103 protein-coding genes and 1 tRNA gene are annotated in these 115,343 nt (G+C 63.4%); 39 read left to right on the plus strand and 65 right to left on the minus strand.

The window, feature by feature from the left end:
* Positions 1-45: 45 nt before the first annotated feature.
* The 7 genes from dksA to P3T16_RS01880 form a co-directional block, all read right to left on the minus strand.
* A complete protein-coding gene (dksA, locus tag P3T16_RS01850; protein ID WP_228875512.1) occupies positions 46-465 on the minus strand; it encodes an RNA polymerase-binding protein DksA in 420 nt (139 codons plus the stop codon).
* Positions 466-1,042: 577 nt separating this feature from the next.
* Positions 1,043-2,116 carry a CobW family GTP-binding protein gene (locus P3T16_RS01855; protein ID WP_429340958.1) on the minus strand — a complete coding sequence of 358 codons (1,074 nt, stop codon included), beginning with the start codon at positions 2,114-2,116 and terminating at the stop codon, positions 1,043-1,045.
* A gap of 167 nt (positions 2,117-2,283) precedes the next feature.
* A complete protein-coding gene (locus P3T16_RS01860) occupies positions 2,284-3,486 on the minus strand; it encodes a class I SAM-dependent rRNA methyltransferase (RefSeq protein ID WP_429340959.1) in 1,203 nt (400 codons plus the stop codon).
* A gap of 124 nt (positions 3,487-3,610) precedes the next feature.
* Complete coding sequence (xerC, locus tag P3T16_RS01865) at positions 3,611-4,534, minus strand: tyrosine recombinase XerC (protein WP_429340960.1); 924 nt, start codon at positions 4,532-4,534, stop codon at positions 3,611-3,613.
* A gap of 14 nt (positions 4,535-4,548) precedes the next feature.
* The gene (locus P3T16_RS01870) at positions 4,549-5,265 is read right to left on the minus strand and encodes a DUF484 family protein (RefSeq protein WP_429340961.1); all 717 of its coding nucleotides are present in this window, start codon (positions 5,263-5,265) and stop codon (positions 4,549-4,551) included.
* Between the two features lie 59 nt (positions 5,266-5,324).
* Positions 5,325-6,191 (minus strand): diaminopimelate epimerase, encoded by an 867-nt coding sequence (gene dapF, locus P3T16_RS01875; protein ID WP_429340962.1) that lies wholly within the window; start codon positions 6,189-6,191, stop codon positions 5,325-5,327.
* 97 nt (positions 6,192-6,288) lie between these two features.
* Positions 6,289-7,173, minus strand: coding sequence for a lipid A biosynthesis lauroyl acyltransferase (locus P3T16_RS01880; RefSeq protein WP_429340963.1), 885 nt, complete (start codon positions 7,171-7,173; stop codon positions 6,289-6,291).
* 278 nt (positions 7,174-7,451) lie between these two features.
* On the opposite strand from P3T16_RS01880, the gene metK reads away from it, so the two are divergent.
* Positions 7,452-8,639, plus strand: a complete 1,188-nt coding sequence (metK, locus tag P3T16_RS01885) for a methionine adenosyltransferase (protein ID WP_429255064.1) — start codon at positions 7,452-7,454, stop codon at positions 8,637-8,639.
* 211 nt (positions 8,640-8,850) lie between these two features.
* Here metK and P3T16_RS01890 read toward each other — a convergent pair whose 3' ends face one another.
* Positions 8,851-9,204, minus strand: a complete 354-nt coding sequence (locus P3T16_RS01890; protein WP_429255063.1) for a hypothetical protein — start codon at positions 9,202-9,204, stop codon at positions 8,851-8,853.
* Positions 9,205-9,284: 80 nt separating this feature from the next.
* Here P3T16_RS01890 and P3T16_RS01895 point away from each other — a divergent pair, with 80 nt between their 5' ends.
* Both P3T16_RS01895 and P3T16_RS01900 read left to right on the plus strand, forming a co-directional pair.
* Positions 9,285-9,467 carry a hypothetical protein gene (locus P3T16_RS01895; RefSeq protein ID WP_429340964.1) on the plus strand — a complete coding sequence of 61 codons (183 nt, stop codon included), beginning with the start codon at positions 9,285-9,287 and terminating at the stop codon, positions 9,465-9,467.
* 166 nt (positions 9,468-9,633) lie between these two features.
* Complete coding sequence (locus tag P3T16_RS01900; protein WP_429340965.1) at positions 9,634-10,431, plus strand: phytanoyl-CoA dioxygenase family protein; 798 nt, start codon at positions 9,634-9,636, stop codon at positions 10,429-10,431.
* Between the two features lie 49 nt (positions 10,432-10,480).
* Here the strand turns inward: P3T16_RS01900 and P3T16_RS01905 are convergent, their stop codons facing one another.
* On the minus strand, positions 10,481-10,684 hold the full coding sequence (locus P3T16_RS01905; RefSeq protein ID WP_429255060.1) for a DUF3185 family protein: 204 nt from the start codon (positions 10,682-10,684) through the stop codon (positions 10,481-10,483).
* 179 nt (positions 10,685-10,863) lie between these two features.
* Between P3T16_RS01905 and mgrA the strand changes: the two genes are divergently transcribed.
* The gene (gene mgrA / locus P3T16_RS01910; protein WP_429340966.1) at positions 10,864-11,907 is read left to right on the plus strand and encodes an L-glyceraldehyde 3-phosphate reductase; all 1,044 of its coding nucleotides are present in this window, start codon (positions 10,864-10,866) and stop codon (positions 11,905-11,907) included.
* Between the two features lie 137 nt (positions 11,908-12,044).
* Here the strand turns inward: mgrA and P3T16_RS01915 are convergent, their stop codons facing one another.
* The 5 genes from P3T16_RS01915 to P3T16_RS01935 form a co-directional block, all read right to left on the minus strand.
* A complete protein-coding gene (locus P3T16_RS01915) occupies positions 12,045-12,230 on the minus strand; it encodes a hypothetical protein (protein ID WP_090534779.1) in 186 nt (61 codons plus the stop codon).
* A gap of 329 nt (positions 12,231-12,559) precedes the next feature.
* Positions 12,560-13,840, minus strand: coding sequence for an MFS transporter (locus P3T16_RS01920; RefSeq protein ID WP_429341058.1), 1,281 nt, complete (start codon positions 13,838-13,840; stop codon positions 12,560-12,562).
* Between the two features lie 123 nt (positions 13,841-13,963).
* Positions 13,964-15,493: an efflux transporter outer membrane subunit gene (locus P3T16_RS01925; protein ID WP_429340967.1), complete on the minus strand. Its 1,530-nt coding sequence runs from the start codon at positions 15,491-15,493 to the stop codon at positions 13,964-13,966.
* 2 nt (positions 15,494-15,495) lie between these two features.
* Positions 15,496-16,767 carry an efflux RND transporter periplasmic adaptor subunit gene (locus tag P3T16_RS01930; RefSeq protein ID WP_429340968.1) on the minus strand — a complete coding sequence of 424 codons (1,272 nt, stop codon included), beginning with the start codon at positions 16,765-16,767 and terminating at the stop codon, positions 15,496-15,498.
* Complete coding sequence (locus tag P3T16_RS01935; RefSeq protein ID WP_429340969.1) at positions 16,767-19,961, minus strand: efflux RND transporter permease subunit; 3,195 nt, start codon at positions 19,959-19,961, stop codon at positions 16,767-16,769. The genes P3T16_RS01930 and P3T16_RS01935 overlap by 1 nt, the downstream gene beginning before the upstream one ends.
* 411 nt (positions 19,962-20,372) lie before the next feature.
* Between P3T16_RS01935 and P3T16_RS01940 the strand changes: the two genes are divergently transcribed.
* Positions 20,373-20,585: a hypothetical protein gene (locus tag P3T16_RS01940; protein ID WP_090534767.1), complete on the plus strand. Its 213-nt coding sequence runs from the start codon at positions 20,373-20,375 to the stop codon at positions 20,583-20,585.
* 174 nt (positions 20,586-20,759) lie between these two features.
* Positions 20,760-21,788 carry a serine/threonine protein kinase gene (locus P3T16_RS01945; protein ID WP_429340970.1) on the plus strand — a complete coding sequence of 343 codons (1,029 nt, stop codon included), beginning with the start codon at positions 20,760-20,762 and terminating at the stop codon, positions 21,786-21,788.
* Between the two features lie 45 nt (positions 21,789-21,833).
* Here the strand turns inward: P3T16_RS01945 and P3T16_RS01950 are convergent, their stop codons facing one another.
* Positions 21,834-23,732, minus strand: coding sequence for a DUF3857 domain-containing transglutaminase family protein (locus tag P3T16_RS01950; RefSeq protein ID WP_429340971.1), 1,899 nt, complete (start codon positions 23,730-23,732; stop codon positions 21,834-21,836).
* 419 nt (positions 23,733-24,151) lie between these two features.
* Between P3T16_RS01950 and P3T16_RS01955 the strand changes: the two genes are divergently transcribed.
* Positions 24,152-24,898 carry a PepSY-associated TM helix domain-containing protein gene (locus tag P3T16_RS01955; protein WP_429255053.1) on the plus strand — a complete coding sequence of 249 codons (747 nt, stop codon included), beginning with the start codon at positions 24,152-24,154 and terminating at the stop codon, positions 24,896-24,898.
* A gap of 105 nt (positions 24,899-25,003) precedes the next feature.
* On the opposite strand, the gene P3T16_RS01960 is transcribed toward P3T16_RS01955, so the two are convergent.
* From P3T16_RS01960 to P3T16_RS01990, 7 genes are all read right to left on the minus strand, one after another.
* A complete protein-coding gene (locus P3T16_RS01960) occupies positions 25,004-26,026 on the minus strand; it encodes an XdhC family protein (RefSeq protein WP_429340972.1) in 1,023 nt (340 codons plus the stop codon).
* A complete protein-coding gene (locus P3T16_RS01965; RefSeq protein WP_429255051.1) occupies positions 25,999-26,589 on the minus strand; it encodes a CoxG family protein in 591 nt (196 codons plus the stop codon). The genes P3T16_RS01960 and P3T16_RS01965 overlap by 28 nt, the downstream gene beginning before the upstream one ends.
* The gene (locus P3T16_RS01970) at positions 26,580-27,911 is read right to left on the minus strand and encodes a vWA domain-containing protein (RefSeq protein WP_429340973.1); all 1,332 of its coding nucleotides are present in this window, start codon (positions 27,909-27,911) and stop codon (positions 26,580-26,582) included. Before P3T16_RS01970 ends, P3T16_RS01965 begins: the two co-directional genes overlap by 10 nt.
* A complete protein-coding gene (locus P3T16_RS01975) occupies positions 27,890-28,786 on the minus strand; it encodes an AAA family ATPase (protein WP_429255049.1) in 897 nt (298 codons plus the stop codon). Before P3T16_RS01975 ends, P3T16_RS01970 begins: the two co-directional genes overlap by 22 nt.
* Before the next feature lie 158 nt (positions 28,787-28,944).
* Positions 28,945-29,751, minus strand: a complete 807-nt coding sequence (locus P3T16_RS01980) for an FAD binding domain-containing protein (RefSeq protein WP_429255048.1) — start codon at positions 29,749-29,751, stop codon at positions 28,945-28,947.
* Positions 29,752-29,765: 14 nt separating this feature from the next.
* A complete protein-coding gene (locus P3T16_RS01985; protein WP_429340974.1) occupies positions 29,766-32,153 on the minus strand; it encodes a xanthine dehydrogenase family protein molybdopterin-binding subunit in 2,388 nt (795 codons plus the stop codon).
* Between the two features lie 10 nt (positions 32,154-32,163).
* Positions 32,164-32,691, minus strand: a complete 528-nt coding sequence (locus P3T16_RS01990; protein WP_429340975.1) for a (2Fe-2S)-binding protein — start codon at positions 32,689-32,691, stop codon at positions 32,164-32,166.
* 519 nt (positions 32,692-33,210) lie between these two features.
* Here P3T16_RS01990 and P3T16_RS01995 point away from each other — a divergent pair.
* A complete protein-coding gene (locus P3T16_RS01995; RefSeq protein ID WP_429340976.1) occupies positions 33,211-33,345 on the plus strand; it encodes a hypothetical protein in 135 nt (44 codons plus the stop codon).
* 422 nt (positions 33,346-33,767) lie between these two features.
* Here the strand turns inward: P3T16_RS01995 and P3T16_RS02000 are convergent, their stop codons facing one another.
* The 10 genes from P3T16_RS02000 to P3T16_RS02045 all read right to left on the minus strand — a co-directional run bounded on the left by P3T16_RS02000 (position 33,768) and on the right by P3T16_RS02045 (position 46,018).
* Complete coding sequence (locus P3T16_RS02000; protein WP_429340977.1) at positions 33,768-35,153, minus strand: amino acid permease; 1,386 nt, start codon at positions 35,151-35,153, stop codon at positions 33,768-33,770.
* A 399-nt stretch (positions 35,154-35,552) separates the two neighbouring features.
* On the minus strand, positions 35,553-36,212 hold the full coding sequence (gene rqpR / locus P3T16_RS02005; protein WP_429255043.1) for a response regulator transcription factor RqpR: 660 nt from the start codon (positions 36,210-36,212) through the stop codon (positions 35,553-35,555).
* 7 nt (positions 36,213-36,219) lie between these two features.
* Positions 36,220-37,176, minus strand: coding sequence for a sensor histidine kinase (locus P3T16_RS02010; protein WP_429340978.1), 957 nt, complete (start codon positions 37,174-37,176; stop codon positions 36,220-36,222).
* A 583-nt stretch (positions 37,177-37,759) separates the two neighbouring features.
* Positions 37,760-38,530: a ferredoxin--NADP reductase gene (locus P3T16_RS02015; protein WP_429255041.1), complete on the minus strand. Its 771-nt coding sequence runs from the start codon at positions 38,528-38,530 to the stop codon at positions 37,760-37,762.
* A gap of 486 nt (positions 38,531-39,016) precedes the next feature.
* Positions 39,017-39,661 (minus strand): LysE family translocator, encoded by a 645-nt coding sequence (locus P3T16_RS02020; RefSeq protein ID WP_429255040.1) that lies wholly within the window; start codon positions 39,659-39,661, stop codon positions 39,017-39,019.
* 105 nt (positions 39,662-39,766) lie between these two features.
* On the minus strand, positions 39,767-40,726 hold the full coding sequence (locus P3T16_RS02025; protein ID WP_429340979.1) for an ABC transporter permease: 960 nt from the start codon (positions 40,724-40,726) through the stop codon (positions 39,767-39,769).
* A gap of 28 nt (positions 40,727-40,754) precedes the next feature.
* A complete protein-coding gene (locus P3T16_RS02030) occupies positions 40,755-41,780 on the minus strand; it encodes an ABC transporter permease (RefSeq protein WP_429340980.1) in 1,026 nt (341 codons plus the stop codon).
* Positions 41,770-43,335 carry a sugar ABC transporter ATP-binding protein gene (locus P3T16_RS02035; RefSeq protein WP_429341059.1) on the minus strand — a complete coding sequence of 522 codons (1,566 nt, stop codon included), beginning with the start codon at positions 43,333-43,335 and terminating at the stop codon, positions 41,770-41,772. Before P3T16_RS02035 ends, P3T16_RS02030 begins: the two co-directional genes overlap by 11 nt.
* Before the next feature lie 500 nt (positions 43,336-43,835).
* Complete coding sequence (locus P3T16_RS02040) at positions 43,836-44,840, minus strand: ABC transporter substrate-binding protein (protein ID WP_429340981.1); 1,005 nt, start codon at positions 44,838-44,840, stop codon at positions 43,836-43,838.
* Positions 44,841-44,965: 125 nt separating this feature from the next.
* The gene (locus P3T16_RS02045; protein WP_429255036.1) at positions 44,966-46,018 is read right to left on the minus strand and encodes a LacI family DNA-binding transcriptional regulator; all 1,053 of its coding nucleotides are present in this window, start codon (positions 46,016-46,018) and stop codon (positions 44,966-44,968) included.
* A 344-nt stretch (positions 46,019-46,362) separates the two neighbouring features.
* On the opposite strand from P3T16_RS02045, the gene P3T16_RS02050 reads away from it, so the two are divergent.
* A complete protein-coding gene (locus P3T16_RS02050) occupies positions 46,363-47,334 on the plus strand; it encodes an aldose 1-epimerase (protein WP_429340982.1) in 972 nt (323 codons plus the stop codon).
* Between the two features lie 65 nt (positions 47,335-47,399).
* Here P3T16_RS02050 and P3T16_RS02055 read toward each other — a convergent pair whose 3' ends face one another.
* Both P3T16_RS02055 and P3T16_RS02060 read right to left on the minus strand, forming a co-directional pair.
* Positions 47,400-48,197, minus strand: coding sequence for an endonuclease/exonuclease/phosphatase family protein (locus P3T16_RS02055; RefSeq protein ID WP_429340983.1), 798 nt, complete (start codon positions 48,195-48,197; stop codon positions 47,400-47,402).
* Between the two features lie 31 nt (positions 48,198-48,228).
* Positions 48,229-48,735 carry a hypothetical protein gene (locus P3T16_RS02060; RefSeq protein WP_429255033.1) on the minus strand — a complete coding sequence of 169 codons (507 nt, stop codon included), beginning with the start codon at positions 48,733-48,735 and terminating at the stop codon, positions 48,229-48,231.
* A 364-nt stretch (positions 48,736-49,099) separates the two neighbouring features.
* Here P3T16_RS02060 and P3T16_RS02065 point away from each other — a divergent pair, with 364 nt between their 5' ends.
* The 4 genes from P3T16_RS02065 to P3T16_RS02080 all read left to right on the plus strand — a co-directional run bounded on the left by P3T16_RS02065 (position 49,100) and on the right by P3T16_RS02080 (position 52,378).
* Positions 49,100-50,077 (plus strand): AAA family ATPase, encoded by a 978-nt coding sequence (locus P3T16_RS02065; RefSeq protein WP_429340984.1) that lies wholly within the window; start codon positions 49,100-49,102, stop codon positions 50,075-50,077.
* 244 nt (positions 50,078-50,321) lie between these two features.
* A complete protein-coding gene (locus P3T16_RS02070; protein WP_429340985.1) occupies positions 50,322-50,489 on the plus strand; it encodes a hypothetical protein in 168 nt (55 codons plus the stop codon).
* A 229-nt stretch (positions 50,490-50,718) separates the two neighbouring features.
* Entirely contained in the window at positions 50,719-51,825 is a 1,107-nt protein-coding gene (locus P3T16_RS02075; protein WP_429340986.1) for an NAD(P)/FAD-dependent oxidoreductase, read from the plus strand.
* Between the two features lie 241 nt (positions 51,826-52,066).
* Entirely contained in the window at positions 52,067-52,378 is a 312-nt protein-coding gene (locus tag P3T16_RS02080; protein ID WP_429255029.1) for a high-potential iron-sulfur protein, read from the plus strand.
* 180 nt (positions 52,379-52,558) lie between these two features.
* Here P3T16_RS02080 and P3T16_RS02085 read toward each other — a convergent pair whose 3' ends face one another.
* Both P3T16_RS02085 and P3T16_RS02090 read right to left on the minus strand, forming a co-directional pair.
* Positions 52,559-54,067 carry an amidase gene (locus tag P3T16_RS02085; RefSeq protein ID WP_429340987.1) on the minus strand — a complete coding sequence of 503 codons (1,509 nt, stop codon included), beginning with the start codon at positions 54,065-54,067 and terminating at the stop codon, positions 52,559-52,561.
* Positions 54,068-54,244: 177 nt separating this feature from the next.
* On the minus strand, positions 54,245-54,937 hold the full coding sequence (locus P3T16_RS02090) for a dienelactone hydrolase family protein (protein WP_429255172.1): 693 nt from the start codon (positions 54,935-54,937) through the stop codon (positions 54,245-54,247).
* A 579-nt stretch (positions 54,938-55,516) separates the two neighbouring features.
* Between P3T16_RS02090 and P3T16_RS02095 the strand changes: the two genes are divergently transcribed.
* Complete coding sequence (locus P3T16_RS02095; protein WP_429340988.1) at positions 55,517-56,662, plus strand: branched-chain amino acid ABC transporter substrate-binding protein; 1,146 nt, start codon at positions 55,517-55,519, stop codon at positions 56,660-56,662.
* A gap of 213 nt (positions 56,663-56,875) precedes the next feature.
* Here P3T16_RS02095 and P3T16_RS02100 read toward each other — a convergent pair whose 3' ends face one another.
* Complete coding sequence (locus P3T16_RS02100) at positions 56,876-58,087, minus strand: MFS transporter (RefSeq protein ID WP_429340989.1); 1,212 nt, start codon at positions 58,085-58,087, stop codon at positions 56,876-56,878.
* A gap of 173 nt (positions 58,088-58,260) precedes the next feature.
* On the opposite strand from P3T16_RS02100, the gene P3T16_RS02105 reads away from it, so the two are divergent.
* The 3 genes from P3T16_RS02105 to P3T16_RS02115 all read left to right on the plus strand — a co-directional run bounded on the left by P3T16_RS02105 (position 58,261) and on the right by P3T16_RS02115 (position 61,182).
* Complete coding sequence (locus tag P3T16_RS02105) at positions 58,261-58,923, plus strand: HugZ family protein (protein ID WP_429340990.1); 663 nt, start codon at positions 58,261-58,263, stop codon at positions 58,921-58,923.
* A 380-nt stretch (positions 58,924-59,303) separates the two neighbouring features.
* On the plus strand, positions 59,304-59,603 hold the full coding sequence (locus P3T16_RS02110; protein ID WP_090527228.1) for an H-NS family nucleoid-associated regulatory protein: 300 nt from the start codon (positions 59,304-59,306) through the stop codon (positions 59,601-59,603).
* 322 nt (positions 59,604-59,925) lie between these two features.
* Positions 59,926-61,182: a cation diffusion facilitator family transporter gene (locus tag P3T16_RS02115; protein ID WP_429340991.1), complete on the plus strand. Its 1,257-nt coding sequence runs from the start codon at positions 59,926-59,928 to the stop codon at positions 61,180-61,182.
* A gap of 88 nt (positions 61,183-61,270) precedes the next feature.
* On the opposite strand, the gene P3T16_RS02120 is transcribed toward P3T16_RS02115, so the two are convergent.
* From P3T16_RS02120 to P3T16_RS02130, 3 genes are all read right to left on the minus strand, one after another.
* Entirely contained in the window at positions 61,271-61,729 is a 459-nt protein-coding gene (locus P3T16_RS02120; RefSeq protein WP_429255023.1) for an Lrp/AsnC family transcriptional regulator, read from the minus strand.
* 98 nt (positions 61,730-61,827) lie between these two features.
* Positions 61,828-62,454, minus strand: coding sequence for an exonuclease (locus tag P3T16_RS02125; RefSeq protein ID WP_429340992.1), 627 nt, complete (start codon positions 62,452-62,454; stop codon positions 61,828-61,830).
* Positions 62,451-63,095 carry an MBL fold metallo-hydrolase gene (locus P3T16_RS02130; protein WP_429340993.1) on the minus strand — a complete coding sequence of 215 codons (645 nt, stop codon included), beginning with the start codon at positions 63,093-63,095 and terminating at the stop codon, positions 62,451-62,453. Before P3T16_RS02130 ends, P3T16_RS02125 begins: the two co-directional genes overlap by 4 nt.
* 627 nt (positions 63,096-63,722) lie before the next feature.
* On the opposite strand from P3T16_RS02130, the gene P3T16_RS02135 reads away from it, so the two are divergent.
* Complete coding sequence (locus P3T16_RS02135) at positions 63,723-64,331, plus strand: septal ring lytic transglycosylase RlpA family protein (RefSeq protein WP_429255020.1); 609 nt, start codon at positions 63,723-63,725, stop codon at positions 64,329-64,331.
* A gap of 76 nt (positions 64,332-64,407) precedes the next feature.
* Here the strand turns inward: P3T16_RS02135 and rsmI are convergent, their stop codons facing one another.
* A complete protein-coding gene (gene rsmI / locus P3T16_RS02140; RefSeq protein ID WP_429340994.1) occupies positions 64,408-65,280 on the minus strand; it encodes a 16S rRNA (cytidine(1402)-2'-O)-methyltransferase in 873 nt (290 codons plus the stop codon).
* Between the two features lie 37 nt (positions 65,281-65,317).
* On the opposite strand from rsmI, the gene P3T16_RS02145 reads away from it, so the two are divergent.
* From P3T16_RS02145 to P3T16_RS02185, 9 genes are all read left to right on the plus strand, one after another.
* Positions 65,318-65,758 carry a YraN family protein gene (locus tag P3T16_RS02145; protein ID WP_429341060.1) on the plus strand — a complete coding sequence of 147 codons (441 nt, stop codon included), beginning with the start codon at positions 65,318-65,320 and terminating at the stop codon, positions 65,756-65,758.
* Between the two features lie 192 nt (positions 65,759-65,950).
* Entirely contained in the window at positions 65,951-66,538 is a 588-nt protein-coding gene (locus P3T16_RS02150; protein WP_429255018.1) for a phosphoheptose isomerase, read from the plus strand.
* An 18-nt stretch (positions 66,539-66,556) separates the two neighbouring features.
* Positions 66,557-67,342: a BON domain-containing protein gene (locus tag P3T16_RS02155; protein WP_429340995.1), complete on the plus strand. Its 786-nt coding sequence runs from the start codon at positions 66,557-66,559 to the stop codon at positions 67,340-67,342.
* On the plus strand, positions 67,342-67,710 hold the full coding sequence (locus tag P3T16_RS02160) for a c-type cytochrome (protein ID WP_429341061.1): 369 nt from the start codon (positions 67,342-67,344) through the stop codon (positions 67,708-67,710). The genes P3T16_RS02155 and P3T16_RS02160 overlap by 1 nt, the downstream gene beginning before the upstream one ends.
* A gap of 110 nt (positions 67,711-67,820) precedes the next feature.
* A tRNA-Ala gene (locus P3T16_RS02165) sits at positions 67,821-67,896 on the plus strand.
* A gap of 238 nt (positions 67,897-68,134) precedes the next feature.
* On the plus strand, positions 68,135-68,392 hold the full coding sequence (locus P3T16_RS02170; protein ID WP_429340996.1) for a hypothetical protein: 258 nt from the start codon (positions 68,135-68,137) through the stop codon (positions 68,390-68,392).
* Positions 68,389-68,604: a DUF6900 domain-containing protein gene (locus tag P3T16_RS02175; RefSeq protein WP_429254990.1), complete on the plus strand. Its 216-nt coding sequence runs from the start codon at positions 68,389-68,391 to the stop codon at positions 68,602-68,604. Before P3T16_RS02170 ends, P3T16_RS02175 begins: the two co-directional genes overlap by 4 nt.
* A 384-nt stretch (positions 68,605-68,988) precedes the next feature.
* Complete coding sequence (locus tag P3T16_RS02180) at positions 68,989-70,500, plus strand: sensor domain-containing diguanylate cyclase (protein ID WP_429341062.1); 1,512 nt, start codon at positions 68,989-68,991, stop codon at positions 70,498-70,500.
* Positions 70,501-70,864: 364 nt separating this feature from the next.
* The gene (locus P3T16_RS02185) at positions 70,865-72,430 is read left to right on the plus strand and encodes a methyl-accepting chemotaxis protein (protein ID WP_429340997.1); all 1,566 of its coding nucleotides are present in this window, start codon (positions 70,865-70,867) and stop codon (positions 72,428-72,430) included.
* Between the two features lie 93 nt (positions 72,431-72,523).
* Here P3T16_RS02185 and P3T16_RS02190 read toward each other — a convergent pair whose 3' ends face one another.
* The gene (locus P3T16_RS02190) at positions 72,524-73,165 is read right to left on the minus strand and encodes a glutathione binding-like protein (RefSeq protein WP_429254988.1); all 642 of its coding nucleotides are present in this window, start codon (positions 73,163-73,165) and stop codon (positions 72,524-72,526) included.
* Positions 73,166-73,234: 69 nt separating this feature from the next.
* On the opposite strand from P3T16_RS02190, the gene P3T16_RS02195 reads away from it, so the two are divergent.
* Positions 73,235-73,906 (plus strand): TetR/AcrR family transcriptional regulator, encoded by a 672-nt coding sequence (locus P3T16_RS02195; protein WP_429340998.1) that lies wholly within the window; start codon positions 73,235-73,237, stop codon positions 73,904-73,906.
* Positions 73,907-74,067: 161 nt separating this feature from the next.
* Positions 74,068-75,375, plus strand: coding sequence for a solute carrier family 23 protein (locus P3T16_RS02200; RefSeq protein ID WP_429340999.1), 1,308 nt, complete (start codon positions 74,068-74,070; stop codon positions 75,373-75,375).
* A gap of 64 nt (positions 75,376-75,439) precedes the next feature.
* Here the strand turns inward: P3T16_RS02200 and P3T16_RS02205 are convergent, their stop codons facing one another.
* Positions 75,440-77,080, minus strand: a complete 1,641-nt coding sequence (locus P3T16_RS02205) for a Na+/H+ antiporter (protein WP_429341000.1) — start codon at positions 77,078-77,080, stop codon at positions 75,440-75,442.
* 381 nt (positions 77,081-77,461) lie between these two features.
* Between P3T16_RS02205 and P3T16_RS02210 the strand changes: the two genes are divergently transcribed.
* Positions 77,462-78,763, plus strand: a complete 1,302-nt coding sequence (locus P3T16_RS02210; RefSeq protein WP_429254984.1) for an EAL domain-containing protein — start codon at positions 77,462-77,464, stop codon at positions 78,761-78,763.
* A 25-nt stretch (positions 78,764-78,788) separates the two neighbouring features.
* Here P3T16_RS02210 and P3T16_RS02215 read toward each other — a convergent pair whose 3' ends face one another.
* The 9 genes from P3T16_RS02215 to P3T16_RS02255 form a co-directional block, all read right to left on the minus strand.
* The gene (locus P3T16_RS02215) at positions 78,789-82,403 is read right to left on the minus strand and encodes an indolepyruvate ferredoxin oxidoreductase family protein (RefSeq protein ID WP_429341001.1); all 3,615 of its coding nucleotides are present in this window, start codon (positions 82,401-82,403) and stop codon (positions 78,789-78,791) included.
* A gap of 195 nt (positions 82,404-82,598) precedes the next feature.
* Positions 82,599-83,621, minus strand: a complete 1,023-nt coding sequence (locus tag P3T16_RS02220; protein ID WP_429341002.1) for an ion channel — start codon at positions 83,619-83,621, stop codon at positions 82,599-82,601.
* Positions 83,622-83,801: 180 nt separating this feature from the next.
* Entirely contained in the window at positions 83,802-84,047 is a 246-nt protein-coding gene (locus tag P3T16_RS02225) for a hypothetical protein (protein WP_429254981.1), read from the minus strand.
* 93 nt (positions 84,048-84,140) lie between these two features.
* On the minus strand, positions 84,141-84,362 hold the full coding sequence (locus P3T16_RS02230) for a hypothetical protein (protein WP_429254980.1): 222 nt from the start codon (positions 84,360-84,362) through the stop codon (positions 84,141-84,143).
* Positions 84,363-84,533: 171 nt separating this feature from the next.
* A complete protein-coding gene (locus P3T16_RS02235; protein ID WP_429341003.1) occupies positions 84,534-85,448 on the minus strand; it encodes a carbohydrate kinase family protein in 915 nt (304 codons plus the stop codon).
* Between the two features lie 5 nt (positions 85,449-85,453).
* Positions 85,454-86,749, minus strand: coding sequence for an AGE family epimerase/isomerase (locus P3T16_RS02240; protein ID WP_429341004.1), 1,296 nt, complete (start codon positions 86,747-86,749; stop codon positions 85,454-85,456).
* On the minus strand, positions 86,746-87,732 hold the full coding sequence (locus P3T16_RS02245; protein WP_429254977.1) for a LacI family DNA-binding transcriptional regulator: 987 nt from the start codon (positions 87,730-87,732) through the stop codon (positions 86,746-86,748). Before P3T16_RS02245 ends, P3T16_RS02240 begins: the two co-directional genes overlap by 4 nt.
* A 323-nt stretch (positions 87,733-88,055) precedes the next feature.
* Positions 88,056-89,903, minus strand: a complete 1,848-nt coding sequence (locus P3T16_RS02250) for an EAL domain-containing protein (RefSeq protein WP_429341005.1) — start codon at positions 89,901-89,903, stop codon at positions 88,056-88,058.
* Between the two features lie 262 nt (positions 89,904-90,165).
* Positions 90,166-91,191 carry a bile acid:sodium symporter family protein gene (locus tag P3T16_RS02255; RefSeq protein ID WP_429341006.1) on the minus strand — a complete coding sequence of 342 codons (1,026 nt, stop codon included), beginning with the start codon at positions 91,189-91,191 and terminating at the stop codon, positions 90,166-90,168.
* 533 nt (positions 91,192-91,724) lie between these two features.
* Between P3T16_RS02255 and P3T16_RS02260 the strand changes: the two genes are divergently transcribed.
* The 4 genes from P3T16_RS02260 to icmF all read left to right on the plus strand — a co-directional run bounded on the left by P3T16_RS02260 (position 91,725) and on the right by icmF (position 98,576).
* On the plus strand, positions 91,725-92,240 hold the full coding sequence (locus P3T16_RS02260; protein ID WP_429341007.1) for a hypothetical protein: 516 nt from the start codon (positions 91,725-91,727) through the stop codon (positions 92,238-92,240).
* 616 nt (positions 92,241-92,856) lie between these two features.
* Entirely contained in the window at positions 92,857-93,945 is a 1,089-nt protein-coding gene (locus tag P3T16_RS02265; protein WP_429341008.1) for a porin, read from the plus strand.
* Between the two features lie 209 nt (positions 93,946-94,154).
* The gene (locus tag P3T16_RS02270) at positions 94,155-95,093 is read left to right on the plus strand and encodes a LysR family transcriptional regulator (RefSeq protein WP_429341009.1); all 939 of its coding nucleotides are present in this window, start codon (positions 94,155-94,157) and stop codon (positions 95,091-95,093) included.
* Positions 95,094-95,192: 99 nt separating this feature from the next.
* Complete coding sequence (gene icmF, locus P3T16_RS02275) at positions 95,193-98,576, plus strand: fused isobutyryl-CoA mutase/GTPase IcmF (RefSeq protein ID WP_429341010.1); 3,384 nt, start codon at positions 95,193-95,195, stop codon at positions 98,574-98,576.
* Between the two features lie 60 nt (positions 98,577-98,636).
* Here the strand turns inward: icmF and P3T16_RS02280 are convergent, their stop codons facing one another.
* Positions 98,637-99,590, minus strand: a complete 954-nt coding sequence (locus P3T16_RS02280) for an NAD(P)H-dependent flavin oxidoreductase (RefSeq protein WP_429341011.1) — start codon at positions 99,588-99,590, stop codon at positions 98,637-98,639.
* Between the two features lie 299 nt (positions 99,591-99,889).
* Here P3T16_RS02280 and P3T16_RS02285 point away from each other — a divergent pair, with 299 nt between their 5' ends.
* A complete protein-coding gene (locus P3T16_RS02285; protein ID WP_429341012.1) occupies positions 99,890-100,780 on the plus strand; it encodes an alpha/beta fold hydrolase in 891 nt (296 codons plus the stop codon).
* Positions 100,781-100,804: 24 nt separating this feature from the next.
* Here the strand turns inward: P3T16_RS02285 and P3T16_RS02290 are convergent, their stop codons facing one another.
* A complete protein-coding gene (locus P3T16_RS02290; RefSeq protein ID WP_429254968.1) occupies positions 100,805-101,287 on the minus strand; it encodes an Lrp/AsnC family transcriptional regulator in 483 nt (160 codons plus the stop codon).
* Between the two features lie 114 nt (positions 101,288-101,401).
* Here P3T16_RS02290 and P3T16_RS02295 point away from each other — a divergent pair, with 114 nt between their 5' ends.
* Positions 101,402-102,307 carry a DMT family transporter gene (locus P3T16_RS02295; RefSeq protein ID WP_429341013.1) on the plus strand — a complete coding sequence of 302 codons (906 nt, stop codon included), beginning with the start codon at positions 101,402-101,404 and terminating at the stop codon, positions 102,305-102,307.
* A gap of 295 nt (positions 102,308-102,602) precedes the next feature.
* On the opposite strand, the gene P3T16_RS02300 is transcribed toward P3T16_RS02295, so the two are convergent.
* Genes P3T16_RS02300 through P3T16_RS02330 form a run of 7 tightly spaced genes read right to left on the minus strand, consistent with a single transcriptional unit; the run spans position 102,603 to position 107,189 of the window.
* The gene (locus tag P3T16_RS02300) at positions 102,603-103,520 is read right to left on the minus strand and encodes an MBL fold metallo-hydrolase (protein WP_429254966.1); all 918 of its coding nucleotides are present in this window, start codon (positions 103,518-103,520) and stop codon (positions 102,603-102,605) included.
* Positions 103,517-103,966, minus strand: coding sequence for a MaoC family dehydratase (locus tag P3T16_RS02305; protein ID WP_429341014.1), 450 nt, complete (start codon positions 103,964-103,966; stop codon positions 103,517-103,519). The genes P3T16_RS02300 and P3T16_RS02305 overlap by 4 nt, the downstream gene beginning before the upstream one ends.
* Complete coding sequence (locus P3T16_RS02310) at positions 103,963-104,223, minus strand: DUF1289 domain-containing protein (protein WP_429341063.1); 261 nt, start codon at positions 104,221-104,223, stop codon at positions 103,963-103,965. Before P3T16_RS02310 ends, P3T16_RS02305 begins: the two co-directional genes overlap by 4 nt.
* 2 nt (positions 104,224-104,225) lie before the next feature.
* Complete coding sequence (locus P3T16_RS02315) at positions 104,226-104,756, minus strand: YbaK/EbsC family protein (protein WP_429341015.1); 531 nt, start codon at positions 104,754-104,756, stop codon at positions 104,226-104,228.
* A gap of 46 nt (positions 104,757-104,802) precedes the next feature.
* On the minus strand, positions 104,803-105,729 hold the full coding sequence (locus tag P3T16_RS02320; protein WP_429254963.1) for a hydroxymethylglutaryl-CoA lyase: 927 nt from the start codon (positions 105,727-105,729) through the stop codon (positions 104,803-104,805).
* Between the two features lie 40 nt (positions 105,730-105,769).
* The gene (locus tag P3T16_RS02325; RefSeq protein WP_429341016.1) at positions 105,770-106,711 is read right to left on the minus strand and encodes a 2-hydroxyacid dehydrogenase; all 942 of its coding nucleotides are present in this window, start codon (positions 106,709-106,711) and stop codon (positions 105,770-105,772) included.
* A 31-nt stretch (positions 106,712-106,742) separates the two neighbouring features.
* Positions 106,743-107,189, minus strand: a complete 447-nt coding sequence (locus P3T16_RS02330) for a VOC family protein (RefSeq protein ID WP_429341017.1) — start codon at positions 107,187-107,189, stop codon at positions 106,743-106,745.
* 205 nt (positions 107,190-107,394) lie between these two features.
* Here P3T16_RS02330 and P3T16_RS02335 point away from each other — a divergent pair, with 205 nt between their 5' ends.
* From P3T16_RS02335 to P3T16_RS02345, 3 genes are all read left to right on the plus strand, one after another.
* The gene (locus P3T16_RS02335) at positions 107,395-107,997 is read left to right on the plus strand and encodes an RBBP9/YdeN family alpha/beta hydrolase (RefSeq protein ID WP_429341018.1); all 603 of its coding nucleotides are present in this window, start codon (positions 107,395-107,397) and stop codon (positions 107,995-107,997) included.
* A gap of 49 nt (positions 107,998-108,046) precedes the next feature.
* On the plus strand, positions 108,047-108,745 hold the full coding sequence (locus P3T16_RS02340; protein WP_429341019.1) for a hypothetical protein: 699 nt from the start codon (positions 108,047-108,049) through the stop codon (positions 108,743-108,745).
* Positions 108,746-109,010: 265 nt separating this feature from the next.
* A complete protein-coding gene (locus P3T16_RS02345; RefSeq protein WP_429341020.1) occupies positions 109,011-110,036 on the plus strand; it encodes a sulfate ABC transporter substrate-binding protein in 1,026 nt (341 codons plus the stop codon).
* 123 nt (positions 110,037-110,159) lie between these two features.
* Here P3T16_RS02345 and bioB read toward each other — a convergent pair whose 3' ends face one another.
* The 4 genes from bioB to bioA are packed head-to-tail and all read right to left on the minus strand — an operon-like array spanning position 110,160 to position 114,525.
* Positions 110,160-111,239: a biotin synthase BioB gene (bioB, locus tag P3T16_RS02350; protein WP_429341021.1), complete on the minus strand. Its 1,080-nt coding sequence runs from the start codon at positions 111,237-111,239 to the stop codon at positions 110,160-110,162.
* A 3-nt stretch (positions 111,240-111,242) separates the two neighbouring features.
* Positions 111,243-111,998 carry a dethiobiotin synthase gene (bioD, locus tag P3T16_RS02355; RefSeq protein WP_429341022.1) on the minus strand — a complete coding sequence of 252 codons (756 nt, stop codon included), beginning with the start codon at positions 111,996-111,998 and terminating at the stop codon, positions 111,243-111,245.
* Positions 111,995-113,179 (minus strand): 8-amino-7-oxononanoate synthase, encoded by a 1,185-nt coding sequence (gene bioF, locus P3T16_RS02360; RefSeq protein WP_429341023.1) that lies wholly within the window; start codon positions 113,177-113,179, stop codon positions 111,995-111,997. The genes bioD and bioF overlap by 4 nt, the downstream gene beginning before the upstream one ends.
* Positions 113,179-114,525: an adenosylmethionine--8-amino-7-oxononanoate transaminase gene (bioA, locus tag P3T16_RS02365; RefSeq protein WP_429341024.1), complete on the minus strand. Its 1,347-nt coding sequence runs from the start codon at positions 114,523-114,525 to the stop codon at positions 113,179-113,181. The genes bioF and bioA overlap by 1 nt, the downstream gene beginning before the upstream one ends.
* Between the last annotated feature and the right edge of the window lie 818 nt (positions 114,526-115,343).

The raw sequence follows: 115,343 nt of genomic DNA on the forward strand, positions 1-115,343 counted from the left end.
ACGAAGCAGCGTGTTGGGGCGCGGGCCGAAGCCGCGCCGCGGCGGTCAGTCGCCGAACAGCTTCTGGCGCAGTTCGCGGCGTTCCTGCGCTTCGAGCGACAGGGTTGCCGTGGGCCGCGCGAGCAGACGCGGAACACCAATCGGTTCACCGGTTTCTTCGCACCAGCCATAGTCGCCCGAATCGATGCGTGCGAGCGATTGCTGAACTTTCTTCAGCAGCTTGCGTTCGCGGTCGCGCGTGCGCAGTTCCAGCGCATGCTCTTCCTCGATCGTCGCGCGATCGGCCGGGTCCGGCACGATCACTGTTTCACGCAGGTTTTCGGTCGTCTGGCCGGCATTGCGGAGAATTTCCGCCTGCAGCTGTTCGAGCTTGTTCTTGAAGAAAGCGAGCTGATCCTCATTCATGTAATCCTTGTCGCTCATCTTCAGGATTTCGGCTTCGGTCAAGAGTCGTTTCGTCGTCATCTGGCTTGCTTCTTCAATGTGAGGCAAAACTCATACGTATTGCCCGCTCTTTCGTGTTGCCCGCAAAGACGCCTTTAATCGCACTCAGTCGAGCGCTGGCGAACACGGACGGTGGGCTGTCGTGACGCCAAAGGCGCCGATGCGGGGCCGAACTCCTCTGGAAACCGGTCTACAGATGCTCCTGAGGCATTACTTCTACCGGCAGCGCGCTCCCCGAAACCGGCGTGCCGGCCGGCATGTCGGCGTGATTTCCGGATGAGATTTTCCGGCGCCGTGTGTACCCGGTACGGGCTGCGATGTCCCGGGCATTTCGTTGTCATTCTCCAGTGGGCACGTATTGTAACTGAATCACAATCCGGTACGACAAGCGGGGGAAATCCCTGCTGCCACTGTCGATATCGTGAAAATATAACGCGCTAATGACCAAAAAGCGATGGTCGTGCACGGTTTTACGCAACAGGGTTTTCACGCGCCTTTCACATATACCGCATTTTGAGCGGCCCGATGGGACTGGCGTGACCAGATTCAGCCAGTTTCGGGCCGCTTTTTTCTTTGGCGCGGCGTTGCAGCCTCAGTCTCAGGCCAGACAGGCGTCGAGGCCGTCGGTAATCAGGTCTCGCGGCAATTCAATGCCGATGAAAACCATCTTGCTGTTTTTCTTTTCGATCGGTTGCCATTTCGACGCCAGATCGCTGCCCATCATCTGGTGCACGCCCTGGAACACAACCTTGCGATCGACACCCTTCATGTACAGCACGCCCTTGTAGCGCAGCAGGCGTTCGCCGTAAATCTGCAGGATGCCGCCGAGGAAGTCTTCCAGCCGGTTCGGATCGAACGGGCGCTCACTGCGGTAGACGAACGATTTGATCTTGTCGTCGTGGTGAGCGTGGTGGTGCCTGGCGTGGCCGTGATCGTGACCTTCGTGGTCGCACTGGCCGTGATCGTGGTCGCAATCCGCATGATCATGGTCATGGTCGTGATGCGCATGGTCGTGCTCATCTTCAGCGAGGAAATCCGGATCGATTTCGAGCTTCGCGTTCAGGTTGAAACCGCGCAGATCGAAAATTTCCTTGATGTCGGCTGCGCCGAAATTGACGACCCTGATCGCCGCTTTCGGATTCATGTGCAGCAGACGATGGCGCAGATCGCCAATCGCCTCTTCGTCAACCAGATCCGCCTTCGTGATGAACAGACGATCCGCAAAACCCACCTGACGCTGCACGACTTCATGCTCGTCGAGCTGGAGATCGGCGTGCTTCGCGTCGACGAGCGTGATGATCGCGTCGAGCAGGAATTCGTCGGCAATCTGGTTATCCATGAAGAACGTTTGCGCCACCGGGCCCGGATTGGCGAGGCCCGTGGTTTCGATCACGACGCGGTCGAAATCCAGTTCGCCGGCCTGCTTTTTCGCGGCCAGATCGCCGAGCACGCGCGCGAGGTCGCCGCGGATCGTGCAGCAGATGCAGCCATTGCTCATCTGGATGATCTGTTCATTGGCGTCCTGCACGAGGATTTCGTTGTCGATGTTTTCTTCGCCGAACTCGTTCTCGATCACGGCGATCTTCATGCCGTGCTTTTCGTTCAGGATGCGCTTGAGCAGCGTGGTTTTGCCGCTGCCGAGAAAGCCGGTGAGGATGGTAACGGGGATCATGTTGTCTGCCTGTTAAATGCGTGAATCAGGTGCGGGGCCGCGCGCGGGCGGCCACTCGATCGGTCAGTAATTGAAACATATCTGTCAAGGCGCCGCTGGCGGCAGCCTTAAAACCGGGTTTTCGCCGAACGTTCGCCGGGCGGGAAATATCCCGAAACTATGGGCGATCAGGCAATTTGCAACAATAGGCCTTTCAGATATTCGCCTTCCGGGAACGCAGTCAGCAGGGGGTGATCGACGCCCGCGCCGAGGCGCTTCAGGATGCGCGCGTCGACCCGCGCGTCCGACGCCGCGCTGGAGACGATCTTCTGGAACAGCTCGGCGTCGATCGCGCCCGAACACGAATACGTGAACAGGAGGCCGCCCGGACGCAGCAGCTTCAGGCCGGTCAGATTGATGTCCTTGTACGCACGGGCCGCGCGGTCCACATGTTCGCGCGACGGCGCGAATTTCGGCGGATCGAGCACGATCAGGTCGAAACGTTCCCCTTCGTCGTAGAGGCGGCGCAACGTCTTGAACGCGTCGGCGTCGAGCCAGACGGCGCGCGCCGCATCGAAACCGTTGGCCTCGACGTTTTGCTGCGCAAGCGCGAGCGCCTCGCCGGACGAATCGATCGACACCACCCGTTTCGCGCCGCCCTTGAGCGCCGCCAGCGAAAAGCCGCCGGTGTAGCAGAAGCAGTTCAGCACGTCGCGGTCCTGCGCAAACTGCTGCACGAGCGCGCGATTGTCGCGCTGGTCGACGTAGAAGCCCGTCTTGTGGCCGTTGCGCACGTCGACGTGATACCGCACGCCGTTTTCGGCTGAGATCAGCGTGGCCGGCGGCGCGTCGCCGGCGAGCACGCCGGTCGTCTGTTCGAGGCCTTCCTTCTCGCGAATCGACACGTCGGAGCGCTCGTAGACGTTCGGGCAGCCCGTCGCGCCCGTCAGCGCCGCGACGATCGCTTCTTTCCACGCCTCGACGCCCGCGGCCATGAACTGGCAGACGATCTGGCCGCGCATCGTGTTGTCGTCCGCGATGTAGTAGTCGACGATCAGGCCGGGCAGGCCGTCCGCTTCGCCGAAAATCAGCCGCACGGCGCCGGTGTTCTGCACCATCTTCTGACGATGCGCGAGTGCGCGCTGCACGCGGCGCTTGAAGAATGCGTGATCGATGGGTTCGGCCTCGTCGAAGCTCCACACGCGCGCGCGGATCTGCGAGTGCGCGCTGTACGCCGCGCGCGCGAGAAACCGGCCGTCGTGCGCGCGGACGGTCACGGTCGCGCCCGAAGCAGGCTCACCGTCAACGCGATCGATCGCGTTCGCGTAGACCCACGGATGCCGGCGCAGCAGTGACTTCTCTTTAGACGATTTCAGCGTAACGGTAATCATGGTTTGACTTTGCGAAGGATGCCATGTGCGGACAATTGCGCGCGCATCGGGCTGCCCGGGGCGGCGCAGGAAGATGTGTGGCGCGGGCTGCGCGCCGCAGTGCAGGCGCCGGAGAGAGTGGGTCCTAGTCGCGCTTTTTCGCGCGCGGATGCGCCTGATCGTAGACCCGCGCCAGATGCTGGAAATCGAGCGCCGTGTACACCTGGGTCGCGGTGATGCTCGCGTGACCCAGCAGTTCCTGCACGGCACGCAGGTCGCCGCTCGATTGCAGCACGTGCGTGGCGAACGAGTGACGCAACACGTGCGGATGCACATTCGCCGGAATGCCAGCCAGCATCGCGGCGCGCTTCACGCGGTCGCGCACGACGTTCGGCGACATCCGGTTGCCGCGCGCGGAAAGAAACAGCGGATGCGGATCGTGCTTGACGAACTCGCCGCGCACCGCGATCCAGGCGCGCAGTGCGTCTAGCGCCTTCGCGCCGACCGGCACGACGCGACGCCGGTTGCCCTTGCCGAGCACCTCGACTTCGGTCGCGTCGAGTTTGAACCAGCCTGCCGATCGATAGCCGTCGACGTCGGCGAACGCGACGTCCAGCCCGACCAGTTCCGACAGCCGCAACCCCGACGAGTAGAACAGTTCCAGCATCGCGTGATTGCGCAAGCCTTCGGCGGTGCCGGCGGTGGGCGCTTCCATCAGCGTGTGGGCGTCGTCAACGGAAAGCGCTTTTGGCAGCGTTTTCGCCTGCTTCGGCGCACGCACGGTCGCGACCGGATTCACCGGCAGATCGATGCGCCCGGCGAGCCAGCGATAAAACGCCCGCCACGACGAAAGCCGATGCCCGATCGATCGCGCCGACAACCCGCCTGCGTGCGCCCTTGCGACTGCGCCGCGGATATCGGTTGCGGTGAGCTGCTCGAACGGACGGCCGTTCGCGAGCTTCTTCAGTTCGTCGAGTTCGTGCGTGTAGCCGCGCAGCGTGTGCGCCGACAGCCGTCGCTCATGCTCGAGGCTTGAGAGATACGCGGCGACGGGATCGGCGAGGTTCACGTGGCTGGCTGGTGTCAGCGCGGCAGCAGACGGCTCAGCGCCGCACTGGCGAGTGCGCCGATCTGCGTGAGGAAGTCGGTGGCCATGCCGTCGTGAAAGCGTCGCGTGTCCGGTGAGCCCATCACGAGCAGACCGAACACGCTGGCGTCCGCGGCTGCTTCCGGGTCGCGCAGCGCGAGCAGCGCAATCGAGCCGGTGGTTGCGGCGGCGGGTTCCTCACCTGAAACGCCCTCATCCGGCACTGCCGCGACCGCAGGTGCGAGCCACTGCGCCGCCTCGAAACCGGTATTTGCGCCGCAATACGGCGTGGCGAGACTGTTGGCGAAAATGCGCACTTCCTCGCCGACATGCCGCGCGAATTCCGCGTGCGCGTACGGCTCGGCGACGTCCCACACGCGCAGTGCCGCCTGCGGTACGTCGAAAATGTCGCGCAGGCCGTTCGAGATCGTGCGCGGCAGCGCGTGCGGATCGCGTTCGGACATCACGCGCGTTGTCCAGCGGCTGAATTTCGCGGCGATGCTGTCGTTTTCGTGACCGTAACGCAGCAGTTCAGCGAGACGCCGTTCGAGGTGTTTATTCTTGTCGCGCAGCATTTCCATCTGCCGTTCCTGCAGCGACACAGCCGCTTTCCCGTGCGGATTCGCCAGGCGGATGGTCGCGAGCATTTCCGCGTGTTCGGCGAAAAAATCAGGGTTGGCAAGCAGGTATTCGGCGACTTCGCGATCGTTCATGGTTTCGGCTTAAGAGATGCGCGGGGCGTGGTGTTGTTGATTATGGATTCTGTTTGCAGCTAGTCGGCCAGTTCGATCTCGCCTTCGAACACGGTCGTGGCCGGTCCGGCCATCAGGAGCGGCGCGCGCTCATCCCGGGCGCCGTTCCATGTGATGGTCAGCACGCCGCCATGCGTGTGCACCGTGACGGGCGAATCGAGCAGCCCACGACGAATGCCGGCCGCAACGGCCGCGCACGCGCCCGTGCCGCACGCGAGCGTTTCGCCCGCGCCGCGCTCGTAGACGCGCAGTTTGATCTCGTTGCGCGCGACGATCTGCATGAAGCCGGCGTTCACCTTCTGCGGAAAACGCGGATGTTTTTCGATCACCGGGCCATCGACGCCGACGGCAAAGGCTTCGACGTCATCGACGATCTGCACCGCGTGCGGGTTGCCCATCGACACCACCGAAATCTCACGCGTCGTGCCGTTCACGTCGAGCGGCCAGAGCGTGTCGTTGCCTTCGCGACGGCCTTCGAGGCCAGTGGCATCGAATGGCACGCGCGACGGCTCGAACACCGGGCTGCCCATATCGGCGGATACCTCGCCGTTGTCCTGCATCGTCAACGTGGCGAAGCCGTTCTGCACCTCTACGCGCACCGTGCGCTTTTCCGTGAGGTGCGCGTCGCGCACGAATTTCACGAAGCAGCGCGCGCCATTGCCGCAATGCTCGACTTCGCCGCCATCGCAATTGAAGATCCGATAACGGAAATCGACGCCTTCCACCGTGGGCCGTTCAACGAGCAGCAGTTGATCCGCGCCGATGCCGAAATGACGGTCGGCGAGCGCGCGCACCTGCGCCTCTGTCAGCGTGACAGGTTGCGTGTAGCCGTCGAGCACGACGAAGTCATTGCCCGCGCCGTGCATTTTGGTGAATTTGAGTTTCATCCCACTATTGTAAGGGACGCGCGTGCGCGCGCGTCGATGGCAATTGCTGCGTTAGCCATCCGGCCAGGTGTGCGACGCGTCATGCCGCTGGCAGGATTCAATAAACGCCCGGCTCGCCCGGCGGACGCGTCTTGAAGCGCTTGTGCAACCAGTAATACTGTTCGGGCATCTTCGGAATCAGCTCTTCGAGGAAGGCGTTCATGCGGCGCGCGTCGAGATCGTCGTCGCCGGTGGGGTAATTTTCCCACGGCTTGAATACCTTCAGACGATAGCCCTTGTAGTTCGGCAGCACCTCGCCGATGAACGGCAGCACCTGCGCGTGGCCGACCTTGGCCAGCCGGCCTACCGCGGTGAGCGTACACGCCGGCACGCCAAAGAAGGGCACGAACGTCGAATTGCGCATGCCATAGTCCATGTCGGCGCCGAGCATCACCGGTTTGAGGTCGCGCAGCCAGCGCAGCACGATGCGCGCGCTGTCCGCGCGGCTCGCCAGTTCGGCGCCGAAACGGCCTCGCGCCGCTTTCGCGACGGCTTCGAGTTCCGGATTCGACATCGGCTGATAGAGCGAACCGCAGGTCCTTTGCAGCGCGTAGTTGATGAAAATCGAGCCGGCCTCGATGCCCACGAAGTGAAAGCCCAGAAGCAGCGTCGGCGGCATGTCGGGGTCGGTGAGATCAACTTCGCTGTCGACCTGCACCAGTTTCTCGAGCTTCTTCGCCGAGGCGAACCACTGAACGCTGCGTTCGAGATAGCTGCGGATTGCGTGGCGGAAGTGCTTCTGTGCGACATCTTCACGGCGCGCCTCGCTCCATTCGGGGAAGCACAGCTTGAGGTTGATGTGGACGATACGCTTGCGCCGGCTCGGGATCTGGTAAAGCAGCCAGCCGAGGCCGTCTCCAAGACGTGCGATGAACCCGTACGGCAGCAGCGCGAATAATTTCAGCAGGCCGATGGCGAGCTTTGTGCCATAGCGACTCAGCATGCGGCTTCCCCATGTGGGGCGTAGCACGGAAGGGCCTTCAGAAAATCAGTAAAAAGGACGTAATACATCACGCGAGGGTACTCTGTGACATTTGAAAGAAGTCGCTATAATAAGGGCTTCGCCGAGTTAATAGACAACTTGCGGGGCGAAGCTGGCAGGCGCCAACTCAATGTTTGCGCGCCTGACGGTCTGTAAATCCGCTAAAGCGTCGCCGCTTCAGGCTCCCGAAGCTGGCTACGTGAAACTCAAACCGTAACCACATAACAGGAGTCTGCAACGTGGCAAACGATTACTTTTTTACCTCCGAATCGGTTTCCGAAGGCCATCCGGACAAGGTCGCCGACCAGATCTCGGACGCGATTCTCGACGCCATCCTGAAGCAGGACAAATACTCGCGTGTTGCAGCGGAAACGCTGTGCAACACCGGTCTCGTCGTGCTGGCTGGCGAAATCACCACGACGGCCAACGTCGACTACATCCAGGTCGCGCGCGAAACGATCAAGCGCATCGGCTACGACAACACGGATTACGGCATCGACTACCGCGGCTGCGCGGTGCTCGTCGCGTATGACAAGCAGTCGCCGGACATCGCGCAGGGCGTGGATCGCGCACACGACAACAACCTCGATCAGGGCGCCGGTGACCAGGGCCTGATGTTCGGTTACGCATGCGACGAAACGCCGGAACTGATGCCGTTGCCGATCCACCTGTCGCACCGCCTCGTCGAGCGCCAGGCCAATCTGCGCCGCGACGGCCGTCTGCCGTGGCTGCGTCCGGACGCAAAGTCGCAGGTCACCGTGCGTTACGTCGACGGCAAGCCGCATTCGATCGATACGGTCGTCCTGTCCACGCAGCACGCACCGGACATCGAACTCGCGACGCTGCGCGAAGCCGTGATCGAAGAAGTCATCAAGCCGACGCTGCCGGCTGAACTGATCAAGGGCGACATCAAGTTCCTCGTGAATCCGACCGGCCGGTTCGTGATCGGCGGCCCGCAAGGCGACTGCGGTCTGACGGGCCGCAAGATCATCGTCGATACGTACGGCGGCGCAGCACCGCACGGCGGCGGCGCGTTCTCGGGCAAGGATCCGTCGAAGGTCGACCGTTCGGCAGCTTATGCCGGCCGTTACGTCGCGAAGAACATTGTTGCTGCCGGCCTCGCGTCGCGCTGCCTGATCCAGGTGTCGTACGCAATCGGCGTTGCGAAGCCCACTTCGGTGATGGTCAACACATTCGGCACGGGCCGCGTGTCGGACGCAATGATCACGCGTCTGGTTCAGGAACACTTCGATCTGCGTCCGAAAGGCATCGTCCAGATGCTCGACCTGCTGCGTCCGATCTACGAAAAGACCGCTGCTTACGGCCACTTCGGCCGCGAAGAGCCGGAGTTCTCGTGGGAATCCACCGACAAGGCGCTCGCGCTCGCGGAAGCGGCTGGCACCGAACCGGTTGCCGCGCTGGCCTGATTCCGGTCGCGCACGAAGTTCGCGCTTCATGCAAAAAACCCCGCCGGCTCGCGCCGTGCGGGGTTTTTTTATTGTGCGTCGCGAATGCGCGGCGTCGGCCTGTGGTTAGAGACGCCGGGCGACGCAAAGGGCACGAAAAGTGAGGCAGACGCTTTACGGCGCGTGGCCGTCTGGCGTGCCCTCGTGTGGTTCACGCCTCACACGGCCTGATTCACCGCGTCGCAAACGCAAACCAGCCCGTGCTCGTGACCGACACGCGACGCGGACGACGGCTCGTGCTTCGAACCACAGCCGCTGGACGCGCATTTAGCGTGCGCAGCGTCGTCGGCTTGCGCAGCAGCGTACGCAGCGAGAAACGATGTGAGCCACTACTCACGCGCAGTGCGGCAAAGAAAGAATGAAACCACATACGGATGCCGTCGACGGGCTTCGCTTCACGCCATTGTTCGGCGAGCGCGCGGGTGCGCGCGGAATGATGGCGCAGCGCTCGCATGACATGACGGCGCGCGGGACGCGCTGCTTTCAACGCGGCGCGGGTAAGACCGGTGCTCAATAAAGTGTGCATGGTTTCAGCGAGATGAATGGAGCATCGAACAGGCGGTGGCAGGCGCGCTAAGAGCAGCACCAAATATGCCAGCAGGGTCGATGGAGAAACCGGAAAGCGCGCGGATCGATGCGACAGCAGCCATCGCAGGCCGCGCGCGCACCGCGGAGGCGGGGTTGGCGGTCAACATGCGTGCAGGCTACACGCGATTCATGACGCCAGGAAGTCGGGTTTTTACCCTTGATTACCCCTGGAAAAAGGGTCGTTTCAAACGCCAGATATGAACCGCGATCGCGCGGTGGCGGTCGATTTTCGTGCAGACGCTGCCCCGATGGCGTGCGATGCACCGCGTCACTGCATCGTCTGCAAGGGGGAGCGCGTGGTGAGCCGCCCAGGCGGATCGGGTACGTTTTACAATCCGGTATTAGCCAGCCGACCCGGAATGTCTCCATGTCAGTTCAGTCGCATCAGTCGCATCAGTCGCATCAGTTGCCTCATTCGAAAAAGGAGCAGGTCCAGGAGCTGCGCGACCGCGGCTTCGTCGTCGTGCCCGGACTGCTCACCCCAGAGCGCTGCGGGCAGATGAAGCAGGTTGCAGAGCGGCAGTTGCAGGAGGCCACCTCGCCGCTGGAGTTCGAGGCCGATCTGCGCTATCCGGGCGCCCCCGAGTCGAAATACGCGCCGGGCGGCCACACCGTGCGGCGTCTGCTCGATGCGTACCAGCGCGATCCGCTCTTTCGCGAATGGGCGACTGCGCCCGAGATCCGGGGCTGGATGGAGCTGTATTTCGGCGAGGAGCCGCACCTGTCGCGCGCGCATCACAACTGCATGATGACGAAGCACCCGGCGTACGGCAGCCTGACGGGCTGGCATCGCGATTCGCGGTACTGGTCGTTCGAGCGGGACGATCTGGTGTCGGTGTGGGCCGCGCTCGGACCGGAGACGGTGGATAACGGCGCGCTGTGGTTCGTACCGCTGTCGCATACTGTGCCGTTCACGTCAGACCGCTTCGATCAGGCGAAATTTTTCCGCTCCGATCTGCCCGAGAATCAGGCGCTGATCCAGACGGCCATTTCACCGGAATTGCAGACCGGCGACGTTGTGTTCTTCCACTGCAACACGCTGCATTCAGCGGGCAAGAACATCAGCGACGACGTGAAGTTTTCACTCGTATTCACGTACCACGGCGCGAGCAATGTGCCTTTGCCGGGATCGCGGTCGGCGTCGATGCCGGAAGTCGCGTTCTGAGCACAATGACGATGAGCGGCGGTTTGCGAGCCGCCCATCGTTTGCACGCCTAGCGTTTGCCCGACACGATGAGACCGGTGAGCCCGGCAAGTGTCGCGGCCACGCCGCCGGCGATCAGGAAGATAGTCTTGTTGGTCGGTGCGCCGGTGAAGACGCGTGAGACGTCGTTGCTGAACGAGTTGAACGACTGGCCGCCGAAATACAGCAGCACCACGCCGCCGACGATCAACGCGAACGAGATCGCTCTGGTCATGAAAATCCCTCATCGTTAAACATGGTCGCCGCAGTGTAGGGGAGCGGCGCGGCGGCGTCCATCCTTCGTCCCGCAGTCTGGGGCGATGCAAGCGACGCACCGATTGGCTACCATACATAGTTCCGCGCCTCGCGTGTCAAAGCGCGCGCCTTTTCAGTCTCTATCAGGGAATTCAAGCAATGGCCTATGAAGCAGCATCAGAACGCTATTCGGACATGCAATACCGTGTTTGCGGCAAGTCGGGGCTCAAGCTGCCGGCGTTGTCGCTCGGCCTGTGGCACAACTTCGGCGATACCACGCCGTTCTCGACGCAGCGCGACATCCTGCGCACGGCGTTCGATCTGGGCATTACCCACTTCGATCTGGCGAATAACTACGGGCCGCCGTACGGCAGCGCGGAAACGAATTTCGGCCGCCATTTCAAGGACGACTTCAAGCCGTATCGCGATGAACTGCTGATCTCGTCGAAGGCGGGCTGGGACATGTGGCCGGGTCCGTATGGTCAGGGCGGCGGCTCGCGCAAGTATGTGCTCGCGAGTCTCGATCAGAGCCTGCAGCGCATGGGCCTCGATTACGTCGATATTTTCTATTCGCATCGTTTCGACGCCGACACGCCGCTCGAAGAAACCGCCAGCGCGCTCGCGACGGCAGTGCAGCAGGGCAAGGCGCTATACATTGGCATTTCGTCGTATTCACCGGCGAAGACACGTGAAATGGCGAAGCTGCTGAGCGAATACAAGGTGCCGCTGCTGATTCACCAGCCGGCGTACAACATGCTGAACCGCTGGGTCGAGCATGAACTGCTCGATACGCTCGACGGCATCGGCGCAGGCAGCATCGCGTTTACGCCGCTCGCCCAGGGCCTCTTGACCAGCAAGTATCTGAACGGCGTGCCGCAGGACGCGCGGGTCAACAAGGCGGGTGGCGATTCGCTGAAGCAGGAGCATCTGAGCGCGCAGAACATCGATCACGTGCGCAAGCTGAACGACATCGCGCAACGTCGCGGACAGAGCCTCGCGCAGATGGCGCTTGCGTGGACGCTGCGCGGTGGTCGCGTGACGTCGGCGCTGATCGGCGCGAGCAAGCCGGAGCAGGTGCGCGAGAATGCCGGCGCACTGAAAAACCTCGAGTTTTCGAAGGAAGAACTGGCCGAGATCGATCGCTTTGCGACCGAAGGCGGCGTCAACCTGTGGGAAAAGCCGTCGACCGATCAGCACATCTGATCGACGTCACGATCGGGCAGGCAAGCTGGTACGAAAAGCCGCCGTGAGGCGGCTTTTTCACAAGCGTTGCAAGCGTTCCTGCTTCGATCGATCCGGCTATCCCGCGCGATTCAGGCGCTATCCGGGCGCCCCGATCGCTACACCAGCGCAGGCAGACCTTCGACCAGCAGAACGGCGACGACGACCCCGAGTAGCGCGCCCAGCACGCGCAGGACGTTATGCCTGAACTCGGTTGCACACGGGCACGCGCCAAGGAAGAGCGCGCCGGCTAGCGCCATCGGAATAACCAGAATGAAATCACCGATCGTGAAGTAGGTCGTCATGCTTGTCTCCTTATATGCTGCTCGCACGAGAGGCCGCTGTAGTTGTGATGAAAGCGGCGCGGCCGCGTGATTTGAGTATAGGCGACGGTTTGACCGGCGTAGCGGCGGAATGCGGCGCTGCAGCGTTGCGGTGCGCATGGCCGGAGCCCCGACCGGCGGGCCCCGGCGTGATTAGCCAGTGTTTGAAAGCGGGGCCGGAAAAGCGTAGTGGCGACTTACAGGGATCTTTCGGAGCGCCAGCGCGGTTGTGGTTTACCAGAGGCCGCGACGCAGCATTCAGCCGCGTTCACCGCGCCTGAAGGTTTGCCGGTTTCCAGCGCGAACCCGGCTCACGCGAGGCTGCTCCGTTCACGCGTGCGAAGCCAGTAAGCCGCTGCGATGCCGCACAGCAACAGCAGCGCGACGAGTGTGACAACGCCGTTCCAGCCGTGTGTCGCCCAGACATGTCCGCCGTACGAACCGACGACGCTCGACCCCAGGTAATACGCGAGCAGATACAGCGCGGCGGCCTGGCCTTTGGCCGCTTTCGCGAGCCGGCCGACCCAGCCGCTCGCCACCGCGTGTCCCGCGAAAAACCCGAAGGTCAGACACGCGATGCCGCCGGCGATCGCTGCAACCGGATGCAGCAATGTCAGCCCGACACCGACCAGCATGAGCACGAGGCTCGCGATCAGCACTCGCCCGCGACCAAACGTGTCGGCCATGCGTCCGGACCACGGCGATGCGACCACGCCCGTCAGATACACGACGAAGATCGCACCGATCTCCGCCTGGCTCAGTTGATAAGGCGGCGCGAGCAGCCGGTAGCCGATGTAGTTGTACAGCGTGACGAAGCTGCCCATCAGCACGAAAGCCATGAGGAACAGCACGGGCAGGCCGGAGGTGGCGAAATGCCTCGCCAGCGCCGCGCGATGATGCGAAAAGCCCAGCCCGCGACGCGGCACGAAATGGCGCGACGGCGGCAACAGCGTTCGAAACGCGAGCATCGACAGAAGGCCGAGCAGGCCGATCGTCGCGATCGACACGCGCCAGCCGAACAGATTCGCGACGATGCCGGTAATCACGCGCCCGGCCATGCCGCCAATCGCCGTGCCGCCGACATACAAACCCATCGCGAGACCGAGCCCGTCCGGATGCACTTCTTCAGCGAGGTATGCCATCGCGACGGCGGGCACGCCGCCGAGCGCGAGCCCTTCGAGCGCCCGCAACACCAGCAGCTGATGCCACTGCGGCGCGAACGCAACCGCCAGCGTGAGCACGGACGATGCAGTGAGCGAAGCGGTCATCAACCGGTGCCGGCTCCAGCCTTCCGACACGAATCCCGCGACGAAGATCGCGAACGCGAGCGCGATCGTCGTCAGCGAGAGCGAAAAGCTGCTTTGCGCGGGGCTGACGCCGAAGGTCGTCGAGAACGCCGGGAGCAACGGCTGCACGCAGTAGAGCAACGAAAACGTGGCGTAGCCGGCAAACAGCAGCGCGAGACTTGCGCGCCAGTAGGTGCGAGTGCCGCGCTCCAGATAAGGGATGCCGGAAGCGTTTTCGGGCGAACTGTCCGGCGAAGGCGATGAAGACGGAGACAGGGCCGGTGAAGGAACAGCCGGATCAGGCATCCGGTCGGATTCCGGTGAGGCGTTCACGAAGCGGTCTCCCGAAAAGCAAAGGCCTCAACGATACCCCGATCGCGCTGGGGGCGTGGTCGAGCCGGGCAATGCCTGACGCGTGTCGTGGCGGCGCTAACCGCGCGTTGCAGCCTGGCCGGAAGTCGCGCCCGAAGGTGCACCGGACGGCGCGTCGGGATGCACGATCTGCTCGTCGGTGGGCAACAGCGATGCGTCCCAGCCGCCGCCGAGTGCCTTGATCAGCGCGACGCTCGCGGCCATCCGGCGGCGCGCGATGGCGACCGCCTGACGTTCGTTCGAGAGGGCCGTCGTCTGTGCGACGACGACGTCGAGATAGGTGATCGCGCCGTTCTTGTAGCGGTTCGAGATCACGGCAAGCGCGCGTTCCGCGGCCGTCACCGCATCGTCCTGCGCGTGCGCTTCCTGTTCGAGCACACGCAGAGCGGCGAGATTGTCTTCGACGTCGCCGAATGCGCCCAGCACCGTCTGACGGTACTTCGCGACGCTTTCGTCGTAGTGCGCCTGTGCCTGTTCCTTCACCGCAGCGCGCCCGCCGAAATCGAGCAGCGTGCCCGCGATCGTCGGCCCAAGCGACCAGAAGCGCGCCGGTGCCATCAGCCATGAACTGTAGTTTGTCGCTTCAAGACCGCCCGTCACCGACAAAACCAGATTCGGGAAGAACGCCGCAGTCGCGACGCCGATCTGCGCGTTCGTCTGCGCCATCTGGCGTTCCGCCGATGCGATATCGGGCCGACGTTCGAGCAGCGTCGAAGGCACGCCGGTCGGCGCCACGACCGGCACGGCGACAAGCGGCTCGACCGGCAGCGAGAACGTCGACGGACTCTGGCCCGCGAGAATCGCAATCGCGTGTTCAAGCTGCGCGCGTTGCACGTCGAGATCGATTGCCTGCGCTTCGGTCGTGCGCAACTGGGTTTGCGCCTGCGCGACATCGGCGTCGGTGGCAATACCGCCCGCCCGCCGATGTTGCGTCAGATCGAGCGCGTCGCGATACGCCTTGATCGTGTTGTCGAGCAGCTGATGTTCCTGATCGATGCCGCGCAGCTCGAAGTAATCGGTGGCGAGTTCCGCCTCTATCGACAGCAACGCAGACTGCGCGTCGGCGGCGCTTGCCTGCGCACCCGCTTTTGCGCCTTCGACGCTGCGCGAAATGCGACCCCACAGATCGGGTTCCCACGACGCGTCAGCCTGCACGACGTAGTCGTTGAGCGTGAGACCGGCGGTCGACTTGTGCAGCACATTCGCTGACGAACGCGCCCGCGAATAATCGCCCGAGGCGCTCACCGTCGGGAAGAAACTGGAGCGGAACTGCGCGACGGTCGCGCGGGCCGCGCGGAAGCGCGCCTGCGCGGCCTGCACGTCCTGGTTTTCGGTCGCGACGCGCGCTTCGAGCGCGTTCAGTTCGCTGTCGCCATAGACTTCCCACCACGCGCCGCGCGGGCCGAGATCGGCCGGTTGCGCGGGTTTCCAGCCGGTGCCTTCGAGTTCCTTATACGCGGCGGCATTCGTCGCGGTGGGTTTGACATAGTCCGGACCCACCGCGCAGCCCGCGAGCATGCACGCGGCGGCGATCGCTGAAAGCGAAAGACGCAGCCCGCGCCGACGATGTGAACGGTGAAGTCGCATGCTCACTGTCCAGCCTTCCCTGACGACGCGCCGTCGGCGTTCGCATTCGCCGTTGCAGCCGTGCCGCTCGCAGCGCCACCGCCTGCGTTGTCCTTCTTCGGCGGAACGACGCGAACGGGTGCGCCGTTGACGATCGAATCCTGCGGATTGAGGATCACCCTCTCGTCGCCCTGCAAACCGGACGCGACCGCGACGCGCGTGCCGAAGTCCGTCCCAAGCGAAACGGCTACGAGCTTCACGTGATTGTCCGGCGTGACGGTGGCGACCTTCACGCCGTCCGGCCGGAACAGGAACGCGTTGCCGGGCAAAGTGAACGGCGCCGAGCCCGCGCCGAGCGCGAAGTGCACCTGTGCGTAAGCGCCCGGCAGCAGATCGCCGTTGCGGTTATCGACGTCCACTTCGACGAGCATCGTGCGTTGCGTCGGATCGACGGAACCTGCCGTGCGCGCCACCTTGCCCGGATAGTGTTTCGCCGGCGCTTCAGTCAGCGTGAGATACGCGGTCTGCTGTGCCTGAACCTGCTGCGCATACGCCTGCGGCACGCTGACGTACACGCGCAACCGGTCGGCCTGAGCAACATGGAACAGCTCCTTCGCCGGGCCACCGGAACTGCCGGCATCGATCAACGCGCCGACATCGACGTTACGCGCGGTCACGATGCCGTCGAACGGCGCGAAGACCTTCTGGAACGACTGCGTCTTTTCAAGCCGCGCGACATTGAAACGCGACGAATCGAGCGTCGCTTTCTTCGCGAGCATGTCGCCGACCTTCTCATCGGTTTCCTGCTTCGAGACCGAGTTGCTTTTCAGCATGTCGGTCCAGCGGTCGGCTGTGGTTCTGGAGAGCGCGTAATTGGCCTGCGCGTTCGCAAGGTCGGCACGCGCGGCGCGCAACTGATCGTCGACTTCCGGCGTATCGATTTCGGCGAGCAGCTGGCCGGCCTTCACGTGCGCGCCGATATCGGCGTACCACTTGCGCAGATAGCCGTTCGTGCGCGCGTAGATCGGCGTGTCGAGAAACGCCTGCACGTTGCCCGGCAGCACGAGATCGAGCGATGCATCCGACTTCTGCGGATGCACGACTTCGACGCTCGTCTGGCCCGCATGCGCGGCGTCGCGCTCGAGTGCGGCGTGCGCGCTGTGCCGCGACCAGATGCCTTGCGCCGCGAGCGCCAGCACGACGATGACCGCCACCACGACGCCCCAGCGCGCGCGCTTCGGCATTGCCGTTGCGTGCGCGTTGTCGTCGTGACGCTCAAGACCTTTGCCTTCCATCAATGCCCCACATCAGGATGTTTTTGAACCACGCTTTCCGACGCGCGCAACCGCCGTGCCGCGAGCCGCTTATAGATCAGCGAGAAGACCACTGGCACGAAAATCAGCGTTGCGAGCGTGCCGATCGTCAGGCCGCCGATCACCGCACGACCGAGCGGCGCGTTCTGTTCGCCGCCTTCGCCAAGGCCGATTGCCATCGGCACCATGCCGATCACCATCGCGAGTGCGGTCATCAGCACCGGACGGAATCGCGTGAAGCCAGCATCGATGGCCGCGCGCGTCGCGTCGCCGTGTTCGAGCAGCTGCTCGCGCGCGAAGCTGATCACGAGAATCGAGTTTGCCGTCGCGATGCCGATACACATGATCGCGCCGGTGAGCGCCGGAATCGACAAGGTGGTGTGCGTCAGGAACAGCATCCAGACGATACCCGCGAGCGCGCCCGGCAGCGCGGTAATGATGATGAACGGATCGAGCCACGACTGGAAGTTCACGACGATCAGCAGATACACCAGCACGATCGCGAACACGAGACCGGCGAAGAGACCGGAGAACGAATCGTTCATGGTCTGCACCTGGCCGCGCAGTTCGATGGTCGAACCCCTCGGCAGTTCGGATTTCGCATCTGCGATGATCTTCGAAATGTCGTCGGAGATGGCGCCCAGGTCGCGGCCGTCGGGGGTGCCGTAGATGTCGATCGTCGTTTGCGCGTTGTAGTGATTGATGACCGCGTTGCCCGCTTCGCGACGCATCGTCGCGAGCGAACCGAGGATGTTGCTCTTGCCGTTCGCGTTCAGCGGAATATTCGCGAGCGCCTGCAGCGAATCGATCGTGTATTGCGGCGCTTCCGTGATCACGTTGTAGCTGACGCCGTTCTTCGGATTCAGCCAGAACGTGGGGGTCGTCTGCTGGCTACCCGATAGCGTGATCAGCAGATTGCTCGCCACGTCTTTCTGCGTGAAGCCGGCCTGCTGCGCGCGCGTGCGGTCGACATCGATGAAGATACGCGGCAGGTCGGACGGTTGCTGGATGCGCGCATCGGCGAGACCGGGCACGCTGCGCAAACGGTTGAGCAGACGCGCGGCGAACGCGCGATTGCCTTCGACATCGCGCCCGACGACCTGAATATCGATCGGTGACGGCATGCCGAAGTTGAGCGTCTGGCTGACGATGTCGGCGGGCAGGAATGCGAACTGCACGCCTGGGAATTCGTCGGCGAGCGTGCGGCGCAACGTGCGGACGTATTCAGCCGTCGGATGATGATCGGCGTTCAGCGTGATCAGTACATCCGCGTCTGACGTGCCGATCGTGCCCGTGTTGCTGTACGACAGGTTGATACCCGACACCGGCAGGCCGATGTTGTCGATCAGGGAATGCAGTTCCGAAGGCGGAATCAGCTGACGAATCCGCGTATCGACGCGGTCCGTCACCACCGCGGTTTCCTCGACGCGCATGCCGGTTTTCGCGCGCAGATGCAGCGCGATCGTGCCGGCATCGACCTGCGGAAAGAAGTCGCGGCCAAGAAATGGCATCAGCAGCATCGAGGCGCCGCAGCACGCCAGAAACACCATCACGAACACGCCGGGCTTCTCGACGCGCGCCACCAGAAACGCGCGATAGCGGTCGCGCACGCGCGCGAACCCGCGTTCGAATGCCAGATGCACGCGCATGAACGGATTGCGGGTCGTCTCGCTCGCGTGCAGGTCTTCCTTGCGATGGTGATAGCGCAGCAGGTATTTCGCGAGCGTCGGCACGAGCGTCCGCGAAAAGAAGTACGACGCGAGCATTGCAAACACGACCGCTTCAGCGAGCGGAATGAACAGATAGTGCGCGACGCCCGTCAGCAGGAACATCGGCACGAACACGATACAGATCGATAGCGTCGACACGAGCGTCGGAATCGCGATCTGATGTGCGCCGTCGAGAATCGCCTGTTCGAGGTTTTTGCCCTGCTCCAGCTGATGGCTGATGTTTTCGATCGCGACCGTCGCGTCGTCCACCAGTATGCCGACCGCGAGCGCGAGCCCACCCAGCGTCATGATGTTGATCGTTTCGCCAAGCGCGGAAAGCGCGATGACCGACGTGATCATCGACAGCGGAATCGACACCGCGATGATCAGCGTCGCACGCCAGTTGCCGAGGAAGAGCAGGATCATCAGCCCGGTGAGGCCGGCGGCGATCAGCGCTTCACGCAGCACGCCCTGCACCGAAGCGCGCACGAACAGCGACTGGTCCGCGACCGGATCGATGTTCAGCGATTCGGGCACGAGATTGCGCAGCGTCGGCATCATGTTCTTGATGCGGTCGACGATTTCCAGGGTCGACGTGTTGCCGCTCTTGTTGATCGTCAGCAGCGACGCGCGCTGGCCGTTCACGCGCACGATGTTGGTCTGCGGCTGGTAACCGTCGCGTACATGCGCGACGTCGCGGATATAGACGGTGCCGTTCGCGGTGGATTTGATCGGGATGTTGTTCAGGCCCGCGAGCGAATCGGGGCTCGCGTTCATCTGCACCGAATATTCAGTCGAACCGATTTTCGCGGTGCCCGACGGCAGGATCAGGTTCTGCGCGGTGACCGCATTCACCACATCCATCGGCGACAGATTGCGTTCCTGCAACCTGCGCGAATCGATATCGATCATGATCTGACGCTGCTTGCCGCCATACGGCAGCGGCGCCGACGCACCCGGCACGGTGGCGAGCTGCGTCTTCAGGAAGTTATTGCCGAAGTCGTACAGTTCCTGCTCGGTCAACGAAAGCGACGACAGCGACAGCCGCAGGATCGGCACTGTCGATGCGTTGTAGCGAAGGATAAACGGCGGCGTGATGCCCGGCGGCAGCGAACGCAGTTGAGACTGCGACAGTGCGGTGACTTCCGCGAGCGCCTCGTCGATATTCGCGTGTGGCTGGAAGAAGATCTTGACGACGGCGATGCCGTTCAGCGACGTCGATTCGACATGCTCGATATCGTTCACCGCCACCGAGAGCCCGCGCTCGTAGTTGAGCACGATGCGCTTTTCTATCTCGTCGGCGGGCAGGCCGTTGTACGACCAGATGACCGACAGCACGGGAATGTCGATGTTCGGAAAAATATCCGTCGGCGTGCGCATGATCGTCAACGGACCGACGATCAGCAGCAGCAGGGCAAGCACGATAAACGTGTACGGGCGCCGGAGCGCGAGTCGAACGATCCACATGGAACGGCGCGAGTCTGGGCTGGTCGGTTGAAAGCCGGGCTGGCTGCGCGGCGTGGACCGCCTGCGTTGCGCGAACGAAAGCTGCGCCCAGCCTGCGCGACCGGAATATAACGCGTATCGTAGTCCTCATGCGTGATTTTGGGATACGGGTGCCCCAAGGTTTATGATGGACCTGTTACGAGGCATTACACGTCGGCTTTTCGTAAGTGGAATTCGCCGAAACAAGGGGTGATAAGCCCTTATTTTTTGCTTTCCCAAGCCGTACAAAACGTGAACAATGGGTTTGAAGGCCTTCTCCGCGTTCCACGCGATGCAGGTTAGGTGCGCACGCAACGTTTCTGGCGACGCGGCGCTTTTATCGCCACACGACCGGCGCTTCATTCGAGCCGGCAAAGAGAACGGGGAAACATCATGCAAGTCGGTTCTATCGTCCGCTCCGTGCATATCGCCGTGCCTCAGGGCGCACGCGGTATCGTCATGCGCATCCTTGGCGACATGGCCATGGTGGCGTGGTACGCCGGTGAACCCGGCACGTCTATCCAGCTGAATACAGAACCTTTCTTCCTCGAAGATCTGATCGATACAGGCGAGCAGGTACGCCCCGCCAGCGCGCAGATGCACTGAACGCGGTTCGCGCGCGGCGCATCGCGCGCGTGTGCAGGATGGCTGAGGGCTGCATGAGGCGCAGGCGGGAGCCGGCGCCTCGCGTGCCCGTCGCGGTCGCCACGTGCGCCACGTACGTCGCTCACATCGCGTTTGACGCTCGTCATCGAGTGCGGCGCGGCGCACAATGCGGGCATGAACGACGACACTCCTGATCTGCAGGACGGTGCTTCCAGCTCCGTTCCTTTCGCCCGGCTGACGCCGGAATGCGTGCTCGACGCCATCGACAGCGTCTTGAGCACCGCTGGCCAGCGCACCGATGGCCGCATGCTCGCACTCAACAGCTACGAAAACCGCGTCTTCCAGGTGGGCGTCGAAGACGGGCCACCGGTCGTCGCGAAGTTCTATCGTCCCGAGCGCTGGACCGACGAAGCCATTCTGGAAGAGCACGCTTTCGTCGCCGACCTCTACGCGCGCGAAATCCCGGCGGTGCCGGCGCGTGTGTTCGAAGGCCGCTCGCTTCACACGTTCGATGGTTTTCGTCTCGCGATTTTCGAGCGTCGGGGCGGGCGCGCGCCCGATCTCGATCACAGCGACACGCGCGAATGGCTCGGGCGTTTTATCGGCCGCATTCACGCCGTGGGTCAACTACAGCCATACGCGGCGCGCCCGACGCTCGATATCCAGACCTTCGGCTACGAGCCGCGCGACTTTCTGCTATCACAGCGTTTTGTCCCCGATGACGTTCGGACCGCCTGGGAAACGGTGGTGAATCTTTCGCTGGAGGGCGTGGAGCGCGCGTTCGAGCGTGCCGGCGAGATCCGCCCGCTGCGCGTTCACGGCGACTGTCACCCGAGTAACGTGCTATGGACCGACGCCGGCCCGCATTTCGTCGACTTCGACGACAGCCGCATGGCTCCCGCTATCCAGGATTTGTGGCTGCTGCTGCCGGGTGAGCGCGCGGAAGCGTCGCGCGCGCTAACGGATCTGCTCGCCGGCTATGAAGACTTCTGCGATTTCGAGCCACGGGAGCTGTATCTGGTCGAGGCGTTGCGCACGCTGCGGCTGATCCACTACTCGGCGTGGCTCGCGCGACGCTGGGACGATCCGGCGTTTCCCGCCGCGTTTCCGTGGTTCAACACGCAACGCTATTGGGAAGACCGCATTCTCGAACTGCGCGAGCAGATCGGCGCGATGCAGGAAGGGCCGCTCTGGCCTGTTTGATCTTTGTGCTTGCCCGCGTTCGCGGTGTTCCTCGAACGCCGGCACTCACGGCAAGGTCGTCGCGACGCGCGTGCCATCCAGTGTCGACTTCACGATCACCTGCGCCCGCACATCCCGTCCGACGGCTTCCATCGCCGGACGCATCTGCGCGAATTCATCCGGCGAGCAGACGTCGCTCGCGAAATGCGTGCTGCCGTCGCGCGTGACTTCGATGACGTTGGTCGTCGGATCGAACGTGTACTGCGAGCGGAAATCGAGGAAACGGTCCTGCGCCTGCGCCGGCTCGGGCATGTCGAGCACGCGGAAATTCGCCGGCAGCGTGATCTGCGTGCGCTCATGCAGCTCGACATTGCGGCACACAAACGGCTGTGTGCGTTGACGTTCGCCGAGCCAGTAGTGCGTATCCGATTCGAAGCCGCCCGCGAGGCTGGTGAGCGTTGGAATCGACGCCGCCGCGCCGGGCACGACAAGACTCTCCAGCGTGCCGCGCATGGTGAGCACGAGCGGGCCTTCGGTGGCGGCGAGGTTGCTGGTCGTGAGCGTCGCCGCGCCGCGCAGGTTCGCGTTACGCAATTCGCCCTGCAGCGATTCCTCGCGCTGTGCGGGTGTCTGCATCCGCAGCATCGTGCGACCCTGCTCGGCGGCCCAGCCGGTCGCTTCGAGTGTGTAGACGAAGGTGGCCGAGCCGTCGGGCGTCACCACGATCGACAGATCCGAACGCCGTGACATGGCCGCCGTCGCCGGCGTGCCCGCGAGCACGCCTTCGTCGACGGGCAGCGCCGGGCGGTTCATGTCGGTCGACGGCAGGAAGCCGAACTCGACGTTCGTCGCGGTCGAATCGGCATAGAGCCGTAGATCGGGCAGCCACGAAATCACATGGTTGATGACGCCGTAGCCCGGCACCGTGGGCAGCGAATAGATCGTGCCGCTGCTGATCAGCGCCGGCTCGCTGCGGATGCCGACCGCGTCGAGCAGCGCACCGTACAGCGCCACGTGGTCCTTGCAGTCGCCGTAGCGGTACGCGAGGATCTCGCTCGCCCGATGCGGGATGACGGCGCCGCGTCCCACGTTGATCGCGACGTAGCGCACGTTCTTGCGCACCCAGTCGTAGAGCGTTTTCGCTTTTGCGCGCGGCGTGGAGTCGTTTGCGGTGAGCGAGCGGGCGAGCGCGACGACGGCAGGATCCGCCGCGCTCGCATCGACCGACGACGCGCGATACGTCGCCGCAAACGACGCGTAGTCCGGGAACGTCGACACCATCAGCCGGTCGCCATACGACACGTAGGCCACCGAGCCGTATTCGAGCCGCCCGAAATGCGCCTTGTCGTAGCGGAATTCGTAGCGCGTGCGGCCGTCTTTCGTGACCGGCGCGATCGTCGTGAAGCCGCGCGCGTCGGCATACAGCGGTTTGCCGGCGGGCAGATCGTAGATGAGCCTGAAGTTGTGCGTCGGCGCGAGGTCGGGCGGTGTGAAGTCGCTGAAATGGCCCGGCACGATCGGCACTTTCTGCGTTTTCCGGTACGTCAGATGCACGCGCGCGCCGGTTTCGACCGCGGGAAAGACGATCACCTTTTCCTGGATGTCCTGAAACATCGGCGCGTCGAACGAGCGGGCTTCCTGCACGTCGCGGATCTGCTCCGGCCTGACATCGTGACGTACGCCATCCACGCCGGCCGTATACGCCTCGATGATCTCGACGTCCGCCATGTTGCGGTTGAACCAGATGTACTGCTGCGCGACCCGCGCGACGCCCGCCTCGTTGTTCACGAGCAGCGTCATCGAATCGAGCTTGGTGAACGAGCCGTCCTCGTTGACCGTGAAGGTCTGCGTTTCGCCTTCATTGGTGTACGGCTCGACCGGCTGGGCCGAAGCGCTGATGTTCGCGGCGCAGGCGAGCGTCGACCAGACGAGTATCAGGATGCAGGCAGGCGGAAGGAAGCGCATGGTGTTCAGGCATCCAGACGAACTGCAATGATCGTTATATTGCGGGTTCACGTACTTAAAGGTCTGCCGAAGCCAAAGTCAAGCGGCCACCCCACACAGTGCGGACGGTCGTTCCAGCCAGCGCGTGAGGCGCACGTCGCGCGATCTGTCATACGCCGTAACGGTCCGCTGCGGCACGCCCAATTGAGAATTTTTCCTGTCTGTGTAATGATAGCCATTCTCATTTGAAAGGTATCGCCAGCCACCGTCACATGTCTCCTCTGTGATGGCCAGCCAGCCACGCCTTTTGCCGGATGCGGTTGCTGTTTCCAGTCTCACCCATCCGATGCAATCCACCTGATTTCACGCCAGCGGCGCGCCCTGCAAAGGCATCGCGGCGCGCTGGCCGTGTGCCTTTGCCCCTGCGCCTGGAGCCCGAAGTGAACGCGCCTGAATCGATCGAAGTACAACCCGTTGCGCCCGCCAGTACGACGCGCTACCGGCAGCACGCTACCGAACCGGACCATCATCTGATGGACGATGCCGAGCGGGCCGCGCGCAAACAGCGTTCGCGGCGCGCGACGTTCATCAAGTGGCTGCGCAAGGTACACGGCTGGGTTGGCCTGTGGGGCGCGGCGATCGGTCTGCTGTTTGGCGTGACCGGTTTTCTGCTGAATCACCGCGCGGGGCCGTTGAAGGTGTCGTCAGGCGAGCCGCAGGTCGAGCAGTTGCAGATCGCGTTGCCGGAGGGCAGCAGGTTCAGGTCGCCGATGGACATGGCGCACTGGCTCAAGGGCGAACTGAAGATCGAAGGCAATCCCGGCAGGGCGCGTCGCGAGCCGTCGCACCCGGTGGCGTGGGGCGACCATAGCGTCGTGCAGCCGGAGTTCTGGCAGGTCGGCTTCGCCGGCACGAAAGAGAACCTGCAGGCGGAGTACTGGGTTGGCAACGACTACGTCTCAGTCAAGCGCACGCAGAACTCGTTTCTCGGTGAGCTGAACAACCTGCACCGCGGTGTCGGGTTGAGCATCGGCTGGGTGCTCTTCATCGACACGTTCGCAGGCGGGATTCTGCTGCTGTCGCTAACCGGCGTGCTGCTGTGGACTGAGTTGAACAGGCGTCGCACGGTGGGTGTTGTGCTCGTGCTGGGGTCGATTGCTGCTGCGGTCATGACCGGGCTGATCTAGCGCGCGGACCTGACGATCAGAGCGCCGCCGCGCGTTGCCCGCTTCCGCGCCGCGGCCTGCGTCTGAAATTGAACGTGTGAGGTCACGCGACGGACGTTGCTTGCGTCACACGCTGCAGGTTGCGTCTCCACTGGCCGCTACTTCGCGCGCGGCCTTCGCGCCTTCCACCTGGAGCAAGGTCGGCAGCGAGACACCGTTCTTCGCCGCCGTCACCTCCGCGAGAATCGACACGGCAATCTCCGGCGGCGTGCGGCTGCCGATGTAGATGCCGACCGGCCCGTGCAGACGCGCGAGTTCCGTTTCGTTGAGATCGAACTCCTTCAGCCGTTCGCGCCGCGCCGCGTTGTTGCGCCGCGAGCCCAGCGCACCGACGTAGAACGCAGGCGTTTTCAGCGCTTCCATCAGCGCGAGGTCGTCGAGCTTCGGATCGTGCGTGAGCGCGATAACAGCACAGCGCTCGTCGAGCTTCATGTCGAGTACCGTATCGTCCGGCATCGTGCGGACGATCTTTGTGCCCGGAATATCCCACTCGTCGGTGTACTCTTCGCGCGGATCGCAGACGGTGACCTGATAGTCGAGTCCGACCGCGATGTTGCAGAGATAGCGCGATAGCTGCCCCGCGCCGATCACGAGCATCCGGTAGCGCGGACCGTGGATCGTCAGGAGACGCTTTTCGTCGAAATCGACGCCATCGGTTGCCTGCGCCGGGGTGAGGCTCACAGCGCCTGTCGACATGTCGACCGTGCGGGCGACCAGTTCGCCGCGCTCCACCGAGTCGCACAGTTCGGCGATGCCGCTTTGCATCGTCAACGGTTCGAGCACCAGCTGGATGGTGCCGCCGCACGGCAGGCCGAAGCGGTGCGCTTCCTCAGCGGTGATGCCGTATTTGACGGCTTCGGGCCTGGCCTGCTCGATGCCGTGCTGACGCACACGATCGATCAGGTCGTCTTCGATACAGCCGCCCGACACCGAGCCGACGACGAGGCCATCGTCGCGCACGGCGAGCATCGCGCCTTCCGGGCGCGGCGAAGATCCCCACGTTTTCACCACCGTCACCAGCAGAACGCGATGTCCCTGCTCTAGCCACCGGGCGCTGGATTTCAGGACTTCGAGATCCACGCTGTCCATGATTTCTTCCTCTTCGGTGCGTCTTTACCGGGCGCCGCCTCTGTCGCCTGTGGCGATTCCGGCTCTTCACCCGATTCTATCGGTTCCGCCGCGGCCACGTTGTCCTCGCCGTCAGCGCCTTCGCCCGTCACCTGCGCGCTGAAGCGCTTGAAAAACTCACCGGCGATCTTGCGCGCCGCGCCATCGACGAGCCGCGAGCCGATCTGCGCAAGCTTGCCGCCGACCTGCGCGCTCGCCGTGTACGACAGCTTTGTCGATTCGTCGCCGTCGGGTTCGAGCGTGACGTGCGCGTTGCCTTTGCCGAAGCCGGCCGCGCCGCCCTGGCCTTCGAAGACAATTGTGTACGTGTGGGGCGCGTCGATATCGGTGAGCAGCATGCGGCCCTTGAAGCGCGCCTTCACGGGCCCGACCGATGCGCTCATCGCTACGGCATAGGCATTCTCGCCATCCGGCTCGATGCTGTCGCAGCCGGGAATCGATGCGCGCAGGATCGCGGTGTCGTTCAGCGCTTCCCATGCGCGTTGCTGCCGGACCGGCAGCGTATAACTTTCGGTCAGTTCCATGCGGATGCTCCTCCTGTTATCGTGGCTGCACGCGTGGCGCGGGGCGCGCGCGTGAGCTGCGCGAGATCGCGGCCAAAAGCGGCCAGGCTGTCCAGATTATGAACCGGGCGGTGTGCGTCGACATGCGGCAGCATCGCCTGCACGCCGCGCGCTTTCGGCGCGAAGTCGCTGTAACGCAGCAGCGGATTGAGCCAGACAAGGCGATGGGCGAAGCGATGCAGGCGCGCCATTTCGGTGTCGAGCACATCGATCGCATCGTGATCGAGGCCGTCGGTCACGAGCAGTACGGTGGCTCTGCCGGTCAGCACGCGTCGGGCCCAGCGGCGGTTGAATTCGGCGAGTGCAGCGCCGATACGCGTGCCGCCGGACCAGTCGACAACCTGTTCCGCGATTGCCGCAATCGCCACGTCCGGGTCGCGCTCGCGCAGCGCGCGGGTGGCATTGGTGAGGCGCGTGCCGAAGAGGAACACCTGCAGGCGTTCGCGCGATTGCAGGAGCGCATGGCAGAAGTACAGCACGGCGCGCGAATAGCTGCTCATCGAACCGGAGATGTCGAGCAGCAGCACGAGCGGCGGCTTGCGCTCCACGACCGCGCGGTATTTCCACACGGTCCAGTCGCCGCCCGCGCGTACCGCGTGGCGCGCGCTCGCACGCAGGTCCGCGTGCGTGCCGCGTGACGAAGCCTTGAGCCGTCGCGTGGGCTCCATCGCGAGCGGCAGGCGCTGGCCGCGAATCAGGTGACGCAGCGTGCGCCATTCGTCGGCGGTGAGCGTGTCGAAGTCGCGGTGGCGCAGGCGCTCTTCGGCGCTGAAGGTCACATGCGCGTGCAGTTCGTGCTGCGCGGTTTCCTGCGGGCTATGGCCGGGTTTCGATGGCGGCGGCCGGATGGCGAGCGCGTCCGCGAGGCGGTTGTTGCGGCGCGGCGGTGGCAGGCCGCCCTTCACTTTCGGAAGCAGGAGCGTGCGCAGCTTGCCTTCCCAGTCGGGGTCGCGCCAGAAAAGGTCGAAGGCGGCATTGAACAGATCGCGCTCATCGGGCGCGGAGACGAGCAGCGCGGCGAGCGCGGCGCGTACATCATCGCGGCGACCAGGGTCGATCCAGTGCAGCGCCGCCAGAGCGTCGACGGCCTGCGCGGGCGACATCGGCAGCCCCGCGCCGCGCAGTACCCGCACGAAATGCACGACGTTGTGCGCCAGTGTGTGGGTGCCTTCCGGCGATGCGTTGAGCGAAGCAGCGGCCAGGCCGCGCGCAGGCCCGCCACGAGTGGGGGTGACGGGGGAAGGTGTTCGCGGCACCGTCGTCACTCCGGCACGGCGAGACATTGCGCGATCTGCTCCGCGTCGATTCGCGCGAGATCGTCCTGATACTTGAGCAGCACGCCGAGCGTGTTCTGCACCGACTGCGGATCGAGTTCGGTCACACAGAGCGCAGAAAGCGCGCGGCACCAGTCGATCGTTTCGGCGATGCCCGGCGCCTTGAACAGGTCCATGCCGCGCAGCCGGTGCACGAAATCGACGGCGCGCCGCTGCAGTTCCGCCGAGGTTTCCGGCGCACGCGCCGCAACAATCGCCAGTTCGCGGTCGCGATCGGGATAACCGATCCACTGGTACAGGCAACGACGCTTCAACGCATCGTGCACTTCGCGCGTGCGGTTCGACGTCATCACGACGAGCGGCGGTTGCTCCGCGCGCACGGTGCCGTATTCGGGAATCGATACCTGGAAATCGGACAGCAGTTCAAGCAGGAATGCTTCGAACGGCTCATCGGCGCGGTCGATTTCGTCGATCAGCAGCACGCGCCGCGCGCCCGGGTGATGTTCGTCGGGCATCAGCGCCTGCAAAAGCGGGCGCTTCAGCAGGAATTCGCTGCGATAGAGCGTGTCGTTGCCTGGCCGTTCGCCGGATGCTTCGGCGAGCCGCAGCGCCATGATCTGGCGCGGGTAGTCCCATTCGTACAGCGCGCTCGCCGTGTCGAGGCCTTCGTAGCATTGCAGACGCAGCATCGTTGTGCCAAGCAGGCCGGCGGCGGCCTTGGCGAGTTCGGTCTTGCCGACGCCCGGCTCGCCTTCGACAAACAAGGGCCGCTCCATGCGCAGCGCGAGATAGAGCGCGGTCGCGAGTTCGCGGCTCGCGAAGTAGCCCTGAGCGGTGAGCTGTTCCAGGGTGGCGTCGATTGAATCGGGCTGCGTGATTGTCATGGGGTTATGGGGTCATGGGCAATCTCAAGGCACGGCGGTGAGGCGGTACGGCGCGGGCGTCGGACGGCACGACGCAGGTCGCCGATGCGTCCTGTTGCCCGGCGCCGGCCCGACATCCTGAGCCGGCGCCGCCGGTCACGCCTCGCGCTCGTGCGACTTCAACCCCCGCCGGCGCTGGTAGCGCCAACTGCCCGCGCCGTCAGCACCGGAATCAGATGCGCGCGATAGTCGGCGCTCGCGTGCATGTCGGTGTTGAGGTTGCTGGCGTCGATCGTCACGGCGCGTGCGGCCGCCGGCGTGAAATTCGCGGCGAGCGCCTGTTCGAGCGCCGTCGCGCGGAACACGGAAGATGCCGCGCCCGTCACCGCCACACGCACGCCGTCCGCGGTTCTGGCGACGAACACGCCGACCAGCGCAAAGTGCGACGCCGGGTTGTTGAACTTCTCGTACGCGCTGCGCTCGGGCACCGGGAATTCGACGGCGGTGATCAGCTCATCGGGTTCGAGCGCGGTCTCGTACATGCCGACGAAGAAATCGTCGGCGGTGATGCGCCGCCGGTCCGTGACGACGGTTGCGTCGAGGCCGAGCACCGCGGCCGGATAGCATGCGGCCGGATCGTTATTGGCGAGCGATCCGCCGATCGTGCCGAGCGCGCGCACCTGCCGGTCGCCGATGTTCGCGGCGAGCCCGGCGAGGCCGGGCAACACGCGTTGAATATCGGCGTTGCCAGCCACGTCCGCGTGACAGACGGCGGCGCCGATCGTCACGGTTTTCGCGTCCACCTTGATCTCCTTCAGCGCGGCGATGCGCGTGACGTCGATCAGCTTCGATGGCTGCGCGAGTCGCAGACGCATCGTCGGCAGCAGGCTTTGTCCGCCTGCGAGGTATTTCGCTTCGCTGTCCGCGTTCAGGGCCGCGACGGCGGCTTTCGCGTCGGATGCGCGTTGATAGTCGAATGCATACATGTCGGCTTCTCCGCTTACGTCGTCGGGTTTTGTGCAGCGTGGATCGCGGACCACACGCGATGCGGTGTCGCAGGCATTTGCAGGTCGGTCACGCCGAGCGGTGCGAGCGCGTCGATGATCGCGTTGATCACCGCCGGCGGCGAGCCGATCGCGCCCGCCTCACCGCAGCCCTTTACGCCGAGCGGATTGTGCGTGCACGGCGTGCCCTTCGCGGTTTCGACAGTGAAGCTCGGCAGGTCGGATGCACGCGGCATTGCGTAATCCATGTATGAGCCGGAAAGCAGCTGCCCGCTCTCGTTGTCGTACACGCAGCGTTCCAGCATCGCCTGACCGACGCCCTGGCCGATGCCGCCGTGCACCTGACCTTCGACGATCATCGGATTGATCACGTTGCCGAAATCGTCCACTGCGGTGAACTTCTGGATGCGGGATTCGCCTGTATCCGGATCGACTTCGACTTCGCAGATGTACGCGCCGGATGGATAGGTGAAGTTGGTCGGATCGTAGAACGCGCTTTCGTCGAGGCCCGGTTCGAGCTTGTCGAGCGGATAGTTGTGCGGCACGTACGCGGCGAGCGAGATATCGGCGAATGCCTTCGTGCGGTCGGTGCCCGCGACGCGGAAGACGCCGTCCTTGAACTCGATGTCTTCGGCGGCCGCTTCGAGCAGATGTGCGGCGATCTTTTTGGCTTTCGACTCGATCTTGTCCAGCGCCTTCATGATCGCCGCGCCGCCCACCGAGATCGACCGCGAGCCATATGTGCCCATGCCGAACGGAATGCGTCCGGTGTCGCCGTGCACGACTTCGACGCTTTCGAGCGCGATCCCGAGGCGGTCAGCGACAACCTGCGCGAAGGTCGTTTCATGCCCCTGCCCGTGGCTATGCGAGCCGGTGAACACGGTGACCGAGCCGGTCGGATGCACGCGGATCTGGCCGACTTCGAACAGCCCGGCCCGCGCGCCCAATGCGCCTGCGATGTTCGACGGCGCGAGACCGCACGCCTCGATGTAGCACGAGTAGCCGAGGCCGCGCCGCTTGCCGTTCTTTTCCGATTCCTGTTTGCGCGCCGCGAAGCCTTTGACGTCCGCGAGTTCGATCGCGCGGGCGAGGATGGTTTCGTAATCGCCGGTGTCGTAGGTGAGGCCGACCGGCGTCGCATAAGGAAACTCATGGATGAAGTTGCGTCGGCGGATTTCGGCCGGATCGAGCTTCATCTCGCGCGCGGCCGTCTCGACCAGACGTTCGACCACGTACGTCGCTTCCGGACGGCCGGCGCCGCGATAGGCATCGACTGGCACCGTGTTCGTGAAGACCGCCTTCACTTCGGCATAGATGGCGGGCGTCGCGTACTGGCCGGCGAGGAGCGTCGCATAAAGGATCGTCGGTATGGCGGTGGAAAATGTCGACAGGTACGCGCCCATGTTGGCGATCGTGTGGATGCGCATCGCGAGGAATTTGCCGTCCGCGTCCATCGCAAGTTCAGCTTTCGTCACATGGTCGCGGCCGTGGGCGTCGGAGATGAAGGCTTCCGAGCGTTCCGCTGTCCACTTGACCGGGCGACGGATCTTCTTCGATGCCCACGTCAGCGCGACATCTTCCGCGTACAGGTAAATCTTCGAACCGAAGCCGCCGCCGACATCCGGCGCGATGATGCGCAGTTTCGACTCGGGTAGCGCGAGTACGAACGCGGCCATCAGCAGGCGCTCGACGTGCGGATTCTGGTTCGACACGTAGACCGTGTAGCTGTCGTCCTGCGGCGACCAGCTCGCGTTGACCGCGCGCGGTTCGATCGCGTTCGGGATCAGGCGCTGGTTGACGATGTCGAGCGTGGTCACGTGCGCGGCCCTGGCGAAGGCGGCATCGGTGGCGGCCTTGTCGCCGTGGCCCCAGGTGTAGCAGGTGTTGTCGGGTACTTCGTCGTGGACGGCGGGCTGGCCTGGATCGGCGGCATGCCCGGTATCGACGATGGCGGGCAGCACGTCGTAGTCGATGTCGATCAGTTCGGCGGCGTCTTTCGCGGCCTTGATCGAATCGGCGATCACGAGCGCGACCTGGTCGCCGACGTGACGCGCCTTCGTATGCGCGATGACGGGATGCGGCGGCTCGTTCATCGGTTTGCCGTCGATGCTGTGGATCAGCCAGCCGCACGGCAGGCCGCCGACGCTATCGGCCGCCATGTCGGCGCCGGTAAAGATCGCGACGACGCCCGGCGACGCTTTGGCGGTTGCGGTGTCGATGCTTTTGATGCGTGCGTGCGCGTACGGCGAGCGCAGGAAGATCGCGTACGTCTGCTGCGGCAGGACGATGTCATCGGTGTACTGACCGTTGCCGGTCAGGAAGCGATAGTCTTCCTTGCGCTTGACCGATGCGCCGATGAGGCGATGGTTGTCGGGTGCGTTCATCGTCGGCTCCTCAGGCGGTGGCTTTGGCGGATGCGGTTGCACCGGCGCCTGCTGCTGCGTTGCTGCCGGCGGATTTCATGCCGGCGGCGCCTTCGAGGACGGCCTTGACGATGTTGTGATAGCCCGTACAGCGGCACAGGTTGCCGTCGAGCTGCTGACGTACATCGGCTTCACTGGCGTCGGGGTAGCTCTGGACGAGGGCGGTGGCGCTCATGACCATGCCGGGCGTACAGAAGCCGCACTGGAGGCCGTGGCAATTGCGGAAGGCTTCCTGCATCGGATGAAGATCGCCGTGGGCGGCGAGGCCTTCGATGGTGGTGATCGTTGCCCCCTCGGCCTGAACGGCGAGCATGTTGCACGATTTGATTGCGCGTCCGTTGAGGTGGACTGTGCACGCGCCGCACTGGGCGGTATCGCAGCCGATGTGCGTGCCGGTGAGGCGAAGCTGGTCGCGCAGGAACTGGACAAGCAGGATGTGGGGTTCGACTTCGGCGGTCACGGGCAGGCCGTTTACCGTCAGGCTGATGCTGATTGCCATCGACTGTCTCCTTGGGGGATAGAGACCGGTACGAAGCTCACATTTCCACTACCTGTTCCGACTGCCTGCTGTGAGGTTCGTGCGGTTTGGGCTGGTTTTTTATGCTTGCAGCGAAAAGTAGAGCACAAATTGGGGGTGGGGGGTATCAGGGTTTTTTGGCCGTTTCCTTGCCTGTGCTTTTGCTTTTTGGTCTTTGCTTGTTTTGGTTTTGGTCTGTTCAGGTTTTGTTGGCCTTTCCTTGTGGCCATGTCGGTCTATTGGCGTCGCCCCTGTGCGGGGCGGCACCTACTTTTCTTTGTCCTTGCCAAAGAAAAGTAGGCAAAAGAAAGGCGCCGAAAACTCGTCCGTTCCGGGGTGTGTCGCCGCCGGGGAATGGCACCCCATGAAGTGTCGCCCCCGCGCTTCACACGGCATGGGTCCGCGCACGAGAACGTCTCCCGCACAGTACCGCCCGTGACAAGGCACTCATCCACCCCACTCCGCACTGCGTGCGTCGCGGATGGGTTCCCGGAAGACGGCATGGTTGCGTTGGCTCTCCGCGCCGCACGCGTGCAGCGCGGCGCAGCGATGACGGCGCAAGTCGTCGGCGGCGGAGTCGGTCAGGACCGCACGTACGCAAGCGGCTACACGGAGGTTATGCCGTCGGCGACGTGACGTAACGTGACGTGAAGGTTATGCCGCTCGGCGACGCAACGCGGAGCCGGGTGGATGAGCCCTTTGTCACGAAGTGTGCTGCGCGGGGGATCCGATCGTGCGCGGGCCGATGCGCTGTGAACCGCGGGGGCGACATCTCATGGGGTGCCGTTCCCCGTGTGTCACACAGCCCGGAAGAACTGAGTTTTCGGCGCCTTTCTTTTGCCTACTTTTCTTTGGCAAGGACAAAGAAAAGTAGGTGCCGCCCCGCACAGGGGCGACGCAAATAGACCGACATGAATACAAGGAAAGGCCAACAAACGAACGCAAGGAAAGGCCAAAAAACGAACAGGAAGGAAAAGCCAACAAACGAATGCAAGGAAAGTCGAAAAACCAAAAACAAACGACAAGCACCCCCACCCGTCGGGAGACAAAAAAACCCTTCACCTCAACTTCGACCGCTTCCTTGAATACCCAAAATAAACAACCATCCCGATAACGAGCCAGACAACAAAAGCAATCCAGGTAATCGCCTGAAGGTTAATCATAAGAAAAAGACAGGAAGCAACAGCAAGCACAGGCACAACCGGTACGCCAGGGCATCGAAAAGCCCGCGGCAACTCAGGATGCGTCTTGCGCAAAACCAGCACAGCCACCGAAACCATCGAAAACGCCGCCAGCGTGCCGATATTGATCAGCTCAGCGAGCACATTCAACGGCACCAGCGCGCCGATCAAACCAAAGAAAATCCCGACGATCCACGTCGTCAGAAACGGCGTCGCGAACTTCGGATGCACCCGCGACAGCGCCGCCGGCAACAACCCGTCCCGCGACATCGCGAAGATCACCCGCGTCTGCCCGTAGCCCATCACCAGAATCACGGTCAGCATGCCCAGCACCGCGCCCAGATCGATGAAGCCCGCCACCCACTTTTGCCCGGCCACCTGCAACGCATACGAAACCGGATGCGAAATGTTGGCGAACTGCGCCGACGGCACAATGCCCGTCACGACCGCCGCGACAGCCACGTACAGCACCGCGCACACGCCAAGCGAGGCGATGATCCCGATCGGCAGATCGCGCTTCGGATCCTTCACCTCTTCCGCCGCCGACGACACCGAATCGAAGCCGATAAACGCAAAGAACATCACCGCCGCAGCGCCAAACACCCCGTTCCAGCCGTTCGGCATAAACGGATGCCAGTTCGCCGGCGTCACGTGGAACACACCCACCGCGATCACCAGCAGCACCACGATCACCTTGATCGCGACCATGACGTTGTTGATGCGCGTCGACTCGCGCACGCCGATCGACAGCAGCGTGGTGATCGCCATCATCACGAGGAATGCAGGCAGGTTGAAAAGCGTCGCCACGCCAGGCACGGCGCCCGGCGCTGCCGTCAGCGCGACCGGCAGCGAGATGCCAAATCCGGCCAGCAACGACTGCAGATAACCCGACCAGCCAACCGAGACGGCCGACGTCGCGAGCCCGTATTCAAGCATCAGATCCCAGCCGATGATCCATGCAGCCAGTTCGCCGAGCGTCGCGTACGAATACGTATAGATGGAGCCGGCGACCGGAATCGTCGACGCGAACTCGGCATACGCGAGCGCCGCGAAGCCGCAGGCGACTGCGGCGACCAGGAAGGAAATCATCAGCGCAGGCCCGGCCTGGACCGCGCCCGTGCCGGTCAGCACGAAAATCCCCGTGCCGATGATGGCGCCGACGCCAAGGAAGGTCAGATCCAGCGCACCGAGCGCCTTCTTCAGCCCGGCGTTTTGCGCACCGGCCAGCATATGTTCGACGTTCTTCTTGCGGAAGAGGGACATTGGCGAGGGTCTCCAGGAAAGCACGCGTCTTGCGCGCCGATGTCGGGAAAACCCGGAATTCTAGCGGACGCGCTGTCAGATGCCTCGCGGCGGTGCAATCCGGGAAGCCAGTTGCGAGAAGGGAAACCGGTGAGATTGCCCGGATCTGGGGCATGCATTTTCGCGACAGGCAGCCGCCGGACGAGTTTCCGCTCGCTATTCGCAGGTGATCGGCAGGAAGTAATCTGAATGCGTGTGACCGGCTACGCGGGACGTGGACATTGCGCGGCGCCGGCTGCTCAACCCTGCGGCCAGTCGCACGGCCGCGGTCGCTTGGCCAGTCAGCCGGTCAGCGGTCAGCCAGTCAACCGGTCAACCGGTCAACCGGTCAACCGGTCAACCGGTCAACCGGTCAACCGGTCAGCCAGTCATCGCCGGATTGAGGTCGACGAGGCGGTTGCTCATCACGTAGAACGTGAGCTCGGCGTTGTTGTTCAGCTTCATTTTTTCGAGCAGCCGCGTGCGGTACACGCTGACCGTTTTCACCGACAGCGACAGCGCGTTGGCAATGTCCGTCAGCCGCTTGCCTGAGGCGAGCATGCACAGCGTCTGGTATTCGCGGTCGGAGAGCTTTTCGTGCGGCATCTGCTCGCCGTCGAACGAGACGTAGTCGGCGAGCGCCTCGGCCATCGCCGGGCTCACGTATTTGCGGCCGGCGGCGACCTGCTGGATCGCGGCGATCATCTGCGCGGCATCGACCGCCTTCGACAGATAGCCCGAGGCGCCCGCTTTCAGCGCCCGCACGGCGTACTGGTCCTCGCGATACATCGAAAACATCATCACCGGCACGCGTGGCACCTTGCGCTTGATGCGCTTCAACACCTCGACGCCGTTCATGTCCGACAGCGAAATGTCGAGCAGGATGATATCGAACGCGTGCTTCGACACGACCGCGAGCGCTTCGCCGCCGGTTTCAGCTTCGGCCACTTCGCTCGCAATGCCGCGGTCGAGCAGCAACTGGCGCACGCCCTGACGAACCACGGCGTGGTCGTCGACGAGAAGGATGCGCAGGCTTTTCATCGGTCGCTCAGCAGGAAAGCGCCTGGCGCGCGCTGGCCGATCCGGGCGCTGCGAGCATCGCTTCCAGCGCGAAACGGGCGCGTACGGTCGTGCCGCGAGCCTGCTTCGGGTGAGCGTGCGTTTCGTCTTCGCGCGGGCCCGGGCGCTCGCCCCTGCCGACGGTGACACGAAGTTTGCCGTCAAACGCGTGGCAGCGCGCGCGCATGCCGGCGAGGCCGAAGCCGCCACCCTGCTCATCGTGGCGCGGCGTCATGGCGCGGCGTGACACACCGATGCCGTCATCGCTAACGGTGAGCGTGAGATGCCGGCGCGAGGTTTCCAGCCGGACGTCCGCGCCTGAAGCCCGCGCGTGCTTCGCCACGTTGTTGAGCGCTTCCTGCGCGACCCGGAAGACGGCGAGCGTGGCGGCAGGAGGGAGTTGCGTCAGGCGCACGTCGGCCGCGCAGACGAAACTGGTGCGCAGGCCGGTGCGGGCAGCGAACTCGCTCACCCACTGCGACAGCGCACCGACGATACCCGTGTCCTGCTGTGGCCCGTGCAGGTCGGCGACCGTGCGGAATGTGGCTTCGCACACAGCGTCGAGCGAGCGCTTCACAACGGCGAGCGCGGCCGCGCATTGCGGCGGCGCGTCGGCGGGCAGCCAGGTATCGACGTTCGCAAGCGCAAAGCGCGTGGCGGTCAGTTCGGCGCCGACGCCATCGTGTAGTTCGCGGGCAAGCTGGCCGCGCGCGCGCTCCTGCGCAAAGACCAGTTCAGCCGCCAGTTCCCGGACGCGCGCACGCAACTGCGTGAGTTCGCGCTCGATCGCGGGGGATGCGGCATTTGACGGGAAACTGGCGGAAGGGGTGTGAGCTGCAGCGGCGAAAGCGTCGGAAGACAGGTCGAAAATGGTCGCGCTGCAGGCTTCCCGGGCCACGGGAGCCGGCGTATTCGCGCTCATCGGAATCACAATCGACGTATCCATGACTCTCCCATTCAGGAAGCAGCTTCGGCGACAGACGCGTACCGCGCCGGGCGGCTGCTAATAAACGCTGGATCGCCCGTTACCGTTAAACGCGCGCAACGATGCAATGCCAACGACAGAAAACTACCACGTCTTTATGTAACGAAATTTACATTCGGTAACATCGACCCCGGTCATTTCTACTGCGGTCATCGGCGACCAGTGCTGCGCCGCAATAATATCTCAAAATAGGGATGGATGCAGGCCGAATAAGGCTTCAGCATTGCCTGCGATGCAAGGATCGACAAGCCGCGTACACCCCATTTGTAGGAATAATGCTGACAAGCGAGGTAAGTATTACGTGTGAATTTGTAACGGGAAACGAGGGAAAACGCGCATATGGCGAATGGTGAAAACCGATGTCTGGAAAGGGCAGATGCGGCGGCCCTGACGCCCTTTAAATGAGCTCAGAACGCCCTCGTCTGAAGCGAGCGCGCCACAAAACCGCGCGCGCAAACAAAAACCGGAGCACAGGGCTCCGTTTTTTGTTTGCTGCAGGCGAAGGTGTGTGGCCGAAAGGCCACACACGGCAGGCTAAGCAGGCTTAGCCCACGAACGCCTTTTCGATCACATAGTGCCCAGGCTTGTTGTTGCTACCTTCCTGGAAGCCCATGCTGTCCAGCAGTTCGCGCGTGTCGCGCAGCATATGCGGGCTGCCGCAAAGCATCACGCGGTCGTTTTCGAGCGAGAAATGCGGAAGATCGACGTCGTCGAACAGCTTCTTCGTTTCGATCAGTTCGGTGATGCGGCCGCGGTTGTGGAACGCTTCGCGTGTGACCGTCGGGTAATACACCAGCTTCTCCTGGATCAGCTCACCCAGATGCTCGTGCGCCGGCAGGTGGTCCGTGATGTATTCCTTGTACGCGAGTTCGTCGACAAAACGGCAGGTGTGCGTCAGGACGACCTTCTCGTAACGGTCATACACATCCGGATCCTTGATGATCGACATGAACGGTGCGAGGCCCGTGCCGGTGGAAAGCAGCCACAGCGTCTTGCCCGGCAGGAGGTTGTCGGCCATCAGCGTGCCCGTCGGCTTCTTGCCGATCAGAACCTGGTCGCCCACCTTCAGATGCTGCAGACGCGACGTCAGCGGGCCGTCCTGCACCTTGATGCTGAGGAATTCGAGGTTATCTTCGTAGTTCGCGCTCGCCATGCTGTACGCGCGGATCAGCGGCTTGCCGTCGACTTCGAGGCCCACCATCGTGAACTGGCCATTTTCGAAACGGAACGACGCATCGCGCGTGCAGGTGAAGCTGAAAAGCGTATCGGTCCAGTGGTGGACGCTCAGGACGGTTTGTGGATTCAGGTTGCTCATGGCTTCTGGAATAGTGCGAAAACAGGGGCTGCCAGACGAACACGCCGGCCGGCACGGCAGGACGATGCAACGCGAACCCGCTTTGGGGAACGATGCGCAATCCGCTATTTTACCGCGCCTGCTCCCGGAGGGTGGCGGCGCAGCCTGTACGCGGGATCAGGCGGGTATCGAACGCGTCGCCGGCACCGGAAACGGCAGGGTAGAACGAAAATACAACGAAGGTGTAGCCAGGGTGGTGCGGGCGATGTGCAAACCGCGCACTGGCGGTCGCCATCCGGCGTCCGGAGCAAGCGCGGGTGAGCACTCGTTCGGACAACGACGCGGGTGATGATACCGAATCCGGCGATGCGTCGCAGCATAAACCCTGCTGCCGGAAGGCCAACGCGGCCGGGAAACGACGCTTTTTCGCGGTTTCAGCGAGGTTTTCCGGCCCGCGACAAACCTGAAACCGGCGCTTTCCGCATCAGATCCGGCGTCGCAACAGAATCAGCTCTCGGCGGCCAGCTTCGCGCCCAGGCCGACGAGCGCTGCACCACAGAATCCGTCGATCGGCCGACGCAGCCGGCGATAACCACGCTGCGTGCGCTCCGTCGCGAACATCAGTGCGACGCTGCCATACCAGCCCGCCGACAATGTCGCGATCATCGCCAGCACCACGCCGTAGAACCACAACGGCGCATGCTGCGGGAACATCGTCGCGAAGACGCTGGTCCAGAACGCGCACGATTTCGGGTTCGTGAGGCAGGTGACGAGGCCCGAGCGCCATGCGCGAAAGTGCGCAGCGGCATCGGCGGCGGGCGGTGTGGTATCGACAACAACGGCCGCTTCGCCGCGCTTCATGGCCGCGCGCAGCAGCTTGAAGCCGAAGTAAATCAGATACAGCGCACCGGCGATGCGAATGCCGTTGTACAGCCAGTCGATTTTTTGTAGAACCGTGGCGAGACCGAGCATCGCGAGCGCCGCCCAGATCGTCGACGCCGTGCCGACGCCCAGCGCCGATGCCGCGCCCAGCCGGCGTCGGCCAGCCAGCGACAGCTGCGTGATCATGAAGAAGTTCGGACCAGGGCTGATCGCCGCGATCAGGTACACGACGGCGATCTGAAGCAGGATCGGAAGATAGTGGACGTGCATGTCGGTTCGCAAAACGGGCGCCGGATGACAGGCTGTCCGGCGCGCGGGAAGAGGAAGCGCGATTCTACTGCGATCTGCTCCCGAATCCGCGCAAACCGCTCGCGCTCAACCGGCCGCGGCGCTCCGTTTTCCGCCCCGTTGCTTCAGCACGCGCGCCTGCAGCACGATCACGAGCAGCAGGAACACGCCGCGAATCACCGACTGCCAGTACGCCGACAGGCTGATCAATCCAAGCCCGTTCTCGAAGTTCAACAGATTGAACACGAGACCGAGCAGCAGAACGCCGGCAATCGTCATCGCGATCGAGCCTTCGCCACCGGTCAGCAGCGTGCCGCCGAGAACGACCGCCGAAATCGCGAACAGCTCCCAGCCGACGCCTTCGTTCGGCTGACCCGCGCCGAACTGCGCGGCGAGGATCACGCCCGCCAGCCCAGCGAGCAACCCGCTCGCGGCGTACGCGGCGATCAGCGTGCGGTCGACGTTCAGCCCCATGAGGCGCGCCGCTTCCTCGCTGCCGCCGATCGCGAGCGAATGCCGTCCGAACCGCGTGCTGCGCAGCGCAAGCCAGCCGATGACGGCCGCCGCCAGCGCGACGAGTCCCGGAACCGGCAGGCCGAACAGATCGCCCTGGCCGAAGCTGGCGAAGTTCGACTCCGCCGAAATCGACACCGCATCGTTGCGTCCGAGCAGCAGCGCGACGCCGTGCGCGCCGAGGCTCGTCGCGAGCGTCGTGATGAACGGCAGGATCTTGAGGCGCGTGATGACGATGCCGTTCAGCACGCCGACCGCGAGCCCCGCGAAGGCGCCCGCGAGCACCGCGATCCATCCGCCGTAAGGACTCGCCAGCGCAGCGACGACGCTCGAAAGCGCCGCGACCGTGCCGACCGACAGATCGATGCCGCCCGTGATGATCACGAACGCCATGCCGACGGAAATCAGCGCGAACATCGAGTTGTACCGCCAGAACGACGTGATGTTGTACGCCGACGCGAAGTGTTCATAGCGCACGAGCCCGAGCACGAGCAGCAACACGAGCGCCAGCAAAATCGGAAGGTTCTTTTTCATCGCTTTCGAATCCCGTCAAGCGCCAGCGTTACCGTGAACGCCGCTGCACGTACACGGCGGCAATGATGATGCCGGCCTTCACCACAAGCGCGGCTGCGTCAGGAATGCCGTGCGCGAGCAGCGTATAGCGCAGCAACTGGATGATCAGCGCACCGATCAGCGTCCCGCCGATGTACGCCTTGCCGCCCGTCAACGCCGTGCCGCCGACTGCCACCGCCGCGATCGCATCGAGTTCGCTGCCGAGCCCGACCACGTTCGCATCCGACGACGAATTCACCGAAATCGAAATCAGCCCGGCGAGACCCGCGAGCGCTGCGCACACCGTGTACGCGATCAGCTTCACGCGGGCGGTCGGCACGCCGCACAGATACGCGGCTTTCTCGTTGCCGCCGGTGACGAGCAGGTACTGGCCGAACAGCGTCTTGCGCACGATCCACGCAAAGAGACAGACCAGCGCGAGCATCAGCAGCACCTGAAACGGCACGCCGCCCACCTTGCCGAGCGCAATCCACTGGAATGCGGGATTGTTGAACGCCTGCAGGCCGCCGTCGGTGACAACCTGCGCGATACCGCGTCCGGCGATGAACAGCACGAGCGTCGCCACGATCGGCTGCACCGCCAGTCGCGTGACGAGCAGGCCGTTGAACACGCCGCACAGCGCAGCGGCAATCACCGGAAGCGTGAACGCGAGCACGATGCCGAGAGGGCCGTCGACGTTCATGAAGAGCATCGGCGCCAGCGCGCCCGAGATCGCCATCGATGCACCCACCGAGAGATCGATTCCGCCCGTCGCTACCACCAGCGTCATGCCGATGCCGACGATCACGATCGTCACGACCTGTGTCAGGTTGACGTTGAAGGTCTGCAGCGACCAGAAGTGCGGCGTGAAGATCAGGTTGAAGACGAGCATCGCGAGCAGCACGATGATTTCGCGCTGGATCGGAATACGGCGACGCGCTTTTGTCCTGACGTCGGAAGCCGGCACCGTAGCGGCCGTGACCGGCGTCGCAGACAAGGGCGGCGCGGTCTCGTTACGCAACGACTCATGAGCCATGGCGATTGACCTCCAGTGCGTCCGCTACGTGCGCCGCGCTGACGGCTTCTGCCAGTTGCGACGGGCCTTCGCTGCCGTACGCGATGGCGTCCATGATCGATGCTTCACTCATTTCGCCGCCGTTCAGTTCGGCGACCGTACGGCCGTCGCGAATCACGACGGCGCGGTCCGCCACGGCGGTCAGTTCTTCCAGTTCCGAGGCCGACATCAATACCGCCAGCCCGGAGTCGCGCAATTCACGCACGATTCTGGCGACGTCGGCTTTCGCGCCCACGTCGATGCCGCGCATCGGTTCGTCGAGTAGCAGCACTTTGGGCTGCGTCGCGAGCCAGCGGGCGAGCAGCACTTTCTGCTGGTTGCCGCCCGACAGTTCGCGGATCGGTTGATCCGGTGAGCGCAGCTTGATGCCGAGCGACGCAATGAATCGATCCACGATCTCCTGCTGCTGTTTCACATCGACGATGCCGTGCTTCGACAGCGTGCGCAGGCACACGAGCGTGAGGTTGTCGCGCACCGGGAGTTCGGGGACGATGCCTTCGAGCTTGCGGTCTTCGGTGAGATACGCGAGGCCGCGCGCGATGGCGTCCTGCGGCGACTTCAGCGCAACCGTCTTGCCATCGATTTCGAGCGTGCCCTGCGCAGCCGGATCGGCGCCGAACAGCAGACGCATCGTTTCCGTGCGGCCCGAGCCAAGCAAGCCAGCCAGCCCGACCGCTTCGCCCGCGTGTACATCGAGCGAAACGTCGTTCACCTTCGGATGTGCGGCGAGATGTTTCGCAGAAATGGTTTGCGCGCCGCGTCGTGCGAGATTCGCTTCGCGCGCGGCCGTGTCGTCCTGCACGACGGCGGCGAGTGTGCGGCCGAGCATCGTCGTGACGAGTTGCAGCTTGCCCATGTCGGCCATCGCACTTTGCGCGACCGTCTGGCCGTCGCGCATCACCGTGACGCGATCGCACAGCGCGTACAGTTCGTCGAGCCGGTGCGATACAAAAATCACCGCGCGGCCGTCATCGCGCAGTTTGCGCACGACGTTAAAGAGCAGTTCCACTTCGCGCTCGTCGAGCGACGAAGTGGATTCGTCCATGATCACCATCTTTGCGTCGGACGACACTGCGCGAGCCAGCGCGACCATCTGCTGGATCGCCGTCGAATAGCTGCCGACGGGTTTCTTCACATCGATCTGCAAGCCGAACGATTCGAGCAGCGCGGCTGCGCGTTGCTGCACTGCACGCCAGTCGATCAGGGCAAAGCGGCGCGGCTCCCGTCCGAGAAAGATGTTTTCGGCAACCGAGCGGAACGGCACCAGGTTGATTTCCTGATAGATCGTGCTGATACCCGCTTCACGCGCTTCTTTCGGCGTGCGGAAATCGATCTCGCGACCTTCGAAGCGGACGACGCCACCCGAGCGGCGATACGCGCCCGTGAGGATCTTGATCATGGTCGACTTGCCGGCGCCGTTCTGGCCGATCAACGCATGCACTTCGCCGGCGGCGACGCTCAACTGCGCGCTGCACAACGCGGGCACGCCGCCGAAGCTGATCTGGATGTCCTGCATCTCCAGCAAGGGCGGCTGGCCTGGCCGGGGCGCGGCGGTCGGGATACCGGTACCGGTGTGCGTCACGTGTGTCTCCTGATGCGTGTCCCTGCATCGCGGGCGAGTTGCCCGCAACAGGTGTGCACAGATGCATGAAAGCGTCGGGGATCGTCAATGCGTGCGTGCCGGCAGCGCGGCGCGCGGCGATCCTCTTGCATGGGTCGGGATGCGGCGGGCGGCGACCGGACTGGCGTGTCGCCAGTATTGCGCGAGTCGCGGGCGGGCGCAAAACACCGTTACGGCGCGAACCGCAAAAGCCGGTCTTCTACGCCAACCGGCGTCTGTCAGTGGCCGTGAGCAGACGCCAGGACAAAGCGAAGCGACGGTCCGCGATTGCACGGGCACGTCGCCTCGAACCCTCCCGTCAGCGGGACCCGGCAGCGTCCGGTTACAGGTCAAGCCCGGAACGGACAGTCTCCGGTTCACCTGCCCTTCGTTTCCTGATCCGCTCTGGTACCCGCTCAGTAACCGTACTGCATGCTTTCCTTGACGTTGTTCCTGTCGTAGAAGCGGTCGGACACTTTCACCCACGTCGGGATCGTTTCGCCCTTCGCGTAGCGTTGCGCGACGTCGCAGGCGAGCGGGCCGAAGAACGGGCTCGACTGCACGCTGGCGCCGAGTTCGCCGGATGCGATGGCGTCCATGCCGCCCTTCGTGCCGTCGATCGTCACGAGCAGGATGTCCTTGCCCGGCTGCTTGCCGGCGGCCTTGATCGCGGCGATCGCGCCCAGTGCCATTTCGTCGTTATGCGCGTAGACAGCGGTCACTTCAGGATGCGCCTGCAGCAGCGTTTCCATCACCTGACGGCCCTTGTCGCGCGCGAAGTCGCCGCTTTGCGAAGCGATGATCGTCATGCCCGGGTTCTTCGCGATGATTTCGTCGAAGCCCTTTTTGCGATCGTTCGCGGCGGACGCACCGGTCGAGCCTTCGAGTTCGATGATCTTCGCCTTGCCGCCCGTCGCCTTGACGAGCCAGTCCGCGGCGCGGTGGCCCTGATCGATGAAGTCCGAGCCGATAAACGTGATGTAGTCGCGGCCCGCCTTGGCAACCGATTGATCGACGTTACGGTCGACCAGAATCACAGGAATGCCGGCCTTCTTCGCCTGCAGCACGACGGGTGCGAGCGGCTTTTCTTCACGCGGCGGGAACACGAGCAGATCGACGTGCTGCGCGATCATGCTTTGAATGTCCGAAACCTGTTTCGCGGGCGAGCCGTTGGCATCCGTCATGACGATCTGCCAGCCGCATTTCGAAGCCACTTCCTTGAAACTCCTCGTTTCCGCGAGACGCCACGGGTTGTTGCTTTCGGTCTGCGCGAAGCCGACCTTCAACGGAGTTTTGGTAGCCAGTTTGGGCAGGGCGTCGTCGGCGTGTGCCGTCGAGATGCCGCAGCCGATTGCCAGCGCCAGAACCGATCCGACGAGCGGACGAACCCGCTGCGGACGCTTTTGCTTGAGCGACGCCATGTCTTCCTCCAGTGCTTTGGTTTAGTTGCTTTTTACTTTGCCCTGCACCGTTCGTGATGACGGTTTGCCACGGGTTTGCACCTCGTCCGGGTGTAGTCGATTATTTCATCGCAAATTATTATTAGTCAATCACTAATAATATTAGCTACTGGCGATTTTGCTTCAGTAATTACCCTGACCGACCCGCGTTCGATGAGGGGTCCATCGAGCTTCACCATGCGGTGTCGAACCGGCGCGCCGGCGGCGCGATTGTGCTCATCCTGAAGCAGCGTTTCGACGGCCCAGCGTCCCAGTTCATAGTTCGGCAGCACGACCGTCGAGAGCGGCGGATGCGTATGGCGGGCGATTTCCTGATCGTCGTAACCGAGCACGGAAACGTCTTCCGGCACGCGGTGACCGAGCTGCTTTAGCGCCTCGATTGCGCCGAGCGCCATCAGGTCGTTTGCGCAGAAAATCGCGGTTGGCGGATTGGGCTCGCGCATCAGTGAGAGCGTGTGTTCGAAGCCGGTGCCGGAGCTCCAGTCGCCGTCGCGAACCAGTTCCTGCGCGAACGGCAGATCGGCGGTGGCGAGTGCGGTGCGATAGCCTTTGAGGCGATCTTTGGCTGCGTCCTGCCAGTGCTCGCCGTTGATATAGCCGATGCGCCGATGGCCCGCGCGCAGCAGATATTCGGTCGCGACATGCCCGCCTGCCACTTCCGCCGGCACGACCGACGAGAAGCCGCCTTCACTCGTGTAGCAGTTGAGCAGAACGGTAGGAACCTGCAACAGCGCGGCCGGCGGGCTCACTTTGCGCGTGTAAACCGTGGCGTAGATCACGCCAAAAACGTTCGGGCTCGCGAGCGCCGCGTCGAGCACCTGCTGCTCGATATCGGCGTTGCCGTGCGTCGAGTAGACAGCGAGCATCTTGCCGTGTGCGTACGCGGCATCGCGCGCGCCGTCGATGTTCACAACCGGGTGCGGGCTCGTCGAGATTTCGTCGGCGATGTACACGATCAGGCTGCGTTCGTCCTTCGAGGGCTGCACCACGTCGCGCGTCGAGAGACGGTAGCCGAGTTCGGTCGCGGCTTTCAGCACCTTGTCGCGCGTGTTTTCGGAGAATTTGGCGCCGGTGGCGTTATTGAGAACAAGCGAAACAGTCGACTGCGACACGCCAGTGAGCTTGGCGATGTCGGTCATCGTTGGACGTCGTTGGGTCGATTTTTTCATTGAGCGGGCCGCCTGGCTAAAGCGACAAAAACAGGTGACGCCGGAGGCGTCGGCGGTCTGACGGTACCACTAATAATATCCGTCGGGCAACGCGCGCTAACCCGCCTGCGCGAGACGGCGAACGTCTCTGGTGGCGCTCATGACACGTCAATATTATTACTAATAACATTGACGAAAGGCGCTGTCGCGTGCGATTCTCGGTCGCGCGGGCCTCCGAGGCGCGCCGGCCGTGCCTGTCGCCCGGCACGTAACAGCATCCCTCTTGCATGGGACCAGAGACAACGAAAGGTGTCTGCCGTCTCTCGAGATCAACAATGCGCAATGTTTCCCTGAATCCCTTTCCCTTCGGCGCATCAGGCCAGGCGGCGCTCGACGATCCGTCGCTCATCGCGCTCTGCAGCGGCAGCACGGAACTGCGCGTGGCGCCGCTGGTTGGCGGATCGATCGCGGCGTACTTCGAGGCGACCCATGCGGGTCCGGTTCACTGGATGCGCCCTGCGACCGGCGCCGCGCTTGCTGCGCGCAATCCGCTGCAGATGGCGAGCTTTCCACTTTTCCCGTACTGCAACCGCATCCGCGACGCGCGCTTCGACTTCGATGGCCGTTCGATCGACCTTTCCGGCGACGGCAACACGTTCGCGCATGCGCTGCACGGCACCGCATGGCGGCGCGCGTGGTGCGTCGGCGCACGCACGGAAACGTCGGTTGAGCTGCATCTGGAGCACACGCCCAATCCTTCGATTCACGGCGACTGGCCGTTTCCTTATCGCGCGCAGCAGACGATCGAACTGATCGGCGACGCGCTGCACGTCACGCTGACGGCGCGCAATCTGGGCGATCGTCCGATGCCGTTTGGCATGGGTCATCATCCGTATTACCCGCGAACCGCGAACACGGTGGTGACGGCTTCCGTCGAAGCGATGTGGCACGCCGACGCCGACGTATTGCCGACTCATCTCGGCGCGCATCCGGCCGTCGATGCGCTACGAAACGGGATGTCCGCGGACGCGTTCGATCTCGACAACAACTTCACGGGCTGGCAGCGCGAGGCGGTGGTCGCGTGGCCGGACGAGCGTCGGCAACTGACGCTGAACGCCGACGCTGTGTTCGGTCAGTTGGTGGTGTTTGCGCCCGCGAGCGAGGCGCTGCTGTGCGTCGAGCCGGTCTCGAATACGACCGACTGCTTTAACGCGCCGGCCGCTGCGCGGGACAGCGTCGGTGGCTGCGTGCTGATGCCGGGCGAAGAGATCACGGGCGTGTTGACCTGGACGCCCGCCAGGTTTTGACCATCCGCTGAAGCGCTCGCGTCTGTCACGGTCACATTCCCGGTCACGCGCTGAAAAAACAGCGCTCAACCCACCTGCAATCGCGCTATATACGGCAGATGATCCGACAGCCACGCAGTTTCCTGCGTCGGCTGGATCCACTCGATCGGCTTCATGTCGCGCACGAACATCTTGTCGAGCGCGAGCGCCGGTGAAAACGCCGGGAACGTACGCGCGGTTTCGCCGAGCAGCGTCGCCACTTCGTGCAATCCATGCTCGGCAAACAGCGGCACGGAATCGTTGCGCCAGTCGTTGAAATCGCCGGCGAGCACGAGCGGACCCGTGGGCGCTTCCTTCGCGATCCAGTGCGCGATCCAGTTCATCTGACGCAAGCGGGCCGAGCGCGTGAGCGCAAGGTGCGCGCACAGCAACGTGACCGAGTGACCGGCAAACGTTGCGCGGGCAACCAGCAGACCGCGCCGCTCGAAGCGGTGAGCGGAAATGTCCCAGCGTCCGCCGAGATCGAGCGGATGTGGCGACAGGATCGCATTGCCATGCCGCCACGAAGGCTTGAACACATTGGTGCCGAGCGCGATCTGCAGTTGCAGCGAACTCGCGATTTCGGTAGCCTGGCAATGCCAGATATCGTCGACCGGGTCGGCCAGCGGCGCGCCGAAATTCGACGACAACACCGGCGACGGCATCCGTCGTGCCATCGCTTCCTGCAGGAAATAGGCGTCCGCGTGGGTCGACTGGACCCAGCGTTGCATGGCCTGCCAGGCCTGAAGGCCGAGCGGCGAGCGACCTTTGTGAAGGTTCCAGCTCACCGCGATGAAATCCTTGGGATGCGCGCTATCGCGTATCAGTTCTTCGGGGTTTCGCATGCCGCGTTGTCCGCTTCTTCTGTCGTCAGTGTCAGGGGGTGGTCGCGATGCTCGCACGCACACGGTAGACGAGTGTCGGGTTCCTGTCGACGATGGTCCATGTGACCCACTGGCCAGCCGGCACCGTCAACCCCGGATGGCTCGCCGCAACCTGACGCGGCTGCGGCGGCAGCTTGCAGCCCGTATCGGTCTGGCGCGCGCCGGGGTCCTCGATGGTTTCCTGCGCTTCGATGGCGAGTGTGGTTTCCGTCGCCGACGCCTGCAACGGCGAGACCGTCAACGTGCGGGAGAGATCGATGCTGCCGGCCGGTACGTCCTTGCATCCAACGTTGTGTGACACCACGCGATGATGCGTATCCGTTCGCGCCTGGCCGACGGTCGTCGTGCCATCGAACGCATCGACCTGCTGGCCGTCGCTGACGACCTGCAGCTGCCACTGCACGGCCTGCTGCGCGGGGCGCTGCTGGGCCTGAGCCGGGGTCTGAGCCAATAAGGACGAGGTGCCGAACATCACGGCAACGACGCTGGTTTTCCACATGAAAGGTCTCCGGGCGACGGCTCCCGGCGGGATGGGCAGGCGCCCATCTTACGCTTGATCGGGGAATCAATTTCTGACCCGGCATTCAGGGCCGGGTTCAGCAACAGTCTGTTTCAGATGGTGACGCAGGCGCGTGAGTTCAACCGTTCAGGCACCTGATTGTCTGGCGATCACGCGCACGCACCGGTGTCGTGGCAGCAGCGTTCTGCGGCCATCCGTGCGCCATCCCACTGTTAGCAGCACACCTTCACGGCTGCTCGCTTGCCAGCGAATTTTGCATCGATACACTGAAAAACAGGCGACGTCTTGCCAGTGTCGCCGCGGCGGTAAAGCCAGGCACATACGCACAAAAGCGGGGTGAGCGATGACGACAGCCATGGTCAGACAGGAAATCGCGGTGGCGTCGTTCAGCCAGGTCTACGATCTCGATCGGGTCGAGACAGCGTTGAACGAACTCAGCGAAGGCGCGAACGACGCGTTGCGCGCCACCTACGAAAAAATGCTGAAGGTCGGCAACCTGCGCTTTTGCGTGAAGCCGAACCGGATGCCGTCGATCGACGACCTGATCGGCGCGCTGCCCAACTTCGCCGAACCGCTCGACGACGTGCGCCGCCAGGTCGCGCTGTGCCTTGAAACCGAAGACCGGCTGGAACTGATGCCGATCCTGTTGCTCGGCGATCCGGGTATCGGCAAGACGCATTTCGCGAAGCAGCTGTCGCGGCTGCTCGGCACGTCGTATCACTACGTCGCGATGAGTTCGCTGACGGCCGGATGGATCTTGTCGGGCGCATCGTCACAATGGAAGAACGCCAAGCCGGGCAAGGTGTTCGACGCGCTGGTACATGGCAGCTACGCGAACCCCGTGATCGCCGTCGACGAGATTGACAAGGCCACCGGCGACTCGCAATACGACCCGCTTGGCGCGCTCTACGCGCTGCTCGAACATGACACCGCGCAGACCTTCATCGACGAATTCGCCGAAGTGCCGATCAACGCCGGCCACGTGATCTGGATCGCGACGGCCAATAGTGCGCGCGGCATCCCGGAACCGATCCTGAACCGGATGAACGTATACGAAATTCCGCCACCCGATCGCGACGGCGCACGCCGCATCGCGCAGGCGATCTATCACGAGATCCGTTCGGCACATAGCTGGGGTCTGAGGTTTCCGGCCGAGTTGGGCGAGGCCGCGCTCGACGCGCTCGCGCAGGCTTCGCCGCGCGAAATGCGTCGCGCGATTCTCAACGGATTCGGCGCGGCACGTATCGACAGTCGCGATGAGATCGGCGCGACTCATATCCGGCTCGATAACGGCGCGCGGCGGAAACCGATCGGGTTTTGACGGATTTTCGGTCTCGATTAGCTGCCTTGTGCAAAAGACCGCCTTCGGGCGGTTTTTTTGTCGCGTGAAATTTCGCTCCGACGCCCTTTTCCGCCGATCGCATCGAAGATTGTTCTCGAACCGGAAACAGTCAATTCATTTAATCGGCATGGATTTTTGATAGTCCGCGGCTACACTCCTCTGACCGAAGTGCCTGTGCATTTTCGCATCGACGATCCCACTTCAACGACTTCAGGAATCCATCATGAGAACCAGTTCTTTCGCCCTGCTGTTTTCTGCCACGGTCGCCGCACCCGTTGTTGCGCCTGCCTCCGCCGCCAGCTACACGGTGCTGGGCACACCGGCCAGTCCATCCGGCACCGCCGATGCGCAGCGCGACAGCGCGACCAGCCAGACCACCGCCCGTAGCTGAGCGCAGCTGCGCGTAGCGCCGGCCGCGCTCACAAGGCGCGCCCGATTGAAACGAATGCCCGCATTCCACGAGCGTGCGGGCATTCTGCGTTCTGACGGCCGTCGTACAATTTTGATCAGTACAGGAGATACGTTCGACAACGCGCGGTATGAAGCGCGGAACGGCCGCATCCTGTTTTCAGAATTCATCGGTCGATCAGGCAGCGCGGGCAAAAGTCGCGTCGAGGGACATGGATCAAATCGAATGTGTGGTGATCGGCGCGGGCGTGATTGGCCTCGCCGTGGCGCGTGCGCTGGCCGCGCGCGGCTGTGAAGTGATCGTGCTCGAAGCCGCGGAAGCGATCGGCGTCGGCACCAGTTCGCGCAACAGCGAAGTGATTCACGCGGGCCTTTATTACCCGCGCGGCTCGCTCAAAGCTTCACTGTGCGTGCGTGGCCGCGAAATGCTCTATGACTACTGCACGACGCACGGCATACCGCACCAGCGGTGCGGCAAGCTGCTTGTCGCGACAGCGCGCAATCAGGTGCCGCAGCTGGAAAGCATTCTCGCGCGCGGCAAGGAAAACGGCGTGCTCGACCTGATGCGCATCAGCGGCGACGAAGCGCGCGCGCTCGAACCGGCGCTCGAATGCGTCGAGGCGGTGTTTTCGCCGCAGACGGGCATCGTCGACAGCCACCAGTTCATGCTCGCACTACAAGGCGACGCCGGGCGTAGCGGCGCGATGTTCGCGTTCCACGCACATGTCGACGCAATCGAGGCGAACAACGGACGCTTCGTCATCAAGGTCGGCGGCGCTGCGCCGACGACGATCAGCGCGGCCTGCGTGATCAACAGCGCCGGCCTGCAGGCGAACCGGCTGGCGTGCAGCATCCGCGGGCTCGATGCGCGTCACGTGCCGCCGCTCTATCTCGCGCGCGGCAACTACTTCGGCATCTCCGGGCGCGCGCCATTTAGCCGGTTGATCTATCCGATGCCAAACGAAGCAGGACTGGGCGTCCATCTGACGATTGATCTCGGCGGACAGGCGCGTTTCGGGCCGGATGTCGAATGGGTCGATACCATCAACTACGACGTCGATCCGCATCGCGCGGAAGCGTTTTACGCTGCGATCCGCGCGTACTGGCCGAAGCTGCCCGATGGCGCGCTGCAGCCGGCCTATGCGGGTATTCGTCCGAAGCTTTCCGGGCCAGGCGAGCCTGCTGCCGATTTCCTGATCCAGGGGCCGGCGGCGCATGGCGTGCGCGGACTCGTCAATCTGTTCGGCATCGAGTCGCCGGGATTGACGGCATCGCTGGCGATTGCGCAGCGCGTCTGCGAACTGGCCGGACGCGCCTGAGGCAAAGGCGTTTCGCCGCGTGTTCTGGCTGTGTCATCGTCACTTCACGTCACGACGGGTCATGTCACGACGCGGCGCAACGCACCTTGATGCGCGACATCGCGCCTCCGGCGCCGCGCATGCGCTACGAATTTGCTTATCCCTGGCATTTGGGTCGACCCGCGCGGCCGCTTCATTGTTATTCTTGGAAACCGCTGTCGTTAGAACGGCGTTCAGTTCCATAACATGGAGTGAGTCCCCCATGAAGTCATCCCGTCGTACGTTTCTGATCACGAGCCTTGGCGTTGCGTCTTCGCTCGCGCTCTCCCGCCAGGCTTTCGCCGACGCGCCGAAAGTCTCCGAATCCGATCCGACCGCACAGGCGCTCGGCTACAAGACGAACGCCAGCAAGGTCGACAAGGCGAAGTTCCCCAAATACGCAGCCGGCCAGGACTGCGGCAACTGCAGTCTCTATCAGGGCAAGGCGAGCGACCCCTATGCCGGCTGTCCGATGTTCGCGGGCAAGCAGGTCGCCGCGACCGGCTGGTGCAGCGCGTATAACAAGAAGGCCTGATTGTCTCGCAGGTCGCACTGCTGCTGCATCTGGCAGAAAAGATAGCGGAACGCCACCCGCAAACCGGTTCTGCAGGATCAGCAGGCGCTGGTCGCGCAATGCGGCCAGCGCATTCCGGCAATGCGTCACGCGGATCTCGACGCGCGACGCAAGCCGGCCTGACCTATCAGGTGGGTGCGGCTAGTCGCGCGCCTGCATCAACGGCGGACGACGGTCGAACCACGGACGCGCCGCCTCGAGTTGTGCAGCGAGACGAAAGAGCGTTGCTTCGCCGCCATCACGCGTTGCGAACTGCACGCCGACCGGCAGGCCGCGCGCATTCCAGTAAAGCGGCACCGACATCGCCGGCTGGCCAGTCAGATTGAAAAGCTCGGTGCAGCCCGCCCATGCGAACGCCTTGTTCGACGCTTCCGTCAGCATCTTCTTCATCAGCGCTTCGATGGGCATCGTGGTGACCGCGTGCATCTGCATCCGTTCGACCTGCGTCGGCAGCATTTCGCCGATCTTGATCGGCGCGGCCGCGAGCGTCGCGCACACGATCACGTCGTAACGCGTCAACAGGTCGGCCATTTTCACGGTGATGCGGCGCTGCTCTTCGAGTGCTGCAGGCAATGCGCGCTCGCCGAGCTTGCGGCCGATGTGCGCCATCGCCCAGGTCGCGATTTCGAATTCGCTGCGTTGGGGTTTGCGTCCTGTCGTACGATCGGCATTCAGTACGACTTCCTCCGCGATCACCGACCAGATCGTCAAAAACGCATGGCGGACCGCTTCGAAATCGATGCCGAGCGAAACCGGCTCGACATGATGGCCGAGCGACGTGGCGAGTCGCGCGGCGTCTTCGAGCGCGGCGCGCGCATCGGCGGAAAGTGTCGGCGCGAGCATCGGTTCGGCGACGTACGCGATGTGCAGCGGCTTGCAAGGCTCGCCCGTTGCGCCAAGAAATGTACCGGGCGCGCCGTGCGGCAGCGCCGCGTTGCCGCTGGTGAGATCGAGCAGCAACGCGCTGTCGCGCACGCTGCGCGACACGGCGTGATCGACGCCCAGTTCGCCCGGCATCTGCACTGCGGCGGGTGGTTGCCTGCCGCGTGACGGCTTGAAGCCGAACAGGCCGCAGCACGACGCGGGAATGCGAATCGAGCCGCCGCCATCGGACGCATGCGCCATCGGCACGATGCCCGCGGCGACAGCGGCAGCGGCGCCGCCGCTCGAACCGCCGGGCGTGTGATCGAGGCTCCACGGATTGCGGCACGGGCCGAACAGCTCGGGCTCCGTGTACGGCATCTGGCCGATCTCGGACGTGCTCGTCTTGCCGAAGATATTGAGGCCGGCGGCGCGGGTCAGCGTGACGATGGGCGCGTCTTCGGTGGGAACGAAATAGCGGTAATGGCGGCTTCCCATCGACATCCGCAGGCCGGCGACAGGCGCGCCCAGATCCTTGATCAGATAGGGCACGCCGGCAAGCGCGGCGGTGGCATCGGCCGAACCATTCGCGCCGTTCACGCCATGAACAGAGGCGGAAGCGCGCTGACGCGCAGCGTCATAGTCTTTCAGCACGAGCGCATTGATCGCGGGGTTGACTGCTTCGGCGCGGGCGATCGCGGTGTCCAGCAGCTCACGCGCTGTGACTTCGCGCTTGCGCACGAGTTCGGCGAGACCGATGGCGTCATGAGACAGATAATCGGATTGCACGACCGGGCGCCCCCCGCAGGTGAGTGGTGATGTGTATGACGTCAATGTAACGTCGATATGACAGCCGGATGAACACCAGCCGGAGCGTTTAAACCAGAACCGTCACCGGTGTGACGAAACGCGCCGCTGACGGTTCCCGCGCGGCGCGCGTTGCGCGCGCCACGCGGTGACAGCAGCTTACAGATGTTTGCTGAGGAAAATCAGTGTGTGACCGTGCGCCAGCGCGGCGGCGCGCTGATTGTACGAGTCGCGGTCCGTGCAGTTGAAGCCGTGATCGGCGTTTGGATACAGATGAAATTCGGCGTTGTCATGGCCGACAAAGCGCTCCTTCACCTGGCCCACTGCATCGATCGGAATGCCGTGGTCGAGTTCGGCGTAGTGAAACTGCATCGGTACCTTGATCTTTGATGCTTCTTCGAGCCGGTTCTGGATGCCGCCGCCGTAATAGGCGACGGCCGCATCGACCGTGCCCTGCGCCGCAGTGAGGTACGCAAGCCGGCCGCCGAAACAATAACCAATGGCGGCGACCTTGCCCTTCACCTCCGGCCGCGCCCGCAGTGCGGCGGCGCTCGCGCCGATGTCGGCGACGGCGAGGTTCACGTCTGTCTTCTGCAGGATCTCGATGCCCTTGTCGCGGTCGGCGCCTGCGTAGGTCAGTTCCACGCGCGGCTGTGTGCGCCAGAAGATGTCCGGGGCGAGCGCCACGTAGCCATCCTGCGCATATTGATCGGCCACGGCGCGAATGTGGCTGTTCACGCCGAAGATTTCCTGAATGATGATGACGGCTGGACCGGATCCGCGCTTCGGCAGCGCCAGATAGCCCTGAAAGCTGTCATTGCCAGCGTCGATGTCGATCCATTGGGAAGTCACGCTCACGTCGATCTCCTTGAACGAATGAAAGGCATTGCGTCAAAAGCGGGCGGTCAGTGTGCCACCAAACGCGGGTCGTTGCAGGCGCGCCCGGACGAGCCCCGGCAACCCGCCCGGCAACCGCGCGCGGCAAAGACGCTGGCGCGGCAAAGCGCGCGCCCTGACGACGAAATTCGCCGCTTTTGCGGAGTGATCGAAGCGATGCGACTTTATTCGAAACATTAACGGTAATCGTCGCGCAAACCTTTAGCGCGGCGCTTATAGAGCAAAACCCTTATATCGCGCAAACCCGCATGGGCTGTGCTTTTGCGCGGAGCCGTGAAGTTCCTGTTCAGGGCTTGTGGGATAAACGCTATTAGTAGTGATCCCACTTTCTCAAAAAATTCCCCCAAATTAATTTGATGGCCTACACTTGCGCGCAAGTACGGGTAGCCGCCTGTCAAAAACAGACCGGCTGACGTGCTGGCCAAGTGCATGAACGATGCAACCGGCGTGATCGTCCACGGGATGAAGACACGTGCAGGAAGCGGGGAACACAGGGCGATTACGTTGTTTTTGGGACCGAAACTGGAGACTTACATGAACATCAAGATTCAAAAGTTGTTGCCGATCAGCGCTGCGGCGATGCTGTTCGCAACGTTGGCAACTTCGGCTGCAGCCGACACGGTCGTCAAGATCGGTCACGTTGCACCGCTGACGGGCGGTATCGCCCACCTGGGTAAGGACAACGAAAACGGCGCGCGCCTGGCAGTTGAGGAAATCAACGCAAAGGGCCTGACGATCGGTGGCGAGAAGATCACGCTGCAACTGGATCCGCAAGACGACGCAGCTGACCCGCGTACGGCCACTCAAGTCGCCCAGAAGCTGGTCGATGACAAGGTCGTGGCAGTGGTGGGCCACCTGAACTCGGGCACGTCGATCCCGGCATCGAAGATCTATAGCGATGCAGGCATCGTGCAGATCTCGCCGTCGGCAACGAACCCGGCTTACACGCAACAGGGCTTCAAGACGACGTACCGCGTTGTGGCAACCGATGCACAGCAAGGTCCGGCACTCGCGAACTACGCTGCGAAGGGCCTGAAAGTGAAGAGCGTCGCGATCGTCGACGACTCGACCGCTTACGGCCAGGGTCTCGCAAACGAATTCGAGAAGACCGCCAAGTCGCTCGGCCTGAACGTGATGTCGCATGACGCAACGAACGACAAGGCTGTCGACTTCCGCGCAATTCTGACGAAGATCAAGGGCGAAAACCCGGACGCGATCATGTACGGCGGCATGGACGCCACCGGCGGCCCGTTCGCGAAGCAAGCCAAGCAGCTTGGCCTGCGTGCGAAGGTGCTGGCGGGTGACGGCGTGTGTACCGACAAGCTGTCGGACCTCGCTGGCGACGCTACGGACAACATCGTCTGCTCGGAAGCCGGTATGGCGCTCGAGAAGATGGCTGAAGGCCCGGCGTTCCTCGCGAAGTATCAAAAGCGTTTCGGCCAGCCGATCCAGATCTACGCTCCGTTCACGTATGACGCTGTGTACATCATCGTTGACGCGATGAAGCGTGCCAGCTCGACGGATCCGGCGAAGATCCTGGCAGCAATGCCGAACACCGACTACAAGGGTGTGATCGGTGAAACCACGTTCGACTCCAAGGGCGACCTGAAGCACGGCGTGATCTCGCTGTACAACTACAAGTCGGGCAAGAAGACGCTGCTCGACGTGGTGAAGATGTAATACCGGCTTTCGATGCGGACCAGGCTCGCCTGGTCTTACGCGAAGTCATGAAAGGCACGCGAGGCGCAAGCTTCGCGTGCTTTTTTTGTTGAGACGCAGGAAAGATGATCCGCATCGTGTCGCGGCTGAAGAAGCGCGTAACGTAACGCGACCTCAGACGGCAGCGGATCGCATCGGAGCGCAACACGCTTCGAGAACAACCGCCGCCAGCGGTCAGATTTTCAGCCAGCGCAATACCCTGGGCCCGGTGATCGCCACGAGCGCCGCGCACAACGCGACAACCGACAGCCCGAGCGACAGATTCGTCACCTGCGTGACACCACCGATAACCACCGGTCCGAGCAATAGCCCGAAGTACGCCAGGCCGGCCACGTGCGCGAGCCCCTCGGCCGCGTGGACGCCTCTGACGCGCGCGGCCGCCGCGAACAGCACAGGCATCATGTTCGCGAGCCCCAGGCCCATCAGCGTGAATCCGGTCAACGCGGCAACCGGATAAGGCAGCAGCAGCGCGCCGATCATCCCCGCGCATGCGAGCGTTGCGCTCGCCATGATCAGTTGCGGCGCGCCGAAGCGGGCACGCACGGCGTCACCGGCAAAACGCGCGGCCGCCATGCCGCCCGAAAACGCCGCGTAGGCCGCGCTCGAGACGGCCGGCGTCGATAGCACGACGTCGCGCATATAAACGGTCGCCCAGTCGTACATCGCACCTTCGGCGACCAGCGCAATCAGCGCAATGCCGCCGAGTGCCCACAGCGCAGGCGAGCGCCAGCGGTTCACGCGCGGCGCGCCCGCGTCGGCGCGTTCGTGATGCGGCACATGCGGCAACACGGACGGGCACGCGATCACCAGCACCAGCGCGCACAGTGCGCCCGTGAGCAGCAGATGCACAGCCGGCGCCATGCCCCACGACAGCACCGCACCGCCCACGATCGCGCCCGCCATGCCGCCGACGCTAAACACCCCGTGCAGCGAAGACATGATCGGCCGCGCCAGCGCTTCTTCGACCGCGCTGGCCTCGGCGTTCATCGCCACATCGAGCGTCGCCATCGATGCGCCGAATACGGCCAGCACGACGAGCAGCATCCAGTACGCCGGCACCACGAGAATGAGCATGCCGGCAAACGACATCACGAGGCCGCCCGTCAGACACGCGCGCCGCGTACCGACGCGCGCGATCCACTTCGCGTTGGTGGCCATGGCCACGATCGACCCGACCGCGACGGCCAGCAACGCGATCGACAGCATCGCCGGATTCAGGTGAAAGCGGTCGCGCACGGTGGGCACGTGAACGCCCCACGAGCCGTACATCATCCCGGCGACGAAAAAGAGCGCCATCGTCGCGTAGCGGGCGCGCTGGCGCGCGGTATCCGGCAGGTTGCTGTGGGCGGCCGGCGGTGTGGCGAAAGCGGAAGGGCGGTCGGACACGGAATTCCCGTTTGAAAAGAAAGCGCGCTGAAAGCGAAATGACGATTCTATCGAAGCGATCGGGCCCACGTGTGAAGACCCTGAACTAATATCTACGTCTACGTAACCTGCTCGCGCTGCGCAAAATGTACTGCGCTCCCGGGTTTTCACGCACCCGTTCTGAGGTCGATCGCTTGAATATTCCCGCTCACGCTCCGCTGCATCTGCTGCACCAGGTCGCCGTCGGGACGCTGGCCACGCACGCGCGTCAGCCGCAAGGCTACCCGTATCCGACCGTGCTGCCCTTTGCGCCGGACGCGCGCCACCGGCCGCTGATCCTCGTCAGCCAGCTCGCGGAGCATACGCGGAACCTGCATGCCGATTCCCGCGCGGGCTTCCTCGTGGTCCACGCACCCGAAGGCGATGTCCTGAACAGTCCGCGCGTCACGCTGCTTGGCGCGTTTGAGGCGGTCGAACCGGAGCCGGAAATCGTGCGGCGCTATCTGCGCTATCACCCGGATGCCGAGCGATATCTGACGCTTGGCGATTTCACGTTCTGGTTGATGTCGCTGGAACGGATACGCTATATCGGCGGCTTTGGTGCGATGGGCTGGCTGGATGCGGGAGATCTCGATCCGCTTGAGCCGCTTTCGTTCGAAGAAGAAGCCGCGTTGACGGAATTTTTCGATCATCATCCGCGCCGTGGGGGCGAACTGGATCTCGCGGGCATCGACCGTTATGGCGCCGATCTGAAAATCGGCGGACATCGAACCCGTTTCATGTTCGATGCACCGAAAATGGATTCGACGACCTTGCATGCTGCGCTGGCGGATTGCATCGAACGGCACGCCGATTAACGCCCATTCCGGGAAAACGCCTAATCGCGTGTGACCTGCAGACCGTTATTTTTCCACCGGATCCGGCAAAGCTCTCATGAAATGAAATGTTCAGGTTAAGTATCCCGATTTATTTTCATGATTTGGGAATTTAACGGATATTCTTGAGATGACTCGAGATCTTCTTCAGCGGAATATGAATTGTCGCCCAATGCCAGATTTGTGAACGTGAAGGCAGCGCGTGAAGCATTTTGAAACGGACAATAATAATTTTCTTGAGTGGCTTTTCTCCGGTTTCTATTTTGTGTTAATCTCGCCAGCAAAATTCCGAGGCATGAACACCTTCATTGCGCGAGCAGGCATAAGACCGGCCGCGAATTAACCAAACCACAAGGGAATCTATGTCGTCCTACAAGGAACTACTGGCCCAGCGAGAGAAGCTGGAAAAGCAGATCGAAGAAGCGAAGTCGCGTGAATATGCGGAAGTGCTGAACGAAATCAAGCAGAAAATGGCCGACTACGGTATTACGCTGGCCGAACTCGGCGGCGGTCGTGGAAAGGCTGCCAAGGTTGGCCGTCCGCGCGCGGGCGTGGCGCCGAAATACCGTGATCCGGACAGCGGCAGCACCTGGTCCGGCCGTGGCAAGCCGCCGCGCTGGATCGCCGGCAAGGATCGCGAAAAGTTTCTTATCGCACGATAAGAACATCCGGATTCAAGCAGCAGCCGTGCAGGGTCCGAAGCACTGAACAAAACGCTGAACGAGACACTGAACGATTACCGCTGCTGCAAGGGAACCGCGCCACCGCAAGGAGCGCGGTTTTTTATCGCCTGAAGTTTGACGTGCGCTTTGACGCGCGTTTGGCGCGCCGGCAGATCCCGTTCGCCTTATTTCCATCGTGAGCGGAATACGAATGCTTCGCGTTTTTATAACCGGCTGATTTGAAAGGGAAATTTTCGGAATTAACCTCGCGTTCCACGCAATGCCGGTAAAATGAAACCGTCCAATATTCTTTTTCTTTCGTATGTCGCTCGCCGCCGTCGACCCTTCCGCGGAAAAACATCAGGTTGCGCGCCGGAGCACGTTCGTCAGTATCGTGCTGAATGCCGTGCTGATGTCGCTCCAGATTGTGATTGGTGTGATCGCACACTCACAGGCGCTCGTTGCTGATGGTGTCCATTCGCTTGCCGATCTGGTTTCCGATTTTGTCGTCCTGCTGGCGAACCGGCATAGCGGCGCGAAACCCGACGCCGATCACAATTACGGCCACAGCCGGTATGAAACCGTCGCGTCACTATTTCTTGGCGCACTGCTGATTGCAGTCGGCGTCGGCATGTTGTGGCGCGCGGGAACCCGTCTCGCCAGTCTCGACGATATTCCCGCCGTCCATATGAGCGCGCTCTTCGTGGCTGTGCTGGTGCTCGTTTCGAAGGAAGGCCTCTTTCGCTACATGCTGCGCGAAGCGCAGCGCGTGCGCTCGGCCATGCTGATCGCCAACGCGTGGCATGCACGTTCGGATGCGGCATCGTCACTGGTGGTGGCGCTTGGCATTCTCGGCAGCCTTGCAGGCGTGCGCCTGCTCGACCCGATCGCGGCCGCGATCGTCGGTTTCATGGTCGCGCGCATGGGCTGGATGTTCGGTTGGGACGCGCTTCAGGATCTGTCCGACCGCGCGCTCGACGAAGCCTCCGCCGATGACGTCCGCGCCCTGCTGATGGCGACCCCCGGCGTGCGCGACGTGCACGAATTGCGCACGCGCAAGATGGGCGACTTCGCGATCGTCGACGCGCATATCCTGGTCGATCCGGGTATTTCCGTTTCAGAAGGCCATTACATCGCGGAATCGGCGCGCATCAAGGTGCTGACCGATCATCGCGTGCTCGACGCGCTGATTCACGTCGACCCTGAAAATGATGCGGTGGCGCGGCCGGCCGTCAATCTGCCGCCGCGCGCTCGCGTCGTCGTGGAGGTTGAAGCGGCATTCGCGGCGCATCACTTGAAACCGCAGGCGATCAACCTTCACTATCTCAGCACGGGACTGGACGTCGAAGTGACGCTGCCGGCGGCCGCAAGCGACGATTGCGCAACCGGCGATGCGCACCTTCTTGCGGGATTCGATCTGACGGCGTTGAAGCGCAAGCTGGGCGCGCGCAGGGTGAGTGTCGCGCGTGCGCTGGCTGCGGTGGAAGGTTCGGCGGGATCAGGTGTGGCGGCCGCGCCGGCTGACCGGCCCACGCCGGTGGCGCAACCCTTCGAGCATGAGCGTCACGACGCGGATTGAACGCGCCTGCGTTGCGACTGCGCGCGCTTTCACCACACCGCGCGCACACCGCGCGCGCCATGCAAGGATTTGCATCGATTCGGGCTGTTTAAAGCGGCAATTGCGTATCGAATTTGATTTCGCGCAGGACGACACTCGTGCGCACCTGCGCGACCGCCGGAATCTTGAAGATCCGGTCGTGCAGGAACGTATCGTAGGCCTTGATATCCGGCGCGACGATTTTCAGGATGTAATCGGATTCGCCGGTCGTGCTGTAACACTCGGTCACTTCAGGGCAGGTCGCGATTTCCCGCTCGAACTGTTCGACGCCGCCTTCGGTATGCCGCGTGAGATGAATATGGGCGAGCGCGCAAACATGGAGACCGAGTTTCTCGCGATCGAGCAGCGCCGTGTAGCGCTGAATCACGCCCGATTGCTCCATATCCTTGATGCGGCGCCAGCACGGTGTGCTGGAGAGCCCGACTTGATCTGAGATTTCCTGCACGGAACGGCGTGCATCGAGCTGCAAAAGGCGCAGGATTTTTTGAGAGAACGTATCGAGTGTCAACTGCGCCTCCGTTTTTACGACGCCATGTCCCTGAATCTGAATGGTAGAGGTCGCGAAAACGAAACGCAATGTAAAACGCGGTTGACGAGGGAGATTCCCTAATTTGCTGGTGCGTCGGCGACGTTTTGTCCTGATGCGTCCTTATCAGCCGCTTGTGCCGCCAATTGTTGCGTGGCGCGCAATTCCGCCAGCATGTTGCAGAAAAGTGCGCCCTGTTCGATGGCGTCGTCGAGCGCGACGTGCGTGTGCGGATGATCGTCGAACCAGTGCTTCGGGAGGCGCGGTTTGATGCACTTGCGGTACGGCAGGCCGGTCATCGCGAACGCGAGCGTCTTGATGTCGAGCGCGGACCACGAGAACGGGCAGCGCCCCGTGAAACGCATCATGTACCAGAACATGAAGGTGAAGTCGAAGCCCGCCGGCATCGCGACGAAAACCGGCTTGCCTGGCAGCGCTTCGACCCACTCGACGTAGGCATTCAGCGCTGCGTCGGGCTTCTGCAGATCCTTGCGACATGCCGCCCACGCGTCAGGCTGCGTCTGCCACCACGCCGCCTGGACCGGGTGCGGCGCCGCGCCATCCAGCAACTCCAGATTCGCGGAGAAGGTGGCGACGAGCTTTTTGTCCGCGGTGTATGCCGCCGAGGCGAAACTCAGCATTGAATGTGGCCCGGGAATCGGGCCGTCCGCTTCCACATCGGTGCTTACGTAGATTTCAGTGGTCATGCGTTGACTCCGTCAGCGACGTACGGATTCGTGCGACGCTCGGCGCCGAACGTCGACGTCGGTCCGTGGCCGGGGACAAACGTCACGTCGTCGCCGAGCGGCCAGAGTTTTTCGCGGATCGCACGGATCAGGTCGCCGTGATTGCCGCGCGGAAAATCGGTGCGACCAATCGAGCCGGCGAACAGCACATCGCCGACGATCGCGAGCCGATGCGTGCGGCTGAAGAAAATCACGTGACCTGGCGTGTGGCCCGGACAGTGATAGACCTCGAGCGTTTCATTTCCAAAGCCCACCGTCTCGCCGTCCTGCAGCCAGCGGTCGGGCACGAACGCCTGAGCTGCGGGAAAGCCGAAGCGCGCACTTTGCGCGGGCAACTGGTCGATCCAGAAACGTTCCTCTTCGTGCGGGCCTTCGATCTGCACGCCGTAATGGTCAGCCAGGGCTTTCGCGCCAGCGCAGTGGTCGATGTGGCCGTGCGTGAGCAGCACCTTTTCGATTGTGACGTTCTGGCGCTCGACTTCCTGCTGGATGACGTCGAGGTCGCCGCCCGGGTCGACGACGACCGCGCGCCCGGTCGCCTCGCAAACGAGCAGCGAGCTGTTCTGCTGGAACGGGGTAACTGGAATGAGGGTGACTTTCATAAGGACGCCGGGCCGCTGCAAAAGCACGATTGTACCGGCCACCGGGAAGCGCCGCCGCCCGGCCAGATGGCATATCGACAATGTCCATTTTTGCATCCATAGTGAAAATGAATGACGGATTGAGGTGGTCCGGGGCGCGGAAGATATGTTTTGGGTATAATGGGTCGATAGTGCACGAAACCGTGCTGCCAATTGGCGATGTGTCACCCTTTATTGAGCGGGTGTTTTAGTCGCCGTCAAGTTTGTGCCGTGCTGTTTTGACGGCAAATCAAGCATCGACTGAGGTCGATGCGCACGTCTTGTCCAGCCAGACGCAACGCGTCTGCAACGGCCTCGCTGCCGTGCCGCTGGATGGGGCCTACGCCGCCGTTCCTGCGTGCTGTTTTTTGCACGCAAGAACGTGATTGCCACGTTCGATGGCGGCTTGTGGGGTCTGGTCAGGCTGCCGGGGACAGGTTGCGCCAGACGTGAAAACTAACCGTGCGGTAGCGGCAGAGTTTGTCGCATCCGGGCTTCCGAAGCTCTGCGCAAAATAGCGCAGCGTTTTGCTTTGTCCTTGCCGCCGGAGTCGCATGCAACCCGCAAGACTTTTGCGAGATGCGGCTCGACATTGTGAAAACACGTCTTATGAATGCTCGATTACCTCGACGTATCGGGAGTCTTTTTGCTTTTCTGGTCATGACCGGGTGCGCGATGCCGCCCGGCCCGGCCAATCAGACCAGCGGCGCACCGCTGGGCACGAAGGATGCGCGTACGGCCAGCGCCGGCACGCCGCAGTCGTCCGGCACGACGACCACCTTCGGCGATCGGTCCGCGGACGCCGGCAAGTCGCTTGCTGACGCCCAGGCGCTCGGCGACAAGGGCCCCGACGTTTCAGACTTCCGTCAGACCGGGCGCGCTTCCTGGTACGGTCGCTTTTTCCACGGTCGCAAGACCGCCAACGGTGAGCGCTACGACATGCATGCGCTGACGGCAGCCCACAAGACGCTGCCGCTCGGATCATACGTGCGCGTGACGAACCCGGCGACGTCTCGCTCGGTTGTCGTCCGCATCAACGACCGCGGTCCGTTCGTGCGTAGCCGGGTAATCGACCTTTCGTACGCGGCCGCTTCGGCGCTCGACATGCAGCACGTCGGCACTGCGCGCGTGAGGATCGAAGGGTTGTCGCCGCAGCAAGCGCGCGCGGCGCTCAGCGACGAAACGCTGGCTATGAACGCTTCGAGCTCGGAAAAGTAATCTGAACGCCGTGTTTTCTGGCTGAACGGACGTCAGCCGATGAGTGCTTCAACGAAGGGCCGCCTCTGTGCGGCCCTTAGTCTTTTTTGAGCGTGAGCGCGCGCGCGTACAGCGCGTTGCGTGATGTGCCGGTGATGGCAGCAGCGACTTTTGCCGCGCTGCTCACCGACATCTCTTCCATCAGGATGCCGAGTAGCGCATCGTGATCGGCCTCGCCCGATGTTTCAGGCGGCGCGCCTTCCACCACCACGACGAACTCGCCGCGCTGGCGGTTCGGATCGGCCGCGAGCCACGTTGGCCCTTCGGCCAGGGTGCAGCGATGTAGCGACTCATGTAACTTCGTCAACTCGCGTGCAATGAGCAGTCGCCGCTCGCCGCCGAGTGCGTCGGCGAGCGCCTGGACGGTTTCCAGGATGCGATGCGGCGCTTCGTAGAACACCAACGCGCGCGGGTGTGCGGCGAGTTCGGCGAGCGCGGTCGCGCGTTGTTTTGCCTTGGGCGGCAGAAAGCCGATAAACGAAAACGTAGCAACCCAGTCGCCGGCCGCGCTGAGTGCGGTTGCAAGCGCGCTTGCACCGGGCAGGGGGACGACGGAATAGCCAGCGTCGCGCACGGCGTCGACGAGCTTTGCGCCGGGGTCCGAAATGCCGGGCGTGCCGGCGTCGGATACGTAGGCCACCCGCTCGCCGGCCTGCAGATGCTCGATTACGCGGTGCGCAGCCGTGCTTTCGTTGTGCTGATGCACGGCGATGAGCGGCTTCGAGATGCCGTAGCGCGCGAGCAGCTGGCCGGTGTTGCGCGTGTCTTCGGCGGCAATGCGGTCCACGAGTCCAAGCACATGCAGCGCGCGCACCGTGATGTCGGCCACATTGCCGATCGGTGTCGCGACCACATACAGCGCGGCGGCAGGATACTGCTGCCCTTGCGCAAGTTCAGTGAGAGGAGTCATGAGGCAGAAGACACAGACAGACGAAGCAAGGCCGACATTGTGCCACGCACAGCCACGTGCTCCGGGGCGCGTTCGCCACGTTGCGAGTGCGCCTGGTGTCGCGGACAACTTTTCGGGATACAGGCGGTCCAATGTCGTCGGAGCAGCATTCGAGGCGCATGCGCTTGGTTTCCTGCAACGCCAGCGTTTGCGCTTCGTCGCGCGCAACGTGTTGTGTCGTGGTGGCGAGATCGACCTCGTGATGCGCGATTGCGATGGCACGCTGGTGTTTGTCGAGGTTCGTGCGCGCAGCCAGAGGCAGTATGGCGGCGCGGCGGCGAGCGTCGGCTGGCAGAAGAAGCGACGTATCGTGCATGCCGCGCAGCACTATCTGATGACGCGCACATCGGGCACAGCGGCGTGCCGCTTCGATGTGATTGCGTTTGAAGCAGGCCGGCTTGTGTGGCTGCGCGATGCGTTTCGTGCGGACGAAGTGTGAGTCGACGTAATATGCGCTCGCTTGAGTACGCTAAACTTGCGGACGCGTGCGGACCGGCGCCGGCTTTCGCGATGCTGTTCTCATGGCGGTTGTCCGCGTTGCACGCGCTTCACAGGTCGCCGGAAACTCGCGCCGCGCGCATTCATGCGTGCCTCGATGCAGGCTAAATTTGCAGTACAAGATAGAGACTCGATGTCAGTCGAACGCATTCAACAACACTTCCGTGATAGCGCGGCGGTCACACTCGAAGCACTCGAAACCCTGTCGATGCCGATCGCTGCGGCGGTCGATACGATGTTCACCGCTCTCGCCAACGGCAATCGCATTCTCGCGTGTGGCAACGGCGGCTCGGCGGCTGACGCGCAGCATTTCGCCGCGGAACTCATCGGCCGCTTCGAGCGCGAGCGGCCCGGCTTGCCCGCGATTGCGCTGAGTACCGATTCGTCCGTTCTCACCGCTATCGCCAACGACTATTCGTTCGACCAGATCTTCTCGAAGCAGGTCCGCGCGCTGGGTCAGCCCGGCGACATCCTGCTCGCGATCACGACGTCGGGCAATTCGGCGAACGTGCTCGCCGCAATCGATGACGCGCACGAGCGTGAAATGATCGTCGTGGCGCTGACCGGCAAAGGCGGCGGGCGCATGGACGAAATGCTTTCGGATACCGACATTCACATCTGCGTGCCGTCCGATCGAACGGCGCGCATTCAGGAAGTGCATTTGCTGACCATCCATTGTCTGTGCGACGGCATCGATGCCATGTTGCTGGGCGAAGACTAATTTAAGGGGAACGGGTTGATGAGCGCATTCCGCGTCAAGAAAACACTGGTGAGAACCGTCCTGGTAATCGGTTTTGCAGCGGGGCTGTCCGCGACCTTGCAGGGCTGTTTCCTGGCCGTGGCGGGCGCGGCGGGCGGCGGCGCGCTGGTTGCCACCGATCGGCGCACGCTTGGCGCGCAGACCGAGGATCGCGAGATTCAGGTGAAGGCGCTGTCGCAGATCAATAACAACGTGCCGGACTCGTCGCACATCAACGTGACCGTTTTCAACCGCCGCGTTCTGATCACGGGCGAAGTGCCGGATGATGCATCGAAGCAGAAGGCCGAAGCCGTCGTGCGCACGATCAACAACGTGAACGCGATCATCAACGAACTGGCGGTCGCGCCGGCAAGCTCGTACACGTCGCGCACGAACGACACGTATCTGGAAGGCCGCGTAAAGACCGCGCTGATCGCCGAGAAGGACATTTCGGCGAACAACTACAAGGTGGTCTGCGAGCGGGGCAATATCTATCTGATGGGCCTCGTGACCGTCGACGAAGGCAATCACGGCGCGGATGTCGCCAGTCGCGTGTCGGGCGTCACGCAGGTGGTGAAGGTGTTCCAGTACATCCAGCCGCAGGAAGCGGCAGCGGCCACCGCCGCGAGCGGTTCGGGCGCGGCGCAGGCGCCGGCGAACGATCCGACCGTCGGCGCGGTGCCGGATTCTTCGGTCAGTTCGCGTCCGCTCGATACGCAGGCGCCGGCACCCGTGACGAACTCGAACTCCGTACATCCGGGTAATCCGAAGGCGACGACGCCGTGATGGTGGCAGGTCGCATGATGCGCGGCGCCGCCGCGGGCGTCGGCATCAGCATGCTCGCGTTGGCATCGACGCTTGTATCGACGCCTGCATTGGCCGCCGACGCGCCGCGCGGGCTGACTGTCGCCCAGGGTAACGCGTGCATGGGATGTCATGCCGTCGACCGCAAGCTCGTCGGGCCGTCGTTCCAGCAGATCGCCGGCAAATACAAGGGCGATCCGCAGGCGAACGCGAAACTCGTGAAGAAGGTGAAGGACGGCGGCTCTGGTGTCTGGGGCGCGATTCCAATGCCGGCGCATCCGTCGATGAGCGACGCGGACATCCGCGCGGTGGTCGACTGGGTGCTGGCCGGGGCGCCGACGTCGAAGTGAAGTGAGGTGCCGCGATACGGAGTCGGCGCGAAGGCGCTCTGGACGCGCCTTGGTAGCGTTTCCGGGCATCGCAAAACGAAAAAACCTTGTGCTAGAATCGACGCGTCGTTGGGGCGGTAGCTCAGCTGGGAGAGCGTCGCGTTCGCAATGCGAAGGTCGGGAGTTCGATCCTCCTCCGCTCCACCAGGAACATTCAAGTCGTCACGAAGAACCCCGATAGCCACAGGCTGTCGGGGTTTTTTCATTTCCGGCGCCGACAATCCTTTCCCCTGCGACATTCGCGCACAGTTGAATTTGGAGTAGAGCCTCAAACTGCGTCAGCGCACCACGTACTGCGTCTTCTCCTGGCTTCTATTCTTAAAAACGCAATGACATCAATCAGATAAAGAGAGGAAATCGCATCTCTCCTAGCGAGAGAAACATCATGAGAACCCGTCTGCAATCCCGTCTGGCCTCTCGGAAACAGGCACCCGTCGCCCTCGCTGTGCCGCATGGCGCAGTGCATTCGTCGCATCTGATCGCGAACCCAGGCCACGTCCATGCATTCGAGCGCGCCACGCCTGCGACGTTCGACCGCACCTCCGTGCAACTGCGCGATGCGATGCAGCGCAGGCCCAGCAAGATCGCAACATTCCGGCACACGGCCGGCTGGCTAACCCAAAACTGGAGGGAGGCGCGATGAACACCGTGAACGACGAACGTCTCGAACTCCTGCAATCGATCGCCCACGAAACGTTGGGGATCAGTTCGCTGCAACCGACGGGCAAGCCAACTGCGGATTTTCGCGTGGTCAGCATCGAGAATCTCTCGCTCGCACTCGAAGCCGCCTACGACGCCGGATTGCTGGTTGGCGCCCGGACCCTGTGCGCAACAGGCGAAACGCGCTTCGGCTAGAAGCGAAAAGGCGGTCCATGAAAGGGCCGCCTTCCTTATCCGTCTATCCCTTCAATTCTGTCTATCCGCAACAGTGCGCGTGCTGCGATCGTTCATGGCGGAGCGTCTGACGGGCGTCGGCGCGATACCGGAAAACGGCTGGCCCGTGCGAGAACGCACGAAAAGCGATTCCTCAGGCCAATCGCTAAGCGCTGAGTTGCCGTAAAAAACCCCCCCTTTCCGACGGATCGGCGCCTTCCGGTCGCCGATATGCTCTCGAATCGCAGCATTAAACGCGTCGTCTCCGGACTTTTCTCACCGGATGCCGCCGGCCACGGGTCGCGGCCGTGATCGACGCCCCTTCAACGCGTCCGGCGTTTCGCGCCTGATCGAGCCCCTATGAACATGGTGACGCGACGACCGAACACCGTGATTGCCATCAGCCTCGCGCTGGCAGGCGTCATCTTCGCGATCTCGCTCTGGGTGCTGCTCGAGATGCGCAAGGACGCGCTGCGTCGCGCGCAGGAGTCGGCGTTCAACGTGTCGCTGCTGGTCGAGCGCGATACGGCGCGCAATCTGGAGGTCTACGACCTGTCACTGCAGGCTGTCATCGAAGGGCTTCAGCAGCCGGGTGTGATGGAACTGCCGCCGGCTATCCGCCAGATGGTGCTCTTCGACCGCTCGGCGACCGCGAAGGATCTGGGTTCGCTGCTTGTGATCAATGCTGCCGGCAACGTAATCATCGATTCGCAGGCGGTGCCGCCGCGCGGCCTGAACATCTCCGGGCGCGACTATTTCCGTGTGCATCGCGACTCGGCGAATGTCGGCCTGTACATCAGCAAGCCGTTCGTCCCGCCCTTTTCCGGCGAGTCCGCCAGCATCGCGCTGAGCCGCCGGCTCTCGAATCCCGACGGCAGTTTCGCGGGCGTCGTGGCGGGCACGATGCGCCTCAGCTATTTCCGGCACCTGTTCGAAGGGATGAATCTGGGCGAAGGTGGTTCGATGGCGCTGATGCTCGCTGACGGCACGATGCTGATGCGGCGTCCTTTCGACGAAAAGATCATCGGTCGCAACCTGCAGGGCACGGCGAACTACACGCGCTTTACGCAATCGCCAAGCGGCGATTTCTTCGGCACCGCCGCGATCGACGGCGTGCCGCGCTGGTACGCATTCCGCCACATCGCGGGATTTCCGATGATTCTCGACGTCGCGATTGCGACGCACGACATCTACGCCGAGTGGCGCCGTCGCGCATGGATCCTTGGCTCGCTGATAGCTGCGGTCGATGTCGCGCTGGTTACGCTTGCGGTGCTGTTCTCGCAGCAGTTGCGACGGCGTATGGAGGCGGAAGAAGAGTTGCGCATGCTGGCGCGCACCGACGGCCTCACCGGCCTGCACAACCGTCGCGCGTTCGAAGAGATCGTCGAGACGGAATGGCGGCGCGCGCAGCGCACCGGGCGGCCGCTGTCGATGCTGATGCTCGACGTCGACAACTTCAAGGGTTTCAACGACCTGTACGGCCATTCCGCCGGCGACGACGCGCTCGTCGCCGTGGCGCGCTGCATCGCCGGCACGGCGCGGCGTCCGGGCGACAGCGCGGTGCGCTATGGCGGCGAGGAGTTCATCGTGCTGTTGCCGAATACAGGTGAAGCGGGCGCGGCGCGCATCGCCGAGAGCATTCGTGCGGCGGTGCAGGCGTTGCAGATGCGCCATGTCGCGGGCGCGCATCACGTACTGACGATCAGTATCGGCATCGCCAGCACGGAGAAGCAGCGCTTCGGCACCTGCCGCGCAATGATCAACGCCGCCGATACGGCGCTGTACGAGGCAAAAGATACGGGCCGGAATCGTGTCAGCGCGTGGCCGGTCGGCGCGCGGGTGGAGGAGCGTGCGGTTGCGGAGCAGCCGGACGGATAGTGCTTCATCAAATCAAACCCGGAAGCGACGGACGAAAAAAAACCGTTCACGCCGGGGAGACGTGAACGGCAAGTCGGAGAGGTACAACGATGCTTGCGCTACTCATGGGGTCACGCAGCGTTTGCAGTGTAGTCACGCGCCCGCATCATAAACATCAGAGGAATCCCAATCATTGGCCTGCGCTGTCGCCCGACACGAGCGCCGCTTTCGTTCCCCTTTCATTGTTCATCTGTAGCCGTTAATTCCGGATATTTGAGCATCAAGCGGCCAGATTTGAGGCCGTAAACGAGTGGTGCGAACCGGATGTCCATGTCATGCAGGGCGAGACATCTCCCAATTCCAGATGTGCAAAAAGGCGGGTGAAATGAAGTGGTTTGATCGTATGACTGTGTTGAGAAAGCTGTTGCTGGCGTTTGCGCTCGTCACGGGTTTCGGTGTCGTGACGGGTGTCGCTGGCATCACGGCGCTCTCGGCGCTGCACGAACTCACCGACGCGATCGGCGGCCGTTACATGGACGGCCTCTACTGGATGGAAGAGGCGAACCGCCATAAGGTCGACACGGACCTCGCCGCCGCGAATCTCGGCTACGCCGCCGACGATGCCGGCCGTCAGCGTCTGAAAGATGAGATCGTCGTTTCGTTGAAGGAGATGCATTCGGCCTTCGATCGCTATACAGCGACCATCACGACCGGCAAGGGCCAGGTTCTGCTCGATGACGTGCTGAAAGCGAATACCGTCTGGGAAGGCATCGTGCGTCAGCAGATCGGGCTCGATCCGATACCCGCAGGTGTCGACAACGCGGAACTCGTGCGCCGCGCGATTGCGGCGAGTGTCGCGATGCGCGAGCGCATCACGGTCGTCATCGAATATCGCCGCCAGCGCGCAATCGACGCGCAGGCTGAAGCCACCACGCGCTACGAGCGCATGCGCCTCGTCATGACGACGCTGGTGCTCGCTTCGATGATCACCGGCATGTGGCTCGCGTGGCTGATCGCGCGCCGTCTGTCGCGGCAGCTCGGTGGCGAGCCGGACTACGCGATGGAAATTGCGAACCGCATCGCCAGCGGCGATCTTGCGGTGCGCGTCGATACCCGCGCCGGCGATAACAACAGTCTGCTCTTCGCGCTCGGATATATGCGTGAGCGGCTGGCGGGCGTCGTCGGCGGCATCAGCGTATCGAGCGAGTCGATCCTGATTGCGTCGGGCGAAATCGCGCAGGGCAACGCCGACCTGTCGCAGCGCACTGAAGAGCAGGCGGCATCGCTGGAAGAAACGGCCTCCAGCATGGAACAGCTCACCGCCACCGTGCGCCAGAACGCGGACAACGCGCAGCAGGCGAGCGGCGTCGCGCACGGCGCATCGGAAGTGGCCGCGCGGGGCAGCAGTCTCGTCGGCGATGTGGTCGAGACGATGCGCGAACTGGCTGCAGGCTCGAAGCGGATGACGGACATCATCGCGGTCATTGAAGGCATCGCATTCCAGACCAACATCCTGGCGCTGAACGCGGCCGTCGAAGCGGCGCGCGCCGGCGAGCAGGGACGCGGCTTCGCCGTCGTCGCGGGCGAAGTGCGCTCGCTTGCGCAGCGCAGCGCGCTGTCGGCGAAGGAGATCAAGGAACTGATCGAGAACTCGACGACGCGTGTGGGCAGCGGCGCCGAACTCGCCGAGCGCGCCGGCCAGACGATGGCCGAAGTCACGCACGCCGTAAAACGCGTGACCGATATCATGGGTGAGATTTCGGCGGCGTCGAGCGAGCAGAGCCCCGGCATCGAACAGGTGAACCGCGCGGTCGCGCAGATGGATGAAGTGACGCAGCAAAATGCGGCACTGGTCGAACAGGCCGCAGCTGCGGCGGGTTCGATGGCCGATCAGGCGCAGCAGTTGAAATCGGCCGTTTCGGTGTTCACCGTGAAGGCGCGTGCAGTCTGACCGGACTGTCAAAACCGTCTGAACCCATGACTCACGCAGGTGGCGAAGCGTACATGCTTCGCCACCCAAAGCACCGACGCAGGCACAGGCTTCCTAAGCTTCGGCCTTCTCGCGGGCAAGCTCTTCGAGATACAACGCCATCTCTTCAGCCAGGGCTTTCGCGGCCGCAGGACGCTGCGCGATCCGCTGGTAATACGCATCCACCGACGGCCATTGCGCCAGACTCACGCCCGAGTACTGCGCCCAGTTCAGCACAGGGACGAGATACGCATCCGCCACCGTGAACCGGTCCAGCACAAACTCACGCGAACCGAGATGCGCGTCCAGCACGCCAAGCCGCAACGGCACCCGCTTGCGTGCGTAGTTCACGACATCTTCCGGCGCCGTCGGATCGAGCAGCGGCACGAACACCGCCTTATGCAACTCCGTGCTGACGAAGCCAAGCCACTGCTGCAACTTTGCGCGCTCACCCGTGCCGGGCGCTGGCGCGAGTTGCGCGTCGGGAAACTGGTCCGCGACATACGGCAGGATTGCCGTGTTTTCGGTCAGCAACCAGCCCTCGTCGGTGCGCAACACAGGCACCTGCCCAAGCGGGCTGACCGCATAGAAATCGGACCCGTCGCTGACGCGCTTCTTCTTCGTGTCGACCTGAATATAGCTGGCGTCCGCACCCGCCTCGTACAGCGCAATCCGGGTAGCGAGCGAACAGGCGAGTGGGGAAAAATACAGATCCATCTGGCGTCTCCAGTCATCGGTTTGAGTTTTGTACTATAGTGAACAAAATTAATCGGCGCCATATATTTTATGCATAACGGTACAAAAACAGATAGACGTTCACGGGGAAGGCCACGCGCCTATGACCCGGACGAAGCGATCGCCAGCGCAACCCATGCATTCTGGCAAGGTGGCTATTCGGGCACGTCGCTCGATGATCTGAGCGTCGCGACGGGCATGAACCGCCCGAGCCTGTACGGCGCATTTGGCGACAAACACGCGCTCTATCTGACCACGCTCGACGGCTACATCGACGCGGGACTTAAAGCAATGGAAGCTGCGCTCGGCGGCGATCTGCCGTTGGCGCAGGCTTTACAGCGCGTCTACGACACGGCGCTCGCGACCTATCTGCCGGCCGGCGGCGAGCCGCGCGGATGCTTTCTGATCGGCACGGCGGTAGTGGAATCGAAGGTCGATGCCGAGGTGCGCGCGAAGCTCGCCGAGGGCTTGCGGACCTTCGATGGCGCGCTCGAAACGCGGCTGGTACGCGCGCAGGCGCAGGGAGAACTCAACCCGAATGCCGACGCTGCCGTGCTAGCGAGAGTGGCTTCCGCGATCATGCACAGCCTCGCGTTGCGCTCGCGTGCGGGCGACACGCGAGCGTCGCTGCGCGCGACGGCCGCCGCTGGCGTGGCGCTGATCTGCGGGACCGCGGCTGGACCGGATATCGAACCGGCGAAACCCCGTCGCAAGGGAAAGTGACCGACGCCATGACTGGCGTCGCGACTAACCGATCGGCTTGAGAAGCAACCTCACGGCTTGTCATCGGCAAGCCCGCTCCGTACACTCGCGCGTAATTCCAGAACAGCGCCGCCCGCGCGGCGCATATTCACTTTTACAGCGACTCAAGGAGACCTCCCGCCATGGCCGACTCGTACTTTCCCCGCTGGCGCGTCCAGCCGCAAGCCATCGAGGGCCTCGTCGTCGGAACCGACGAGCGGCTTGCGTGGCCGCAGATGTTCGCGATGGGCATCCAGCACGTGGTCGCGATGTTCGGCGCGACGGTGCTCGCGCCGCTCCTGATGGGCTTCGATCCAAATCTCTGCATCTTCATGTCGGGCATCGGCACGCTGTTGTTTTTCGTGCTCGTCGGCGGACGCGTGCCGAGCTACCTCGGTTCGAGCTTCGCGTTTATTGGCCTCGTCATCGCGGTGACCGGTTACGGCGGACAAGGTCCGAACCTGAACATTCCGGTGGCGCTCGGCGGGATCATCGCGTGCGGCATCGTGTACGCGATCATCGGCTTCATCGTGTCGGCGATCGGCACGAAGTGGATCGAGACGCTGATGCCGCCCGTCGTCACCGGCGCGATTGTCGCGGTGATCGGCTTGAATCTCGCGCCGATCGCCGTGAAGGGCGTGAGCGCGAACGCGTTCGATGCGTGGATGGCGCTCGTGACCGTGCTGTGTGTCGGCGCCGTCGCGGTGTTTGCGCGCGGCATGCTGCAGCGCCTGCTGATTCTCGTCGGTCTGCTGATCGCGTACGTGATCTACGCGATCGTTACGAACGGGCTCGGCATGGGCAAGCCAATCGACTTCGCCATGGTCGCGAATGCCGCGTGGTTCGGCATGCCGCACTTCACGGCGCCCGTGTTCGACCTGCCGGCGATGACGCTGATCGCGCCAGTCGCGGTGATCCTCGTCGCGGAAAACCTCGGCCACATCAAGGCCGTCAGCGCGATGACCGGGCGGAACCTCGACGGCTACGTCGGCCGCGCGTTTATCGGCGACGGCCTCGCGACTATCGTGTCGGGTTTCGCTGGCGGCACGGGTGTCACGACGTACGCCGAAAACATCGGCGTCATGGCGGTCACCAAAATCTATTCGACGCTCGTCTTTGTGATCGCGGCGTTGATCGCGCTCGTGCTCGGCTTCTCGCCGAAGTTCGGTGCGGTCATCCATACGATTCCGGGGCCGGTGCTGGGTGGTGTGTCGATCGTCGTGTTCGGATTGATCGCGGTAACGGGCGCGCGCATCTGGGTCGTCAACAAGGTCGACTTTTCCGATAACCGTAACCTGATCGTCGCGGCCGTCACGCTCGTGCTGGGCGCGGGCGATTTCACGCTGAAACTCGGCGGGTTCGGGCTGGGCGGAATCGGTACGGCCACGTTCGGCGCAATCATCCTGTACGCGTTGTTGCGTCGCAAGCCGGCGCAGCAGCCGGTGGTTTAGGCGAAAGTGTGATCGAGGCGCGCGTCGCCAGATCCGGCGGCATGCGCATTGCGTCAGCCTGGAATCACCCGCGCGCCCGGCCGCGGGTGGTCAACGCCGTCTCGGACAGATCCACTTCGCGCATCAGCCGCGTCAGCGTTTCGTCGTTGATCTTCTGCTCCCCGCGCAGCGCGACCAGGGCCGCGCGCTCGGCGCGAATCGCGGCGACGCGCATCCGCAACTCCAGCGCTTCTGCCTCGCGGGCGAGCGCCGAACGCTCGCCTTCCTCGCCCAGCGTGGCGAGCCGACGACGGTAAATATCCATCACACGTGCGGTCACGTCCGCGGCATACGCCGACTCCGATTCATCGAGACCGGCATTGACCGTTTCGTGCAGGTCGTCGACGGCGCGGATCGCGGCCTGCGCCGCATGTGTGCGCGCGAGCTTTTCTTCGGCGGCGTGAGGATCGCGCCGGCCGCCGTGCGTGATGAGCGGCAGCAAGACCACAGCGACCAGCAGCGACGCCAGAATCACGCCCGATGCGATGAAGATCGCGACGTCGCGTCCCGGCAACGTGACCGGCAGCGATAGCACGCCGGCCAGTGTGACGGCGCCGCGCACGCCGGCGACCGTCGTTATCGCGACCATCCGCACGCCCGGCACCGCGTTCGTCACGCCTTTGCGCGCGGCGCTTCGGCTCGCATACAGGCGCAACAGCCAGACCCACGCGTAGCGCAGCACGTACAGCATGAGCAGCACCGCGGCCACGTAGCCGATCAGCAGCAACATCTGTGCGTCGCTGGTGTGATGTGCGTCGAGCAACGCCTCGCCGAGGATATGCGGGAACTGCAGCCCGAGCAGAATGAACACCATACCGTTGAAGACGAACTCGATCATCGTCCACGTGCTCGCGGCGCGTATACGCGAGGAGACCGGCCCGACGTGCATGATGCTGGTGTAATTCATCATCATCCCGGCGGCGACGGCCGCAAGAATGCCCGACCACCCGAAGTGCTCGGCGAACAGATAGGACGCGAACGGAATCAGCAGCGTCATCACGACGCCCGGCGCGGGATCGCCTTCTTCGGTGACGTTCAGATAACGCGACGAGACGAAGCTGAACAGCCAGCCGACTGCCGCGCCCGTGGCGAGTCCGCCGGCAGCGATGATCACGAAGCTGATCGACGCATCGCGCAGCGAAAACACACCGGTCAGCGCCGCCGCGATGGCGAACTTCAGCGCGACGAGGCCGGACGCGTCATTCATCAGCGCTTCGCCTTCGAGGATATGCATCAGCTGCGGCGCAATCCGCCCTCTGCCGACGATGCCGGTCAGCGCGACGGCGTCGGTCGGCGACAGCACGGCGGCCAGCGCAAACGCGACCGGCAACGGGATCACGGGCACGAGTGTGTGCACGAAGTAGCCGACCACGAGCACTGTCATGAACACGAGCCCAAGCGCTAGCATCAGGATCGCGCGCCGCAGCATGAAGAACTCGCGCTTCGGAATCCGCCAGCCATCCGCGAATAACAGCGGCGGAATGAACAGCACCATGAAGATGTCGGGATCGAACGTGACATGCAGGCCGAACTTCGGCCAGGCGAGCAGCGCGCCGATCGCGATCTGGATCAGCGGAAGCGGCAACTTGAACGGCAGCAGCCGGAGCAGAAGACCCGAGACTGCCACCGAAAGGAGCAAAATCAGAACGGTAAAAACGATTTCCATCGGATTCGAGCGAGGCGGATAAATGGGTTAAAGCGGGGGCTAAAGCAGCGTAAAGGAGGGCGTTTTCCGCGCAAGGCGACAGGCTCTGCCTGCTACAGGCACACAAGCCCGGAGTGTAGCCCGGCGCTTACTAAACTGTCGTCTGGCGCACACTTTGCCTGCTGCGCCGCCTGGCCCGATGCACCGTTACGGTGCGGTCCACGCCCCTGCTCGACGCACGGACCTTACAGTCGCTGCAAGGTGGCGCGCGAACTAACGCGATACGTGTGCCAGCGTGCGCACGGAGCTTGCTTATCAGGTGATCATGACGCACATTTTGAGAATGGAGCCAGCCCGGTCGTTCCTCGACAGGATCGTTCCACTCGCGCGTGAGAGGATTGCATGAGCATTGCGCAGCAGGACACGACAGCGGTCGCACCGCACGGCTTCGAGGTCAGTTTCACTTCGGGGCTGGAGCGGTTTTCGACGCGCCATGGGGATCTGGAGCTCACGAGCGTGTTCCAGCCAATTTTCAGTCTTTCGCACATGCGTGCGGTCGGCTACGAGGGGCTTCTGCGCGCGCACGATTCGCTCGACCGGCCGGTTTCGCCGCTCGACGTCTTTGGCCAGGCGGCCCGTATCGGCGACGTGCTGCAGGTCGACCGGCTTGCGCAGTCGCTGCATCTCGAGAACTTCAAGGCGCTCGGCGCCGAGCGCGAATGGCTGTTTCTGAACGTGCATCCGGGCGCGCTGACGGATCCGTATCACGCGGCCGCCCTGCTCGCGAACCTGAAGCGACTTGATCTGCCGCCGCGCCGCATCGTGCTCGAAGTGCTCGAGCAGCGCGCCGACGATCTGGAACGTCTCGCGGACGCCGTGCGCCAGTTCCGCGAGCGTGGCTTCCTGATCGCGCTCGATGATTTCGGCGCGGGGCATTCGAACGTCGAGCGGGTCTGGCAACTGAATCCAGACATCGTCAAGCTCGACCGTTCGCTGCTCGCGCCCGGCGCGATCCGGCCGCAAGGTTCGTCGATACTGCCGGGTCTTGTCTCGCTGCTGCATGAGGCGGGCAAGCTGGTGCTGGTCGAGGGCATCGAGACGGAAAGCGAAGCGCTGATGGCGCTCGCCTGCGATGCCGACTTCGTACAAGGCTTTTACTTCGGCCGGCCGAGCGCGCTGCTCGCCGATGCGTGCGCGACGTCCGCGGTGATCAGTGGTTTGACGGAGCGCAACCGCACGCTGACTGAGATGCGCGAGAAGCGCGACGCGTCGCGGCTCGCGCCGTATGTGCGTGCATTCGAGCGCGCGGCCGAGCGGCTCGCCGCCGGTGAGCCACTCGATGAGGTCTGCTGGAATTTCCTGTCACTCGATCATGCGGCGCGCTGCTTCCTGCTTGACGACAATGGCCGTCAATCGGAGCGCAACGTGGTGCTGCGCGCCGATCGCGCGGTGCAGATGTCGCGCTTCCTGCCGCTCTCGGATGCGAAAGGTGCGAGCTGGCTACGCCGGCCGTATTTCCGCGCGGCGATCCGCGAGCCGCAACGCGTGCAGGTGACGCGGCCGTATCTGTCGATCAACGAGGCAACGCTGTGCGTGACGCTTTCGATCGCCACGCGCGTTGGTGAACGGATGGCCGTGCTGTGCGGCGATATAGACTGGCATCACGAGGGCGAGGAGGTCAGCTCCCCGCACGCGATGATCTAGATCGTGGCGGCGCGCCCCGGCACGCTCATTTCGCCACCACCACTGGAATGCCGCTCAACGCGCCGCTGCCGCGCATCTGCGCAAGGGCTTCCTGCACGACGGCGGACGTCACGGGCTCGATGTTCAACGCGCGTGCGAGTGAACGCTCCTGCGCCTTCGCCGCGACGAGGCTGTTCAGCTTCACCGGACCATAGCCGCGCACGCGCTGCATGACCTGCGCGAATTCGATTGCGTTTTGCCGCGTCGCGGGCGTGAGCGAGCGAAGCAGTGTGTCGATCGTCGCTTCGTAGTCGGTTGCCAGTGCGCGTTCCATCCGGCGCTCCAGTGAGCGGCCGAACGGATCGAGCGCCGTGCCGCGCAGCGCGCGAATCTTCGCGAGACCGCCGAGCACGGGCCACATCCACTGGCCAAACTTCACCTTCTTCGGCCGTGCGCCGTGTGCGGCGCGCGTGACCGTCGGCGGTGCCATGTTGAAACCGATCCGGAAATCGCGGCCCGCAGTGCCTTCGAACTGCGCTTCGATGGCCTTGCGGAATGAGTCGTCGGCGTAGAGGCGCGCGACTTCGTATTCGTCCTTCACCGCGAGCAGCTTGTAGAACGTCGTGGCGACAGCGCGTGTGAGCGGCTCGCTCCCGCTGCCGGCGCGTGCAAGTTGCCGCTCAGCCATACGCGCCCTGTCGACGAGCGAGCGGAAACGCTTCACATACGACGCATCACCATACGCCGACAGACGCGTTTCGCGATCGGCGATGACGGCGTCGACGTCGAATGCTTCGTCGTTGGCCACTGCGAAAGGCAATGCGACCGCATCGGCACGCGTTTGCAGCAGAGCGTCGAGCGACGCCGGATCTTCCGCAGCCACGCGGCCGATCGCGAACGCCAGCTTGTTCGCTTCAATTGCGACGTTGTTCAGTTCGATCGCGCGCATTAGCGCCGCGAACGACACCGGCACCAGACCGAGTTGCCATGCGAAGCCGAGCATCAGGATGTTCGCGCCAATCGTGTCGCCAAGGAAACGGCTGGCAAGTGCCTGCGCATCGCACGTAGAGAGACGCTCCGCGTCCGCGGCGTGACGCATCTTGTCGATCAGCGCATCGGTGTGCAGATTCGCATCCGGGTTCTGCACGAACGTCGCGTTCGGAATCGCATGCGTGTTCACGACGATGCGCGTGCGGCCGTGACGCACCGTCTGCAACGCGTCGCTACTCGCACCGACCACCATGTCGCACGCGAGCAGCAGGTCGGCCTGCTGCGTGTCGATACGGACCTGGTTCAGCCACTCGTCACGCGCGGCGAAGCGCACGAACGACAGCACCGAGCCGCCCTTCTGTGCGAAGCCCATGAAGTCGAGCACCGACGCGCTCTTGCCTTCCAGATGCGCGGCCATGCTGATCAGTGCGCCGACCGTCACGACGCCCGTGCCGCCGACGCCCGTGACCAGAATGTCGTACGGCGCCGCGTCGAGATGCGTAGCGGGTGTCGGCAGTGCGTCGACACGTTTCGCGAGCGCCGCCGGATCGAATGCCTTGCCGGCGGCCTTTTTCAGCTTGCCGCCTTCGACCGTGACGAAGCTCGGACAGAAGCCGTTCACGCACGAGTAATCCTTGTTGCACGACGACTGGTCGATACGGCGCTTGCGGCCCAGCGTCGTTTCCAGCGGCTCAACGGAAAGACAGTTCGACTGCACGCCGCAATCGCCGCAGCCTTCGCACACGGCTTCGTTGATGAAGAGACGCTTGTCCGGATCGGGAAACTCACCTTTCTTCCTGCGACGACGCTTCTCCGCCGCGCACGTCTGGTCATAGATCAGCACGGTGACGCCGTCGATGTCGCGCAACTCGCGCTGCACCGCATCGAGTTCGTCGCGGTGATGGAACGTGGTGCCGGTCGGAAAGAGGTTGTGATGGCCGTGGTATTTTTCCGGCTCGTCGCTGACCACGACAAAGCGCGACACGCCTTCCGCTTCCACCTGACGCGCGATCTGCGGCACCGAGATGCTGCCGTCGACCGGCTGGCCGCCCGTCATCGCGACCGCATCGTTGTAGAGAATCTTGTACGTGATGTTGGTATTCGCCGCGACTGCCTGACGGATCGCCAGAATGCCCGAGTGAAAGTACGTGCCGTCGCCAAGGTTCTGGAACACGTGGCGCGTTTTCGTGAACATCGAATGCGATGCCCAGTCGACGCCTTCGCCGCCCATCTGGATCAGGCCGGTCGTATCGCGCTCCATCCACGACGCCATGAAGTGGCAGCCGATACCGGCCTGCGCGATCGAGCCGTCGGGCACCTTCGTCGATGTGTTGTGCGGGCAGCCCGAGCAGAAGTACGGCGTGCGCTTCACCGCATCGGCGGCGTTCGAAAGAATCTGCGGCGCGACGAGATCGACCACGCGTTCGCGCCGGTCGAGCGCGGGCTTGTGGCGCGCGAGCCAGTTCGCGAACACGGGCAGAATCCGCGACGGACGCAGCTCGCCGAGCGCGGACAGCAGCATCGAACCGTCTTCGGCGTATTTGCCGAGGATCACCGGGCGCGCGCCTTCGCGGCGGTTGTACAGATAGTCCTTGATCTGCTGCTCGATGACCGGGCCTTTTTCCTCGATCACCAGCACGTCCGACAGCCCTTCGACGAAGGTATCGATGCGGCCCATTTCCAGCGGAAACGACAGCCCGACCTTGTAGATCCGCACGCCGGCCGCTTCAAGATCGGCGACGGTGAGATCGAGCCGGCGCAGCGCTTCCATCAGGTCCAGATGCGCCTTGCCGCACGTGATGATGCCGACGTTCGCGTGCGGGCTCGGCGCGATCCATTTGTCGATGCTGTTGGTGCGCGCAAAGTGGCGCACCGCGTTCAGCTTGGCCTCGAGCCGCGCCTCGATCGACAGGCTCGGCAGATCGGGCCAGCGGTTGTGCAGGCCATCCGCGGGCGCGACGAAATCAGTCGGCACGGTCCATTCCGTTTGTAGCGCGTCGAGGTCGACCGTCGAGCCGGATTCGACCGTTTCCGAAATCGCCTTGTAGCCGACCCATGCCCCGGAGAAGCGCGACAGCGCCCAGCCGTACAGGCCGAACTCCAGCATGTCCGCGATGTTCGACGGATTCACCACCGGCATGTGCCACGACATCATCGTGAAGTCGCTCTGATGCGGCATCGACGACGACACGCAACCGTGGTCGTCACCCGCGACGACCAGCACGCCGCCATGTGGCGATGAGCCATACGCGTTGCCGTGCTTCAGCGCATCGCCGGCGCGATCGACGCCCGGGCCCTTGCCGTACCAGAACGCGAACACGCCTTCGACCGTGCGCTCCGGGTCCGATTCCACGCGCTGCGTGCCGAGCACGGCGGTGCCGCCGAGTTCTTCGTTGATCGCGGGCAGGAAGCGGATATCGTTCTCAGTGAGCAGTTTTTTCGCCTTCCACAACTGCTGGTCGACCATCCCGAGCGGCGAGCCGCGATAGCCGCTGACGAAACCGGCTGTGTTCAGGCCATGGGCCCTGTCCATTGCGCGCTGCATCAGCGGAAGGCGCACGAGCGCCTGCGTGCCGGTCAGGAAAATGCGGCCGCGCGTGGCAGTGAGATTGTCGGAAAGACGGTATTCGGCGAGGTCAGGCGCACCGTCGACAGGCAGTCGTGCGGTCATCGGGGAAGTCTCCTTGTTATGGCTTCGCGGGAACGGACGGGCAGTGCAACGTCGTCGCAACGAAAGAGACTCTATTTTTTCTCGCCGATTGGAGTGATTTATTACTAAGTGGGGCGGGTGGGCCGCTATTCGAGCGAGCCATTGGGCGAAATTTCGCCCTTTTGAGTGAGTTCTACCGGAGCGCTCACCGGGTGCTCACTTCTCCTGTTCGTGGGCCTGCGCCTGTGGTGCCGGCGTGTCGCGCGCGGCCTGCGCTTGCTGCGCCTTCTGCGCCTCGTATTCGTCGAGCGAAATGACCTCGTGGAAGTGCGAGTAGTCGATATGCGTCACGCCGTCCTTCTCCACGAGTACGTCCACATAGCGATGCCGCCAGCGAATGTCCTCGTGCGCCCATGAATGGCGCGCCATCATTGTCTGTGACGTCGTTTCGTCCGAGCCTTCGATGGTGATCAGCAGCGACACTTCGCGCGCGGCCAGCGTCGCCGGCGTTTCACCGAAGAGCGGACTGTTTTCGTCGATGACATGCATCATGTTCCAGCCGAGCAGAAACATCGGGTGCTGCTCGCGCACGAGCTTCATATCGTGAATCTTGCGCAACGTGAAGCCTTCAGACGTCGTTTCGCGGCGCATCAGCCGCAGCCTCGCACGGGCTTCCGAGATCACGTTCTGACGTGCGTTCGCGGCGCGCACCATCAACGTTGGATGACCGTCGACCGGGAAAACGACCGCGTAACGGGCGAACATGATCTTCGCGCGAGGCCGCGAGAAGCGCGCGAAGATCAGGCCGGTGGCGAGCGCGATGCCCGACATCCCGACAAAGATCTCCAGCGTGGCGATGCCGTGCGCGTAGACCGTCTGCGGATGCATGTCGCCGTATCCTACGGTCGCGAGTGTTTCGACGCTGAAGAAGAACGCGCCGGCGAATCCCGGCGGCGCCTGATTGGCGATCGACGCGTGGCCGAGCATATAAAGCGCGGCGAACGTGGTATTGAGCAACAGGAACAGCACCGCGAGCGACGCGAAGAATATCGGCCAGCTGACCATCAACGCACGGTGATAAAGATCCTGCCAGACCGGCAGCGGCAACCCATGCGCAATGACCGTGCGCGAGGTGACGCGTATCTTGCGGCCGCGGCGGCCGGGGAAATCGCGCTCGGGCGGCGTCGTTCCCGCCTTCGAATCGGCGGATGAAGCGCGGTCTGACGGGTCGTGGGGCATCGCGTTGCGGCGGGTGTGGAAACGCGCAAAGCGTAGCACGCAAGGGCGTTGTGCCGCGCGGTGGGTGTGCGCGCGTCAGGGCATAAGGAGGCGCCCGTGCGGCTGAAGTCCCGCGCTCGCCGGCGACGCGCGTATGCGCCGGCGCACGCCGACGCATACGCGCGGCCTCTAAAAAAACGCTTAGGGAAACGAACGCGGTTTCGGAATACCCGCGCCGTGCTCAATATCGGCAACGGCCTGACGATGCGCGGATTCGACCGCTTCGGCGAGTTCGTCGAAGCCGGCGTCGCCGCCCACCGTGGTCCACACCTGCACCGGCTTGTCGCGATGACGGATTTCGTACTCCGCATCCCAGCGCGCACCCTGCAGTTCCAGCGGACGCACATGGATCGCGTACACACCGTAGAGGAAGAGCTGTTCAGCCATCTTCGCCTCCAGCCGGTTTATCCCGGAATGGCGCCGAACGGCGGTATGGCCGCGGCGCCGGTTCTACATAGACTCTGGGACCAGGAGCCGCGCCTAGAGTTCGATTTCGCCGAGGATGCGATGCGCGAGCGCCTTTGCTTCTTCAAGCGCTTCCTCAGGCGTGGCCGACGTGGCTTCGACTTCGTAGACAGTGTTCTCCTGCTCGTCGCCGTCGTCGCGCGACAGCGAGACGACGCCCTTGTACTCGTCGCCTTCTACGTCGCGCACGGTTGCGATCGCCGTGTAGATACCTTTGGTGTAGGTGACGTCGACCATGATGCAACTCCGACAAGGTGAAGATTCCATCGTAGCACGCAGATTGAGGCCTTACCGGTGCGTGACCATCCGGGCGCGGGCGCGGCACACACGGCACGCACGGCGCATGCACTCACGCTAACGCGCCGCGCGGTATGCAGGCCGCGTGGCGCGTCTCGATTCATTCCCCGTCTAGTCTTCCAGCAGCGCGACGACTTCGTCGAGCGTCGGCGAATGCGCACCCGAATGCCGGCACGCCGCTGCGCCCGCCGCCAGCGAAAACGCGAGATGCTCGGGCCACGTGCGTTGCGGCGCGGTCATCAGGCTGAACATCAGGCCGCCGATCGACGCATCGCCGGCGCCGACCGTATCGGCCACTTCGACGCGAGGCGGCCGGCCTTCGTACACCGCGTCGCCGACGAAGAGCGTCGACGTCTCCGGCCCGCGTGTGACAAGCACCGTCGCCGACGGATTCAGCGCGCGCAGTTGCGCGAGCGCGCCAGCTTCATCGTCGGTCTTGAAGAGCAGGCGCAGGTCTTCGTCTGAAACCTTGATGAGGTCGGCGAGCGCGGCCATCTTGCGCAGGATCGGCGCGTAGCCGTGCTCCATCAGGTTGCGGTAGTTCGGGTCGTAGCTGATCTTTACGCCACGCGCGCGCAGGTCGGCGGCGAGCTTTGCGAGCGTGTCGCCGAGCGGCTGGCGCACGAGGCTGATGCCGCCGAAGTGCGCCCACTTCACCTGCTCCATCCAGCCTTGCGGCAACAGCGACGGATCGAGGGCGAGATCGGCGCTGTTGTCGCCCATGAAGAAGTAGGTCGGCGGATGCGTCTCGTGGACGATCGCCAGCAGCGGCGCGCGGTCGACGCGCTGCATGAAGCGCATGTCGAGGTCGGCGGCGACGCTGGCATTCCAGATCGCGTCCGAAAAGTAATCGTTGCCGAGCGAGCCGACAGAGGCCGTGCGCAGCCCAAGCCGCGCGACGGCGCGTGCGACGTTCCAGCCGGCGCCGCCTGGCACGGACAGCCAGTGCGAATCGTCGGTGCGGACCATGTCGGTGAGGATGTCGCCGGGAGAAACGAAGAGGGGAAATTCGGTGCTCGTTGTCATGATGGTCACCGTGTGGATTCAGTTGATGTTTCGGCAGCGCCTGCGAGTGCGTGCGTCAGCACTTCGTAGCACGCGCCCATCGTGTGATAGTCGGTCTTGCCGGCCGGGCTTTTCTCGTCGCTGTACTTGCGGTTGTCGCACGTGAGGATGCGATACCACGCGCCATAGCGATGATCGACGAAATGCACCCAGCTATAACGCCAGATCTCGTCGTACCAGTCCCAGAAGCGTTCATTGCCCGTGCGTTTGCCGAGCAGCGCGGCGGTCGCGAAGGTTTCGGCCTGCACCCAGAAGTATTTGTCGTGGTCACAGACGGTGCGGTCCGGGCCGAAGCCGTAGTACAGGCCGCCGTGATCTTCGTCCCATGCGTGCGCCATGGCGGCGTCGAAGAGTTCGATTGCGCGCGGCAGCAGCCACGGCAGCGGACGATGGCGTTCGAGAATCAGCAGCAGCTTCGCCCATTCGGTCTGGTGGCCAGGCTGGAAACCCCACGGACGGAAGATGTTCGAGCTGTCTTCCTCGTTGTAATGCCAGTCGACTGACCAGTCCGCGTGGAAGTGTTCCCAGACGAGACCCTGCGACAGCTTCGCCTGGCGCAGTGTGATGTTCGACGCGACGCGTTCCGCGCGGTCCAGATACACGAGGTGGCCGGTTGCTTCGTAGGCGGTGAGGAGCGCCTCGGTGGTGTGCATGTTCGCGTTCTGGCCGCGATAGCTGGACACGCGCCAGTCGGCGGTCGCTTCGTCGGCGTAGAGGCCGGCGGCGGCGTCCCAGAAGCGGTGTTCCATCAGATCGAAGGTCGCGCCGATCATCGGCTTCGCTTCCTCGATGCCCGCCATCGCCGCGTGCGAGTAAGCAAGCAGCACGAAAGCCAGGCCGTAGCAGTGACGCGTCGAATCGAGCGCGCGTTTGTGGCCGTCGCGCCATTCGAGTTCCCAGTCGTAGCCTTCGTGCTGCGCGTCCCAGTGCGCGTCGCGCAGGAAGCGCACGCCGTGGCGCGCGTACTCAAGATGCTTCGGGTCGCCGAACTGACGGTACGCCATCGCGTAGTTGAACACGTAGCGGCAACTGCTTACCAGATGGCGCGTCGTGCGGTCGTAGATCGAGCCGTCGTCGCGGAAGAAATGGAAGAACCCGCCGCTCGGGTCCAGCACGTTCGGCGCGTAAAAGCCGAGCGTGTCCTGGATATGCGAGAGCAGGAATTCCGGTTCGCGGAAGCTGGCGACGGGCGGTACAGGCAGCGCGGCATCAGCGTGCGGGCTAGCTTGCAGGTTGGCGTGATTCAGGTCGGGTTGCGTCATGGCTTTTTCACCGAAGTGCTGGCACGGGCTATGAGTTGGACAGGCAGGCGGACTTCCGTTTCGGCTGGCGCATCTTCGAGCAGCAGCTCGACGCCGCGCCGGCCGAGCGCTTCCTTGTCGACGCCGATCGTCGACAGCGGCGGCGAGGCATGCGCTGCTGCGGGAATATCGTCGAAACCGATGATGGCAATGTCTTCCGGCACGCGCAGGCCGCGCGCAAGGCAGACGCGCATCGCGGCGAGCGCGGCGGCGTCGTTGTAGGCGAAAACCGCGTCGACGCGCTCACCCGGCGCGTCGAGCAGACGCTCCATCGCGAGCGCGGCGCCGGCGTCGGGATCGAGGCCGGCGTCCATCGCCACTTCCAGCGACGGATCGAACAGCAGCCCGGCTTCGAAGAACGCGCGACGGTAACCGAGCGCGCGCTGCGCAATGCTGAAATGCGCGAGCGAGCCGCCGATAAACGCAATGCGCGTGCGCTTTTGCGCGAACAGATGCCGCATTGCGAGCGTGGCGCCTTCGGCGTTGTCGAGATTCACCGAGCGCAGGCCGGGCGCCCACAGATCGATCAGCACGAGCGGACGCTGCATCGCGACGAGCGTGGCGAGCGTCTCCGGCTCGACGAAGCCGGCGATCGCGACGGCGTCCGGCGAATGGACGCGCATCTGCCGGATGACGTCCTCGGTCGGACCGGCCGTCAGCAGCGACGGCACGATGCCGCGTTCGCGGCACGCGTCTTCGACGCCGTGCAGCACGTGCGAGAAGAACGGGCTGACGGTGAAGTTGTTGTGCTGGCGATGCAGAAGAAACGTGAGCCGGCGGATACGCGGACGCAACTGTGCCGCGTCGTAGCCGAGCTGGCGCGCGGCCTCGACGACACGCAGACGCGTGGCATCGGAGAGACCGGGCTGGTTTTTCAGCGCGCGTGAGACAGTGCCGATCGACACGCTGGCAGCACGCGCGACGTCACGGATGGTTGTCGCCATGTACTGATGGCCGGCCGTGAGGGCCGCTGGTTTCGAGTCCGGAGATTGTATAGTAAAACGGACTTGCGGAAACCCGTGACGCAGGGGGTTAACCCGTGTAAGTGGCTGTATCCAGTGGCTGCACGCGTGTTTTTATGTGTTTAGTAAAATCAACTAAACGAGGTGTGGTGGCGCGATGTTATCGGTCGTGAGCAGACGGCCGGATTCCCACGATGCAGGTTTGTCGTGTCAGTCTGATGTAATTCGTGGGGATTGGCGTCAGTGCCGCCGTTGCGCCTGCCGTTGCCGCTGACGGGCGTGGTTGCGAAGTGCGCAGCCGGGAATCAACCGTCGGCCTGGCCCGGCGAATCGATGCGCCCGCGCAGCAGCGCCTCGCTTTCGTCGCTGTCGATCAGCACGAAGCCCGACGGTTCCTGTTTCGCGCGGCGCTTCGCCAGCGCTGCAACCGAGGCGATTTCCTCGCTTGTGTAAAGCGCCACGTCACTGTCGGGCTTCACGCGCACGCCGCCGATCGCCATCGTCACGAAGCCGAAGAACGTCGGATTGCCGCGCCGGTCCTCGCCGTGGATCCCACCCGCCAGCCGGTCGGCCGGCGCATAAAAGCGCTGTGCGCCTTCGTTGAACGCGTGGATCGCGCGCAGTGCGCGTTCGCGCCAGTCGTCGCTCTGGAAGAGGATCAGGAAGTCGTCGCCGCCGACGTGGCCAAGAAAATCCCGCGTCGGGTCGCACACGTCGGCGAGCACCGCTGCTGCGAACTTCAGCACTTCGTCGCCTTGCCAGTAGCCGTACTCGTCGTTGAACGGCTTGAAATGGTTCAGGTCGACGTAGCACGCGTAGAACGCGGCGTCGTTGCTGACAAGTCGCGCGATGTGCGAGCTGATCGGGATGTTGCCCGGCAGGAACGTCAGCGGATTCGCGTAGCGCGCCGCTTCGATGCGCACTTCAGTGACCGCGCGCACCAGCTTTTCGCCGGTGCCGAGGCCGACGTATTTGCCGTTGTCGGTGATGACGAAGCCGTCGGCGAGATAGCGCTGGTCGTCGCTCGCGAGGAGTTTCGCCATCTGCTCGACCGTCATCGATTTTTCGATGACGACCGGCGACGCGTTGGCGAACAGCAGGCACGGACGCTTGCCGAACAGCTCTCGGTGATACGGCAGCGCGTAGCGATCCATGAACGCGCGGCGGTTGATCAGTGCGACCGGCTCGTCGTTTTCCACAACAGCAACCGCGTGCAGATCCGGCAAACGGTTGAAGAGGTCGAGCACGTCGTTATTCGTCGCTTCGCGTGGCAGCGCGGGCGCATGCACGAGCATCTTGTCCGATGCCATGCCGCCCGACGGCGACGCGCCCACGGTGCGCGTCGTTTCCGGGAACACCGCGATGTGATGCGCGCGGATCGCTTCGCGGGCGTCGTCGGTGACGAATCGTGGAGGCTGCGCGTGCGGCTTTCCGAAGAAAAAGCCCTGCCCGCAACCGATGCCCATATCGCGCACGACGATCAGGTCCGCTTCATTTTCGATGCCCTCCGCCACCAGCCTCGCGCCGCTCGCGTTCGCGAAATGCTGCATCGCCTTGACGGCCTCGAACTTGAGCGGGTCGCTCGCGATGTCGTGGATAAAGAAGCGGTCGATCTTCACGACGTCCGGTTGCAGGCGTACCCACAGGTTCATGCTCGCGTTCGCTGTGCCGTAGTCGTCGAGCGCGAACTGCGCGCCGAACGTGCGCAGCGCATCGATGATCGACAGGAAGTTGCCGATGTCCGGAATTGCGCTCTGCTCGGTCAGTTCGATCACGATGCGGGCGGGGTCGAGGCCCGACTGGCGTAACAGGGCAAGCGTGCTGTCGGGCGTGGCGGCGAGATCGTGGATGGCGTCCGCGCTGAAGTTGAGGAAAAGCTTGCCTTCGCATTCGAGACGCGCGAAAGCCTCGATACAGGTGCGCGCCGCGGCGCGTTCAAGTGCGATTGCACAGCCTTCCGCGGCTGCCTGCGCGAAGAGTGCATACGGCGCTTCCAGCGGCGTGCCGGATGGACCGCGAATAAGACCTTCGTAGCCGAGGATGGCGCCGTCCTCGAAATCGACAATCGGCTGAAACACCGCGGACAGCTCGCGACGGGCGATCAGATCTTCAATGCCCGGCGAAGGCCGGCCGAGGGGCGAGCGAACAGACATGAGCGAGCTGCCGAAACGATGGGGTTATCGACTTAACGGCCGATATGCGTAGCAGTTAAGTGAATCTTTGATGAACCATCGCACCGCGTTGGTGCTTTCGTGCCTGCGCCTACGCCATCTGGTCGAGGTGACGGTTGGCGCTGCGTCGCGTGAAATAACGAAAAAGCCGCACGAGGCGGCTTTTCACTTTTCGCTACTGCTTGATATGACTTACTCTCGCTCAGGACATCTCATGGATTATCTGTTCGACGCATCCCATCCCTCAACGGCGCGCGACGGCCGCTGGCGCGGCCTCCTTGCTGGCGGCGCGTTTTTCGGCGCTGATATCACGGGCGCCCCAGCGCTGCGCAAGCGCGGCGCACACCATCAGCTGGATCTGATGGAACAGCATCAGCGGCAGCACCACCGCGCCCACCGCATGCGACGCGAAAATCACCTTGGCCATCGGCACGCCGGCCGCCAGACTTTTCTTCGAGCCGCAGAAGATGATCGTGATCTGGTCCGCGCGATTAAAGCCCAGCCGCCTGCTGATGAACATCGTGAGCGCGAGCGCAATGGCGAGCAGCACGGCGCACACCACGAACAGGCCGGCCAGCGCGGTCAGCGGAATATGGTGCCACAGGCCTTCGTTCACCGCCTCGCTGAAAGCGGCGTACACCACGAGCAGAATCGAGCCCTGGTCGACGAACTTCAGTACGCCGCGGTTACGCTCGATCCACCGGCCAATCACCGGGCGCAGCAGTTGTCCGGCCACGAACGGCACGAGCAGCTGGAGCACGATGCTCCACACGGTATGCCAGGCGGAAGTGCCGCCGGCAGCCTGGTTCGTGATGACGACGCTTACGAGCGCGGGCGTGATGAAGATCCCAAGAAGACTCGACGCCGACGCACTACATACCGCGGCGGGCACGTTGCCTTTCGCAATCGAGGTGAACGCGATGGAGGACTGGACCGTCGATGGCAGCGTGCAGAGGAAGAGAATTCCCGCGTAGAGCGACGGCGTGACGAGCGGCGAAAGGAGCGGTTTAAGCGCGAGGCCGAGCAGCGGAAAGAGCGCGAACGTGCTTAGCAGGACGACCAGATGCAGCCGCCAGTGCGTTGCACCCGCGATGATCGCCTCGCGCGACAGCTTCGCGCCGTGCAGGAAAAACAGCAGCCCGACGGCAATATTCGTCAGCGAGTTGAACGCCGCGGCCGCCTGGCCGTGGACGGGCAGCAGGCTCGCCAGAATAACGGTGCCAACGAGGCACAGCGTGAAGTTGTCGGGGAGCAGTTTGGGGCGAGCCATCTCGGGAATCTCGAAGCAATAGGCGCAGTGTGACGCGAAAAACGCGGGCGCGCGAATGAGGGCGCCGGTCACTGAATGCAATCAATGGAAACGCCTATTGTCCGGCGTTTTCGATTGAATATGCAAATTCATTTGAAGAATCGATTAATGCACTTCGCGCATGTTGCAGGCTCGCGACACCTCTATGTTTATAGGCGCGATTTCGACAGGCGCCATCCATTCGGTCGGATTTACTGGCCGTTTTCGGAGTGCCTCAACCGGCACGTGGGCCGCGTGCTGTGGTCTGCCCGGAGAGCCTTGCCACATGCGCTTTTCGCGGAAAAAGCCTGCCGTAACATGGTGTTACAACCCTTCCGGTGGCATAACATTTTTTGCCTCGACACGCTGGATGGGCGCCCATAAATTACTGCTCACAAGCCATTGGGAAGTCGGCACGCGCGGCGTGGCGACGGCAGCGCGTCCGTCTCTCAAAACAGGTTTTGCCATTGCTCGAAAGGCGAATCTGCGGCGGGTCGTCGAGCAGGTGAAGGATCGTGAACGCAGGGTATTCGAAAAGGTTGCACGGGTTGCTGGGCGCGCTGATCGCGCTCCTGGCGTCGTTCGCCTGTGCGAAACCGTTACCGCCTGCACATGTCGACATGTCGCGTGGCGCAATACATGGTGGGGGATTCTTCCGGCCGGTCCAGCAGAATGCACCGGGCGGCGGTCGCTGGTACGGTTTGCAGCCGGGTACGCGTGTCGGCCAGGCTGACCGCAATCTCAGCATGGCACGCGCGCCGGCGCCGGCCTACGGCGGGTTGCCGCAGATGGCTGCGCAGGGTCGCCCGTTCCGCGTCGACGGCGAGCCGGTCCGCTACGCAGGCGCGATCACGCCGGTCAGCACCGAGGGTCGTTCGGCGCCGCGTCCGCCCGTCAACGCGCCCGTACGCGCCGGCTCGATCCGCGCCGATGTTGCCCGCTATAACGAAGAGCGCGGTGCCGTGCGTTCCATTCCCCATCCGCCGGACGACGTTCCCCGTCCGCCTCCGCCTTCGCCTTATCGCAACTGACCTTGCGCCGTACCGCAACTGACCGGGCGACGGGTTACATTGCGGGCGCGCTGCGCCCTGTCGCCGGTGATTTCTCGCTGGGTTTCCAGCCTCGTCCTCGCTGACAACGGCCTGTTTTTCCCGCACCCATTCCCCGCTTCTAACAGATGTAAGCCGCCTTCAGCTGTCCGCTGCCCGTCCAGCGCGTCTGGCCGCGTCCCGCACGCCGGGAGATATGACGCGTGCGCACCACACTTTTTTGAAAAACGTCATCTTCAGGGCACGATTCGGCCTCCGTTGGTTGTCCGGTTGCGGCAGCGCATCACGTAGACCCAATTCCGGCGCTACGCATGCCGGCAAGGCAATGCCGGCCACGCCCGGTGAACATTGGCGTGCATGTCGCACTGCGGTCAGACCTGGGCACGACCGTGCTTTAACAGGCCGTTATTCGAAGAAACTAAGCGGGCTCATATACCGGCAATAACCAGACATATTTTTTTTCATAAAAATGGTCCGCAAAGATGGTCTCCGCCCACTGATCCAGATCCGCTCGACGACCTGACGGACAACAACAACCGTTTGCGCGAGTAACCCGCCGCGCCAGCCACGCTTACCTTTGACAAAGACAGGAGAATCCATGAAAACAAACGTCAGCCGCACGCTGAAGACCACTCTCAAGGCAACTGTGATCGCCGGCCTGCTGGCAGGCGCATCGACCGCATTCGCGCAGTCGAGCGTCCAGCTCTATGGACAGGTCGATGAATGGGTTGGCTCGCAGAAATTCCCGGGTAACGAGCGCTCGTGGGTTGTGTCGGGCGGCGGGATGTCGACTTCGTACTGGGGCATGAAGGGCGCTGAAGACCTCGGCAACGGCTACAAGGCGATCTTCACCCTGGAAGGCTTCTTCCGCGCGCAGAACGGCCAGTACGGCCGCTTCACCGGCGACTCGATGTTCTCGCGTAACGCGTACGTCGGCATCGAAGCGCCGTGGGGCACGATGACCGCCGGCCGTCTGACGACACCGCTGTTCGTGTCGACGATCCTGTTCAACCCGTTCATCGATTCGTACGTGTTCTCGCCGATGGTGTACCACGTGTACCTCGGCCTCGGCACGTTCCCGACGTACAACACGGATCAGGGCGTGACCGGTGATTCGGGCTGGAACAACGCGGTGCAGTACCAGTCGCCGAACTTCAACGGCCTTTCCGCGACCGCGATGTACGCGCTCGGCAATACGACGCAGAACGGCGCGAAGAAGTGGAGCGGCCAGGTACTGTATTTCCACGGCCCGTTCGCCGCGACCGCCGTGTATCAGTACGTGAACTTCAACAACAGCCCGGGCGACCTGACCAATCCGGGTGCGTCCGGCGTCCTCGGTCTGAAGAGCCAGGGCGTGGGTCAGGTCGGCGCCTCTTACGACCTGAAGTACGTGAAGTTCTTCGGCCAGTACATGTACACGAAGAACGATCAGGGCGCGCTTGGCAGCTGGCACGTCAATACCGCCCAGGGCGGCGTGAGCGTGCCGGCGGGTCCCGGCACGGTCATGGCTTCGTACGCGTACTCGCGTGACGGTGGCGGCCTCGACCAGACGCGTCAGACCGCGGCACTCGGCTACGACTACCCGCTGTCGAAGCGCACGGACGTCTACGCAGCCTATCTGTACGACAAGATCAGCTCCCAGACGTCGGGTGACACGTTCGGCGTCGGTATCCGCGCGAAGTTCTAGGTCCCGGTGGCGGCCGGCCAGCCTCGTCTTTGCGAGAGGCGCCGCGAGTTACCGTTGTGACGTCGCAGAGATTCAGAAAAAGCCTCACGTTCTCCCGAACGTGAGGCTTTTTTGTCTACGCATCACGCCAGCTCCCCACGCTTTGCTCACTGTTCCTTGATAAAGTCTGCGCAACAGCCCCGATTCATTCCTGTTGTGAGCGATTAGTCATGGATACCCTCGTCAGCATGAAAGTGTTTCGCCACGTCGTCGAAGCGGGTAGCTTCGTTGGTGCGGCGGAGCGGATGGACATTTCCGCTGCGATGGCCAGCAAACACGTGATGCATCTCGAGCAGCAACTGGGCGCGCGTTTGCTCAACCGCACGACGCGACGCGTCGCGCCCACCGAAGCGGGCCGCGAATATTACGAGCGCCTCTCGCAGGTGCTGACCGAGCTGGACGAAGCCGAGCAGGCCGTTGGTGCGGCGAGCGTGGTGCCGCAAGGGAAGCTGCGGGTGTCGTCGCTGACGGCGTTCGGGCTGAGTCACGTGATGAGTGCGCTCGCCGATTACGCCGCGCAGTTCCCGCAGGTCACCGTCGAAATCACGTTGTCGGATCGTGTCGTCGAGCTGATCGACGAAGGGTTCGATGTCGCGATCCGGGCGTCGCCGACGGGGCTGAAGTCGTCGTCGCTGATTGCGCGGCAGATCGCGATGGCGCACATCGTGCTGTGCGCGTCGCCGGACTATCTGCGCCGCCACGGCACGCCGAAGACGCTAGCGGACCTCGAAAAGCACAACTTCATCCAGTACACGGGCGTGTCGGCGCAGGAACTGACGCAGGGCGTCGATGCGGGCGGCGCGCGTCTGCGACTTGCCGGCAACATGATCGTCAACCATCTGGAGGCGCAGCGCGTCGTCGTGCTGCAGGGCGCGGGCATTGCGATGCTCGGCACCGAAGTGATCGGCGACGATCTGGCGACCGGGCGTCTCGTGCCGCTGCTTGTCGATGCGCTGCCACCGCGTGAGTTGCCGATTCACGTCGTCTATGCGAGCCGCCGGCATCTGTCGGCGAAGGTGCGTTCTTTCGTCGACTTTCTGGCAGAGCGGTTCGCGAGCGAGGCGCTCTGGCCGACGCTCGAGCAGATCCGGGCCGCCGCCGTGCGCTGAGCATCGCAGCCGCCGGACGTGTGCGTCAGGCGCCGACGTCATCTGGCTATACTGAAGCTGAAAGAGAAAGCCCGATACGTTCGACGATCCGGGGGAGACATGACTGATCTTTCCATGCCGCAGTCCGTGAGTGAACCGGGCGCCCCGAGCGCCCCTGAGCCTCGCAAGCCGCAGCGGCCCGCGCGGCGCCTGCGCTTCGTGACGGCCGCCGCGCTCTTCGACGGCCACGACGCGTCGATCAACATCATGCGGCGCATCCTGCAGGCGAGTGGCGTCGAGGTGATCCATCTCGGCCACAACCGCTCCGTCGACGAAGTCGCGACCGCCGCACTGCACGAGGACGCCGACGGCGTTGCCGTATCGAGCTACCAGGGCGGCCACGTCGAATACTTCCGCTACCTCGTCGACCTGCTGCGTGAACGCGGCGGCGCGCGGATCAAGGTATTCGGCGGCGGAGGCGGCGTGATCGTCCCCGATGAAATCGCTGAACTCGAACGCTATGGCGTCGAGCGGATCTACTCGCCGCAGGACGGCCAGCGGCTCGGCCTGCAAGGCATGATCGACGACATGATGGCGCGGTGCGCGACGACTTCGACGGAAACGGCAGTCAGCGAAACGGCGCTCGATGCTGATATCGCTTGCCAACCGGAGCACGCGTTCCGCCAGCTCGCCCAGCGCATCACGGCGCTTGAAGCCGGTCAGCGGGCAGGTGGTGGTACAGGTGGTACAGGTGGTACATCGTCGTCAACAGAAACGCCCATCGGCCGCAAGCAAACCACACAGACTCCGGTGCTGGGCGTTACGGGCACGGGCGGCGCGGGCAAGTCGTCGCTGACTGACGAACTGATCCGCCGCTTTCGCCTCGACTATGGCGACGCGCTCAACATCGCGGTGCTCGCCATCGATCCGTCGCGCCGCAAGTCGGGCGGCGCGTTGCTGGGCGACCGCATCCGCATGAACGCGATCGGCGACTGGGGCAACGGTCCGCGCGTCTTCATGCGTTCGATGGCGACGCGCGAAGCGTCGAGCGAACTCTCCGACGCGCTGCCTGACGCGATCGCCGCATGCAGGGCGGCGGGCTTCGACCTGATCGTGGTGGAAACGTCGGGCATCGGTCAGGGCGACGCGGCGATTGTGCCGCTGGTGGACCAGTCGCTGTATGTGATGACGCCGGAGTTCGGGGCCGCGAGCCAGCTCGAAAAAATCGACATGCTCGATTTCGCGGATTTCGTCGCGATCAACAAGTTCGACCGCAAGGGCGCCGCCGATGCGTTGCGCGACGTGGCGAAACAGGTGCAGCGCAATAGCGGCAAATTTTCAGCGTCGCCGGACGCCATGCCGGTGTTCGGCACCATCGCATCCCGCTTCAACGACGATGGTGTAACCGCGCTTTATCAGCAACTGTCGAAGGCACTGCGCGCGCATGGTTTGCGCGAGGGCGACACCCATCTGCCGAAGCTCGAAGGCGTGCGCCATTCATCGGACCGCAACGCGATCGTGCCGCCCGCGCGCGTGCGCTATCTCGCCGACGTCGCGCAGACCGTCGTAGCGTATCGGGAGCGGACGGCGCATCAATCGCGCATTGCACGCGAACGCTGGCAATTGAGCGAAGCGCGCCGGATGCTTGATGAGCAGGCACACGTGCCGAATGAAGGCGCTACACACACAGCCTTAAACGCGCTGATCGAAAGCAGAACCGCCGAACTCGGCGACCGCGAAAACGCATTGCTCGCCGGCTGGCCGAAAACCGTCGCCGACTATTCCGGCGACGAGCACGTCGTGCGCATCCGCGACCGCGAAATCCGCACCGCGCTCACCGTGTCGACGCTTTCCGGCACGACGATCCGCAAGGTTGCGTTACCAGCCTTCGTCGATCCGGGCGAAATCCTGCGCTGGCTGATGCTCGAAAACCTGCCCGGCTATTTTCCGTTCACGGCGGGTGTGTTCCCGTTCAAGCGCGAAAACGAAGACCCGACGCGCATGTTCGCGGGCGAAGGCGATCCGTTTCGCACCAACCGTCGTTTCAAACTGCTATCCGAAGGCATGCCGGCGAAGCGCCTTTCGACCGCGTTCGATTCGGTCACGCTCTACGGCGAAGAGCCGGACGAGCGGCCGGACATCTACGGCAAGGTCGGCAACTCCGGCGTCTCGGTGGCGACGCTCGACGACCTGAAAGCCCTCTACGACGGCTTCGACCTCTGCGCACCGGAGACCTCGGTTTCGATGACGATCAACGGTCCCGCGCCGACGATCCTCGCGATGTTCTTCAACGCCGCGATCGATCAGCAACTGGACCAGGTACTAGCTCGCGCGAAACAGGAAAACCGCGCGCCCACCGAAGCCGAACTCGCCGAAGCGCGCATGTACGCGCTGCAGAACGTCCGCGGCACGGTACAGGCCGACATTCTTAAAGAAGATCAGGGACAAAACACCTGCATTTTCTCGACGGAATTCAGCCTGAAAGTGATGGGCGACATTCAGGCGTACTTTGTCGAACACGATGTGCGCAACTTCTACTCGGTGTCGATTTCCGGCTATCACATCGCCGAAGCGGGCGCGAACCCGATCTCGCAGCTCGCGTACACGCTCGCGAACGGCTTCACGTATGTCGAGGCGTATCTGGCCCGTGGCATGTCGGTCGACGATTTCGCGCCGAACCTGTCGTTCTTCTTCTCGAACGGGATGGACCCGGAATACACGGTGCTCGGACGCGTCGCGCGCCGCATCTGGGCGATTGCGATGCGCGACCGTTACGGCGCGAACGAGCGCAGCCAGAAGCTGAAGTATCACGTCCAGACATCCGGACGCAGCCTGCACGCACAGGAAATCGACTTCAACGATATCCGCACGACCTTGCAGGCGCTGATCGCGATCTATGACAACTGCAATTCGCTGCACACCAACGCGTTCGACGAAGCGATCACGACGCCCACCGAAGACTCCGTGCGGCGCGCGATTGCGATCCAGTTGATCATCAACCGCGAGTGGGGCCTCGCGAAGAACCAGAATCCGAATCAGGGCAGCTTTATCGTCGAGGAACTGACCGATCTGGTCGAAGCTGCCGTGCTCGCGGAATTCGACCGGCTGACGGAGCGCGGCGGCGTGCTCGGCGCGATGGAAACGGGCTATCAGCGCGGCCGCATCCAGGACGAATCGATGCTGTACGAGCATCGGAAGCATGACGGGTCGTATCCGATTGTCGGGGTGAACACGTTCCTGAGCGCGCATCCACACGATGCACCGCAGGCGATAGCGCTCGCGCGCTCGACGGAGGAAGAAAAGCAGGGACAACTCACGCGTCTGCGCGACTTTCAGGCGCGGCATCGCGACGAAGCGCCGGCCGCCCTTCTTCGCCTGAAACGCGCCGTGATCGACGACGCGAACGTGTTCGAGGTACTGATGGATGTCGTGCGCGTCTGCTCACTGGGGCAGATATCGCACGCGCTGTTCGAAGTTGGCGGGCAGTATCGAAGGAATATGTGATGCCCGGTGACCGGCTTGTCATCCAGCCGGCCGCCGGTCGCCGGGCGTTGTTACGCAGAATCAGATTCGCAGCCGCGACTTCGCCTCTTCGTATTCCTCCTTCAGACGCATGACCAGTTCGCCCACCGACGGCACGTCGTCCATCAGACCGACGCCCTGACCTGCGCCCCAGATGTCTTTCCACGCCTTGGCCTTGTCGCTGCCGAAGTTCATCTTCGTCTTGTCGGATTCCGGCAGCGCGTCCGGGTCCAGGCCGGCGTTCACGATGCTCTCGCGGATGTAGTTACCGTGCACACCCGTGAAGAGGTTCGTGTAGATGATGTCTGACGCGCTGGAATTGACGATTGCATGCTTGTAGCTTTCAACCGCGTGCGCTTCCTGCGTCGCGATGAAGCGCGTGCCCATGTAGGCGAGATCCGCGCCCATCGCCTGGGCGGCCAGGATCGAGCCGCCGTTGGCGATGGCGCCGGACAGCACGATCGGACCGTCGAAGATCTTCCGCACTTCGCCGACCAGCGCGAACGGCGAAGTCGTGCCCGCGTGTCCGCCGGCGCCAGCCGCAACGAGAATCAGGCCGTCGACGCCTGCTTCCAGCGCTTTCGCTGCATGCCGCAGGTTGATCACGTCGTGCAGCACGATGCCGCCGTAGCTGTGCACGGCGTCGACCATCTCTTTCGACGGCGCCCGCAGACTGGTGATGAAGATCGGAATCTTGTGATCGACACAGACGCGAACGTCGTGCTCGAGTCGCGTATTCGACTGGTGGACGATCTGGTTGACCGCGATCGGTCCGATAACCGCATGCGGGTTCGCCGCCTTGTGCTCCGCCAGCGAAGCCTGGATCTGCGTGAGCCATTCGTCGAGCAGTTCGGCGGGGCGCGCGTTCAAGGCGGGAAAGGAACCGACGATGCCGGCCTTGCATTGCGCAAGCACGAGTTCGGGGTAGCTGACGATGAACATCGGCGAAGCGACGACGGGCAACGCAAGATTCTGCAGGACGGCGGGCAATGCCATGGCGCAAGTCTCCTTGTAGGTGGAACGGTGTGCGCGGTGGTGCATATGCGCGCCCGGTCCTGTGAGTGTAGCGGCTGAAGGCGACCGACGAAGTGAGCGCTGTGAACGCTTTCCGTCATCGCCGCTTCATTGCCAAATTTAAGAACGATCGTTCGATTATAGGGGGAATTGCACGAACGTGCTGGCGGAGCGAGTTTGAAGGAGTGTTCGGTTTCCATGGATTGGTGGTCTGGGACACCTCGCTGAGACACATCCGGCTTCTACAATGCCAGGACGTACAAAATGACAAGAGGCCCGCCATGTCCTTCGAGGAATTCACGCCGTTTCACGTCGCTGCTGGCGATGTCGATATTTTCGGCGTCAAGGGCGGCTCCGGGCCGCCGCTCCTGCTGCTGCATGGCCACCCGCAGACGCACCTGATCTGGCATCGCTGCGCCGCGCAGCTAGCCGAACATTTCACCGTGATCGCGACAGACCTGCGCGGCTACGGTGCGTCGGCGAAACCGCCGAGCGACGCGGCACACACCCCTTATTCGAAGCGTGCGATGGCCGCCGACCAGGTCGCGGTGATGAAACACTTCAGCTTCGACCGCTTTCTGGTGTGCGCGCACGATCGCGGCGCGCGTGTCGCGCACCGGATGGCGCTGGATTATCCCGATGCCGTGGAACGTCTGATGCTGCTCGATATCGCGCCGACGCTAGCGATGTACGAAGCGACCGACCGCACGTTCGCCACGCTTTATTTCCACTGGTTCTTCCTGATCCAGCCCGAGCCGCTGCCGGAGACGCTGATCGGCGCGCACCCGGGCGTCTACGTCGATCGCGTGATGGGCAGCCGTCACGCAGGGCTTGCACCGTTTGCGCCCGAAGCGCTTGCGGCGTATCGCGATGCATTGCGTCAGCCGGGCGCGGTGCACGCGATGTGCGAAGACTACCGCGCGTCCGCGACGATCGATCTGGAGCACGACCGCGCGGATATCGAGCGTGGTCACAAGATCGGTTGCCCGTTGCGCGTGCTATGGGGCGAAGAGGGCGTGATCGAGAAATGCTTCAAGCCGCTCGATGAATGGCGGCACGTCGCGCGCGATGTCAGCGGGCGTGCGCTGCCGTGCGGGCATTACATTCCGGAAGAGGCACCGGACGCGCTGGTGACAGAGATGCTCGCGTTTTTCGAAGCCGTCGAGCAGTAACGGCGCGTCCTTCGTTGTTGTTCGTTATTCCGCGAACGTCAGTGGCGGCAGACGGCGCGCAATCGGCGTCGACTTGACGATCGCCGTGCTCGTCTCGGCGCGCTCGGTCACCTTCGACAGGATCGCGTCGAGCTGGTCGATCGAGCGCAGATACAGCCGGCAGATGAAGCAGTCGTCGCCGGTCACCTTGTCGCATTCCACGAACTCCGGAATCCGCCGGATCACATCTTCCACGAGATGCAACTGGCCGGGCAACGGCTTCACGCGCACGATCGCCTGCAACGTGTAGCCGAGGGCGCGCGGGTCGAGCTGCACGGTGAAGCGCTCGATCACACCCTGCGCGTCGAGCCGCCGCAAACGGTCGGCGGTACTGGGCGCCGACAGACCGACCCGGCGCGCGAGTTCGCTGGTGGCAATGCGCGCATCTTCGGCGAGCGCGGCGATAAGGGCGCGATCGATGTCGTCGAGCGCGACGGGTACGACGTCGGAGAAAAGGCGTTTTGTCATGTCAGCCTTCGTTCAAAAGGTGATTTTTGTCAGCTGCTTAAGTTTATCCATGTATTCGGGCAGCCGGATTAATTACACTGCTTTCAGGTAAGAAACCGGCAGAAGGATCGAATCATGGCTTCAAACGAAATCCGGCGCGGCGCCGCCGAAATGACTGTCGCAATGCTGATGTCGGGCTCGATTGGCTGGCTCGTCGTGTCGTCGCAGCAGTCGTCGGAGAATGTGGTGTTTTTCCGCTGCGTGTTCGGCTCGGCGACGCTCGCGATTGTCTGCGCCGCGCTTGGACTGTTCCGGCGGGATCTCTTCTCGTGGCGCATGCTCGGGCTCACCGCGCTCGGCAGCGTGGCGATCGTCGCCAACTGGATCCTGCTGTTCGCGGCGTACTCACGGGCGTCGATCTCGATGGCGACCGCGGTCTATAACACGCAGCCGTTCATGCTGGTCGCGCTCGGTGCGATCGTGTTTCGCGAGCGCATTACGGCGTCGGTGGTGGCGTGGTTGTTCGTCGCGTTTGTCGGGCTTGTGCTGGTCGTCAAGGTCGAACCGGCGGTACTCGCGGTACCCGGCGAATATCTCGAAGGTGTCGCATTTGCGGTCGGCGCGGCATTTCTGTACGCGGTGTCGTCGATTATCACGAAGCATCTGAAGGGTACGCCGCCGCATCTGATCGCGCTGATTCAGGTAGGGCTCGGGGTTGTGATGCTCGCGCCGTTCGTCCATTTCGACGCGCTGCCCGCGAGCGGCACGCAATGGCTCAAGCTGGTGACGCTTGGCATCGTCAACACGGGGGTGATGTACGTGTTGCTGTACGGCGCGATCCAGAAGCTGCCGACGGCGATGACCGGTGCGCTCTCGTTCATCTATCCGGTCGTCGCCATCATCGTGGATCGCGTAGCGTTCGGGCAGAAACTGGCGTGGGTGCAGGTAGCGGGCGCGGTGCTGATTCTGCTGGCTGCCGCGGGCGTGAATCTCGGCTGGCGCATTGTGCCGCAGCGGCAGCGGCGGTATTCGGAGTCGTGAGCGCCGGTGTTGCCGTAATCGTTATAGCGATCGATTCGGCATTGTGACGTCGGTGAATGTTGCAGACGCTTACGTGAGCGCCGTACAACGCCCGCCTGTATGCGGGTTTACAACGATCGTCATGGTTCTGTAGGGAAATCACCGATGCGTTCGAAAGGTCCGCCCGGTATCATCCTTTTCGACGTTGATCACGTCGTCAAAAATTGCGCCGTTCGCCATCGCTGGTGAGCGGCTTTCTTTTTTGTGCGGCCGGTTGTCTGTGTGGCCAGATTGTCTGGCGGGACGCCTTGCAGGGTCACGCAGCAGGCGCAAGAATGCGCGCGCCATCGACGGTCAGCGCGCCGTTCTTCGCGAGACCTTCGATCAGGTCTTTCAGCAGCGCCGGCCAGTTCTCCCGCGATGCCAGCATCCGCGCGGCGGCACGCATCGCGGACGCTTCGTCAAGCATCGTCAGCAGCGTGTCGAACGTCATCGCGCGTACCTCCAGCAGCTTGAACACGATCAGCACTTTCAGCGCATTCTTCGCATTGCGCGCGGGGTCGGCGCGCAGCCACGCGAGGCGTGAGAACGCCTTTTCGAGCGCCGGCTGAACGTCGGTGAACGGCGCACCGTGCCCAGGGATCACTACCCGCACGTCAAGCTGCGCGATCATCTCCAGCACCGCCTGTTCTTCCACGAAACCGCTTTCACCTTCCAGTTCCGGGAAGATCACGCCAAAACCGTTTTCCCACAGCGCGTCGGCACTGATCAGCAGGCGTTCCGCCGCGCAGTACAGCATGAGCGAATGCGGATCGTGGCCGGGTGCGCCGAGCACGTCCCACTGCAGCGCACCGAGCGTGAGCGTCGCGCCGGGTTCGATCGTTTCGGTGAAGGTGAAGCGCTCGCACGTTTGCCCGGTAGCGTGGAAGGTCAGACGCGTCTCGTCCCAGTTGTGCACGGCGTCCGCCTCCGACGCTGGAATCGCCGTGCGGCACGGCCAGGCTGCCTGCAGCAGCGCGTTGCCGCCGCAATGGTCCGAATGCAGATGCGTGTTGACGATCAGATCAAGCGGCCGCGCGCCGAGCGCCTGCCGGACGAGCGCGACTGTCTGCTCCGCATGCGCGGCATAGCCTGTATCGACGAGCGCGGCACACACATCGTCGACCAGCAACACGTTGTTGGACGACAGCCAGCCTCGTTCGAAGACGCGAATCGACTCAGGCAGCGCGATCATCGAGCGGCGGCCTCCGGCTTCGGCATGACAAGAATCGTCGACGTGCCGAGCAGCACTATTTCGCTGCGCTGGTTCACGACCTCGCCGTCGAGTTGCGTGAGGTCGCCGTTGAGGCTCGGTTTCCACCATGCGTGGCGCACCCGCCACGTAATGGTGAGCGTGTCGCTGGCGTAGACCGCCTTCTTCAGCTTGATGTCGAATTCAAGGCCGAGCGGTTGCGCGTACGTCGAGAAATGCGTCGCGAGCAGGGCCATGAAATGCGCCGACGGCTGCGTGCCCGACGCGATCAATCCGCCAAAGCGGCTCGCGGCCGCGTAGGCGTCGTCGTGATGCAGCGGGTTCAGATCGCTCACCAGCGATGCGAACGATTTCACCGAATCCGCCGACAGCGCCAGCGTGCTGCTAAACGTCTCGCCGATCGTGACGACCCGTGGCGGCGCGTTCATGTCGACGGCTTCCTGTCAGCGACGAGTTGCTTGTGACGCAGATCGATGGTGTCCCAGACCGCGCGCTTTTGCCGGTCGTCGAACGACGACCAGCCGGCGATTTCATCGATCGTGCGCAGGCATCCGTCGCACCAGCCTGTGTCCCGATTCATGCGGCACACGTCGATGCACGGCGACGGCACCGGCGCGGTGTGCTCCGTTCCGGCGATGCTGCTGCTTTTGCTGCCGCTCGTGCCGCTGCCGCCGTCGTTGCTCATGCTCATGCCGGTTCGCGAAGCGCGACGTCGGCGATCGGCGCGCCCGTGAGCGCGACCAGTTCCTGCGGCGACAGATTGAACACCGCGTGCGGATGGCCGGCCGCTGCCCACAGGCTGTCGAGCGCGAGCAGGTCGGCATCGATCAGCGTGACGGGCGCCGTAGCGTGCCCGATCGGGCATACGCCGCCGATCGCATAGCCCGTTTTCTCCCGGACGAATTTCGCGTCCGCGCGTCCGATCGCGCCGACCTGTGCCGCGACCTTCTTCTCGTCGACGCGGTTCACGCCGCTCGCGATCACGAGCACGGGCGCATCGTCGTCACGACGGCGGAACAGGATCGACTTCGCGATCTGCGCGACCGAACAGCCCAGTCCAGCCGCCGCTTCCGCCGACGTCTTGCCAGTTTCCGGCAGCATGACAACCGGTTTTGCGTGACCGCGCTCGCGCAGCAGCAGCGCGACGCGCCGTGCGGAATCGGGGAGTGCCTCGAGGTTTTCGGTTTCCTGGGAGATCGTGGCGTTACTTTCCGTCATGTCTGTCTTTCCGTATTGCCTGTGGCTTGCGGGTGTTCGCATCGCGTCAAATGCACGACGCCTGCTCGCTGCGCGCCTTTGCGAGCAGCGCCTTGCCGGCGCGCGAAACGTTCGGCTTTCCGATCGACGTCGAGATGAAATCGCCGATCGCGACAACCTGCGCGAGATCGATGCCGGTCGCGATGCCGAGGCCGTTCATCAGGTACAGGACGTCTTCGGTCGCGACGTTGCCCGTCGCACCTTTCGCATACGGACAGCCACCGAGCCCCGCCACCGACGCGTGGTAGATCTCGATACCTTCCTGTAGCGCGGCGTAAATGTTGGCGAGCGCCTGGCCGTACGTATCGTGGAAGTGGCCCGACAGGTGCTGGCGTGGGAATACTTTTGTCACCGCTTCGAAGACTTCGCGCGTGCGCTTCGGTGTACCGACGCCGATCGTATCGGCGATATCGATCTCATCGCAGCCCAGCGCCGCAAAGCGATGGACCACATCGACCACCGACGCCACCGGCACCTCGCCCTGATACGGGCAGCCCAGCGAGCACGACACGCTGCCGCGAATGCGCAGCCCGGCGTCCTTCGCGGCTTGCGCGACCGGCTCGAAGCGCGCGATGCTTTCCGCGATGCTGCAATTGATGTTCTTCTGCGAGAACGCTTCGCTCGCTGCGCCGAAGATCACGATTTCGTCGGCTTTCGCGGCGAGCGCGCCCTCGAAGCCGCGCAGGTTCGGCGTGAGCACCGAATAGAGTGTGCCCGGGCGGCGCTCGATGCCGGCCATGACTTCAGCGCCGTCAGCCATCTGCGGCACCCATTTCGGCGACACAAACGACGCAGACTCGACATTGCGAAATCCCGCGGCCGACAGCCGGTTGATGAGGTCGATCTTGATGTTCGTGGGCACGAACTCCTTTTCGTTCTGAAGCCCGTCGCGCGGACCGACTTCGACGATTTTCACTGCCTGAGGCAACGCCATGACTGTCTCCTGCCGCATCGAGGCGGCCTGTTGATTGTGTTCAGTATCCGCGCGCGAGATCGACTACACCGGTGACCGTTTCGCCGCGCATCACCGCTTCGATTTTGCGCGCGACCTGCACGACGCTGTCTTCGCGCAACGTCACTGCTGAAATATGCGGCGTGATCGTGATGCGGGGCTCCTGCCAGAACGGGTGATCGGGCGGCAAGGGCTCTTCGCGGAAAACGTCGAGCGTAGCGCCAGCGAGCTGGCCGCGCGCGAGCGCGTCGAGCAGATCCTGTTCGACGAGGTGCCCACCGCGCGCCACGTTGATGAGATACGCGCCGTGCGCGAGCTTCGCGAAAGTGCGGGTGTTCAGCACATTGCGAGTGTCCAGCGTATGGGGCAGCAGATTGACCAGTACCTTGACGCCGTCGAGAAACGCATCGAAATGCGCATCGCCTGCGTATGTCGACACGCCGTCGATCTGTTTGGCGCTGCGGCTGTAGCCGCGCACCGGCAGACCGAACGACGCCAGCGTCTTCGCGACATGCGCGCCGAGCACGCCTAGCCCGAGCACGCCGACGGTGAATGTGGCGCGCGGATGCGGGTCGAGCTCTTTCCAGCTGCGTTCGGCTTGCTGGCGTTCGTATTCGTCGAAACGACGCATGTAGCGCAGCACCGCGTGGGTAACGTATTCGGCCATTTGCGGCGCCATGCCCGAGTCTTCGAGACGCACGATCTGTGCGCTGCGTGGCAATGTGCCGGGATGCGCGTGTTCAAGCGCGAGAATCGCGTCGACACCCGCGCCCAGATTGAACACGGCGCGCAGGTCGTCGCGGCCCGCAAACATCTCGCGCGGCGGCCGCCAGACCACGGCAAAATCGGCCGGTGCGTGATCGCCTGGTTGCCATTCGCGCAGGGCGGCGTCGGGCAGCGCGCGGGCGAAGTCGTGAAGCCACGCACCCGCGTCCGAATGCGGCATGTAGAAAAGTATTCTCATACGCTCGTCGATTTTTGGCGTCCGGTGCGTGTCATTTGGCGAAGAGTCGCCCGATATCCCTGAATGCCTTGAATTCGAGCGCATTACCGCACGGATCGAGGAAGAACATCGTCGCCTGCTCGCCGACCTCGCCCTTGAAGCGGATGTGCGGCTCAATGATGAAGCGCGTGCCGGCGGCCTTCAGACGCTCCGCGAGGGCGTGCCAGTCATCCATCGTCAGCACGACGCCGAAATGACGGACCGGCACGTCGTCGCCGTCGACCGCATTGACGCCCGCGCGGCTCACTTCGTTCGGCGCGAGATGCGCGACCAGCTGGTGGCCGAAGAAATCGAAGTCGACCCATTCCGGCGAACTGCGGCCCTCAGGGCAACCGAGCAGGTCGCCGTAGAATGCGCGGGCATTTTCCAGGCTGGTCACCGGAAACGCGAGGTGAAATGGTTGCAGCGGGCGCGCCTGTCCGGACGGTGTCGACGACATGAGGCGTTCTCCTTTTATGGACAGGCTTCATTCTACTTTTTCGGGAGGCAACGCGCGCGAGCCGGATGGCGGTAGGTTGTACGCAGGATGCTGAACCGCGGAGCCGCCTCGCTGATCGTACGATAAACAAAGCACGAAAAATTAGTTCGACGGTACGGCCTTGCACGCCACAATGACCTCCCGGATCACGCTCGTGAGAAGAATCATGTCTTCGTGCAGTAAATCGACATGGCCGCCGCGCCTTGTCACCGTGCCCGGCCTGCATGGCAGCGAGGGCGCGCACTGGCAAACCTGGCTCGAACGACAGTTCGCCCGCTCGCTGCGCGTCGAGCAGGCCGACTGGGACGCGCCTGACCTCAACGGCTGGGCACAGTCGGTTCGCGACCTGATCGCGCGCGCGCGCGGTCCGCACGTACTCGCCGCGCATAGCTTCGGTTGCCTCGCGACGGCCCATGCGTTGCAGCAGGCTACGCACGCGGCCGATGTCGCTGGCGTGCTGTTCGTCGCGCCAGCGAGTCCCGAGAAGTTCGCGTTCGCCGGCGCATTCGAAGCGCGACGCCTTGGCGTGCCGTCAATCCTGATCGGCAGCGAAACCGACCCGTGGATGCCGCTCGCCGGCGCCCGGGAACTCGCGCAGCGTCTCGGCAGCGCGTTCGTCAATCTGGGTGATGCGGGACACATCAATACTGCGGCAGGGTTTGGCCCCTGGCCGCGAGCGAAGTACTTCGTCGATACGCTGGTGCATTGCGCGGCGCCGCTGCGATTTCGCGAGGAGGCGGTCGAACCGGCGGCGCAGGCGTTTGTTTGATGAGACGGGGAATTGCTACGCGTTGGCGATGCCGTGCCGGTCAGAACCAGTGAAATCCTTTCGCCATGACGCCTCCCAGCGCGAAGAACCCGGCCCACATGAGACGGATTTCCATGCGGAGTTCGCGGAAATCGGCGCGGACTTCGGTTCGGAGGTCGCCCGTCTCTGTGCGAAGTTCGCCGATATCGGCGCGAACCTCAGTCCGGAGCTCGCCGATGTCGGCGTGAACCTCAGCCCGGAGCTCGCCGATGTCGGCGTGAACCTCAGTCCGGAGTGCGCCGATGTCAGCGTGAACTCCGGTTTGGAACTGGCTCATCTCGGTTCGAAGTTCGCCGATGTCGGCGCGAACCTCAGTCCGGAACTCGCTGATATCGGCGCGAACCTCAGTCCGGAGTGCGCCGATGTCAGCGTGAACCCCGGTTCGGAACTGGCCCATCCCGGTTCGAAGTTCGCTGATATCAGTATGGACCTCAGTCCGCACGGCACCCGTGTCAGCGCGCCCCTCATCCCTAAGCGCACTGTGATCGGCCCGAAACTCAGCGCGGAGTTCGCGGAGGTTGTTGAACATCACATCGCGAAGGTCACGAATGTCCTGCCGCAAACCTTTGACATCCTCTTTGATCTGCCGGATGGCGGCGTCGAGCCTGCTGATGTAAATGGCCATATCACTCCCCTGACTTCGGCGAAATGCTGGATGCGGCCTCTCCTGCCCGCTCGCATCGATCAACTTTGGAGAATCATCGTATAGGGCTTTCATTGTGTGGCGAACCATCCCGCGAACAAAATTGACAGATTCATTCGCAAGTCTCAAGCGAACGACCCCGTAAGGCTGTGAGATAAGGGTAACGAGCCTATCGTACGGAATCCAGACGATATCGGGCACTCGATCAAACGGCGTAGGACAAACCTCACGCCGTAGCGGCAGCCCTTCAGGTGATCCGATAAAATCGCGCTTTGAGCCGCAGATCAGTCGCAGGCGGCGCACGCATTCATCATCAACGAGCGGAGACGCAATGGCAGGCAATTCGGGGAAAGCGCGCTGGCTGGCAGCGGGCATGACAGCGCTGACGCTGTCGACAGGCGGCGTGAGCAGCGCGTGGGCGGACACGTCGTTGCTGAACGTGTCCTATGACGTGACGCGCGAGCTGTACAAGGACATCAACGCGAGCTTCGTTGTCGCATACAGACAGAAGACGGGCGAAACGGTGTCGATCCGCCAGTCGCACGGCGCGTCGAGCGCGCAGGCGCTCTCGGTAACGCAGGGTCTGCAGGCGGACGTCGTCACGATGAACCAGCCGAATGACATCGACCTGCTCGCCGAGCGCGGCCAGCTTGTGCCCGCGAACTGGCGCGAGCGTCTGCCGAACGGCAGCGCGCCGTACACGACGACGATGGTGTTCCTCGTGCGCAAGGGCAATCCGAAGCGCATCAAGGACTGGGACGACCTCGCGAAGCCCGGCGTGCAGGTCGTGATCGCCAATCCGAAGACGTCGGGCAATGGCCGCTACACGTATCTGGCGGCGTGGGGCTATCGCAAGCAGCACGGCGGCACTGACGCGCAGGCGCTCGACTTCGAAAAGGCCATCTTCAGGAATGTGCCGGTGCTCGACGCGGGCGGTCGCGGCGCGACGACGACGTTCACGCAGCGCGATATCGGCGATGTGCTGGTGACGTTTGAGAACGAGGTGTCGCTGATCGACACGGGTGTGGGCGCGGGCAATTTCGAAGCGGTCTATCCGTCGATCAGTTTGCTGGCTGAGCCGCCGGTGACGATCGTCGACAAGGTGGTCGACAGGCGCGGCACACGCAAGGAAGCGCAGGCGTATCTGGAGTTTCTGTACTCGCCGGCCGCGCAGGAAATCATCGCGCAGCATCATCTGCGTCCGCGCGAAGCGAGTGTGCTCGCGAAGCATGCAAGCGAATTCAAGCCGCTCAAGACGTTCACCGTCGAACAGGAATTCGGCAGCTGGCAGAAGGCGCAGCAGACGCATTTCTCGGATGGCGGTACGTTCGATCAGATCATCGTCGACCGGAAATGACGGGCTGACCGCGCGCAGGCGTCTGCAGCAGCACAAACAAGGAGGCCGCCTGAGCAATCGCTCAGGCGGCCTTTTCGCATTCAGGCAGCGGCGCTGCGCAATGGCAGCGCCGAACCGGGAGACTCAGTGCCGGTCGCAGCCATGCTCGCAGCCGCTTTGATCGAGTGGCATTTGCTGCGACGCTTCGGCACGGATGCCGAGTCGCTCCAGCAGTTTGCGGTCGGCTTCCGCCTGCGGGTTGCTGGTGGTCAGCAACTGGTCGCCGTAGAAGATCGAGTTCGCGCCCGCAAGGAAGCACATCGCCTGCAGGGCCTCGTCCATCTGTTCGCGTCCGGCTGACAGGCGGACCATCGCCTTCGGCATCGTGATGCGCGCAACCGCGATGGTGCGCACGAATTCGAATGGATCGAGGGGTTCAGTTCCGGTGAGTGGCGTGCCTTCGACCTGCACCAGGTTGTTGATCGGCACCGATTCCGGATACGGCTCCATGTTGGCCAGCTGCGTGATCAGGCCGGCACGCTCGCGACGCGATTCGCCAAGTCCGACGATCCCGCCGCAGCACACGTTGATGCCTGCGTCGCGCACGCGTTCGAGCGTGTCGAGTCGGTCCTGATAAGTGCGCGTCGAGATGATCTGACCGTAGAACTCCGGCGACGTATCCAGGTTGTGGTTGTAGTAATCGAGGCCCGCTTCGCGCAAGCCATGCGCCTGATGCGGTTCGAGCATGCCGAGCGTGACGCAGGTCTCAAGACCCATTGCCTTCACGCCGCGGATCATCTCCTTGATCGGCTCCAGGTGGCGGTCCTTTGGATTGCGCCAGGCCGCGCCCATGCAGAAGCGCGTCGCGCCGTTTTCCTTCGCGACGCGTGCAGCGGCGAGCACGTCATCGACCGGCATCAGCTTGTCGGCTTTCAGGCCCGTGTCGTGATGCACCGACTGCGGACAGTACGCGCAGTCTTCCTCGCAGCCGCCCGTCTTGATCGACAGCAGCGTGGACAACTGCACGCTGTTCGCATCGAAATGCTCGCGGTGCACCTGCTGCGCGCGGAACAGCAGATCGTTGAACGGCAGTTCGTACAAAGCGACGATGTCGGCGACGCGCCAGCGAGCGGGCGATGACGTCGCGTTCGCAGCATCCGCAACGTTCGCCGCATTCTGCGCCGACGGTTCGCCTGGCGTGGCTTCGGTATGGAGTTCGGTCATGCGTCAATCCTTGTAGACGGAGTTCGATGTGGGTTCAGCGCTGCCCGTCGCTTCGCGCAGCGCGTGCAATAAGGTGGCGATGTCGAGATGATTCGCGGCGGCGTCGGGCGAAGCGGGGCTCATATGCGGCACGGTGCCAAGCAGCGGCGCGTCGTAATGCCGGTCCAGCCAGTCGCGGATCGTGGCGATGTTCTCGTCGGCGAAATTCATTGATGGATCGACGCGGTTCGCGACCCAGCCCGCCAGTGTCAACCCGCGTGCGGCGATCGCTTCTGCGGTGAGCAATGCGTGGCTGATGCAGCCGAGCCGCATGCCGACGACGAGTACCACCGGCAGGTTCAGGGCGAGCGCGAGGTCGGCCGTATCGTGCGCATCGGTGAGCGGCACACGAAAACCGCCGACGCCTTCTACGACGACCACGTCCGCCAGCTTCATCGCCTGCGCGTGGCAATTCGCGATATGCGCGATATCGAGCGACACGTTTTCCAGCGCGGCCGCGATATGCGGTGCAGCAGGCTCGCGAAGCAGAAACGGTGTGCGCATCCCGGGCGGAAGCAACACGTTCGCCGCCGCGTCGAGCTGATCGGCGTCCTCGTTGTGCCACACGCCATCGCGCTCGAACGCGCCCGCGGCGACCGGTTTCATCGCGGCTGCGCGCAGGCCTTTGCGTGCGAAGCCGCGCAGCAACGCCGCCGCGACCAGCGTCTTGCCGATCTCGGTATCGGTACCGGTGACGAATACGGACAACGGCGCGTTCATGCAACGCACCCGCTCAACGTTTTCAATGCCGCGTCGAGCCGGTCGAGATCTTCATGCGAATGCGCGGCGGACAGCGAAATGCGCAGACGTGAAGTGCCCGCAGGCACCGTCGGCGGCCGGATCGCCGGCACCCACAGGCCGGCGCGATCGAGTCCGGCGGCGACGTCGAGGGTCGCTTCGTTCGCGCCGATGATGAGCGGCTGCACGGCGGTATGCGAATCAACCGGCAGCCAGCAGGTTGTCTTCAGCATCGCGCGCGTGCGTTCGATCAGCGTCTGCAGATGCGCGCGACGCGTATCGCCCTCGTCGCCGCCGATGATGCGCAGGCTCGCGGATACCGCATGTGCAACGGCAGGCGCCGACGCCGTCGTGAAGATGTACGGACGCGCGCGCTGCACGAGCCATTCGATCACCGTCTCATGCGCAACCACGAATGCGCCCGATACGCCCGCTGCTTTTCCGAGCGTGCCGACCATCACGAGGTGTGGCGAACGCAGTGCTTCATGCGCGATCGCGCCACGTCCCTGCGGGCCGAGTACGCCAAAGCCGTGCGCATCGTCGACGACGAGCCACGCGCCATGCTTTTCCGCCAGCGCGACGAGTGCGGTGAGCGGCGCGATGTCGCCGTCCATGCTGAAGACCGTATCGGTGACGATCATCTTCACAGCGGCATCCGATGCTTCGAGCATCGCTGTGAGCGCGTCAGCGTCCCCGTGCGGATAGATCTGCACATCGGCGCGCGAGAGGCGCGCGCCGTCGATCAGCGACGCGTGGTTCAGCGAATCGGAGAAGAGCGTCGTGCCGCGGCCGGCGAGCGCGGTCAGCGTTGCGAGATTCGCCATATAGCCGGTGCTGAAATACAGCGCGCGCGGTGCGTCGACGAAGCCACCGGCAAACGCGGCGAGATCGTCTTCGAGCTGTGCGTGCGCGCGCGAATGGCCGCCGAGCAGATGCGAGCCGCCGCTGCCCGCGCCGTAGCGTTGCGCGCCCTCGGCGATGGCCGCGACGAGTTGCGGGTGCGCGGCGAGACCCAGATAGTCATTGCTGGCGAAGCCGATGATCTCGCGACCGTCGACGGTCATGTGCGCGGCGCACGGCGTGTCGATCGTGCGACGACGACGTCGCAGACCGCGTGCGTCGATATCGTTCAGGCCTTGTGTGAGTGTGTCCAGCAATTGCATTAGCAGGTTCCCGTGAGTGTGGCGTCGAACGTTGCGCGCGTGCGTGATGCGAGCAACGCGAGTTCTGCGTCGTCGAGGATGTAGGGCGGCATCAGATACACGGTTGTGCCGATCGGACGCAGCAGGAGTTCGCGCTGCAACGCGTTTTCGAAGAAGCGGCGCGAGAAGGTCTTTGCCTGGGTCGCGTCTTCGATGAAGGCATCGAATGCGAAGATCGTCCCGCACTGGCGAAGGTTTCGTACATGCGGATGCGTTGCGAGCGGTTCGAGTGCTGCGCGTAACGCTGCGGATTTTTTCGCGTTGGCGGCGAGGACGTTATCGCTCTCGAAGAGGTCAAGTGTGGCGAGCGCGGCGCGGCACGCGAGTGGATTGCCCGTGTACGAATGCGAATGCAGAAAGCCGCGGGCGGTATCGTCGTCGTAGAAGGCTTCGAAGATTTCGTCGCGCGAGAGCACGATCGACAGCGGCAGATAGCCGCCGCTGATCCCTTTCGACAGGCACAGGAAATCGGGCCATACGCCTGCCTGCTCGCACGCGAAGAAGGTACCGGTGCGACCGCAGCCGACGGCGATTTCATCGGCAATCAGGTGGATGCCGTACTGGTCGCACAGCGCGCGCAAGCCGGCGATGTACGACGTGTCGTGCGTTGCCATGCCGGCTGCACATTGCACGAGCGGCTCGACGATCAGCGCGGCGATGTGTCTGGCGCGCGAGTCGAAGAGGGCGCGCACATTATCGAGCGCGCGTTGTGCGACGTCTGCGGCTGTTTCGCCTTCGCGGGCGAGCCTCGCATCCGGCGACGCGACGACATGCGCGTTGCGGATCAGTGGATCGTAGGCGTCCTTGAAGAGGGCGACGTCGGTGACACCGAGCGCGCCGATCGTTTCACCGTGATAGCTGTTCGCGACGCAGACGAATTCGCGTTTCTCATCGTGGCCGCGATTGCGCCATGTATGGAAGCTCATCTTGAGCGCGATCTCGACTGCGGACGCGCCATCCGACGCGAAGAATGCATGACCGAGTGTGTGTTGAGTGAGCGCGTGCAGACGTTCGGCGAGTTCGATGGCGGGCTCGTGCGTGCAACCGGCGAGCATTGCGTGCTCGAGCGTGTCGAGTTGCGTCTTGAGCGCGGCGTTGATGCGCGGATTGGCGTGGCCGAAGAGGTTGACCCACCAGGAGCTGATGGCGTCGAGATAGCGACGGCCTTCGCGGTCATAGAGCCACGGGCCGGCACCACGCGCGACGGCGATGAGCGGCAGGCTCTCATGGTGCTTCATCTGGGTGCAGGGGTGCCAGACGGCACGCAGGCTGCGGGTGATCCAGTCTTCGTTGGTGCGCATGCTCATGCGGTTTCTGTCTATTCGTCGGATGTTTTTTTTGTCGCGACGGGGTGGGGGCGGCCTTTTCCGGCCGCGGCGGGACCGAGATTAGCGGTTTATTTTGTTGTTTGCATTAGGGGAAATTTGCCGCTTTTCGCTGCGCGGGTTGGGGTTTTGCGATGTTGTTCGCAGGTCGGGTCTGTTCGTTTTAGAAGGAGGGAAATGGGCGGAGTTGACGACGGCAAAGTGAAGGGGTAGGTCGGGGGAAATCTTTGTGCGATGTCGGTTGTTTTGCGCCTTGGGCGGCGGGCGGGCTGGTTTTTTTCGGTCCTTGCCTGTGCTTTTGCTTTTTGGTCTTTGCTTGTTTTGGTTTTGGTTTTGGTCTGTTCTGGTTTTGTTGGCCTTTCCTTGTATTCATGTCGGTCTATTGGCGTTGGCCCCTGTGCGGGGCGGCACCTGCTTTTCTTTCTTCCCCAAGGGGACTTTCTTCGGGGCGTCCTTGCACTCGGGCGCTTCTTCCTGTGCGTCTTGAGCCTTTTGTTGGCCTTTCCTTGTATTCACGTCGGTCTATTAGCGTTGCCCCTGTGCGGGGCGGCACCTACTTTTCTTTGTCCTTGCCAAAGAAAAGTAGGCAAAAGAAAGGCGCCGAAATGTCGTCCGTTCCGGATTGTGTCGCACACGGGGAATGGCACCCCATGAAGTGTCGCCCTCGCCCTTCACGCGGCATGGGTCCGCGCACGAGACCATCCCCCGCGCAGTACCGCTTGTGACATAGGGCTCATCCACCCCACTCCGCACTGCGTGCGTCGCGGACAGATTTGCCTGGGACTACACTCCTGACCGCT

Source organism: Paraburkholderia sp. GAS42, assembly GCF_050436565.1.
In the GTDB taxonomy this organism is placed as follows: Bacteria; Pseudomonadota; Gammaproteobacteria; order Burkholderiales; family Burkholderiaceae; genus Paraburkholderia.

Bases quoted from the DNA above. Each gene is read 5' to 3' on its own strand.
- dksA (WP_228875512.1), bottom strand. From the start codon at position 465: ATGACGACGAAACGACTCTTGACCGAAGCCGAAATCCTGAAGATGAGC.
- P3T16_RS01855 (WP_429340958.1), bottom strand. From the start codon at position 2,116: ATGATCCCCGTTACCATCCTCACCGGCTTTCTCGGCAGCGGCAAAACC.
- P3T16_RS01860 (WP_429340959.1), bottom strand. From the start codon at position 3,486: ATGATTACCGTTACGCTGAAATCGTCTAAAGAGAAGTCACTGCTGCGC.
- P3T16_RS01870 (WP_429340961.1), bottom strand. From the start codon at position 5,265: ATGAACGATCGCGAAGTCGCCGAATACCTGCTTGCCAACCCTGATTTT.
- dapF (WP_429340962.1), bottom strand. From the start codon at position 6,191: ATGAAACTCAAATTCACCAAAATGCACGGCGCGGGCAATGACTTCGTC.
- P3T16_RS01880 (WP_429340963.1), bottom strand. From the start codon at position 7,173: ATGCTGAGTCGCTATGGCACAAAGCTCGCCATCGGCCTGCTGAAATTA.
- P3T16_RS01890 (WP_429255063.1), bottom strand. From the start codon at position 9,204: ATGCACACTTTATTGAGCACCGGTCTTACCCGCGCCGCGTTGAAAGCA.
- P3T16_RS01895 (WP_429340964.1), top strand. From the start codon at position 9,285: ATGGAGAAACCGGAAAGCGCGCGGATCGATGCGACAGCAGCCATCGCA.
- P3T16_RS01900 (WP_429340965.1), top strand. From the start codon at position 9,634: ATGTCAGTTCAGTCGCATCAGTCGCATCAGTCGCATCAGTTGCCTCAT.
- P3T16_RS01905 (WP_429255060.1), bottom strand. From the start codon at position 10,684: ATGACCAGAGCGATCTCGTTCGCGTTGATCGTCGGCGGCGTGGTGCTG.
- mgrA (WP_429340966.1), top strand. From the start codon at position 10,864: ATGGCCTATGAAGCAGCATCAGAACGCTATTCGGACATGCAATACCGT.
- P3T16_RS01915 (WP_090534779.1), bottom strand. From the start codon at position 12,230: ATGACGACCTACTTCACGATCGGTGATTTCATTCTGGTTATTCCGATG.
- P3T16_RS01920 (WP_429341058.1), bottom strand. From the start codon at position 13,840: ATGCCTGATCCGGCTGTTCCTTCACCGGCCCTGTCTCCGTCTTCATCG.
- P3T16_RS01925 (WP_429340967.1), bottom strand. From the start codon at position 15,493: ATGCGACTTCACCGTTCACATCGTCGGCGCGGGCTGCGTCTTTCGCTT.
- P3T16_RS01930 (WP_429340968.1), bottom strand. From the start codon at position 16,767: ATGGAAGGCAAAGGTCTTGAGCGTCACGACGACAACGCGCACGCAACG.
- P3T16_RS01935 (WP_429340969.1), bottom strand. From the start codon at position 19,961: ATGTGGATCGTTCGACTCGCGCTCCGGCGCCCGTACACGTTTATCGTG.
- P3T16_RS01940 (WP_090534767.1), top strand. From the start codon at position 20,373: ATGCAAGTCGGTTCTATCGTCCGCTCCGTGCATATCGCCGTGCCTCAG.
- P3T16_RS01945 (WP_429340970.1), top strand. From the start codon at position 20,760: ATGAACGACGACACTCCTGATCTGCAGGACGGTGCTTCCAGCTCCGTT.
- P3T16_RS01950 (WP_429340971.1), bottom strand. From the start codon at position 23,732: ATGCGCTTCCTTCCGCCTGCCTGCATCCTGATACTCGTCTGGTCGACG.
- P3T16_RS01960 (WP_429340972.1), bottom strand. From the start codon at position 26,026: ATGGACAGCGTGGATCTCGAAGTCCTGAAATCCAGCGCCCGGTGGCTA.
- P3T16_RS01965 (WP_429255051.1), bottom strand. From the start codon at position 26,589: ATGGAACTGACCGAAAGTTATACGCTGCCGGTCCGGCAGCAACGCGCA.
- P3T16_RS01970 (WP_429340973.1), bottom strand. From the start codon at position 27,911: ATGTCTCGCCGTGCCGGAGTGACGACGGTGCCGCGAACACCTTCCCCC.
- P3T16_RS01975 (WP_429255049.1), bottom strand. From the start codon at position 28,786: ATGACAATCACGCAGCCCGATTCAATCGACGCCACCCTGGAACAGCTC.
- P3T16_RS01980 (WP_429255048.1), bottom strand. From the start codon at position 29,751: ATGTATGCATTCGACTATCAACGCGCATCCGACGCGAAAGCCGCCGTC.
- P3T16_RS01985 (WP_429340974.1), bottom strand. From the start codon at position 32,153: ATGAACGCACCCGACAACCATCGCCTCATCGGCGCATCGGTCAAGCGC.
- P3T16_RS01990 (WP_429340975.1), bottom strand. From the start codon at position 32,691: ATGGCAATCAGCATCAGCCTGACGGTAAACGGCCTGCCCGTGACCGCC.
- P3T16_RS01995 (WP_429340976.1), top strand. From the start codon at position 33,211: ATGGTTGCGTTGGCTCTCCGCGCCGCACGCGTGCAGCGCGGCGCAGCG.
- P3T16_RS02000 (WP_429340977.1), bottom strand. From the start codon at position 35,153: ATGTCCCTCTTCCGCAAGAAGAACGTCGAACATATGCTGGCCGGTGCG.
- rqpR (WP_429255043.1), bottom strand. From the start codon at position 36,212: ATGAAAAGCCTGCGCATCCTTCTCGTCGACGACCACGCCGTGGTTCGT.
- P3T16_RS02010 (WP_429340978.1), bottom strand. From the start codon at position 37,176: ATGGATACGTCGATTGTGATTCCGATGAGCGCGAATACGCCGGCTCCC.
- P3T16_RS02015 (WP_429255041.1), bottom strand. From the start codon at position 38,530: ATGAGCAACCTGAATCCACAAACCGTCCTGAGCGTCCACCACTGGACC.
- P3T16_RS02020 (WP_429255040.1), bottom strand. From the start codon at position 39,661: ATGCACGTCCACTATCTTCCGATCCTGCTTCAGATCGCCGTCGTGTAC.
- P3T16_RS02025 (WP_429340979.1), bottom strand. From the start codon at position 40,726: ATGAAAAAGAACCTTCCGATTTTGCTGGCGCTCGTGTTGCTGCTCGTG.
- P3T16_RS02030 (WP_429340980.1), bottom strand. From the start codon at position 41,780: ATGGCTCATGAGTCGTTGCGTAACGAGACCGCGCCGCCCTTGTCTGCG.
- P3T16_RS02035 (WP_429341059.1), bottom strand. From the start codon at position 43,335: ATGCAGGACATCCAGATCAGCTTCGGCGGCGTGCCCGCGTTGTGCAGC.
- P3T16_RS02040 (WP_429340981.1), bottom strand. From the start codon at position 44,840: ATGGCGTCGCTCAAGCAAAAGCGTCCGCAGCGGGTTCGTCCGCTCGTC.
- P3T16_RS02045 (WP_429255036.1), bottom strand. From the start codon at position 46,018: ATGACCGACATCGCCAAGCTCACTGGCGTGTCGCAGTCGACTGTTTCG.
- P3T16_RS02050 (WP_429340982.1), top strand. From the start codon at position 46,363: ATGCGCAATGTTTCCCTGAATCCCTTTCCCTTCGGCGCATCAGGCCAG.
- P3T16_RS02055 (WP_429340983.1), bottom strand. From the start codon at position 48,197: ATGCGAAACCCCGAAGAACTGATACGCGATAGCGCGCATCCCAAGGAT.
- P3T16_RS02060 (WP_429255033.1), bottom strand. From the start codon at position 48,735: ATGTGGAAAACCAGCGTCGTTGCCGTGATGTTCGGCACCTCGTCCTTA.
- P3T16_RS02065 (WP_429340984.1), top strand. From the start codon at position 49,100: ATGACGACAGCCATGGTCAGACAGGAAATCGCGGTGGCGTCGTTCAGC.
- P3T16_RS02070 (WP_429340985.1), top strand. From the start codon at position 50,322: ATGAGAACCAGTTCTTTCGCCCTGCTGTTTTCTGCCACGGTCGCCGCA.
- P3T16_RS02075 (WP_429340986.1), top strand. From the start codon at position 50,719: ATGGATCAAATCGAATGTGTGGTGATCGGCGCGGGCGTGATTGGCCTC.
- P3T16_RS02080 (WP_429255029.1), top strand. From the start codon at position 52,067: ATGAAGTCATCCCGTCGTACGTTTCTGATCACGAGCCTTGGCGTTGCG.
- P3T16_RS02095 (WP_429340988.1), top strand. From the start codon at position 55,517: ATGAACATCAAGATTCAAAAGTTGTTGCCGATCAGCGCTGCGGCGATG.
- P3T16_RS02110 (WP_090527228.1), top strand. From the start codon at position 59,304: ATGTCGTCCTACAAGGAACTACTGGCCCAGCGAGAGAAGCTGGAAAAG.
- P3T16_RS02115 (WP_429340991.1), top strand. From the start codon at position 59,926: ATGTCGCTCGCCGCCGTCGACCCTTCCGCGGAAAAACATCAGGTTGCG.
- P3T16_RS02125 (WP_429340992.1), bottom strand. From the start codon at position 62,454: ATGACCACTGAAATCTACGTAAGCACCGATGTGGAAGCGGACGGCCCG.
- P3T16_RS02130 (WP_429340993.1), bottom strand. From the start codon at position 63,095: ATGAAAGTCACCCTCATTCCAGTTACCCCGTTCCAGCAGAACAGCTCG.
- P3T16_RS02135 (WP_429255020.1), top strand. From the start codon at position 63,723: ATGAATGCTCGATTACCTCGACGTATCGGGAGTCTTTTTGCTTTTCTG.
- rsmI (WP_429340994.1), bottom strand. From the start codon at position 65,280: ATGACTCCTCTCACTGAACTTGCGCAAGGGCAGCAGTATCCTGCCGCC.
- P3T16_RS02150 (WP_429255018.1), top strand. From the start codon at position 65,951: ATGTCAGTCGAACGCATTCAACAACACTTCCGTGATAGCGCGGCGGTC.
- P3T16_RS02155 (WP_429340995.1), top strand. From the start codon at position 66,557: ATGAGCGCATTCCGCGTCAAGAAAACACTGGTGAGAACCGTCCTGGTA.
- P3T16_RS02160 (WP_429341061.1), top strand. From the start codon at position 67,342: ATGGTGGCAGGTCGCATGATGCGCGGCGCCGCCGCGGGCGTCGGCATC.
- P3T16_RS02170 (WP_429340996.1), top strand. From the start codon at position 68,135: ATGAGAACCCGTCTGCAATCCCGTCTGGCCTCTCGGAAACAGGCACCC.
- P3T16_RS02175 (WP_429254990.1), top strand. From the start codon at position 68,389: ATGAACACCGTGAACGACGAACGTCTCGAACTCCTGCAATCGATCGCC.
- P3T16_RS02180 (WP_429341062.1), top strand. From the start codon at position 68,989: ATGGTGACGCGACGACCGAACACCGTGATTGCCATCAGCCTCGCGCTG.
- P3T16_RS02185 (WP_429340997.1), top strand. From the start codon at position 70,865: ATGAAGTGGTTTGATCGTATGACTGTGTTGAGAAAGCTGTTGCTGGCG.
- P3T16_RS02190 (WP_429254988.1), bottom strand. From the start codon at position 73,165: ATGGATCTGTATTTTTCCCCACTCGCCTGTTCGCTCGCTACCCGGATT.
- P3T16_RS02195 (WP_429340998.1), top strand. From the start codon at position 73,235: ATGCATAACGGTACAAAAACAGATAGACGTTCACGGGGAAGGCCACGC.
- P3T16_RS02200 (WP_429340999.1), top strand. From the start codon at position 74,068: ATGGCCGACTCGTACTTTCCCCGCTGGCGCGTCCAGCCGCAAGCCATC.
- P3T16_RS02205 (WP_429341000.1), bottom strand. From the start codon at position 77,080: ATGGAAATCGTTTTTACCGTTCTGATTTTGCTCCTTTCGGTGGCAGTC.
- P3T16_RS02210 (WP_429254984.1), top strand. From the start codon at position 77,462: ATGAGCATTGCGCAGCAGGACACGACAGCGGTCGCACCGCACGGCTTC.
- P3T16_RS02215 (WP_429341001.1), bottom strand. From the start codon at position 82,403: ATGACCGCACGACTGCCTGTCGACGGTGCGCCTGACCTCGCCGAATAC.
- P3T16_RS02220 (WP_429341002.1), bottom strand. From the start codon at position 83,621: ATGCCCCACGACCCGTCAGACCGCGCTTCATCCGCCGATTCGAAGGCG.
- P3T16_RS02225 (WP_429254981.1), bottom strand. From the start codon at position 84,047: ATGGCTGAACAGCTCTTCCTCTACGGTGTGTACGCGATCCATGTGCGT.
- P3T16_RS02230 (WP_429254980.1), bottom strand. From the start codon at position 84,362: ATGGTCGACGTCACCTACACCAAAGGTATCTACACGGCGATCGCAACC.
- P3T16_RS02235 (WP_429341003.1), bottom strand. From the start codon at position 85,448: ATGACAACGAGCACCGAATTTCCCCTCTTCGTTTCTCCCGGCGACATC.
- P3T16_RS02240 (WP_429341004.1), bottom strand. From the start codon at position 86,749: ATGACGCAACCCGACCTGAATCACGCCAACCTGCAAGCTAGCCCGCAC.
- P3T16_RS02245 (WP_429254977.1), bottom strand. From the start codon at position 87,732: ATGGCGACAACCATCCGTGACGTCGCGCGTGCTGCCAGCGTGTCGATC.
- P3T16_RS02250 (WP_429341005.1), bottom strand. From the start codon at position 89,903: ATGTCTGTTCGCTCGCCCCTCGGCCGGCCTTCGCCGGGCATTGAAGAT.
- P3T16_RS02255 (WP_429341006.1), bottom strand. From the start codon at position 91,191: ATGGCTCGCCCCAAACTGCTCCCCGACAACTTCACGCTGTGCCTCGTT.
- P3T16_RS02265 (WP_429341008.1), top strand. From the start codon at position 92,857: ATGAAAACAAACGTCAGCCGCACGCTGAAGACCACTCTCAAGGCAACT.
- P3T16_RS02270 (WP_429341009.1), top strand. From the start codon at position 94,155: ATGGATACCCTCGTCAGCATGAAAGTGTTTCGCCACGTCGTCGAAGCG.
- icmF (WP_429341010.1), top strand. From the start codon at position 95,193: ATGACTGATCTTTCCATGCCGCAGTCCGTGAGTGAACCGGGCGCCCCG.
- P3T16_RS02280 (WP_429341011.1), bottom strand. From the start codon at position 99,590: ATGGCATTGCCCGCCGTCCTGCAGAATCTTGCGTTGCCCGTCGTCGCT.
- P3T16_RS02285 (WP_429341012.1), top strand. From the start codon at position 99,890: ATGTCCTTCGAGGAATTCACGCCGTTTCACGTCGCTGCTGGCGATGTC.
- P3T16_RS02290 (WP_429254968.1), bottom strand. From the start codon at position 101,287: ATGACAAAACGCCTTTTCTCCGACGTCGTACCCGTCGCGCTCGACGAC.
- P3T16_RS02295 (WP_429341013.1), top strand. From the start codon at position 101,402: ATGGCTTCAAACGAAATCCGGCGCGGCGCCGCCGAAATGACTGTCGCA.
- P3T16_RS02300 (WP_429254966.1), bottom strand. From the start codon at position 103,520: ATGATCGCGCTGCCTGAGTCGATTCGCGTCTTCGAACGAGGCTGGCTG.
- P3T16_RS02305 (WP_429341014.1), bottom strand. From the start codon at position 103,966: ATGAACGCGCCGCCACGGGTCGTCACGATCGGCGAGACGTTTAGCAGC.
- P3T16_RS02310 (WP_429341063.1), bottom strand. From the start codon at position 104,223: ATGAGCAACGACGGCGGCAGCGGCACGAGCGGCAGCAAAAGCAGCAGC.
- P3T16_RS02315 (WP_429341015.1), bottom strand. From the start codon at position 104,756: ATGACGGAAAGTAACGCCACGATCTCCCAGGAAACCGAAAACCTCGAG.
- P3T16_RS02320 (WP_429254963.1), bottom strand. From the start codon at position 105,729: ATGGCGTTGCCTCAGGCAGTGAAAATCGTCGAAGTCGGTCCGCGCGAC.
- P3T16_RS02325 (WP_429341016.1), bottom strand. From the start codon at position 106,711: ATGAGAATACTTTTCTACATGCCGCATTCGGACGCGGGTGCGTGGCTT.
- P3T16_RS02330 (WP_429341017.1), bottom strand. From the start codon at position 107,189: ATGTCGTCGACACCGTCCGGACAGGCGCGCCCGCTGCAACCATTTCAC.
- P3T16_RS02335 (WP_429341018.1), top strand. From the start codon at position 107,395: ATGTCTTCGTGCAGTAAATCGACATGGCCGCCGCGCCTTGTCACCGTG.
- P3T16_RS02345 (WP_429341020.1), top strand. From the start codon at position 109,011: ATGGCAGGCAATTCGGGGAAAGCGCGCTGGCTGGCAGCGGGCATGACA.
- bioB (WP_429341021.1), bottom strand. From the start codon at position 111,239: ATGACCGAACTCCATACCGAAGCCACGCCAGGCGAACCGTCGGCGCAG.
- bioD (WP_429341022.1), bottom strand. From the start codon at position 111,998: ATGAACGCGCCGTTGTCCGTATTCGTCACCGGTACCGATACCGAGATC.
- bioF (WP_429341023.1), bottom strand. From the start codon at position 113,179: ATGCAATTGCTGGACACACTCACACAAGGCCTGAACGATATCGACGCA.
- bioA (WP_429341024.1), bottom strand. From the start codon at position 114,525: ATGAGCATGCGCACCAACGAAGACTGGATCACCCGCAGCCTGCGTGCC.